Consider the following 114,180-nt stretch of genomic DNA (forward strand, 5'->3'; position numbering starts at 1 on the left):
GATAGGGGGTCCTTTTTGGACGCCGATTGACATCTCCATTTCGAAAAGCAGTTGAAAATGATGCGGCGGAAGCTGGCACCACCACCCGGCATGCATATCTTGGAAGCACGAAGGAGGTATCGCCGATGGGACTGTTCGACAGCAATGGCAACGACCGCACGAAGGGTGGCCCGAAGGTCAAGACCGGACCCAATGCAGGGCTGACTCGCGCGAAGAACGATGATGGCCGCTGGCGCGAGAAGCGCAGCGATGCGGGCAAGCCCCGCAAGTGACGCGCCGCCACATCATCTGATAGAAAGGTCGCGGATAGGCTGGTGAGGCTGCTGCCCTTGTGGAGGGGGCCGCGCTGGACACCGCCAGCCTATCCGCTTCCTCAACCGTTGGACGGGTGAAGCTCGACTGCTTTGCGCCTCGTTGAATCGCGGCTCAATGCACAAACTGGGCAACCGCCGACAACCACCCCGTTTTCACTTCGCCCGTTCGATGAGCCCCATCAACTGGTTGCCGGTCCCGACGATGCGGAAGGTGTCATCGACCGTCTTGCCGGTGGTGGGGTCGTAAGTGCCAAGGATGCGGCCCGCGAAGTTGAATGCTCGCTGCCGCCCCTGCGTCATGTCCTCGATATGCCCGATGATAAAACCACGCTGATCCCGGATCGTCGTTCGCGCCATACTCGCCTCCATGGTGATGACGGTCGAAGGCTCTCACACGAACGGGAAATAATCGAACTAAATGAACTGCTTGACCCGTTCCAGAACTGGAGCGAGTCATTCTGGAATGACCAAGCGCGTTGCCCTCTACACCCGCGTCTCACAGGACAGCCAGACCACCGAGAACCAGCGTCGAGAACTCATGGCCGTCGCCGAACGACTTGGCTGGGAAGTCGTCGCCGAGTTCTGCGATCATGGCATCAGCGGATCGAAGGGACGTGACAAGCGCCCCGGCTACGATGCGCTGATGAAGGCTGTCGCGCGGCGCGAGATCGACATGGTGGCAAGCTGGGCCGTGGACCGGCTCGGGCGCTCCCTCCAGAATCTCGTCACCTTCCTCACCGAGATCAACGCCAAGGGCGTGGACCTCTATCTCCACCAGCAGGCGCTCGACACCAGCACGCCCAGCGGACGCGCCATGTTCGGCATGCTGTCGGTGTTCGCCGACTTCGAGCGCGAGATGATCATCTCACGGATCAAGGCCGGGTTGGCCCGATCCACGAAACGGTCAGGCCGACCGCCCCTCGACGCCGAGAAGGTCGAGCGTATCAAGCGATCCCTCACCAAGGGCGTCTCCATCAACGCCACCGCCAAGAAGCTCAAGGTCGGTGTCGCGACCGTCCATCGGGTGAAGCAGCAAATGGCGCTCGCCGCCTGATCAGCGAGCGCGCAACCACTCCATCGCCTCGTCGAAGGTCATCGTCTTCCCCGGCTGCGCGCCTGCCTGCTCGATACGCGCGAGGAAGGCCGGGTTGAGTTCTTCACCCCGGCAGATCGGGCACGCCTCGTCGCCATGATCGTCGCCGCAACCGCCCTCGAAAGCGTCACCCATGGATCATACCCCCGACCTCACTGACGAGGCACCAGCCACCATCGACCAAACCGATGCGCCGACCACCATACAGGCCATCACCGAACGCTTGCGGGGCCGTCGCGAGGCAGTCAGCGGAGCGTCACCGGATGGTCGAGAAGATGGGCATGGTGCGGTCCCTTCGCCCGCTCCAGTCGTCTCGCTGAAATAGTGAGGCTATTTCAGCTTCTCGGAGACGACATGGCCGGCGCCGACTGCGGCGACCGACGACATGGCTTTGCCATGTCGCGCCCCCGATCGTTGCGCATAACTCCGCTGACAATGCGGTGAGGCACGTCCTGCTCGATTTCTGATCGCGGACGCGCCAGCCATCCATTCGCTGCCCGAAATCGATCCATCGAAATTGTTTGCGAGTGGTAGCGAATCAAATGTGATTCCGCGCAGTCCAAGCCTGGGAACCAACCCTCCGGCGCGAATCAGCCAGCCGGCACGCATCCTATTTCGGCCACCCCGGACGTAATCCGGGGTCGAGCTTCCCCGGCCGTGCGAAAAAGGAGAAGCGTGACCCCGGATCAAGTCCGGGGTGACGATGGTGGCAGGGCAGCGGTCAGCCTCACCCTTCGGCGGCTCGAAGAAGCGCACCAGACCAATGCCCCCCGGCATCAGAATTCCGACCAGTCATCCTCCACCACCGCGACCGCCGCATTGCCCCGCGCCATGCGCTGCGGAACCGGGCGCGGCACCGAGCGCACCGGCAGGCGCTGCACCGTGTCGCGCTGGTCGCGGACCACCATCTCACCCAGGTGGAAGCGGGCGATCTCACCCGACAATGCATCGGCCTCGGACGACAGGCTGCGTGCGGCGGCGGTGCTCTGTTCGACCATTGCGGCATTGCGCTGGGTCACGCCGTCCATTTCCGCCACGGCGGTATTGACCTGCGACAGGCCCTGCGACTGCTGCACCGCCGCGCCCGAGATATCCGCCACCAGCGTGCTGATCTCCCCGATCCGGGCGATGATCCGGTCGAGCGAGCGGCCGGTTTCGCTGACCAGCGCGACGCCGCTATCGACCGTTTCCACCGATGCGGTGATGCGCTGCTTCACGTCCTTCGCCGCCTCGGCCGAGCGCTGCGCCAGCGCCCTAACTTCGGAAGCGACCACGGCAAAACCCTTGCCCGCATCGCCCGCCCGTGCCGCCTCCACGCCGGCGTTCAGCGCCAGCAAGTTGGTCTGGAACGCGATGCCGTCGATCACCGCGATGATGTCGGATATTTCGGCGGACGTCCGCTCGATCCGGCCCATCGCGTCGACCGCGCGGCGCACGACCTCGCCCGACTCGACCGCCTCGCTGCGCGCGGTGCCGACGATCGTGTCGGCGCGCGCTGCGCTGGCGGCGCTTTCGCGCATCGTCGCGGTGATCTGCTCCATCGCGGCGGCACTTTGTTCGAGGCTCGCGGCCTGTTGTTCGGTACGCTGCGACAGGTCGTCCGATGCCGCGCTGATCTCGCTCGCGCCCTTGTGGATGGTGCCCGCCACCGTCGACACCGACAGCATCGTTGCACGCAGCGAGGCGACGGCGGCGTTGAAATCGTCGCGCAGCGACAGGAACGGTTCCTGCAAGTCGGCGTCGATCCGCGCGGTCAGGTCGCCGGCGGCGAGCTTGCCCAGCCCCTCACCCATGATCGCCACCATCTGCCGCTGAGTATCGCGCTCCATCGCCGCCAGCGCGCTTTCGCGGAACGTCGCCATCGCCTTGGTAATGCGGCCGACGCAGTCACGATTGGCGGTATAGGCGACCGGACTTTCCAGATCGCCTGCCGCCAGCGCCTCCATCCGCACGACCGTCGTGACATAGGGGGTGCAGATCAGCCGCGACGCGCCGAAGGTCACACCGACGATCGCCGCCACGCCGGCCAGCGCCCCGCCGACGACCACCCCCGGCGCGACCAGCATCGAACCCGACGCCGCCAGGATCGCCAGCGCGGCAATCCCGCCCGACAGCATCAGATACACCAATGCCAGCACCCGGAATTTGACCCGGATCGGCGCGTTACGCGAAAACCATGCAATCATCTGACGTCCCCCCAAACATCGTTGCCACCACCGCTCACGCGCGGCGCATCCGCACCACCGTCTGTATCCGCCGCGCCGGGATCGCTTCGGGCCGCCCGAACAGATAGCCTTGCGCCAGCGCACAGCCCTCGGCCTGCACCATCGATCGCTGCACCTCGTTCTCGACCCCTTCGGCGACCACCGGCACGTTCAGCCCCTTGCCGAGGCCAGCGATCGCCCGGACGATCGAGCGAGCCGCCTCGTCCTCGTGCATCGCCGATACGAAGCTCTTGTCGATCTTGATCTTGTCGAATGGAAAGTGCCGCAGGTTGCTGAGCGACGAATAGCCGGTGCCGAAATCGTCCATCGCGATGCGCACCCCCAGCGCCCGGATCTCGCGCAGGATCGCCAGCGACACGTCCCGGTCGCGCAGCAGCGCGGTCTCGGTAATTTCCAGCTCCAGCCGGCCGGGCGCCAGTCCGCTGTCGGCCAGCGCGCTGCGCACCACCATCGGCAGCGTCGACACGCGCAGCTGCACCGGGGAGACGTTCACCGCCAGCGTCAGCGGTTCGGCCCATTCGCTGGCATCGCGGCACGCTCGGCGCAGCGCCCATTCGCCGATCGCCATGATCGTGCCCGCTTCCTCGGCGACCGGAATGAAGATCGCCGGCGGCACCTGTCCGCGCTCGGGATGGTCCCAGCGCAGCAGCGCCTCATAGCCGACGACCTCGCCCGCCGCGGTCGACACCAGCGGCTGATAGACCAGCTGCAATTCGTCCCGGCACACCGCATGGCGCAGATCATGTTCGAGGCTGCGGCGGTCGCGCGCCTGCCGGTCCATCCGGTCGTCGAAAAAGGATGCGGTGCCGCGCCCGTCCTGTTTGGCACGGTACAGCGCGACATCGGCATTGTGGCGCAGCGTTTCCGGGTCGGTCCCATCGCGCGGAAAGGTGACGACGCCCAGGCTGCATCCGACCGCCATCGGATCGCGCGTCGAATCCATCTCGGCGGCAAAGCCCGACAGGATGCGGCCCGCCAGCCGGCGGGCATCGTCCAGGGATGCGATATCGCGTTGCAGGACGACGAATTCGTCGCCGCCGATCCGCGCGACCAGGTCCTGCGGACGGATGCAGTCGTCGAGGATGCGCGACACCCGGATCAGGATCGCATCGCCCGCGCCGTGGCCGAACAGGTCGTTGACCGCCTTGAACCGGTCCAGATCGACCGCGATCAGGGCAAAGGGCGTGTCGGCCCGCACCGCTTCGTGCAGCGCGGTGTCGAACGCGGCGCGATTGACCAGCCCGGTCAGCGGATCGTGCGACGCCAGATGCTCGATCGCCCGCTGCGCCCGCGCGGTTTCGGTCAGGTCGCGCATCGCGATGACGGTGGCGGCGCGACCGCGATATTCGATGGCGCGCGCGGTCAGCTCGACCAGCTGGTCCTCGATCTCGCTGCCGCGGATGCGGGCGCGGGTCGCATCGCCGCGATGCGGGCGCAGTGCGTCGCGGGCGACCGTTTCGAACCACGCTGCGGTCGACGTACCGACCAGCGCCGCGCGGTCCACGCCCAGCAGCGCGCACGCCTGTTCATTGGCGTCGAGGATGCGGTCGTCGCTGGTGATGAGCAGTCCTTCGGACGTCGCATCGGCCAGCCCGCGCAGGTCGGTCAGGAACCGGTCGAGCACCGATGCCACCGCGCTCAGCGCGACCAGCAGCAGCGCCGCCGCGACGATCCACAGCACCAGCCATTGCGACCGCCCGCCGGCCTGCGCCACCGCCCCGCCATGCTGGCCCATCGTCGCCGATGCCATCGCGACGAAATGGATCGTCACCGTCGCCAGCACCATGCCGGCGGCGGGCAGGATCATCCGCTGCCGCCCTTCCAGCCGCAGGAACAGCGCGAACGCCGCCGACAACAGCACCCATCCGACCAGCACCGCGCCGGCGATCATGCCGTGATCGACCCGGTGGCCCATCGCATTGGCGATCGCCGCCATGCCGGTCAGGTGCATGCCGAGAATGCCCAGCGTCGCGACCGCCCCGCACAGCATCACCAGCGGCAACCCCCGCGCCTGGCGCAACAGGGCAAAGGCGATGCCGAACGCGCCGATGGCGATCGTCGCGGAAACGGCGGTCAGCAACTGGTCGAACTGCAGCGCGAACGGGCTGCGATAGGCGATCATCGCGATGAAATGGGTCGACCACACCCCGCCCCCGGCGGTGACCGCCGCCGAGCTCAGCCACAGCAGGCGACGTTCGACCACGCATTCGAACGACCGCTGCAATTGGGCAAAGGTGGACAGCGCGCTGACGATGCACAGCAACAATGCCAGCAGGACCACCGGCAGGTCATGGTGCGAGACGATCATGTCCAACAGGTACGACATTCAGCCAGGACCCCCATCCGGCGCTGCTTCCTGTCGTACAGGATGGGGGGCGGCGATTAAATATCGGTATATCGTCAATTCGACGGAATGGCGGAAAAGTCCTTACTTTCCCGACCATCCTCAGCAACGAGTTACGGAATTTACGCAACTGCTAAACACTGTTCTGTCGCCAGAACGATTTCAACTGCTTAGTATTCGGTATCCATCGTCGGATGCCGGCGCTATTTCTGCACCGGCACCGCCGCCACCTTCGGCTTGACATACCGGTCGAGCCAGTCGGTCATCTGCCACAGCGTCTCTTCGGTCGATTCCAGCGCGCGATAGCCATGCGCCTCGTTGGGCAGCACGACATAGCGCACGGTCGCGCCATTTCCTTTAAGCGCCGCGTACATCCGCTCCGACTGGATCGGGAAGGTGCCGCTATTGTCGTCCGCCGCACCATGGATCAGCAGGATCGGCTCCTTGATCCTGTTGGCATAGGTGAACGGGCTCATCTCGGTATAGGTCGACGTCGCCTGCCAATAGGTGCGCTGTTCCGCCTGGAACCCGAACGGGGTCAGCGTGCGGTTATACGCGCCCGACCGGGCAATGCCGGCGCGGAACAGGTCGGTATGCGCCAGCAGGTTGGCGGTCATGAACGCGCCATAGCTGTGCCCGCCGACCGCCATGCGATCGCGGTCCGACACGCCCAGCTTCACCACCGCATCGACCGCGGCTTGCGCATCGGCGCGCAGCTGCTGGACATAGGTGTCGTTGGCCTCCGCGCCATTCTCGCCGATGATCGGCATCGACGGATCGTCGAGGATCGCATAGCCCTGGGTCAGCAGGAACAGATGGCTGATCCCGCGCGGCCGCACGAAGCGATTGCCCTGGTCGACCGTCTGCCCGGCGACCTTCGCATCGGTATATTCGGCCGGATAGGCCCAGAGCAGGGTCGGCAGCGGCCCGTCGCGCTTCGCATCATAGCCGGCGGGCAGATAGAGCGATCCCGACAGCGGCAGGCCGTCGGCGCGGTTGTAGGTGATCGTGCGCTGGGTGACGCCGGCCAGCGCGGGGGCGGGATCGGCGAAATCGGTGACCGGCTTCGCGCTGCCGCCCTTGACCGGACGCAGCATGTAGTTGGGGGCCAGCTTCGCGCTTTCGCGCCGCGTCAGCATCCGCTGCCCCTTGTCGTCGAGCAGCGCGACGACGGTTTCGTAATAGGGTGCCCTGGCGGTCCAGAGCCGCTTCTGTTCGCCGCCCGCGACCGGCATCACGCCCAGGAACGGGAAGGCGCCGGCCTTGGTCGCGCCGTCGCCGGTGACGTACACCGCGTCGCGCGCGGGGGTGAAGCGCATCACCGGCTTGCCCGCCGCATTCTCTTGCGTGATCGGAAAGCCGGGATCGCCATATTGATCCTGATAATTGCGGGTCAGCAGCGTGCGTGCCGGCCCGGGACGGCCGGGCGAGACGCCCAGGCGATGTTCGGTGCGCGTGCGCCATTCGCGGTCGACCACCATCGCGAAATCGTCATTGCCCCAGAACACCGTCGCAAAGCGCGCCGGCGTCTGCGCCAGTTCGACCGGAGCAGCGGTGAACGGTGCGGCCTGCATCATCACCCGGTCGTGGAACGCCACCTTCGCCTTGGGATCGCCGCCGTCCAGCGCCTCCGCCCAGACGAGGGTCGCCGGCGCATCGGCGCGCCATGTCGTCTCGCGCGGGCCCTTGAACGTCGCGTCGAAATCGACCGGCAGGTCGTCGGCCAGCGGCCGGTCGACCAGCGTCCTGACCGGCGTTCCATCGATCGTCGCCACCACGATCTCGGTCGGGAAGAAGCTGGCGGGCAGCAGATAAGAATAGGGGCGCTTCAGCCGCTCGGTCAGCAGGTAGCGGCCATCGGGCGACACGCTGAAATCGGTCATCAGGCCCGGCTGGCCGATCGGCTGCATCGCGCCGGTCAGGTCGACGCGGACCAGCTGTCCGGTGAAATAATGGTCGAACAACGCCTCGTCGGTGGCATTGCGCAACAGATCCTCATAGGTCCGCGCCGCCGACACCCGGCCCATGCTTTCCTGCACCACCGGCCCGGTCGGGGTCGGATCGGCGACCGGCGCCGCGCCGCGGCCGGTCGGGACCATATAGGCGATCAGCGCCTTGCTGTCGGGCGTCCACGCGAACGGCGTGCCGAACGTCCCGTTCAAGCCCCGCGCAACCATGCGCGCGCTGCCGTCACGCTCGGCGATCCACAGCGACAGCGCATTGGCCTCCTGCACGTAAAACGCCATCCGCGCGCCATCGGGCGACCAGTCGGGCGCGGCGAAGCGCGTGCCGGCGGGCAGCTTCACCGCGACGCTGCGGCCGGTCGTGATATCCTTGAAACTCAGCGCGTTCAGCCACTGGACGCGCATCTCCGCCTGCCCATTGGTCGCCGGATCGATGCGATAGCCCGCAAGGCGCAGAATCGGCTTCGACAGATTGGCGATGCTCGGCAAATTCTCGCGGCCGAGGATCGCCAGCGTGCGATGGTCGGGGCTGACCGCGACCCCCGGCGTCGGCGGGGTTTCCAAAATCTTCGCAATGGCATCGGGCGCACGGTGATAGCCGGTGGCCGGTTCCTGCGCATGGGCGGTCGTGGCAAGCAGCAGAGCGATCAGACAGGCACCAGCGCGCATTCATACCCCCTTGTGGTCGTTTGGCGTTCATCCTGACATGCGCGGGCGCCGGGCGCTAGGCGGTTACAAGCGAAACCAGTTCGCGAGGGTCGAGCCCGGGGTGACGAATTTTCAGAATGATGTTGCGGCTTTCATCGAGGCCGAACCCCCTGCGCGAAACTCTGGCGAAATTTCCGACCTAATAGCGGCACATCCCACAGCTACATCTGTAGTCGAAAGCTAAACCATTGAATTTGCCTGCTGTGAAAAACTGGCACGGTGGCTGCAATGTAGTTGGCATCACCGGAACCAACCGGAAAATTCAGGGAGCCACCATCATGACCGCCATCCGTTTCGCCGCTTCGATCGTCCTCGGCCTGGTCGCCACGACCTCGGCCTTCGCCGCCGAACCCAACGAAGTCCCGACGCCCGTCGCAACCAGCGTTGCCGGTGCGAGCGCGATGGCGACGACGATCACGCTGGCCGCCGGCCCGGCCGCCGTCGCGTACAAGGCCGGTCCGAACGCACGCTACTGCTTCGTTACCGAACAGGTCGGATCGCGTTTCCGCCGGACCCAGTGCAACACGCGCGCAGGCTGGCAGGCCAAGGGCATCAATCTGGACCGCGCCCTCGCCGGCTACTGATCTTTCGACACATCGACCACGGCCGCATCCCGCAAGGGGTGCGGCCGTCGCCCTGTCAGGGCAGCGTCGCGCCCATCCCCGCCTGCAACACGGCATACCATTCGGCATGGGTCCAGCTGACGCGCAGCGCCCCGGCGGCGGCGCGGATGCGGTCGGCATTCTGCGATCCGACGATCGGGATGACGCCCGCCGGATGGGCCATGCTCCACGACAGCGCGGCGGTCGCGGCATCGACGTCGAAGCGCTGGCCGTGATCACGCAGCAGCAGCGTGGCGGGATGATCGCCACCGCTGAGCCGCCCGCCACCCAGCGGCGACCAGCCCAGCACCGCCATCCCGCGCGTCATCGCCTGGTCCAGCACCCCATCGAACAGCGGCTGGGGATGCAGCGGCGAAAATTCCGGCTGAGTGCTGAGAATCGGCAGGTCGAGGAACGCCTGGAGCGCATCGACCTCCGCCGGGCTGTGGTTCGACACGCCGATCCCGCGCACCTTGCCCTGCTCGACCATGCGCGTCAGGCTGGCCGCGACCTCCTGCGGATGGGTCAGGAAGTCGCGGCGGTGAATCTGGTACAGGTCGATCCGCTCGATCCCCATCCGGCCAAGCGAGGCGTCGACCGCCTCCGGCAGATAGCCGGCATCCGACCGATAGGGATTGCCCGGCCGGATGCCCCCCTTGGTCGCGATGACCATGGCGTCGCGCAGCGACGGCGCCTCGGCCAGCACCTGCCCGAACAGCGCCTCGGCCGACCCGAAGCCGGCGGGCGTATCCGCGCCATAGATGTCGGCGGTGTCGAACAGGGTGATCCCTGCTTCCAGCGCCGCCTCCACCAGCACGCGCGCCGGCGCGACCTCGCCGGTAAAGCGCCACATGCCCCAGGCGAGGGGGGAGACGAGGATATCGCTCTTGCCGAGCGGGCGGGGATGGGGATCGGGCGTGAACATGGCCGCTGGTGTAGGCGCTACGTCCCTGCCGGCAATGCCGAAAATTCCGGGCGGTCGCCATGCTTCGCCCGATTGCGCAGTGCCCTTCATTCCGATCCGTCATCAGCAGATGACGCCATTGCGTTTGCGGGGGCCGGCCCGACGGGTTCATTAGACCGCGCATACGACCCCCCGGGTGCGGCACGCCGAACGGATTGCCCACGCGCCCATTCCCGGATCGACCGGAAGGAACCGCCATGACGCACGCCCTGATGAACCTGTACAACCGCGCGCCGATCGCGGTGGAGCGTGGCGAGGGCGTGTGGCTGATCGATACCGAGGGGCGGCGCTATATCGACTGCGTGGCCGGCATCGCCACCGACGCACTGGGCCATGCCCATCCCGCCCTCGTCGCGGCGCTGACGGAGCAGGCGGGCAAATTGTGGCATGTCTCCAACATCTTCCGCATTCCGGGACAGGAGGCGCTGGCCGAGCGGCTCGTGGGGGCATCCTTTGCCGACTGCGTGTTCTTCGCCAATACCGGCACCGAAGCGGTCGAATGCGCGATCAAGACCGCGCGGCGCTATCACCATGTAAACGGCCAAAGCGAGCGGATCGATATCGTCGGTTTCGCCGGGTCGTTCCACGGCCGCACCTATGCCGCGATCAATGCATCGGGCAATGCCGGCTATATGGAGGGTTGCGGCCCGCGCCTGCCGGGCTTCGTCCAGCTGTCGATCGACGACGCGGCGGCGATCGAGGCGGCGATCGCCAGCCCGACCACGGGGGCGGTGATCGTCGAACCGGTGCAGGGCGAAGGCGGTGCGCGCGCGCTGTCGGGCGAATGGCTGCTGCGCCTGCGCGAACTGACCCGCAATCACGGCGTCCTCCTGATCCATGACGAGGTGCAGAGCGGCATGGGCCGGACCGGCAAGCTGTTCGCGCACCAGTGGTTCGACGGCGCGGCGCCCGACATAATGGCGCTGGCCAAGGCGCTGGGATCGGGCTTCCCGGTCGGCGCCTGTCTTGCCACCAGTGAGGCCGCGAAGGGCATGACGCCGGGTGTCCATGGCACGACTTTCGGCGGTAATCCGCTGGCGATGGCGGTCGGCATCGCCGCGTTCGACACGATCGCGAACGAGGACACGCTCGCCCATGCCCGCGCCGCCAGCGCCAATTTCTTCGAACGGCTGGAGGAGCTCCGCGCCCGCTTCCCCGACGTGATCGCGGAGGTGCGCGGCAAGGGGCTGTTGATCGGCCTGAAGATGATCTTCAATAATCGCGAGTTCATGGGGGTAGCGCGCGACCACGGCATTCTGGTCGCGGGCGGCGGCGAGAATTGCGTGCGCCTGCTCCCCTCGCTGCTGATCTCGGCGGAGGAAATTGCCGAGGCGGTGACGCGGCTGGAAGCCGCCTGCGTCGCGGCGCGCGGGACGATGGCTAAGGCGGCATGAGCATGCTGACCTCCACCTGCCCCGCGACCGGCGAGACCGTCTGGTCCGGCCCGAGTGCCAGCGCCGCCGATGTCGACGCCGCTATCGCCCGCGCCCGCACCGCCTTTCGTGACTGGCGGCGTACGTCGCTCGAAGATCGCGTGGCCATCGCCCGCGCCTATGCCGCCGTGCTGAAAGAACGCACCGCACCGCTCGCCGAACTGATCGCGCGCGAAACCGGCAAGCCCTTGTGGGAAACCACGCAGGAAGTCGGCACGATGATCAGCAAGGTCGAACTGTCGATCACTGCACAGGCCGAGCGTGCCGGTGAAAAGCGAAGCGCGATGCCGTTCGGGGAGTCCGTCTTGCGCCACCGCCCGCACGGCGTGATGGCGGTGCTCGGGCCGTACAACTTCCCCGGCCACCTGCCCAATGGCCATATCGTGCCGGCGCTGCTCGCCGGGAACACGGTGGTGTTCAAGCCGTCCGAACTGACCCCGGCGGTCGGCGCGGCGATGGCGGAAGCTTGGGGCCAGGCCGGCCTGCCCGACGGCGTGCTGAGCGTCGTGCAGGGCGCGCGCGAAACCGGTGCGGCGCTGGTCGCCGCCGATATCGACGGGCTGCTGTTCACCGGATCGGCGACGACCGGCGCGCATTTCCGCCGCGCCTTCGCCGACCGGCCCGACGTGATCCTCGCACTGGAACTGGGCGGCAACAACCCGCTGATCGCGTGGGACGGCGACGTGACCGAAGTCGCGGCCCTGATCGTCCAGTCGGCCTATATCACCACCGGCCAGCGCTGCTCCTGCGCCCGCCGCCTGATCGTGCCGCACGGCGCGTTCGGCGACGCGGTCATCGACGCGGTCGCCGCGCTGATCCCGCGCCTGCCCATCGGCCGCTGGGACGAAAACCCCTATATCGGCCCGCTGATCTCCGACGCCGCCGCCGCCACCGCCCGCGCGCAAGTCGCCGCGCTGGAGGCCGCCGGCGCCCGCGCCATCGTGCGCTTCGGCGGGATCGAGGGACGCAGCGCCGCCTTCGTCACTCCCGCGCTGCTCGACGTGACCGGCGTGGCGGTGCCCGACGAGGAGATTTTCGCCCCCGTCCTGCAGGTGATCCGCGTCGCCGACGTCGACGCCGCGATCGACGCCGCCAACGACACCCGCTTCGGCCTGTCCGCCGGGCTGCTCACCACCGACGACGCGCTGTGGGAGCGGTTCGTGGTCGAGGCGCGCGCCGGGGTGGTCAACCGCAACCGCCCGACCACCGGCGCGGCGGGGGCGCAGCCGTTCGGCGGCATCGGCGATTCGGGCAACCACCGCCCCAGCGCCTATTATGCCGCCGATTACTGCGCCTATCCGATGGCGAGCTTCGAGGCGGGGAGCGCGGCGGGTAACTGGGACGCGCTGAAGCCCGTGGTCGAACCCGGCCAGCCCTGACCATCCTCCTGCGCGGCACCGGGATCGGCACCCCATTCTCTTTGCCGCGTCCCGATCCTATCTCGAAGGCGACCATGACCCACCGCTTCACCCATCCCGACGCCATCCGCACCCGTTTTTCCGAAGCGATGTCGGCGATGTACCGCGCCGAAGTGCCGCTCTACGGCGACCTGCTGTCGATCGTGGCGGAGGTGAATGCCGAGATACTCGCCACCCGCCCCGATCTCGCGGCGGAAATGGCCGGCGAACTCGACCGGCTGGACGTCGAGCGCCACGGCGCGATCCGGCTGGGCACTGCGGCCGAACTGCACATGATGCGCCGGGCCTTTGCGGTGATGGGGATGTATCCGGTCGGCTATTACGACCTGTCGGTGGCGGGCGTGCCGGTCCATTCGACCGCCTTCCGTCCGGTTGACGACGATGCGCTGAACGCCAATCCGTTCCGCGTCTTCACCTCACTGCTGCGCCTCGACCTGATCGAGGACGAAGGGCTGCGGGCGGAGGCGGAAGCGATCCTGTCGACCCGCCGGATCTTCACCGACGAAGCGATCCGCCTGATCGAAAAGGACGCGGCAGAGGGCGGGCTCGACGATGCCGACGCCGACCGCTTCGTCGCCGAACTGCTCGAAACCTTTCGCTGGCACGGCGATGCACGGGTCGATGCCACGACCTATCACCGGCTGCACGACGCCCACCGGCTGATCGCCGACGTCGTGTCGTTCCGCGGGCCGCACATCAACCACCTGACCCCGCGCACGCTCGACATCGATGCGGCACAGCGCGCGATGCAGGCGCGCGGCATCGATGCGAAGGCGGTGATCGAGGGGCCGCCGCCCCGCGCCGTGCCGATCCTGCTGCGCCAGACCAGTTTCAAGGCAATCGAGGAGGACGTGACCTTTCCCGGCGACCAGCCCGGCCAGCACACCGCCCGCTTCGGCGAGATCGAACAGCGCGGCGCCGCGCTGACGCCCAAGGGCCGCGCGCTGTACGACCGGTTGCTGGCCACCGCCCGCGGCGAACAGGGGTCGCAGGGGGCCAGCTATGCCGAACGGCTCGCCACCGCCTTCACCGCCTTTCCCGACACGATCGAGGAACTTCGCGAACAGGGCCTCGCCTGGTTCCGCTACGACCTGACCGACGCCGGGCAGCGGCTGGTGGGCAGCGGGGTTCGCCCGGCCGGCGATATCGATGCGTGGGTGGCGGCGGGCCATGTCCGCGCCGTGCCGATCGTGTACGAGGATTTCCTGCCGGTCAGCGCCGCCGGCATCTTCCAGTCGAACCTGGGCGGCACCGAACAGCGCAGCTATGCCGCATCGGCGGCCCGTGCCGCGTTCGAGGACGCGATGGGCGATGCGGTGCAGGACGAACTCGCGCTCTATGCCGACATGGAGGCACGCTCGATCATGACGGTCCGCGAAGCCTTGCGGGGGGTCGCGGCGGCCTGATGGCGGCGGTCGCCAATCTGCTGCGCCGTCTGGATCAGGCGGGCTTTTCCGGCGATGCCGAGGACGGCATCGGCGCGCGGCAGGTCGCATCGACCGACAACAGCATCTATCAGGTTCGCCCGACCGCGATCCTCTATCCGTGCCGCGGCGACGATGTGACGCTGCTGGTGCGCGCACTCGCCGACACCGGCCTGTCGCTGACGGCGCGTGGCGGCAATACCGGCACCAACGGCCAGTCGCTGAACGACGGGATCATCGTCGATTTCGCCCGCCACATGCGGGGGATCGGCGCGTTCGATCCCGACACGGATACGATCACCGTCGAACCGGGCGTCGTGCTCGACCAGCTCAATGCCTTCCTCAAACCCCATGGCCGCTTCTTCCCGCCGATGGTGTCGACCGCCAGCCGCGCGACGATCGGCGGCATGGTCGCGACCGATGCATCGGGCAAGGGATCGCGCCGCTGGGGCAAGACGTCGGACTATCTCGTCGCGCTCGACGTCACCCTGTCCGACGGCACGCCGTGGCGCGTCGAACCGATGACGCGTGCCGAGGCCGAGGCGATCGCCGCCGGTAGCGGCATCGTCGCCGACATCCACCGCGAGGCGCTGCGCATCGTCACCAGCCGCGCCGACGATATCGCCGCGATCTTCCCGGACATGAACCGCGGTCTGACCGGCTATAATCTGCAAAAGACATGGGATGCGGCCGCCGACCGTTTCTTCCTCGGGTTCCTGCTCGCCGGGTCCGAAGGCACGCTCGCGATCACCCGTTCGATCACGCTACGCGTCGCCCATAAGCCGAAGAAGCGCGCGCTGGCGGTCATCCGCTACGCCGCGTTCGACACCGCGATGCGCGACGTGCAGCGCCTGATCGCCGCCGATCCGGTCGCGATCGAAATCCTCGACGACAAGGTGCTGGGCGTCGCGCGCAGCGATATCATCTGGTCGAGCGTCGAAGGGCTGCTCGGCGGTGCGAGCGATGTGGTCGGTAAGTCTGATCCGGCACAGCCGGATCAGCACGGTGCCGGCCCGCTCCCCCACCCGACCACCCAGTCAGAATACGCTGTGGGTGGTCGGGTGGGGGAGCGGGCCGGCACCGCATCCTCTTCCGAGGATCAGACTCTCGCCGCGATGAACTTCGTCGAGTTTGCCGCCGACGACAACGCGACGATCGACGCCGGCCTCGCCGCACTGACCGCCATCGGTCCGCAGGGCGACATGCGCATCATCCGCGACGATGCCGCCATCGGCCAGCTCTGGACGCTGCGGGAAAAGTCGGTCGGGCTGCTCGCCCGGCTCGGCGGCGCGCGACAGGGGATTCCGTTCGTCGAGGATACCGCTGTCCCGCCCGAAAAGCTCGCCGATTTCGTCGCCGAGTTCCGCGCGCTGCTCGACGGCCACGGCCTGAACTACGGCATGTTCGGCCATGCCGATGTCGGCTGCCTCCACGTCCGCCCGTTCCTCGACCTGCGCGATCCTGCACAGGCGGCGCTGATCCGCCCGATCTCCGATGAAGTGGCGCGCCTGACCAAGGCCTATGGCGGTCTGCTCTGGGGAGAACATGGTCGCGGCTATCGCGGCGAATTTTCGCCGCTGTTCTTCGGCAGCCTCTATCCCGAATTGCAGTCGCTGAAAGCCGCGTTCGACCCGCATAACCGCTTCAACCCCGGCAAGCTCGCCGCTCCCGCCGGGCAGCCCGTCGACCGGATCGACGGCGTGCCCTTGCGCGGTGAAGCCGACCGGCAAATCGATCCGGCCCGCGCGAAGGACTTCGACCGCGCGGTCGCGTGCAACGGCAATGGCGCGTGCTTCGCCTGGGACTCGCTCGACGTGATGTGCCCGTCCTACAAGGCAACGCGCGACCGCGCGCAATCGCCCAAGGGCCGCGCCTCGCTGCTGCGTGCCTGGGCCCGGCTGGATTCGATCGCGCAACCCAGCCCGGCCGAAGCCGCCGAACGCGACGCGCTGGCCGCCGACACCCATGCCTCGCTCGCCACCTGCCTGTCGTGCAAGGCGTGCACCACGCTCTGCCCGGTCAAGGTCGACGTGCCGGTGATGAAGTCTCGCTTCGCCGAACGCCACTGGGCCAAACGCCCCCGTCCGCTGCGCCACCGCGTCGTCGCGCAGATGGAATCGATGCTCGCCGCCGCGCGCGCCATGCCGGGGCTCGCCAACCGCGTCGCCGACAGCGAGCGGGCGCACGCCGCGCTGGAACGCACGCTCGGCTATGTCGACCTGCCCCCCTTCGCTGTCGCCGACCCCGGCACCCTGCCGCCAGTCGCCTCGCCAGCAAAGCTCAAGGCGCTACCGGCCGAGGAACGCGCGCGCGTGGTCGTGCTGGTCGAAGACAGCTTCACCGCCAGCTTCGACGGCCCCGTCATCGCCGCCGCCGCCCGGGTGCTGACCGCCTGCGGCTATCGCGTGCTGCGCCTGCCGCCGCGCAGCAACGGCAAGGTGCTGTACCTGCTGGGGCTACGCACCCGCTTCGCCCGCATCGCGCGCCGGCGGATGGCGGAAGCCCGCGCGCTGGCCGATCTGGGCGTGCGGCTGACCGGACCGGACGCCGCCACCGCGCTGATGTTCGGCCAGGAATTTGCCGAGATGACCGGCGACAGCGTCGACGTGACGGGCCTCGAAACCCTCATCGCCGAAGCGGTCAGCCACGGCCGCGCACCCACCGCGACGCAAACCGTCCCGGCCCAGCGCCTGCTCGGCCACTGCACCGAACAGGCGCTCCGCCCGCAGGCGCTGGCGACCTGGGCACAGGCACTGGCCGGCTTCGGCATCACCGCCACCCCAATCAAAACGGGGTGTTGCGGCATGGCGGGGCTGTTCGGCCACGAAGCGGCGAACCAGAAACTGTCGCGCGACATCTTCGCGCTCAGCTGGGCGGACGCGACGCAGGACGATGCGATGCTCGCCACCGGCTTCTCCTGCCGCTGCCAGACCAAACGCCTGACCGGCCGCCGCCCGCTGCATCCCGTCGAGCTGATCGACCGGGTGCTGGCGGGGTAGCTCCCCTCCCCGTCACCCCGGGCTTGACCCGGGGTCCCGCTTCTTCCTTCCAGAGCGGTTTCCGACCGGATTGGATCGTCGGCACGGAGGGAATTCCGGTTCGGGGCAAGGCGCGACGAGGGAGCGATGCAGTCGCATCGTGACCGACGAGCAACGCCGTCCCGGCGCGAAATCCCCCCGCCGCGAAGCGGGCGCCCGCAGGGCGATGACGATGGTTCAATCTGGTCGGAAACCGCTCTAAAGCGCGGGCCCCCGGATAAAGGGCTCACGCCTCCGCCCGCGCCTCGTCCAGCAACCACGCACGAAACCGCTCGAACAGCGGACTGTGGCTGCCGCCACGCGGCCACACCAGATAATAGGCCTCCGACGCATGCAGCGCCACGTCGAGCGGCGTGACCAGCGCCCCCGATGCCAGCTCCGGCCGGATCAGGAAGGACGGGATCAGCGCCACCCCCATCCCCGCCGCCGCGGCGTGCGCCAGCATCAGGAAATGCTCGTACACCGGCCCATCGCCGATCGCCGCATCCGCCATGCCCGCCGCCGCGAACCACCGCGCCCATGCATCGGGCCGCGCCTCCAGCGACAGCAGCGCATGCGGTAGCAGGTCGGCCGGCGTCGCGACCGGATGGCGCGCCAGCCAGTCGGGCGAACACACCGCCACGACATCCTCATGGAACAGCAGCGCATGGTCCGCCCCCGCCCAGTCGGGCAGGCCGAAATGGATCGCCGCGTCGAAGCGTTCCTCGGCGAAATCGAACGGATAGGACCTGGCCGCGATGTTCACCAGCAATTCGGGATGCCGCGCGCTCAACCCCGGCAGCCGGGGCGCCAGCCAGCGCATCCCGAAACTGGGCAGCGTCGCGATGGTCAGCGCACGGTCGGCGACGGGGGTCAGCAGCCGCCGAGTCGCGCTGCGCAGCTTCTCGACCGCCGGACCCACCGCCTCGGCATAGGCCAACGCCGCCGGCGTCGGCGTCACCCGCCGCCCCCGCCGTTCGAACAACGGCACGCCCAGCCAGTCCTCCAGCAGCGCGATCTGCCGGCTGATCGCACTCTGCGTCAGCGCCATCCGCTGCGCCGCGCGCGAAAAGCTGCTGGTCTCGACCGCCGCCAGGAAGCTGGCGAGCGCGGGCAGCGGCGGGAGTTCGCGGCGATGGACGTCGTGATGATCGTTGGGCATCTGCGGTGGTTCGGACTTATGAGGTGCGGACGCTGCTACTACGCGCCGTATGCGGCAAGCGCTACATGCCGGGAACGCATCAGGGAAACACTCCCTTCTCAACTCTACCCGTTCGGTTCGAGCAGCTTCGAGCTTGTCGAGAAGCGTCCGTCGAGAACTCGGTCGCCTAGGGGCAACTCAGTCCCATCCCCGTTTGCTTCGAGCGCAGGTTCGAGCCTGTCGAGAACCGAAGTCGAGAAGGGGGTGCCCCGAACGGGGCGTTCTCGACTACCGCTTCTCGACAGGCTCGAACCTGCTCGAACCGAACGGAGAATGGGCTGGACTAACCCACCAACCCCACCACCCCTACCTCGATCACCGGAATCTCCCACGGATGCGCCGCCGCGATCGCCGCCAGCTCCCGCGCGATATCCGCCCCCTCAGGCGCATAGCTCTTCACCACCACCGTCGGCACCACCGCCGCCTCGCCCGCCCGCCCGGTCGTCGGCACCGCCTCCGCCTGCGGCACGAAGCTCTCCAGCCCGAACCCCAGCTCGAACACCCCGCGATACGGCCCGATCGCGCCCAGCACGTCGCTGCCCCGGATCACCGCGATCACCGCGCTCAGCACCGCATCGTCGGCCAGCGCCGCCGCCTCGCCCGCCTGCAGCCGCGCCAATAGATTGCCCGACACGGGACAATGCACCCGCACCACCTGCATCCGCATCACAGCAGCAGCCAATCATTGCGGCTGCGCTTGACCTCGCCGCCGCCCTGCCGCCGCGCCAGTTCGGTCTCGGCGGTGAAGCGGACGTCCTCGTCGCGGTCGGTCAGGAACCCTTCGAGCGAGTCGTCGTCGATCTCGGTCCATGCCCGCCCGCGATCGGGGCCATAGCGCACGCGCGGCAGCAAGCCGGGCTGGCGCGACCATTCCAGCAGCTGCGCGATCGACGCTTCGTTCAGCATGTCGCGCAGGTGGAACGCGGTCACATAGGCATCGGGAAACGCCCGGTGCGCGGGCAGTCCGCGCTCATGCTCCATGCCATAGGGCTTGCGCCAGTATCGCAGCATCTGGTTCGAAAAGCCCGGGCTGTCGGGCCACAGCCGCAGCGCGCATTTCCACGTACAGATCCAGTCGGCACCATGCGTCAGCTGCGCGGTACAGAATTTCTGTTCGAAATCCGCGCGATGTGCCGCCAGCGCGATGCGGCGCGGATAGGGGTCGAGCACCCGGCGCGCGATATCCTGCCACCACGGCGCATCGGCGACCTGTTCGTCGAGGATATGGTGCACCGCCTGCGTCACCGGCGGGATCGGGCGGCCGGGATTGACGAAATGCTGCCCGCCCTCGCCCGACAATTCCCAGCGCCCGTCCTCGCCCAGCGCGACATCCTGCCAGCCGACTTCGCACACGCCATGCACCGGCGGGGCCTGCCCCGTGGTTTCGAGGTCGACGACACGGATGATCTGCGCTTGGGCCATGGGTCACAAATGGCGCTTCGGCAGCGGAAAAGCCACCCCGGGCAGCCACCCCCTCGTCACCCCGGGCTCGACCCGGGGTCCCGCTTCTTCGTCCACCGCCAGTTGAAAAGCGGGACCCCGGATCAAGTCCGGGGTGACGGGAGGCTACCCCCGCACCACCCCCGACGCCGCCAGCTGCGCGTCGACCTCCGCCACCAACCGCGCCAGCGCCGCCTGATCCCGCCCCTCGGCCCGCGCGGTCAGCACGTCCTGCGTGTTCGACGCGCGCAGCAGCCACCATCCGTCCGCCGTCGTCACCCGCGCGCCATCGGTGGTGTTCACCTCCGCCCCCGCCGCCGCCAACCGCGCCAGCACTTCGTCGATCACCGCGAACTTGCGCTCCTCGCTCACCCGGAAGCGCAGCTCGGGCGTGTTCGCCATTGCCGGCATCGCATCGCGCAATTCGCTCAGCGACCGTCCGCTCAGGTGGATCGCGCGGATCAGCCGCACCGCCCCGTACGGCGCATCGTCGAACCCGTAATCCTCGCCACCGAAGAAGATATGCCCCGACATTTCCGCCGCCAGCGGCGCGCCGGTCTCGCGCATCTTGGTCTTCATCGGGCTGTGCCCGGTCTTCCACATCAGCGGCGTACCGCCCAATGCGGCGATGCGGTCGAACAGCGCCTGGCTGGCCTTCACGTCCGCAATGATCGTCGCCCCCGGCGTTTCCCGCAATGCCGGTTCGGCGAGGATCATCAGCAGCTGATCGCCCCACAGCACCCGCCCCTGCCCGTCGACCGCACCGATCCGGTCGCCATCGCCGTCGAAGGCCAGTCCGAAATCGAGCTGCTTCTCGGCGACAAGTCGTTGCAGATCGGCCAGATTCTCGACCTCGGTAGGATCGGGATGGTGGTTCGGAAAATGCCCGTCGACGTCCGTGAACAGCAGGTGATGTTCCCCCGGCAACAGCTGGACCAGCCGCTCGATCACCGGCCCGGCGGCCCCGTTACCCGTGTCCCAGCCGATGCGATAGCTGCCCCCGGCATAGCCCGCGATCAGGCGCCCGACATAGGTGTCGGTGAAATCATGGTCCGAAACGGAGCCTTGCCCGTCGTCCCATTCCCCCGCCGCCGCCATAGCCCCGATCCGCTGGATGTCGGGTCCAAAGAACGGACGCCGCTGCATCACCATCTTGAAGCCATTGTAATCGGCGGGATTATGGCTGCCGGTTATCTGTATGCCGCCATCGACCTCCAGCATCGCTTCGGCATGATATAGCATCGGCGTGGGGGCCAGGCCGATGCGGACGACATCGACCCCGCTCGCCGTCAGCCCTTCGACCAGCGCCGCCTCCAGCGCCGGCGACGACAGCCGCCCGTCGCGGCTGACCACCACCCGCGTACCCCCCGCGCGGCGCAGCAACGTCGCAAAACACCGCCCGATCGCCCGCGCATCCGCCTCGCCCAGCGTCCGCCCGACGATGCCGCGAATATCATACTCGCGCAGCGAACTGGGGTGGAAATGGTGGGACATGCGGCAAATCCTGGGCGGTTACGGGGCGCGGACTTTAGGCCGAAGCGGTCGGGCTGAGTAGGGTCGTCTTTTTGGAAGAAGATAGGGGTTCGCGCGGAGGCGCGGAGGCGCGGAGGAGGTTGCGCGCCGGGCGAGCCTTCCGCGACCGGGAGACCCTATCGCTCGCTGCGATCGTACGTAGAGGCCGCTGGCGCGGGTGACGTCGCGCCGGACGCAACCCCCTCCGCGCCTCCGCGCCTCCGCGCGAACCCCTACCTTCCTCTACGAACTAATGCCGCAACCGCCCCAGCAAAACATCCCGAGCCGCATTAATCCGCCGAGCCAGATCCGCCGACCCACCCCGATCCGGATGCGCCGCCTGCATCAACCGCTTATGCGCGGCGCGAATTTCGCCCACCTTCGCATCCGCCCCCACGCCCAAAATCGCCCGAGCCTCCGCCTCGCTCCCCACCTTCTTCGGCTTGGCGCGCAGCCACAGCCAGAAGGCGACGAGCAGCGCGACGATCAGGACCAGCTTGACCATCGGTCGTCAGGCGACGAGCGGCGAACCGGCCGGTTCGGGCAGCTGCAACCCGCCCATCATCTCGCGCAGTTCCTGCCGCGCGGCGACATGCGCCAGCCCCATCTCGCCGAATTCGTTGCGGTCGAGCATGGTCAGGCCAGAGGGGAACAGCTCGCGATAGATCACGCGCTCCGACAAGCCCGGCGTGACGCGGAAGCCGACCCGCTTCGACAGCTGGGTGATCGCCTCCGACACGCGGCGCATGTTGCGCGCCTCGATATGCTGCAAGCGGTTGCGCAACACGACCCAGTCGATCGTCGACCCGTCGATCTTCGCGCGATGCTTGCGCGTTTCCCAGATCAGCTCGGAATAGAAGCTCGGCCGCGTCACCTTGAACGTGTCGGGGTCGACTTGGCCGATCAGGTCGAAATCGACGAAGCTGTCGTTCATCGGCGTGACCAGCGTATCGGCATTCGTCACGGCGATCCGCGCGAAGCGATCGTCGCGGCCCGGCGTGTCGATCACCATATATTCGGCATGTTCGCCCAACCGGCCGAGACAGTCGTTGAACCACGCCATGCTCTCGCCGTCATGCGTCTCATAGACCGGCATCGGCAGGTCGCGCCCGGTGCGCTTGATCGTCTCGGCGCGATTGTCGAGATAGCGGCCCAGCGTGCGCTGGCGATGGTCGAGGTCGAAACACGCCACGCGCGCGCCCTTCGCCGCCAGCGCGATGGCGACGTGGACCGCCGTCGTCGACTTGCCGGTGCCGCCCTTTTCATTGGCGAACACGATGACGTGCAACCGATCCGAAGCTTCGTCCAAAGCGCACTAACCCAAGCTTGTTGATCCGCAGCGGCTTGCCCCATAGAAGCCGCCTCCCCCGTCCATATCGAAGGGCCATCGGCCGTGCAAATTATCCGTCGACTGGAGTCGCTTCGCGAAGCGCTTGGCTCGTTTGCCGAGGCTGGCGAGGCCGTGGCACTGGTGCCGACCATGGGCGCGCTCCATGCCGGCCACATGGCGCTGGTCGATGCCGCCCGCCGCCTCGCCCCGCGCGTGGTCGTCTCGATCTTCGTGAACCCGAAACAGTTCGGCCCGAACGAAGACCTTGCCCGCTATCCCCGGCGCGAGGCGACCGATGCGCAGATGCTGTCCGACGCCGGCGTCGACATCCTGTGGGCACCCGAGGTCGAGGAAATGTACCCGTCGGGCTTCGCGACGAACGTCAGCGTGGCGGGCGTCAGCGAGGTGCTGGACGGCGCGCACCGCCCCGGCCATTTCGATGGCGTCGCGACCGTGGTCGCCAAACTGTTCGGGCAGGTCCGCCCGGCCGTCGCGCTGTTCGGCGAAAAGGATTTCCAGCAGCTCGCCGTCGTCCGCCGGATGACCGCCGACCTCGACCTGGGCGTCGAAATCGTCGGCGTACCGACCCAGCGCGAGGATGACGGCCTCGCTCTGTCGTCGCGCAACATCTATCTCGACGAGGCCGAACGCGCCCGCGCCGTCACCCTGCCGCGCGCGATGGGCGAGGCGAAGCGCGCGATCGAGCGCGGCGACGACGTCGCCACCGCCCTGTCCGCCGCGATCGCGACGCTCACCCGCGCCGGATTCGAACCCGATTACGTCACCCTGGTCCACGCCGACACGCTGCGCGACCCGGTGCGCGGCAAACCCGCGCGGTTGCTGGCCGCCGCGCGGCTGGGTTCGACGCGGCTGATCGACAATATCGCGGTGGAGTTCGAATAGGGCACTTCCATCAACGTCACCCCAGCGAAGGCTGGGGTCTCCCGGTTGGGAAACGCATCGCTTCGAAAGAGAAAGAATGGGTTCACGCGGAGGCGCGGAGGCGCGCAGGGGTTGCGACCTGCGCAACGTCACCCGCGACAGCGGCCTCCGTCCACGGTTGCCACGGGAAATGCGGTCTCCCGTTCGCAAAACGATCACCAAGAGCGCAACCCCTCCGCGCCTCCGCGCCTCCGCGTGAACCAACCTTCTTCTTCCTTGGCGTCGCGGCAGACCAGCGACGAAGCGCCTCGAACGCCCATCCGCTTTCCTACAACCCCAAGCCCTGCCACGCTCCGGCGGTTCTTTGCCATCGTCGAACGACCAGCAACCCCGGCGCGCAACGCCAGCGCCAGCCGTCAACTTTCGCTTCCCCAAGCCCACCCCACACGTCACCCCGGGCTTGACCCGGGGTCCCGCTCCTTCTTCTCACGTCGGACAAGAAGCGGGACCCCGGATCAGGTCCGGGGTGACGAGAAATGCAACGACGCACAAAAACGCCACTAGTGTGAACTTAGTGAACTTTGGCCGCAAAAAGCTCCACACCGGTCATGTAAGCAAACTGCGCGCGAGTGTGAACTTAGTGAACTTTGCCGCTCACCCGCTGTTGCGCAGCGCCGTCGCGATCGCGTTGATCGACAGCAGGATGCCCTCGCCGATCCGCGCATCCGCCTCGCCCGCGCGGTGCCGTTTCAGCAGCTCGATCTGCAACAGGTTCAGCGGCTCGATATAGGGCGTGCGCAACCGGATCGATGCCTCGAGCGCCGGACTCTTCTCCAGCAGCCGGGTCTGGCGCGTGACCGACAACAGCCCGTCATGCGTCGCCTGCCAGCCGCCCTGGATCCGGCCGAAGATCGCATCCGACAGCGCCTTGTCCTCGACAAGACCCGCATAGCGCGCGGCGACGTCCATGTCGGACTTGGCGAGCACCATCTCCATATTGGCCAGCGTCGCGGCGAACAGCGGCCATGCGGTCGCCATCTCGCGCAACAACCCCTTGTCCTCGAACCCGGTCAGCGCCGCGCCGACCCCGTACCAGCCCGGCAGCATGATCCGCGCCTGTGCCCAGCTGAACACCCACGGGATCGCACGCAGATCCTCGATCGCGTCCGACTTCTTCCGGCTCGCCGGGCGCGATCCGATCTTCAGGCCGGCGATCTCGGCGATCGGAGTCGCCTGGCGGAAGAAGGTGGTGAACCCCTCGGTGCCATAGACGAGGCCGCGATAGGTCTTGAACGCGGTATCCGACAGCGTGTCCATTGCCGCCGCAAAGCGCGCTGCATCTGCGGGCGACAGCATTTCGGGTTCGAGGCTGGCGAGCAATGTCGCCGAGGTCATCGCCTCCAGATTCGTCACCGCACTGTCGCGCGTGCCGTACTTGGCGGCGATCACCTCGCCCTGTTCGGTGATGCGGATGCGGCCCTGCACCGTGTCATGCGGCTGCGCCCGGATCGCGGCGAAAGACGACCCGCCGCCGCGCCCCACCGCGCCGCCGCGCCCGTGGAACAGCTGCATGCCGATGCCCGCCTCCTCGAACACCGGCGCCAGCGCGGTCGACCCCTTCGACAGCTGCCACGTCGAGGTCAGGTAACCGCCATCCTTGTTCGAATCGGAATAGCCGATCATCACTTCCTGATGACCCCGCTTGCGGGCGATGGCGGCGACCTCGGGCAGCGCCAGCCACTTGGTCATGATGTCGGGCGCGGCTTCCAGATCGGCGACCGTCTCGAACAGCGGGATCGCCATGATATGCGCCTGCGGCTCCCCGCCCGGCACGTACAGGCCCGATTCCTTCAGCAGCAGATGAACCTCCAGCAGGTCCGACACCGACTGCGCCATCGACACGATGTAGTGGCGGATGCACTCGCGGCCGTAGCGGGCATGCGCCGCCGCCGCCTCGCGCAGGATCGCCAGTTCGGAGGCGGTCTGCTCCGAATAGTCGGCATAGGGGCTGACGAGCGGGCGCGGGCTTTCCAGCTCGCGCCGCAGCAGCGCCACCCGCGCCTCCTCGTCCAGCGCGACATAATCGTCCTCGACGCCCGCGACCTTCAGCAGTTCGGCGACGACGCTCTCATGGATCACGCTGTTCTGGCGCATGTCGAGCGTGGCGAGGTGGAAGCCGAACGTCTCGACTGCACGGATCAGCCGGCCGAGCGCCCCGCCGGTCGACAACGGCCCATTGCCCTGCTGCACCAGCCCGCGCGCCAGCGTGGCGAGGTCGGCGCGGAACGCCGCCGGATCGGCATAGGGCTCGCCGGTCAGGTTGCCCGGACGCGGCGCCGCCTTGCCGGTCAGCTTCTGGTGCGTGGCCGCCAGCCGGGCATAGATACCGCTGATCGCCCGACGGAACGGCTCGTCGGCACGGGATGCGGCATTGTCGCCGCTCTTGTCGGCCAGCGCCGCGATCGCCTCGTCCACGGCGACATGTTCGGTCGAGATCGACAGCTCGGCGCCCAGGCTGTGGAGCTGGTCCAGATAATAGCCGAGCACCGCCTCCGCCGCCTTGGCCAGCGCCAGGCGCATCGCCGCGGCATCGACGAACGGGTTGCCGTCGCGATCGCCGCCGATCCAGCTGCCGGGCTTCAGGAACGATGGCGGCCGCTCGCCCAGCACCCGCTCCCACCGGGCATAGAGCGCCGGGAGCGTCGGCAGGAAGATGTCGCGCAGATAGCTGAGCGCCGTCTCCACCTCGTCGGCGACGTACAGCCGCTCACGCCGCAGCACGCGGGTCTGCCACAGCAGCGCGATCTGGCGCAGGATCGCCTCGTCCACCCGGTCGCCTTCCGGCGTCTCGTCGCGACCCTGGTCCTTCAGTTCCATCAGGTCGGCGATGCGGTTCTTGTGGTCGATCATCGACTTGCGCCGCACCTCGGTCGGGTGCGCGGTCAGCACCGGCGCAATCAGGGCGTGGTCGAGCAAGGCCCGCACCGCATCCGCGCCGATCCCCTCGGCCTTCAGTTTCTCGATGGCGGTGGCGACATCCGCCCCCGGCTCGGCGGCGATGCCCTGCCGGTCCTCGGCCAGATTGGCGAGCATCGAGAACATCATGAACCCGCGCACGAACGCGATGGTGTCGTCGAGGCTGAGGCTGTCCAGCCCCAGGTCGATCGTATCCGCCCCGGCCACGCCGCGATGCCGGTCGACGGAGGTGGAGCGGATATGCTCGATCCGCTTGAACAGCGCCTCCCCGCCATAGGTACGGATGACATCGCCCAGCAGCCGGCCGAGGAAGCGGATGTCGGGATTGTTCGTGATGGGGGGCAGAGTCGTCATGGGGACACTTGCTGCAATGCGGCAGGATGCGGGTCAAGGCACGATGTCGCGGGTGGCCTAAAGCCTTGCCATCGCGTACATCGCTCACGCTGCACATGCTCGCGGCGGACCGTTCGAGGGAATTGACCGATGCCGACGCCGATGACTGCCTGGTGGCAGATCTGGACCGATGCCGCGCGCACCGGGCTGCAATTCTGGGAAACGCTTGCCGCCTCCGCCGTGGTCATCGATCGGCGGATGCCGATGATCGACGCCGGGATGCGCAATCCGTGGACCGCCGATCATGTCGAACTGACCGGCATGGTCACCGAAAAGGCGACCGCCTTCGCCAAGGCCGGTGACTCGCTGGCGGCCGACATGTCGGCGATGCAGGGCCTGTGGTTTCAGGCGATGCAGGACGCGTGGTTGCTCGGCACCGCCGGCCGCATGCCCTCGGCCAAGCGCGTGGCGGCAAGCAACGACCGCGCGATGCGGCTGGCGGCCGGGATGATCGGCGCGGGCGGCCGCGCGCTGACCCCGATCCATGCCAAGGCGACGGCGAACGCCAAGCGGCTGGGCGCGAAGCGGTAAGCCATTGCCATAGATCTTTTCGTCATTCCCGCGCAGGCGGGAATCCATATGCGCCGACGGTTCGTCTACATCGGGACGTCAGCGTCTATGGACTCCCGCCTTCGCGGGAGTGACGAATATGGGTGACATAGAGCGACTGGGACCGGTCCCCCAAAAGAGTCCGCAACCGCACATTGAACCGTTCGCCGCGCGTAACGTTTAAGCGGTCAGACCTTCGTTCAGGACGACCCGCGCCATTCCTCCGCCCCGCCCCGCCGCATCACTTGCGCCAGTCGAGCACGGGCCAGCCGCGCCTGCGTGCCAGTGCTTTCAGCGGCGCATGGGCGTTGACCGGGAACGGCTCGTCCGCCCATTCGAACACCGGCGCGTCGGACACATGGTCGCTGTAGAAGCGTACCGCGACATCGCCGCGCGCGATGCCCTGCCCTTGCGCCCACGCCTCGATCGCGCGCAGCTTGGCCGCGCCATAGCAATTCTCGCCGTCGATCCGCGCCAGCACGTCGCCGGTATCGCCCCGCGCGCAATCGGTGGCGATCACCGCGTCGAACCCCAGCAGCTGTGCGATCTCCTGCGCGTAGAAGCGGTAGGATGCGGTGGCGAGCACCAGCATCCGCCCCTCCGCCCGGTCCGCCTCGATCCGTGCCTTCGCCCCGTTGAGCAGACCGGTGGCGACCGTCGCTCGCGCAAAGGCGCGCGCCGTTTCGATCAGCCGGGCATCGGGCACCGCCCGGCCGAGCACGAGGCGGTGGGTCATCTCCTTCAACCGGTCGCGACCGTAGAATTTCAGCGCATAGCCCGCGACCGCGATGCCCGCGATGGGCAGCAGCCACAGCGCGCCGCGCCCCCGTTCCTTGAGCGCGTGGCGCAGGAACGGCGTCCATGTCGCGACGCGGGTGATGGTCTTGTCCATGTCATAGATGGCGAGGTCGCGGTGGCCCATGGCGCTTGCGCGTACCACCTTGCCGCGACGTCGCAAATCGCCGATGGATGCCATTGATGAGCGCTTCCGCCGATTTTTCGCACGACCGGACCGATGGCGGTGACGTGCTGCGGTTCACCGGCAACCTGTCGCTCAGCACGGTCGGCGACCTGCCCGACCGGCTGAGCGGCTATGACGGCAAGGTCGACCGCATCGACCTGTCGGGGGTCGACCGCATCGATACGGTCGGCGCATGGGTCATCCACCGCTTCGCCCGCGACCGCAACGTCACGATCGACGGGCTGAACGCCGACAGCCAGCATCTCTTCGACCAGGTGGCCGCCGCCGACGATCCCGTCGTGCGCAAGGACAAGGCGCTCAGCCCGCCCCTGCGCGCGCTGGAGGAGATCGGCGATGCGGTCACAGGCAGCGCCCGCCAGCTGCTCGGCCTGCTCGGCTTCATGGGTGCGACCGTCCTCGCCTTCCTGAACGTGCTGCGCCATCCGCGCCGCTTCCGCTTCAACGCGACGGTGCAGCGCTTCGAGGTCGTCGGCGTCTCGGCGCTGGGCATCATCGGACTGATGAGCTTCCTGATCGGCATGGTCATCGCGCAGCAGGGCGCGGTACAGCTGCGCCAGTTCGGCGCTGAGGTGTTCACGATCAACCTGATCGGGCGCCTGACCTTCCGCGAACTGGGCGTGCTGATGACCGCGATCATGGTCGCCGGGCGCTCCGGATCGGCCTTCGCTGCGCAGCTCGGCACGATGAAGCTGACCGAGGAAATCGACGCGATGCGTACCATCGGCGTGTCGCCGATGGAGGCGCTGGTCCTGCCGCGCGTCATCGCCGCGATCGTGATGATGCTGCTCTTGGGCTTCTACGCATCGATCATCGCGATCATCGGCGGCGGGCTGCTCAGCTGGGCGCAGCTTGGCATCCCGCCGATCACCTTCGTCACCCGCATTCGCGAAGTGGTGCCCATCACCGACCTCTATATCGGCCTGATCAAGGCACCGGTATTCGGCGCGATCATCGGCATTTCGGGCTGTTTCCACGGGATGCAGGTCGAAAGCGACGCCGAACAGGTCGGCAACCGCACGACCGCGGCGGTGGTGCAGGCGATTTTCCTCGTGATCGTGCTCGACGCCTTCTTCGCCATCTTCTTCGCATGGATCGGCTGGATATGAGCGACGACACCGACGCCATCATCCGCGTGCGCGGCCTCAAGAACCAGTTCGGCGAACAGGTCATTCACGAAAATCTCGACCTCGACGTGCGGCGGGGCGAAATCCTGGGCGTCGTCGGCGGGTCGGGCACCGGCAAGTCGGTGCTGATGCGCTCGATCATCGGGCTGCAAACGCCTGCCGCCGGCACGATCGAGGTGTTCGGCGAAAACACTATCGGCCGCGAAGAGACCGAAGCGACCGAGATCCGCAAGAAATGGGGCGTGCTGTTCCAGGGCGGTGCGCTGTTCTCCACGCTGACCGTCGCGGAAAACGTGCAGGTCCCGCTCAAGGAATTCTACCCGAAGCTCAAGCCTGCGCTGCTGGAGGAGATCGCCGGGTACAAGGTCGTCATGACCGGCCTGCCCGCCAATGCCGGCCCGAAATATCCGTCCGAACTGTCGGGCGGGATGAAGAAGCGCGCCGGCCTCGCCCGTGCGCTGGCGCTCGATCCGCAGCTGCTGTTCCTCGACGAACCGACCGCGGGATTGGACCCGATCGGCGCGGCGGCGTTCGACGAACTGACCGCCTCGCTGCAGAAGACGTTGGGGCTTACCGTCTTCCTCATCACCCACGACCTCGACACGCTGCACGCCATCTGCGACCGGGTGGCGGTGCTGGCGGACAGAAAGGTCATCGCCGTCGGCACGATCGACGAATTGCTCGCGCTGGATCACCCGTGGATTCAGGAATATTTCAATGGACCCCGTGGCCGTGCCGCCACCGATGCACAGGATCGCATTGCAAAGGCGCATGACCACAATCGCGATGCCGGAACCGAACCGGCCTCGCCGCAAGCCCAGAGGCGCTGATGGAAACCCGGTCGAACCATGTCCTTGTCGGCGCGGTGGTGCTGATCCTGCTGGTCATGCTGGCGCTGTTCACCGTGTGGCTCGCCCGCATCGGCGGCGGCCGTGAAAAGGAATATGACGTCTTCTTCAAACAGGCCGTCGACGGCCTCGCGAAGGGCTCGCCGGTCTCCTTCTCGGGCGTGCCGGTCGGTCAGGTCGAAGATATCGCGCTGTGGCCGAAGGATCCGCAATTCGTGCGCGTCCGGCTGAAGGTCAAGGACGAAACCCCAGTCCTGCTCGGCACGACCGCGACCATCGTCGGCAGCTTCACCGGCGTGTCGACCATTACGCTCGACGGCGCGGTCCGGGGCGCCCCGCCGATCGCCTGCCCCGAAACCAATCCCGAACAGCAATGCCCGATGGGCGTGCCGGTCATTCCGCCCAAGGCCGGCGGCGTCGCTGCGCTGCTCAGCTCCGCGCCGCAGCTGCTCGAACGCGTCACGACGCTGACCGAACGGCTGGCCGACGTGCTGTCGGACCGCAACCAGAACTCGATCGCCGCGATCCTCGACAGCACCAACCGGCTGACCGATGCGCTCGCCGATCGCGGTCCCGAAATCGCCGCGACGCTGGCCGAAACCCGCATCGCCATCCAGCGTGCCGGGGTCGCCTCGCAACAGATCGGCGAACTGGCCGCGACCACCAACGGCGTGCTGGCCAACGACATCCAGCCCACGATCCAGCAGCTTAATCGCACCATCGCCAGCGCACAGAAGAGCGCCGATACGCTCAACGAAGCGATCGGCGATGCGAAGCCGGGGCTGCAGGCGTTCAGCAAGCAGACGATCCCGCAGGTGAACCAGCTGGTCGGCGACCTGCGCGCGATGACCGGTGCGCTCGCCTCGGTCGCGGAAAAGGTCGATCAGGGCGGCGCCACGGCGCTGGTCGGTCGCTCGAAGCTGCCCGACTACGACCCGAAAAAGAAGTGACGCGGAAGACGAGGATGAGGCCCGCCATGAAGAAGCTCTCGGTTCTGCTGCTCCTGCCGCTCGCGGCGTGCATCCGCTTCGGGGCGGAACCGCCGCCCGCACTGCTGACGCTGACCCCGGCCGCGCCGGTCGCCGCCGGGCAGACGCAGAACTCGGCCGCTGCGCGCTCGATCACCGTGCAGGTGCCGGTCGTCCCGCAGGAATTGGCGGTGACCCGCGTGCCGGTCCAGTCCAGCCCGACGACCATCGCCTATGTGAAGGAAGCGCAATGGGTCGAACCGCCCGCGCGCCTGTTCGCGCGGCTGCTGTCGGACACGCTGACCTCGCGCGCGAACATGGTCGTGCTCAGCCCGCGGCAGGGCTTCACCGATCCCGGCGCGCAGCTGTCGGGCGAACTGCGACAATTCGGCATCGACGCAACCCGCAACGAAGCGGTCGTCGTCTATGACGCGACGCTCCAGCGCGTGAACGCGACGACCTTCGAAAAGCGCCGCTTCGAAGCGCGCGTGCCGGTAACCGTGATCGACGCGAACAACGCCGGCCCTGCGATCAATCAGGCCGCGAACACCGTCGCCACCGCCGTCGCCGACTGGGTTCGTCGCTGATCTGATGCCCCTGCATAACTGGCTGCTGTTCGTGGCCGCCGTGATCGTGCTGTGCGGCACGCCCGGCCCGAACATGCTCCATGTCCTCTCCCGCAGCGTGGCGCTGGGCTGGCGCGGCAGCTTGCCGGCGATGGCCGGGTGCCTGACGGCTCTGGTCGGGGTGCTGGCGGCATCCGCGGCGGGGCTGACCGCGCTGCTGACCGCCGTACCCGGCCTGTTCGACGTGCTGCGCTATGCGGGGGCAGCCTATCTCGCATGGCTCGGTTTTCGCGCGCTGACCACACGCGCCGCATCGGCCGATGCGCCGTTGCCGGCGCTGCCGCCCGCGCGACTGTTCCGCGGCGGCTTTCTGGTCGGGATCAGCAATCCCAAGCTGCTGCTGTTCGCCACCGCCTTCCTGCCGCAGTTCGTCGACCAAGCCCGGCCACAGGCACCGCAGTTCGCGATCCTCGTCGCGACCTTCGCGCTGGTCGAATGCCTGTGGTACGCCGCCTATGCGCTGGGCGGCCGATCGATCGCCCGCCACCTGACCCGCCCGCGCGTCCGCCGCTGGTTCGACCGCGCGACTGGCGGCATCTTCCTCGGCTTCAGCGCCGCGCTGCTCGCCTCGCGCGTCTGATTTCTACCGGACCGGCGCCTTGCGGACCGGCGGCATCGCATTGCACACATCGGCCCCGCCCGCCGGCACCGTGAAGAACGGCGGCTCGCGATTCTCCCGCCCGCGCAGCCATGCGGCGAACCGCGCATTGTCGGCCGCGCGAAACTGATAATGCGGGCGCTGCGCAGCCGGCATGTCGCTGGCCAGCCGCACCGACAGGATCGGGGTCGGCACCTGATCCGGCGCATAGAAGCCCATATTGCCGGTCCCGCGCGGCAACGAGGACAGAAACTCCATCCCCTCGATCACCCGCCCAACCAACGCGATATTGCGGTCGAGATGCCGCGGCGCGTGGCCGATCACGGTGTACAGCTCCGCCCCGCTACCGGTGCTGGGCGCCATGTCCCGCCCGACCCCGACCATCGCATAGCAATGCGTCAGCCACGCCGCCTTGCCATCGCTCGCCACCGGCCAGCCATCCGCGCTATGCCCGCTCTTCGCCGCATAGGGGTCCGGCCGCGTCATCCGCGTCACCGCATCATAGCGGCTGCCGACATATTCGGCGGGCGGATTGGCGACGACACCGGCGGGCAGCGGCTTCTTCTCGGTCACGTCGCCCCATTGCGTGACGTAATTGTCCTGCACGCGGTACACCGACGTCCCGTCCCACCAATGCGCCCGCGCCAGCTTGCGCAGATTGTCGACATGGACCGGCGCGTAGCGCGGCGCCAGCCGGATCACGACCCGTCGGTTGCCGGCAAGCGTCATTACCATCAGTTCGTCATCGGGAATCGCCCGCCAGTCGGCCTCGACCGGATCGGCCGGCGCAGGCGGCGCCGCGGCAGATGCAGTGGACTGGAGCAGGGCGGCGATCAGCGAGACGATGTGCATGCGCCATGCTGGCACGCATATCGTCTGTCCTGCAACTGCCGCTTGCCAGAAATCGCGCCGCGCCCTAGGGAACCCACCTTCCGGCAATGCGGAGCGGTGGCCGAGTGGTCGAAGGCGCTCGCCTGGAAAGTGAGTATACGGCAAAACCGTATCGAGGGTTCGAATCCCTCCCGCTCCGCCATTCGACAAGGTCTTAGGCCGAACCCGCTAGGGCAACCGCAGGCAGCGACATGCCGGTCAGCCAGTCGCATCCGACGGACGCCCCCGCCCGTCAGATGCGACCGCTCGATCAAACCCGCAGCGGACCGTTGGCGACGGGCGGGTCGAATTGTGGGACGCCGTCGGCATCGTAGCGGACCGGTTGGACCCGCGTATGGCGGTTGGGATCGAATAGCGGGTCGCCGGTGATCTTTTCATAGTCGCGCGCGTGGAACACGATCATGTCGCGGCCGCGTTCGTCGACGGTGAAGCTGTTGTGGCCGGGACCGAAAATCCTGCGGGCCGGATCGGTCTTCATCACCGGTACCGGCGATTTGGTCCACGCCGTCGGGTCCATGATATCGGCATCGTCGCGCGCAGTCAGCATCCCCAGACAATAGCGCGCATCGGTGGCGCTGGCCGAATAGGTCATGAACAGCCGCCCGTTACGCGCCAGCAGCGCCGGCGCCTCGGCAACCTTGTAGCCCCGGATTTCCCATGGAAGCGTCGGCACGGTCAGCCGCGCAGGCTTCGCGGCCAGCGTCAGCGGCGTCGCCAGCGGTGCGAGGTACAGGTTCGAATTGGTGTCGATTCCCGGCTCGCGCTGCGCCCACGCCAGATAGCGGGTGCCGCGATGGACGAAGCTGGTCGAATCAAGGTTGAAGCTGTCCCATGGCGTCTGGAGCTGGCCCAGCACGGTCCAGTTGCCCATCATCGGATCGGGGCCATCGCACACCACGGCATAGGTGCGGATGCGGAACACATCCTCGCCGCCGCCGCTGGGGCCGGCGGCGAAATACATGATCCACTTGCCGTCGATCCAGTGCAGCTCGGGCGCCCACAGGAAGCCGGACATCGGCCCCTTCGCCTCATGCCGCCACAGCACCTTTTCCGACGCGTTGGTCAGGCCGCCGATGGTCCGCGCGCGCCGCAACACCAGCCGGTCATATTCCGGTACCGACCCGGTCAGGTAATACCAGCCATCGGTGTGGCGAAAAACCTGCGCATCGGCGCGGTTCTTGACCAGCGGGTTGACGATGCCGTTCGGGCGGCGGCGCTGCGCGAAGGCAGGCAGCGTTGCGGCGGCGGCAGTAACGGCCGCCCCGCTCAGGAACAGGCGGCGCGATAGCGGATCGGTCACGGGCATCTTCTCCTTCATTGCGCGGTCGGCCAGCCATCGCGGCCCCATTCGAGGGTCGCGACACGCAGGGTCGGCGCACCGTCATTGTCCTTGTCGTAGGCGTGATGGACGAGGCGGTCGACGCCATCGGTCCCACGATAATGGCCGGCGTGTCCCGGCCCGCGGAACCGTCTCTGTTCCTGCAGGTCGGCGCGCAGCAGGATCGTGCCGCCACCGGCCAGCATCGAGCTGCCGTCCTTGCCCAGATAGGGGCCGGTGATCGACTTCGATCGGCCGATCACGGTGTAATAGGTGCTGTTCACGCCTTTGCAGCAATAGTCGTAGCTGGCGATCAGCCAGTAATAGCCGCCACGGGCAAAGATATAGGGCGCCTCGATGATCGACGGTGCGCCGGCCGGCACCGGGCGGCTGGCGAGCGTCAAAGGTCTGGCGCGCGGGTTCAGTGGCTTGCCGGTGGCGCGGTCCAGCTCGACCAGCTTCAACCCGCTCCAGAAGCTGCCGAAGGACAGCCAGTGCCGCCCCTGGCCATCGGCGATGAACGCCGGGTCGATCGCATTGTAGTCGTCGGTGGGCATCGACTGCAGCACCACCCCCTCGTCCCGCCAGCCATAGCCGGGCGCGGCGGGGTCGAGCGTCATATTGGTGGCAAGCCCGATCGCCGAGCGGTTCGACCCGAAGGTCGAAACCGAATAATAGAGCCGGTAGCGCCCGTTCACGAAGGATATGTCGGGCGCCCACATGTTCTTCGCCCCCGGTATCGCCAGCACCGCCCAGTCGGGCAGCGTGGCGAAGGGCGGCGTGCCGGCGCGCCAGTGGACGAGGTCGGGCGAGGTGCGCGCCGCGATCAGCCCCTGCCCGTCCTTGCCGATCCCGGTCGAAAAGACGTGCCAGGTGCCGCCCTGCCGGATCAGGACCGGATCATGGACCGGGCGGATGTCACCGTCAGGCGCCGGGGCCTGGGCCATCGAGCCACCGGCCAGCAGCAGCGCGGCGAGCGGCGCGACGAACCGGGCCATGTTACTGCGCCACCGGCCAGCCATCGGCATCCCAGACCAGCTTCTGGATCTGCAGCGTCGGCGCGCCGTTCCGTTCGCGGTCATAGGCGTGATAGACGATGTGATCACCGGTTGATTCCTGCAACACGGCGACATGGCCGCGCCCGACATAGCGGGCATTGGTCCCCTGCCCCGATGCCAGCACCAGCGTGCCGCCGCCGTCGAGCATCGATTTGCCGCTCTTGTCGAGATACGGACCGGTTGGCGTCTTCGACCGGCCGACGACGGTGTTGTAGGTGCTGTCCGCGCCCTTGCAGCAGCTGTCGAACGCCGCGAACAGATAATAATAGTCGCCGTGCCGCACCACGAACGGCGCCTCGATCGCGCCGGGCGACGGACGGCTGGCCAGTGCGTAGACCGTCTGGTCGCTGGCGAGGCGCAGGCCGGTAGCGGGATCGAGCCGCACCATCTTGATGCCACTCCAGAAGCTGCCGAAGGCCATCCATTCGCGGCCATCGGCATCGGTGAACACCGCCGGATCGATCGCGTTGAAATTGTCGGACGTGCTCGACTGGATGACCGGGCCCTTGTCGGTCCAGCCTGTCGAGGGGGTGTTGGTGTTCAACGCATTGGTGGTGGTCAGGCCGATCGCCGAGCGGTTGCTGCCGAAGGTCGAGACCGAATAATAGAGGCGGAACTCGCCACCGCGCTTGACGATATCGGGCGCCCAGATGCCGCTGGTGCCCGGCACCGCCGTCGTCGCCCAGGCGGGCAACGCCGTGTAGGCCGGCCCGCGCCACGTCCACCCCTTCAGGTCGGTCGAGGTGCGCGTCGCCAGCAGCCCTTCGCGATCGCTGACCGAACCGGTCGCGAACAGGTAATAGGTGTTGCCGTCCTTGATGATCGCAGGGTCGTGTACAGGCATGGTATCGCCGGTCAGCGCCAGCCCGACCGGCGTCGGGCTGGCCGTGGGAGTCGGTGTAGGCGTGGGCGTCGGGGCCGGCGCGGCGGGCGCCTTGATATTGCCGCTGGCATCGCTGCCGGAAATACCGTTGCAGCCGGCGAGAAGGACGAGGGCGGCGAGCGGAAGGGTGGACCGGATCATGGGTGGGTCACTCCGTCAGAATAGAATGGGATCGCGAAGGGCGGCGGGGCGCTGGCCCCGCCCGCCCGGTCAGTCGAACGCGTAGCGCAGGCCGACCGCGAAGGTCCGCGACAACAGCGTGGTGCCGAGATTGAACTGGTTCTGGTTCCCGGCATCCTCGAACTTGTAATAGTTCTGCTGCGTCTGGCTGGTCAGGTTGACCGCATCCAGCGTCAGGCCCAGCCGCTTGGTGACGTCATAGGTCAGCTGGAAATCGAGGCTGCTTTCGGGCCGCCGCCATACGCCGATCGGGTTGGCGAACAGCCGCGCCTCGTTATTGCCGAGGAACGCCTTGCGCCAGACATAGGACAGGCGGGCGCCCAGACCGCCCTTATCATAGGCGAGCGTTGCATTGTACGACAGGTCGGACACGCCGAAGAATGCCGATTCGGTTTCGGCGACGATGTTGCCGTTCTGGTCCGAGATGGGGATGTTCTGCTTGGAATCGAGCAGCGTCATGCTGCCCTGGAAGCCGAAGCCGTCCAGCACCCAGGGCAGATAGGTCGGGAAATAGGTCAGGCCCAGCTCGATGCCCTTCAGCACGCCGTTCGATGCGTTTTCGGGACGGGTCACGGCAAAGCGGTTGGTGTTCAGCCCGGTGCCGGGGATGACCAGCAGCGAGGTGACCGGCACGACCAGCCCATCGATCTCGCGACGGAAGGCGGTGGCGTAGAGCGCACTGTTGCGTTCGAAATACCATTCGGCCGACAAGTCGTAGTTGCGCGCGGTGGTCGGGCGCAGGTTCGGATTGCCGGCGCTGCCGCTGCCGCGCCCGACATTGGTCAGGTCGCCGACCAGGTTGGGATTGGGGTTGAGATCGCCGAACGCCGGACGGCGCAGCGTCTCACCATAATTGAAGCGGATGCGGAAATCGTCGGTGATCTCGTAGCGCAGCGTGGCGCTCGGCAGGAAACGGCTGGTGCCGTTCGACGCGCTGGTCACCCGGCCGTTATAGCGGTCGGTAAAGACGAAATTGGTGTCGACATCGGTGTAGCGCACGCCCGCCTGGACGAAGAACGGTCGTCCGAACAGGTCGAACTGCCCGTCCGCCATCGCATAGGCGGTCATCGTGATCTCGTTGATGTCGAACACATCGGTCAGGCTGAGCGCGTTCGACAGCTTGAACCCCGGTGCGACGCTGCCCTTGTAGAGCTGGCGGATCGCATCGACATTTTCGTAGATATAGGTGCCGTTGGGGACCAGCCACGACGTCGGCACGCTGGCGCGCCCGTCGAAAAAGTCCTTGTTGAGCAATTGCAGGCCCGGATCGAGCGTCGACAACCGCCGACCGAGCCCGGGCGCGTCCTGCGCCCGCACCGAATCCATCGCATTGCGATCGTCGATGCGGATGCCGGCCTTCACGCGGCGCAGGAAGCCTTCGTCCCAGCGGTTCTCACCATCCAGATGCAGGGTAAGGGCGTCACCCTTCGACCGGTTGGCGTTGTCGTAGAATTCGCCGACATTCCACTGGGTCGGGTCGGTCAGCAGCGCGTTGTTGTCGAAATTATAGGCGGGAATGCCGTTGCGGGTGTTGAAGTCGACATCGATCCGCTTGGCCACGCGATCGATCCGCATCGCCAGGAACTGCGTGTCGAACTGGCTGTTCTGGTACGACAAGTCGGCGGTGATCCGCGCATTGTCACCGACCTTCCAGTCGCCGTTCAGCGCATAGACGAAGCTGTTGGTCTTCGACCGGGTATAGTCGCCGCTGTTGAAGCCATAGACGTCGCCGACCGAGCGCGCCTTGATGATGTTGGTGTCGGGATACAGCTCGATCGTCGATTTGGGGTTGGCGCCAAGCGACCCCCACCAGTCGACGAAGCTGAAGAACAGGCTGTTCTGCGTCGTCGCGCTGAACTGGTTCCAGAAGACTTCGGCGGTGTAGGTCGAGCTGTTGTTCGGCGACCATTGCACCGCGGCGTTGACCGCCGGACGCTCGCGCGTGCCGGCGACGTCGGGGCTGAACACCGCGTCGCGCGACAGATAATAGGGCACCTGCCGCCCACCGAGCAGGAAGGTCGATCCGGCGGCATAGGGCAGGCCGCGCTCGGTCCCGGGCACCCAGGCGCCGCTTTCGGGGAAGACCCGCTGCAACGGGGTGAAGCCCGGCGGCGGGTTTTCGGTCACAAACGGCACCATCGCGCCCGACGTCACGCTCATGTCGCGGAACTTCGTGCGCGCATAGCTGCCGCTGACCAGCACGCCGATGTCGCCGATCCCGGTTTCCCAGCGGTTGCTGATCAGGCCCGATACGTTCGGGTTAAAGCTGTCGGCCTGTTCGTTGTAGATGCCGCGCGCGACGCCCGAGATGGCGAAGCCGTTGAAATCGAACGGACGCCGGGTGAACACGTCGATCTGTCCGGCAATGCCGGTTTCGATCTGGTCGGCGGCGCGCGTCTTGTACACGTCGATCCGCTTGACGAGGTTCGCCGGAATATCGGCCAGCGCAAAGGCCTGACCCGATGCGGTAAAGATGTTGCGCCCGTTCATGGTGGTCAGCGCGTCGGGCAGGCCGCGGATCGAGATCGCCGCCGCTTCGCCGCCGGTGCGGTTCGTGACCTGCACGCCGCTGATCCGCTGCAACGCTTCGATCGCATTGTTGTCGGGCAATTTGCCGACATCCTCGGCCACGATCGAGTCGACGACCTGCGTCGCGTTGCGCTTGACGTTCAGCGCGCCGACGATCGAGGCGCGGACCCCGGTGACGACGATTTCATCCTCGGCTTCGGACGTGACCGACGCGACATCCGGCGACGACTGGACTTCCGATGTGTCCTGTGCCGATGCCGGTGATGGCAGAAATGCCAAGGCCGAAACCGACGCCAGAATCGTAGCTATGCCGCGCATATATCCCCCCCAAACGATTTTCTGTTTTTATAATACTCTGACAAATATCAGCTGATTGCGTGTTGGCAATCGAAAAAAAGCGGCACAGCTTCGGATCATCGCGCCGTTATCGCTAACAACAACTGGACGCGATTACCGAAGAGAGGCCGGACTGTTCGGCGGATTCGTTTGTCTGACTATCGGATGCCGATGGTCGATATGCTCGATGGTGCATGACCGGCATAGTGGCAGCGGCGGCGGCGAAGCGGTACGAAGGCGTCATGCCGATCGTCGCCTTGCTCGCCGCTGCCACGGCGCAACCCGTTGCCGAAGTGCGCGTCGCGTTCGACCGACAGGGCGAAACGGCGGTCGTCACGCGTGGACTGGCCGATATCGCCGCGAACCGTCCGGTCACCGCCGATGATCCGGTCCGCGTCGCGTCCATTTCCAAGCTGGTAACGGCGATCGCGGTGTTGCGACTGGTCGATGCCAAGCGGCTCGATCTCGATGCGGACGTATCCGATCTGCTCGGCTGGCGGCTGCGGCATCCGCGTTTTCCCGACGTGCCGATCACGCTGCGGATGCTGCTGTCGCACCGGGCGGGGATCGTCGACGGGGTCGATTATGTCCTGCCGCTCGATGCCGAACTGGCCCCGGTGCTAGCGGATCCGAAAGCATGGGACGCCGCCCATGCGCCGGGTACGTGGTTCGCCTATGCCAATCTGAACTTCCCGATCGTCGCGAGCGTGATCGAACGCGCGACCGGCGAACGGTTCGACCGGGCGATGCAGCGGCTGGTGTTCGCGCCGCTGGGTATCGAGGCCTGCTATAACTGGGCGAGTTGCGCGCCGGGCGTGTCGGCGCGGGCGGTGGTGCAGTATCGCGCGGGCAAGCCGACCAAGGACGACCATCATGGCCGCCCGCCCGCCTGCCCGGTCGAGCCGGCGCGCGACGGTTCGTGCGACCTGTCGCGGTGGCGTGCGGGGGTGAACGGGGCGATGTTCTCGCCGCAAGGGGGGCTGCGCATCTCGGCGCGGGGGCTGGCGGCGATCGGGCGGATGCTGTTGCGCCGGGGCCAGGGGGACCGCGGGCGATTGTTGTCCCCACGCGCCTTTGCCCTGCTGACCACGCCGCAATGGACCTGGGACGGGACCAACGGCGACACCGGCAGCGATGCGACGACGGGAGCGAAACAGGCGGGGTTCATGTGCCGCTATGGGTTGGCGGTGACGTTCCTTGCGACGCCGGTGCGGGGGTGCCGTGACGACCCGTTCGGCGACGGGCGGATGCGGATCGGTCATGCCGGTGACGCCTATGGCCTGCGCTCGGGGCTGTGGGTCGATCTGCGGCGCGGGACCGGCGTCGCCTATTTCGCGACCGATGTGCCGGTGGCGGCGGCGACGGGGTCGGCGTTTACGCCGACCGAGGAGCGGTTGGCACGGGGAAGGTGATTTTGCCTCCCCTGCTCCCTTCGCGCCCCACCCCCGACCCCCGACCCCGTTTGCTTCGAGCGCAGGTTCGAGCCTGTCGAGAACCGTAGTCGAGAAGGGGTTGCCCCGAACACAGGGTTCTCGACGGACGCTTCTCGACAAGCTCGAAACTGCTCGAACCGAACGGGGGTAACAAAACCGAGCGGACGTGGCCCCTCAATGCTTCTTCGGCAGGACGTGCAGTACGCCGGCGATGACCCCGCCGATCAGGACGCCGAACACCGCCGCGCCGGCCGCGTTGACGATCCATTCCAGCACCCCGCCCAGCCCCGGCACCGCCTCGGCCACATGATGCGCGGTGTCGTGGACGAGGTGCGGCAACGTGGCGAAGCCGAACTCCTCCAGCCCGTGCAGGATGATCTGCCCGCCGACCCACAGCATCGCCGCCGTGCCGATCAGCGCCAGCGCCTTGAGCACCACCGGCATCGCCTTCACCAGCCCGCGCCCGACACTCTGCGCCAGCGCGCTCGACCGGCGGGCCAGCGCCAGCCCGATATCGTCCATCTTCACGATCAGCGCGACGACGCCGTACACGCCGATGGTGATCGCGATGCCGACCACCGCCAGCGCGATGCCCTGCATCCAGATCGACAGCGCGGGCAGTTCGTTGAGCGCGATGATCATGATTTCCGCCGACAGGATCATGTCGGTGCGGATCGCGCCGCTGACCTGCGTACGCTCCAGCTCGGCCGGGTCGGTCGGGGTCGCCGCTTCCTCGGCATGATGACCGCCGAACAGCGGGGCGAGGACCTTTTCCGCCCCCTCGAAGCACAGGAACGCGCCGCCCGCCATCAGGATCGGGGTGATCGCCCAGGGCGCGAAGAATTTGAGGATCAGCGCGGCGGGCAGCAGGATCAGCAGCTTGTTGCGCAGCGACCCCAGCGCGATCTTGCCGATGATCGGCAGTTCGCGCGCAGGCGACAGGCCGACGACATAGCGCGGGGTGACCGCAGCATCGTCGATCACCACGCCCGCCGCCTTGGCCCCGGCGCGTCCGGCCGCCGCGCTCACATCGTCGAGCGATGCCGCCGCCAGCTTCGCGATCGCCGCGATATCGTCGAGCAGCGCAACCAATCCACCAGCCATCGCCTGTCCCCTAGTTCCTCGGCCCGACCGGTAGCGGCAGCCGTGCGGCAACGCCATGGACAGTGGGCCACAAATTTTTTGGTTAACGGGTCGAATGGCTCGACGACGTCCGCCAAGCATGACAAATTTGATGCGCGATCGTATCAAACCATTGCTGGCGCGCCGCTTTATGGAAAGTGCCGTCATCGACACACGCATAACATCGAGGCCAGTATCGGCGTCTTGCGGGTCCGCGGTTAACATCCCTTCGGGAATAGTTAAAATCCCGGCAAGGTCTTCTTAAAGCCGGGTCTCTACGTGGTGTCGTATACGAGTAGGCCTAATTCCGTAATTTGCGGACTTCGGCTCTCGCATAAGGTCGGGAGAGAAGTATGCGGTCGACAATCAAGGCGAAGCTGGGAGTGACGTTCGCCATCATCGTGACGATGCTGATTGCCATCGTCGCGATCGGCGTCAGTCAGATGTCGCACATGAATACGGATATCGTCGACGTCATCGACGGCCCGGCCAAGCGACAGGCCCGGTCGCTGCGCGTACAGGTTGAGGTGAACGAAATCATTCGCCTCGAAAAGAACATGGCCCTGTCGAAGGATCCGGCACAGGTCCGCGAGTTCGATCAGGAATCGCTATCCAAGATCGCGGCGACCAGCGACCTGATCCGACAGGCGGTGGAAAACGCGTCGGCGACCGCGAAGCCGCGCTGGACCGAAGTCTCGGTGGCATGGGAAAAAGTCAAACAGATCAATCAGAACGTCCGCACCCTTGCTCTTGCAGGCAAGGGCGACGATGCAGGGCTCCTGTCGCTTTCTCAATCCCGCGACGCCGTCAAGAATATGTACGGCTCGCTCGACGAAATCGTTTCGATCAACGATGGCTTGATGACCGAGGCAAAGACCAAGACCGCCGCCAGCTATGAAGATGCGCGGACGATGCTGGTCGGTGTCGCCATTGCTGCAATCCTGATCGCGGTCGGCAGCGCGGTGTGGGTCAGCCTGATCGTGTCGCGTGGCCTGAAGCAGTTGGGCAGCGCGCTGACCCAGGTCGCCGGTGGTGATCTGACCCAGACGATCACGGTGCGGAGCAACGACGAGATCAAGGATTTGGTCGACACGACCAATTCGATGATCGAGCGGCTGCGCAGCGTGGTCGGCAACAGTTCGCTGGCGGCGGACAGTGTCGCGGGGGGCAGCCAGCAGCTCTCCGCCTCGTCGGAACAGGTCAGCCAGGGCGCGACCGAACAGGCTGCCGCTGCCGAGGAAGCATCCGCTTCGATGGAAGAGATGGCCGCCAACATTAAGCAGAACGCCGACAATGCCGCCCAGACCGAGAAGATCGCGCGCCAGTCGTCGAAGGACGCCGAGGCGAGCGGCGTCGCGGTCGACCGTGCGGTCGGTGCGATGCGGGTCATCGCCGAGAAGATCGGCATCGTGCAGGAAATCGCCCGCCAGACCGACCTGCTGGCGCTGAACGCGGCGGTCGAGGCGGCGCGCGCCGGCGAACATGGTCGCGGCTTCGCGGTCGTCGCATCGGAAGTCCGCAAGCTGGCCGAACGCAGCCAGACCGCCGCTGCCGAAATCAGCGCGGTGTCGGGCGACACGGTGCAGGCCGCGGCACAGGCAGGCGAGATGCTGACCAAGCTGGTCCCCGACATCCGCCGGACCGCCGAACTGGTCGCCGAGATCAGCGCCGCATGCCGTGAACAGGATATCGGCGCGTCACAGATCAACCAGGCGCTGCAACAGCTCGACACCGTCACGCAGCAGAACGCGTCGGCATCCGAACAGATCACCTCGACCTCCGAGGAACTGGCGGGTCAGGCAGAGGAGCTACAGCAGAGCATTTCCTTCTTCCGCGTCGACGACGGCAGCGGCAAGGCGGCGAAGCGCCCGGCGGCACGCAAGCCGGTGGCCGCCAAGCCCAAGGCGGCCGCCCGAGCCAAGCCCAACTCGGTCGCCGACCAGCAGGCCCGCGCGCGCGGCTTCGCGCTCGACCTGACCCAGGGCGGCCCGGATAGCGACGACGTGACCTTCGAACACGCCGCCTGACCGGACGGCACCGCCCGAACCGACGATCCGCCGCGTCTTTCACCAAAGCCGGCGGATCGCCCTCCCCTTCGCGACGGCGCGTCACGCCAACGGCGAAGGGACCACGCATCAAACGCCCGCAAACAATATCTCAATTTTTGAGATTTAGTCTGGCGGACAACACCCGGGGAATAATGGGTGACCGGAAACCAGACATGTTAGGGAATTCGATGAAACGCGTTACGATAAAGACCAAGCTATCCGCGACATTCGGAGTCGTATTGTTGATGATGCTGGCGATCATCATCCTCAGCGTCTCGCGAATGTCGGCGATGAACAGCGGCCTGGTCGACGTGATCGAAGGCCCGGCGACGCGACAGGTTCGCAATCTCAATATCAAGGTGGCGTTGCTCGATATCGTGCGGTTCGAAAAGAACATGGCACTGACCGATGACGACGCCCAGAATCGCGAATTCGCAAACAGCGCGGCCACCCGGGTTACCGAACTCGATTCGCTGCTGAGCGATGCGATGGCCAATTCGACCGAACGGTCGAAGGCCGATTGGGCGACGGTCGCGAACAACTGGAACGAATATAAGGCGATCAACGCCCGGATCCGCCAACTGGGCCTGGAAAACAGGAATGCCGAGGCCGCGCGCCTGAGCCTGACCGATGCACGCGACCGGGTGGTGACGATCGCCAAGACGCTGGACGTCCTGATCGGACGCAGCACGTCGCGCATGGAAGAGGCCAAGGCCGAGGCCGCCGCAGCCTATAGCCAGGCCCGCCTGATCCTGATCGTTGCCGGGCTGCTCGCCTGCGCAATCGCCATCGCCGGCGCGCTGTGGATCAGCCGGATCGTTGCGCAGGGGCTGAAGCGGGTCAGCGTCGCGCTGGACGCGGTCGCGGTCGGCGACCTCGACAAGGAGGTCGTCGTCACCAGCAATGACGAGATCAAGGACCTGGTCGACACCGTCAACCGCATGACCGCGTCGCTGCGCAAGTCGGCAGAACTGGCCGATACGATCGCGCTGGGCGACCTGTCGGTCGACCACAAGCCGCTGTCGAACGAGGACCGGCTGGGCCATGCGATGGTCAAGATGGTCGACGGCCTGCGCCAGTCGGCGGCACTGGCCGACACCATCGCGCTGGGCGACCTGTCGGTCGATGCGAAGCCGCTGTCGGACAAGGACCAGCTGGGCCATGCGGTGGTGTCGATGCTCGCCGGTCTGCGCAAGTCGGCCGCGCTGGCCGATACCATCGCCGCGGGCGACCTGACCGTCGATCACCAGCCGCTGTCGGACAAGGACCAGCTGGGCAACGCGCTGGTGTCGATGACCAAGCGGCTGCGCAATGTCGTGGGCGACGCGACCGCCGCTGCCGACAATGTCGCGGGCGGCAGCCAGCAGCTCTCCGCCTCGTCGGAACAGGTCAGCCAGGGCGCGACCGAACAGGCCGCCTCTGCCGAGGAAGCCTCCGCTTCGATGGAAGAGATGGCGGCGAACATCAAACAGAATGCCGACAATGCCGCCCAGACCGAAAAGATCGCGCGCCAGTCGTCGAAGGACGCCGAAACGAGCGGCATCGCGGTCGATCGCGCGGTAGGTGCGATGCGGACCATCGTCGAAAAGATCGGCATCGTGCAGGAAATCGCGCGTCAAACCGATCTGCTGGCGCTGAACGCAGCGGTGGAGGCGGCGCGTGCCGGCGAACATGGCCGCGGCTTCGCGGTCGTCGCATCCGAAGTCCGCAAGCTCGCCGAACGCAGCCAGGCGGCAGCCGCCGAGATCAGTTCGGTGTCGAGCGATACGGTGCAGGCGGCGGCGCAGGCCGGCGACATGCTGACCAAGCTGGTCCCCGACATTCGCCGGACCGCCGAGCTGGTCGCCGAGATCAGCGCCGCATGCCGCGAACAGGATATCGGCGCATCGCAGATCAACCAGGCGCTGCAACAACTCGACACGGTGACGCAGCAGAACGCGTCGGCAGCCGAACAGATCACCTCGACCTCCGAGGAACTGGCGGGTCAGGCCGAGGAGCTGCAGTCGAGCATCGCCTTCTTCCGGGTCAAGGCCGAACGCCACGAAGCGACGCGGCGCCCGGTGCGCAAGCCGGCCAAGGCGGCGGCGCCCAAGACGAGGATCAACACCGTCGCCGACCAGCAGGCCCGCGCGCGCGGCTTTGCGCTCGACCTGACGCAGGGCGGGCCGGACGACGACGACGACGCTTTCGGACAGGCAGCCTGACCTGACCGGCGCGCCGCCCCCCGCCATGGGGGCGGCCGTCGCGATCGCAGGCATCGACAGGGGGACGTTGCATGGGACGGAACTGGTTGGGGAATGCGGCGATCGGGACGGCGATGGCGATGGCGATGCTGGTCACGCCGGCACGGGCGCAGGACGAAGCGGCCGGGCCGCTGGCCATCGACCTGGTGTACAAAGGCGATGTGGTCGGGGTGGCGGCGGGCGATGCGCGCGGGGCACGCTATCTCGACAATCTCGACCTGCTCGCCTCGCTCGACCTCGACCGCGCGGTCGGCTGGCGGGGCGGCACCGCCTTTGCCAGCCTGCTCAACAATCTGGGCGGGCGGCCCAACGACATCGCCGGCACGTTGCAGGGCGTGAACAATATCGAGGTCGCCGGGGCCGACCTGCTGCTGTACCAGGCATGGATCCAGCAGAGTTTCGCCGATGACCGGCTGTCGGTGCTGGTCGGCAGATACGACCTGAACAGCGAATTCTACGCCAACGACGCCGCGTCGCACCTGATCGCGCCGGCATTCGGCATCGGGTCCGAACTGGCGGCGACCGGTCCCAACGGCCCGTCGATCTTTCCGCGCACCGACCTTGCCATCCGGCTGCGCGCCGGGGACGAGCGGAACTATGTCCAGGCGGTCGCGATCCGTGCGCCGCGCGGCACCACCGACGATGGCGGCCGGCGTTCGACGCTGTTCGTGGCGGAGGCCGGGTGGCAGGGGCGGCTGTCGTTCACGCTGGGCGGCTGGGCCTATAGCCGGCGCCAGCCGCGCATCATCCCGCCGGGCGTCACCACCGGCCCGGGCGAGGCGGCGTCGCACGGCGTCTATGCCTCGGTCGAGACCGATCTGGCCGGACAGGCCGACCAGCCAGGGCATTGGCGCGCCTTTGCCCGCGCCGGATGGTCCGATGGGCGGACGACTCCCTTTGCCGGCGGGTTCCAGCTCGGCGTGACCGGGCGGGGCATCGTTCCCGACCGGCCCGGCAGCCAGCTGTCGATCGGCGTGGCGAGCGCCGACCTCAGCACCCCCTATCGCCAGGCCAATCCGCCGGGCGAACCGGCGCTGGCCGGATCGGAAGGGATGGTCGAGCTGACCTATAGCGACGCGGTGCTGCCGTTCCTGACGCTGCAGCCCGACGTGCAATATGTCCGCCGGCCGGGTGGTTTGCAGGATGCGGACGATGCGGTGGTGCTGGGGCTGCGCGCGATCGTGGCTTGGAAGGCGCTGTAGGGCGGGTCAGCACGTGGAGCGCGCCGCGACGCTCCACAACGCGTCGCTCCGGGCTTGACCCGGCCTCCCGCGTTTTACCGCGCAGAAGAAGAAGCGGGACCCCGGATCAAGTCCGGGGTGACGAAGCTATGCCGCCGCCAGCGTCGGCTGCGTCCCCAATCCCGCATCGACCAGATTGCCGACGAACTGGTCGGTGCAATGCGACCAGCAATAGGCGGTGCCGGCACGGGCGCAGGCGTCGCGGTCGGCGGTCAGCGCCTGGGTAACGGCCGCCGCCAGATCGTCGTCGACCGCGCCGATCCGTGCGGAGCCGCCGCCCCGGCCGTCCGTCCCGATGATGTCGAGCGGCCCGGGTACCGGATAGCCCGCGACCGGGGTGCCGCAGGCCAGCGCCTCGATCATCACCAGCCCGAACGTGTCGGTGCGGCTGGGGAAGACCAGCACGTCGGCGGCGCGATAGGCAGCGGCGAGTGCCGCACCCTGCTTCAACCCGACGAACCGGGCGAGCGGATAGCGGCGCTCCAGCTCGGCGCGCGCCGGGCCGTCGCCGACCAGCAGCTTGGTGCCGGGCACGTCGAGCGACAGGAACGCTTCGATATTCTTTTCGACCGCGATCCGCCCGACATGGAGCAGGATCGGGCGCGGCAGGGTGGCGACGTCGAGTTGGCCGCCATCGGGCTTGAACAGCGACAGGTCGACGCCGCGCGACCAGCGCTTCGTATGGGCGATGCCGTGGTCGCGCAGCGACGCGGCGACGCGGGCGGTGGCGGTCATCACCCCGCTGGCCGCCGCATGGAAGCGGCGCAGGAACGGCCAGAACAGCCCGGCGGGCAGGTGCGTGCGCATCGCCAGATAGTCGGCGAAATTGGTGTGGAACGAGGTGGTGAAGCGGAGCCCATGCCGCCGGCACCAGCGCCGTGCCGCCCAGCCGAGCGGTCCTTCGGTCGCGATATGGATCGCGTCGGGCCGGAACGCCGCGATCCGCCGCCCCAGCTCCGGCCCGCAGCCAAAGGCGAGCCGGATTTCGGGATAGCCGGGGCACGGCCGGGTGGCGAAGCCGTCGGGGGTATAGGTCTCGACGATATGCCCGCGCTGTTGCAGGCGGCCGATCGTGGTCTGGAGCGTGCGGACGACGCCGTTGACCTGCGGACTCCACGCGTCGCTGACGATGGCGATCCTCACGCGGTGGCGACCACCCGGCCGGGGACGGGCGCCTTGCCCGACGACTTCGCCAGTTCCTTTTCCCAGGTCTCGGCCCGCCAGTCGATCAGCGACATGGCGCCCGCATGATCCTCGACCAGCGCGGTGCAGCTCTCCACCCAGTCGCCGTCGTTATAGTACATGATATCGCCGATCCGGCGGATCTCGGCGGTGTGGATATGGCCGCAGACCACGCCGTCGACGCCGTGTTCGGCGGCGGCATGGGCGACGGTTTCCTCGAACCGGCCGATGAAGTTGACCGCGTTCTTCACGCGATGCTTGGCATAGGCCGACAGCGACCAATAGGGCAGGCCGAGCTTGCGCCGGGCGAAGTTCCACACGCTGTTGGCCTTCAGCAGCGCGGTGTAGGCATGGTCGCCGAGGAAGGCGAGCCATTTGGCATAGAGCACCACGCCGTCGAACTTGTCGCCGTGCAGCACCAGCAGGCGGCGGCCGTCGGCGGTTTCGTGGATATCCTCCTCGACCATCTCGACCCCGCCGAATTCGAGGCCGGTATAGTCGCGGAATGCCTCGTCATGGTTGCCGGGGATGTAGATGACGCGCGTGCCGCGGCGGGCGAACTTCAGGATCGATCGGATGACGTCGTTATGGCTCGACGGCCAGTACCAGCCGCGACGGATCTGCCAGCCATCGACGATGTCGCCGACCAGGTACAGCGTCTCGCATTCGAACGAATGGAGGAAGTCGACCAGCTGGGTCGCGCTGCATCCGGGCGTACCCAGATGGACGTCGGAGATGAAGACGGTGCGGTAGGACTTTTTGGGGCCTTCCGCCTGATAGCTTTGCGGGTCGTTGATCCAGTCGGGGATCTTGCGCGCCAGCGACTTTACCGGCGGTTGCGTATTCTTTCGATCGGTCCGGGATACAAATGCCGTCGTCATCGTACTTCCCCCACGCCAGTGGACCGGACTTGCGTCCTTGCGATGCCGGCGCAGTAACGTCCCCGCGCGACAATAGTATTGCGCGGGTGTGACGGCCGTTCTCATCAAACTGAAACCTTGCTGACATGCCCGCGCCATTGGGCTGTCATCGAATCCCGTCATCGTAATTGGCCAGACAAGCCGCACGGCGCTGGACAAGGAAATGCACGGATTGGCTCAGGAACTGAACCGCGTCGGCGTGGCGAGCGCCTATGATCGCTGGGCGCCCATCTATGACCTGGTGTTCGGCCCCGTCTTCAAGCGGGGTCGCCGTGCGGCGATCGACGCGGCGGAGACGGTCGGCGGCCGCATCCTCGAGGTGGGGGTCGGCACCGGCATCTCGCTGCCGCATTACCGCGCCGAGAGCCGGATCACCGGCATCGATATCGCCGACCAGATGCTCGACAAGGCGCGCGACCGGGTGCGCCGGCTGAAGCTCAACCATGTCGAGCGGATCGCGATCGGCGATGCCGAGGCGCTGGATTTCGACGACGCGTCGTTCGACGTCGTCGTCGCGCAGTACGTGGTGTCGGCGGTGCCGCATCCCGACCGTGCCCTGAGCGAGTTCCTGCGCGTGGTGCGGCCCGGCGGCATGATCGTGATCGCGACCCGGCTGGGCGCGGAAGCGGGGATGCGCGCCAGGATCGAGCGCGCGCTGATGCCGATCACCAGTCGGCTGGGCTGGCGTACCGATTTCCCCTGGTCGATCTATGGCGACTGGGCGGCCCGCAACCCGCAGGCCGAGCTGGTCGAGCGCCGGCCCCTGCCCCCGCTCGGCCATTTCTCGCTGGTGTGCTTCCGGCGCGCGGCCGCTGCCGGACAGGACAACCACCCGACGCCCGCGCTCGGCGCGACCGCCTGAAAACCCTTATCTTCAAAGGCTTTATCGATGCCCGGATTCAAGGAAGCGTTGCAGGAACAGCGGTGGGACGATCATCGCTATTACCATCACAGCATCATCAACCAGGCGCTGCACTTCGTCAGCGCGACGACGTTCCTGATCGCCTATGTCGTGGTGTGGATCGACCCGGCGGTGGCCAGCCTGCTCGGCTGGCTGGTGGCGATGACCGCGCGGCAATCGGGGCATTTCTTCTTCGAGCCCAAGACCTACGACCATGTGAACCAGGCGACGCACGAGCATAAGGAAGAGATCAAGGTCGGGTATAACCTGTTCCGCAAGGTCGTCTTCATGGGGCTGTGGGCGGCGACGCCGATCCCGCTGCTGCTCGACCCGACCTTTTTCGGGGTGTTCGAACCGCATGTCGGGTTCGTCGGGTTCCTGCGGCATCTGGCGCTGTTGTGGCTGGCGTTCGCGGTGGGCGGGCTGCTGTTCCGGGTGGTGCAGCTGTTCATCCAGCGCGACGTGATGACCGGGCTGGTGTGGGCGACCAAGATCGTGACCGATCCGTTCAACGACTTCATCCTGTACCGGAAAGCGCCGGTGCAACTGTTGAAGGGCGCGCGGATCGATACGGATCTGCAGGAGGCTGCACGGCACTAAGCGCCGGGCAAGGCGCAGCGAACGCTGCGCCGCGCCGCATTAGGCGCCCGGCCGGCGGCGCCAAAAGCGCCGTCCGACGACGACACGGGCTTTGCCCGTGGCGGCCCACTGAAAACAAACGCTTTTCCGGAATAAGTTCACTAAGTTCACACTCGTGACCGGTTTCGCGCATTTGCGAACCGGTCGCATTTCGTTGGGCTGGTCGATCAACCGGGAGAAAGAGCGGCGGCGAGCGTGACAGGGCGCCTCGGTGTAGGAAAGTGCTTTCCAGTACGACCACGCCGGAACGACCATGCTCGTTGCGCTCCTGCAACATTATCCGCGCCCGCCACCTGTTAACGCGCTGGCGCGACCCCATATCGGAAGTGGCCCCGCCATACTGGCTGGACCCGCTACCGGCGCCGGCCAGTCGACCCTTTCCACGTGACCCGGCGGTCCGTTTGCTCGAATGATGACTGGACCGACATGCAGGACGATTGGCGACGGGGCACCCCGACCGCGGTGACGACTTCGCGGGCGATGAACGTGAGCATCGCACGAACCGATGTCGAGTCACTGTGCCGCAAGCATGGCGCATCGATCAGCGCGATCGAGACGCTGCATTCGGGCGGCACGCATGTCGTGCTGAAGAATGGCGACGCCGCCGACACGATGCGCAAGGCGTTCGGCAAGAAGCTGATCGCCGGCACGGTCGTGCGGACGCCGTGGGTCCGCAACGGCTGACCCGGCGAGCGATCCCCCGATGACCCGCGACACCCCCGCCCTCACCCGCGCAGTCGAACTGGCCGCATCGGGGGACTTTTTTTCGGTGAACCAGATCCGGCAGGCGCTGCGTCGCGAGGGCTATGCCACGCTAGCGCAGGACCTGTCAGGCCATCAGGCGAACCGGGCGATCATCGAGGCATTGCACGCGGCGTCCGACGCCCGGCGAGGGTAGGCTGCCGTCTCGATCGCGGTGCCGCCGACTCCGATCCGGCCGTCCCGTGCCTACGCGGGAGGCGGAGCGGGAATACGCCTTAGCCCCGCCCCAGCCGCCGCGCCAAGGTTTCCTTCAGCACCTGTCGCCGCAGCATCTTGTTGGTCGTGCCCGGCGCGGTCCACCACCAGCCGTCCTGCTGCATCGCCTGTGCCGCCTTCACGAAGCGCGCGACGACCTCGGCGAACGCTGCGTCGTCATAGTTCAGGCTGAAGATCAGGCGGCCGGTGCCGACCCAGCTCAGGGCCAGCCCCTCGGCTCGGGCATAATATTGCAGCAGCCAGTTGTAGCGCGAGGGGACGGTGTAGAGGATCGTCCATACCGTCTGCATGCCGGCGGCGCGGACGGGGAGGTCGGCCTCCGCCATCGCTTCGTTGAACCGGGCAAGGCGTGCGTCCCAGCGGGCGTCGACGTCCTCGTACATCGCCTGCACTTGCGGAGAGTCGAGGCGTTCGAGGAACACGTCCATCGCGCCCATGACATAGGGGTGGGCGTTGAAGGTGCCGCGCGCGAAGCAGATGTCGGCGGGCGCTTCGGGGCGGAAGCGCTTCATCAGCTCGGCGCGGCCGCAGACGACGCCGATGGGCAGGCCACCGCCCAGCGTCTTGCCATAGGTCACCATGTCGGGCCGGACGCCGAACGCCTCGGCCATGCCGCACTTTGCGAGGCGGAAGCCCATGAACACCTCGTCGAAGATCAGGACCACGCCGGCCTGCGTGCAGACGTCGCGCAGCTTCACCAGCCAGTCGCGATAGGCGGCGCGGTCGAGCCGGGCCGAGCGGCTGCTGTCGACCAGCGTGCCGTCGGAGGGCGCGCCCTTGTTCGGGTGCATCGCTTGTAGCGGGTTCACCAGCACGCAGGCGATGTCCTTGCGCGTGGCCAGCACGTGGAGCGTGCGGTCGGACATTTCGGACAGGGTCAGCGTGTTGTCGGCAGGCGTCGGGTTGCCGATGCCGGGCTGCACATCGCCCCACCAGCCATGATAGGCCCCGGCGAAACGGACCACGCGACGGCGGCCGGTGTGATAGCGCGCGAGGCGCACCGCCTGCATTACCGCTTCGGTGCCGGACATGTGGAACGAGACCTCGTCCATGCCGCTGATCGCACGCAACCGGTCGACATTGGCGGCGATGACCGGGTGATAGGTGCCCAGCACCGGCCCGAGATCGGCGACGCGGGCGGCCCCTTGCGCAATGCAGTCCTTGTAGAAATCATGGCCGAACAGGTTGACCCCGTACGAGCCGGCAAGGTCGTAGAAGACATTGCCGTCGAGGTCGGTGACGGTCACGCCCGACGACGACTGGTAGAAGGCACCGGTCGCTAGGGTGTCGCGGACTTTCGCGCTGAACTGGAACGGCACGCGGTAGCGGCCGGTGAATTGCAGGTCGGAGAGCCCCTCGCGCAATGCCTTCGTCGCAGCGACCGTCTTGGCGAAGCGGGTCGCGTAGAGCGCGGAAAGGCGTTCGAAGCCGGCGCGGCGCTTCGCAGCGATGTCGGCCGGTGCGTCGTCGGCGGCGAAGAAGCGGGCGTCGTCATAGTCGTAGAAGGCGATCTGGCGCGCGATGCGCTGGCCCCAGCGGACATGGCCGGTGAGCGAGCCATGCTTGGCGCGGCTGAGCCGCAGACGGGCGCGGCCCTTGGTGGCGGCGAGACCGGCGACGCCGGCGGCGAAGGTAGCTGCGAGAGCTGGGGCGAGAGCCATCATGGCTGACGCAAATATGACCCGATAAGGAAATATTGATGACGGCCATGGACCGCACCGCTCCCTCGCCGCTCGCCCGTGCCATCGCGAAGCTGACCGATATCGAATCGCTGAACTATGCCGCGACCAACTGGCTGCCGCGCCGGACGCTGACCCGCGCGATGGGGTGGTTCAGCAAGGTCGAGCAGCCGCTGGTGGCGAAGGCGTCGATCGCGGTGTGGCGGACCTTTTGCGATGTCGACCTGTCCGATGCGGCGGAGACAAGCTGGCGCTCGATGCATGCCTGCTTCATCCGGCGGCTGCGGCCGGGGGCGCGGACCTTCGCGGCGCAGGCGCATCAGGTGGCGTCGCCGTCAGACGGGATCATCGTCGCCAGCGGGCCGATCACCGGCGACAGCATCGTGCAGGCCAAGGGCAAGCGCTATTCGATCGCCGAACTGACCGGGGGCGAGGGGGAGGCGTATCTGGGCGGGAGTTTCGTGACGCTGCGGCTGACCGCCGGCATGTATCACCGGTTTCATGCGCCCCAGGACGGGCGGGTCGAGCGGGTGCGGTACTTTCCCGGCGATTGTTTCAACGTGAACCCGCCGGCGCTGAAGCGGGTCGACGGGCTGTATTGCCGCAACGAACGGGCGACCGTGCGCATGCGGCTGGACGACGGGACGTCGATCCTGCTGGTGCCGGTGGCGGCGATCCTGGTCGCGGCGATCCGGCTGACGTTCCTCGACACGGTGAAGCTGTTGCGCGAGCGGGCCGAGCCGGTCGCCAATGTCGATGTGCCGGTCGTGCAGGGGCAGGAAATGGGGTGGTTCGAACATGGGTCGACCATCGTGCTGCTGACGCCCGCGCCGTTCGTACTGGCGGACGGGGTGCAGACCGGCGACCGGGTGCGCGCGGGGGAAGTGTTGTTCGAGCGAGCGGTGGTCGAGGCGATTTAGGGTCTCCCTCGTCACTCCCGCGAAGGCGGGAGTCCATAACCGCCACCGTTGCGGATCGAGCCGAACCGTCAGCGTCTATGGATTCCCGCCTTCGCGGGAATGACGACAGGGTTGCGCTCAACCCCTGCCCCGCGCCACTCTGTCGGTGATGGAGGGGGACGGGATGAGCGGCATCGTCGATGCGCATCTGCATGTGTGGCGGATCGATGCGCCGTTCCATGGCTGGCCGGCGCCGAGTGATGGCGTGCTGTATCGCAGCTACAACCTGGCCGATGTACGCGCGGCGATGGGCGATGCGCCGGTCGATCGGGTGGTGCTGGTCCAGGCACAGACCGATGATCGCGAGACCGACTGGCTGCTGGAGCTGGCGGAGGGCGATCCGTGGGTGGCGGGGGTGGTCGGCTGGGTCGCGCTGGACAGCCCCGACGCGCCGGCGCGGATCGCGGCGCTGGCGGCACGGCGCAAGCTCGTCGGGCTGCGGCCGATGCTGCAGGCGATCGGCGATACCGACTGGCTGTTGCGGGGCGATGTCGCGCGCGGGGTCGCGGCGATGGTCGAGCATGGGCTGAGGCTGGATGCGCTGGTGCAGCCGCGGCATTTGGGCATGCTGGCGACGTTCGCGGATCGCTGGCCGGGCCTGCCGATCGTGATCGACCATGCCGCCAAGCCGGCGCCGCCGGGGGATGCGGACTGGCGCAAGGGGATGGCGGCGCTGGCGGAGCGGCCTTCGGTATGGTGCAAGCTGTCGGGGTTGCGCACCGAACAGGCGACGGGGGCCGATCCGCTGGCGCTGGCGCCGATGGTCGCGCGGCTGGTGGATTGGTTCGGGGAGCGGTTGCTGTGGGGCAGCGACTGGCCGGTGCTGTCGGCGGCGGGGGATGGGTATGGCGACTGGCTGGCGACGACGCAGGGCTTGACGGCGGGGTTGTCGGACGATGCGCGGGCGCGGTTGATGGGGGGCGCGGCGCGGGAGTTTTACGGGGTTTAGCTTCCGTCGAACCGTATCCCCGCGCAGGCGGGGATCCAGAGTTTCCCATCGCGAACGGCGGCGTTCCTGGCTCTGGACCCCCGCCTGCGCGGGGGTACGACAATTCGGGAGGCACCCGCACCCTTTCAAAACGCCCCCGCCGCCCGCTACAAGCACGCCAACTCGAAGGGGAATTGCCATGGTTCGTTCGCTGGTCGCCGCGTTGCTGGCCTCATGCCTCGCTTGGCCCGCCGTAGCGCAGACCGCGCCGGTCATGCCCGCGCGGACCGTCGCCAGCGATCCGGGGGCGAACGCGCCGGTGCGCTACGACGTGTCGTTCCCGCAAGCCGCGCATCACCGAGCACGGATCGTCGCGACGTGGCGCGGCGTGCCCGCCGGGCCGCTCAGGGTGCAGATGTCGCGGTCGTCGCCGGGGCGCTATGCGATCCACGAATTCGCCAAGAACGTCTATGACGTCAGCGCGACCGATGGCGCCGGACGGCCGCTGAAGCTGATCCGCACCGATCCCTATGGCTGGAGCGTGGCCGGGCATGACGGCACGGTGATCGTCAGCTACACGCTCTATGCCGACCGGGGCGATGGCACCTATGCGCAGATCGATGCGACCCACGCGCATCTGAACATGCCCGCGACCTTTATGTGGGCGACCGGGTACGACGCACAGCCGATCAGCGTGCGCTTCACCAGCCCCGATCCGACATGGAAGGTCGCGACGCAGCTGCCCGGCGGGAGTGCGCCCGGCAGCTATTGGGCGCCGAACCTGCAATATTTCATGGACAGCCCGACCGAATTGTCGAACCACATGGTTCGCGAATGGCAGGAGGCCGGCAAGACATTCCGCCTGGCGCTGCACCATGACGGCACCGCCGCCGATCTCGACCGCTTCACCGAAAAGGCGAAGAAGGTGGTGGCCGAGGAGATCAAGATCTTCGGCGCGCCGGCGAACTATGATTTCGGCACCTATACCTTCATCGCCGATTATCGCCCGTGGGTGACCGGCGACGGGATGGAGCATCGCAACTCGACGATCATCACCGATCAGCGCTCGCTGGCGCAGGCGAACGACGACCAGCTCGGCACGCTGGCGCATGAGTTCTTCCATAGCTGGAATGTCGAGCGGCTGCGCCCGCGCGAACTGGAGCCGTTCGACTTCACCCGCGCCAATCCCACGCCGTCGCTGTGGCTGGCCGAGGGGTTCACCAGCTACTACGGGCCGCTGGCGATCCGCCGCGCCGGGCTGGCGTCGGTCGATGAATGGCTGGGCGAAATGGGCGGGATGGTCAGCGGGGTGGTCAACAACCCGGCGCGCCTGCCCGCGCGGATCAACGCCTCGCCACAGGAGATGAGTCTCCGCGCGCCGTTCGTCGATGCCGCGACCGCGATCGATCCGGTCGAGCCGAACATCTTTTCGTCCTATTACGGCTATGGCGCGGTGATCGGCCTCGCGCTCGACCTGCAGCTGCGCCAGCGCTTTCCGGGCAAGAGCCTCGACGATTATATGCGGCTGTTGTGGGCGACACATGGCGCGCCGGAAAAGCCCTATACGCCTGCCGACCTGCGTGCGGCGCTCACGACGCTGACCGGGGACAAGGCGTTTGCCGACCAGTTTTTCGACCGGACGATCGAGGGCAGCTTCCTGCCCGATTTCGCGCCGCTGCTGGATCAGGCGGGGCTGGTGCTGCGTGCCGCTAACCCAAGCAAGGGCTGGATCGGGCGGACCAATGCCACGCAGGAGAAGGACGGCGTGACTTTGCTGCTGTCGCCGGCGCAGAACACGCCGCTGTTCGCGGCCGGCGCGGATCGCGGCGACGTGATCCTGTCGCTGGGCGGTCAGCCGGTCGGCGATCTGGCCGCGTGGAATGCCGGGGTTGCGGCATTGAAGTCGGGGACGCCCACCGAGCTGCGCTATCGCCAGCGCGGGGTCGAGCGGGTGGCGACGCTGACCCCGGCGGCCGATCCGACGCTGGAGATCGTGCGCGGCGAGACGGTCGGGCGGACGCCGACGCCACAGCAGCGGGCGTTCCGGGCCGGCTGGCTGGGCGCGGAATAGGCGTCGTGCGGCTGTGCGCCGATGTCGGCGGTTCGTTCATCGACATCGCCGCGTTCGACGGTGATGCGCGGATCCTGTGGCGACGCAAGACGGCGACGCCGGTCGGCGACTGGGCGGCGTTCGTCGCGGCCTTCGCCGATGCGGTACAGGCGGTGCCGTGCGATTCGGTGTCGATCGCGACCGCGGGGCTGGTCGATCCGACGAGCGGCAAGGTCACCAGCGCCAACATTCCGTGCATCGACGGGCGGGCATTGGCGCGCGATCTCAGCGCGGCGTTGGCGCAGCCGGTGCGGGTGGTGAACGACGCCGATGCGTTCGTGCTGGCCGAAGCGGCGATGGGCGTGGGCCAAGGGCATGAGCGGGTGTTCGGCATTATCCTGGGCACCGGAGTCGGCGGGGGGCTGGTCGAGCGGGGGCGGATCGTCAGCGGTGCGGGCGGGATCGGCGGCGAATGGGGCCATGGGCAGGTGATTCATGCCAGCCCCGTCGCGGCCAATGCGATGCCGGTGTTCCCCTGCGGTTGCGGGCGGCACGGGTGTCTCGACACGATCGGCAGCGCGCGCGGCCTGGAGCGGCTGCACCGCTTCCTGCATGGCGTGGACGCCGACAGCATCGCGATCACGCGGGGTGCTGAGGCGGGCAATGCAAAGGCATATGCGACGGTCGCGTGGTTTTGCGACCTGATCGGCGGGTCGATCGCGATGCTGCTGCATGCGGTGTCGGCGACGATCGTGCCGGTGGGGGGCGGGCTGGCCAATGCCACCGGTCTGATCGCAGCGCTCGACGCGCGGGTACGGGCGAACTTGCTGACCCCGGTCGCGACGCCGGTGGTGGTGCCGGGGCGGCTGGGCGACGAAGCGGGGTTGATCGGGGCGTTCGTCGCGGGGAAATGATACCGTACCCCCGCGCAGGCGGGGGTCCAGAGCGTCAGATGCTACCGCAGCGTGCCTGGCCCTGGATCCCCGCCTGCGCGGGGATACGGTTTGCCGCGCTCAGCGCCGATAGCCCGGGCGACCGTTGCGGTCGTGCTTGTCGACGCGAACCTTGTAGGCCAGCGCGTCGAAGCGGCGGTCGAGGTCGCGGCGTTCCTGCATCGAAAGGCCGTTCGAGCGGCGATAGCGCTGTTCGAGATTGGCGATCTGGCGGAATTCGGCGCGCAGGTTCACCGCCTCGCGCCGGCTGAGCGAGCCGTTCCGGATACCCTGGTCGATGCGGCGTTCGATCTGCGCCTGGCGCTGGTTGACCGACTGCCACGGCTGGGCGGCGGCGGGCAGCGCGGTCATCAGGGCGCCGAGGCCGGCGAGCATCAGTGCGAACTTCTTCATCCCTTTTCTCCTTTGCGGACCATCAAGGTCGAAGGTGAAAATGGCGAACGGCTGTCGCAGGGGTTTGTCGCAAAGGACGGAAAATTGTGTCGGATTGTCGCGACTTGGCCGGGGTCGTTCAGCTTTCGGGAGACGGAAGGCAAGCCCCCTGCCCCGCCACATACGTCACCCCGGCGCAGGCTGGGGTATCCCGGTTGTCGGCGGGACAGGAGCCGCGAGAGACCCCAGCCTGCGCTGGGGTGACGTTTTGGGGGCGGCTAGGCCGGCAAGCCCTTGGCGCGCAGGATCGGGGTCAGTACCTTCTCCATCGCGGCATAGCCGGCCGGGGTCGGGTGGACGCCGTCATCGGCAAAGCCCGGCCGCATCGCGCCGGCCGGCGTCGCGAGTGCCGGGGTATAGTCGACGAAGGTGATGCGGTTCTTCGCGGCATAGTCCTTCGCCCAGGCGTTGATCGCGCGGATCGGGGCGACGGTGGCGAGGCCCGGCTTCCATGGGAAACCGTCCGCCGGCGGCACGCTGGCGAGCAGCACGCCGATGCCGGCCTGACGTGCGATCATCGCCATCATCGCGAGATTGTCATGCGTCTGCGCCGCCGTCATCGGCCCGGTATTGCCGGCGATGTCGTTGGTGCCGGCCATGATGTGCACATAGCGCGGGCGGTGGGCGACGACATCGGCCATCATGCGCAGCACCATCTGCGGCGTCGTCTGTCCGCTGATCCCGCGCCCGACCCGGCCGGGGCGGAAGAAGGCGGGGCGGCTGCCGCGCCAGCCTTCGGTGATCGAGTCGCCCATGAAGACGATGTCGGTCCTCGCCCCCGATGCGGCGAGCGCAGCATTGTCGGCGGCATAGCGCCCCAGCCACGGCCAGTCGGTCGCGAGCTGGCGCTGGTGCTTCACTTCCCAGCTTTCCTCCTGCGCGGCACAGGCGGCAGCGGGCAGCAACGCGGACGCGGCGGCGAGGCCGAGGAAATGGCGACGATCGGGGGTCATAACGATCCTTGCAGGCGGCAGAGTTCCGGGCGGATGTCGCCGTCGCGCGGGGTGGCGCCGCGGGCGTCGAACAGGATGTTGGCGGGCTTGCCCCGGACGCTGCGCGCCCAGGCCGGACGGCCATCGCCATTGGGATCGCCGGTGGTGGCGAAGGCGACCCAGTAATCCTGCATCCAGACCGGCCCGGCGCGGCGATCGTTGAAGATATAGTCGATCTCGGCCGCATGGGTCGTCGGCCCCGCCCCGCCGTCGCGCGCCATGTCGAACTCGTAGCGCCATACCGGCCAGTTGCGGGTGGCGAGCAGGTTGGCGAGGCTGCCCGCCGGGCAGCGGAAGGTGGCGTCGGTCGCGATCTGCTGGTCGCGGGTGCCAAGGCGCGGATGCGGCAGCGGATCGGGTTCGTCGAGCCGGTAGAAGGTCCGCGCGCCCTCGGCATTGGCGCCGAACGACAGGTCGACGAACCCGTCGCGTGCCGGACGGCCGCCGGGCAGGTCGAGTTCGAGCACGTTGCTGCCGATAATCACCGGACGCTTCGGCGCGGTGACGAACAGCCGGTCGGGCGTGTCGGGCAGGACCGCGCCGTCGATGGTCGTGCGCAGATAGAGATAATCGTCGGCGGTCAGCTTCGCATCGTGCAGCTTCAGGTCGGCCGCCAGCAACGCGGCGGGCGATACGGTGCGAAGACTCGCGCTGCCACGGGTGCCGAGCAGTACGTCCAACTGGTCGCCGATGCGGAACGCTTCCTTGAGCGGACGCCATGGCAGGCCGAAGCCGGGGGTGCCCGACTCCATCGCGGCCTTGGCGAACAGTCCGCGCGCCAGCGGCGAGGCGAGGAGGAGCGACACGTCCTGCGATCCGGCGCTTTCCCCGGCGATGGTGACGTTGTCGGGATCGCCGCCGAACTTGGCGATGTTGTCGCGAACCCAGCGCAGCGCCGCGATCTGGTCCATCAGGCCGTAATTGCCGCTCTTGCCCTCCGCTTCCGCCGCCAGCGCCCGGTGGGGCAGGAAGCCGAAGATGCCGAGCCGGTACTGGATGGCGACGACGACGACCCCGCGCTTGCCGATCGACGACAGCGCCATGTCGCCCGCCGATCCCGCGCGGTTGCTGCCGCCGTGAATCCACACGATCACCGGACGCTTGCCGGTCAGCGCCGGGGTGCCGACGTCGAGCGTCAGGCAGTCCTCGCTGGCGAACACATGGTCGGCGCGGTTCCAGCCATAGTCGTTCTGGAGACAGGCCGGCGCGCGGGCGGTGGTAGTGCGGATGCCGGTCCATTCGACCACCGGCTGCGGTTCGCGCCAGCGGTTGGCGGCCAGCGGCGGCGCGGCGAAGGGGATACCGCGAAAGAGGATGCGGTCGGCCTCGGCCCTGCCCTCGACGATGCCGCCGGAGACCGAGACGCGGGGTGGGGTCGGGGCAGCAGGGGTGGCTTCCTGTGCGGTGGCGGGGGTTGTCGCGGCGAGGAGGAGAGTTGCCCAGATTGCCTTCATCGCCGTGCCCCTGTGTTGCCGTCCGCGTTCGGGTAGCAAATCCTCCCCGGCACGGGGAGGGGGACCGTCGCCGTAGGTGATGGTGGAGGGGGCTCGCCCCGCAACGCAACGGTTCCGTAGGCGGATACCCCCCTCCACCATGCTGCGCATGGTCCCCCTCCCCGCGGATCGGGGAGGACCTTTTACTTGCAGCTGAGCTTCACGTCCGCCGTGGTGCCGAGCGCGACGCGTGCCACGCTGACCGTCATCGTGCCGTCGGTGGTCAGCACGAACGGCGTGTCGACCTTGCCCATGTTCACATTGCCGCCGAAGCATTTGAGCGGCACGCCCAGCGTCTTCCACTGGCCGGTGCCCAGCGGTTCGAGCCGGCCGAGCGCCACCTGCCCGCTACCCGGACCGCTGCGCAGCGACAGGGTGACCGGCCTGGTCGGGGCGGCATCGACCCGCATCGTCGCGGTCAGCATCACGTCGCCATTGGTCTGGCGCGTCAGGTCGACCGGCGACTGGGTGCTGAGCAGGATCTGCGCCGGGCCGCTGCCATCGACGACGAAGCGGCGCGCGCCTTCCTGAACACCATGGTCGGTCGCGGTGACCTTCACGCGGCCGGCGCCCGACTGTGCCGGGACCGTCGTGATGCGGGTATTGCCGCCGGTGCCGGCGCCGCCGACCTCCAGCGACCATGCGGTCGCGGGCAGGCCCTTGTCCATGAACACGTCGCCGGCATCGGCTTCGGCCACCTTGGCGTCCTCCGACAGGGTCGGCACGACCGTCCTGCTGGCGCCGGTCAGGCCATAGCCCAGCGGAAACTGGGTCGGACCGGTGGCATCCGCCGTCGCCGGCCACGGGAAGGACAAGGTGCCGGTGAAGTCGCGCTTCGCCTTGCCACTGCGGTCCTTGAGCAGCACATCGGCGACCCCAGCCCCTTCCGATCCGGGCAGCCACGCGACGACGAACGCATCGGCGGCGTTGATCGCGGCGTTCACGAACAGCGGGCGACCGGTCAGCATGACGGCGACGACGGGAATGCCCTGCGCCTTCAGCTTCTTCATGGTTTCAATGGGTTGGCGCAGTTCGGGGCGCAGCTGCAGCGTCTTGATGTCACCCTGGAACTCGGCATAGGGCGTTTCGCCGAACACGACGATCGCCGCATCGGGCTTGGCGCCGGTGAAGCTGCCATCGGGCGACAGCATGGCCGAACCGCCCGCCGCCTTGGCCGCGGCGTCGATCCCCTGGTAGATCGAGGTCGCGCCGGGGAAATATTTCGGATCGATCCCCGTCCCCTGCCACGTCAGCGTCCAGCCGCCCGACTGGCGCGCGACGTCGTCGGCCCCGTCACCGGCGACCAGCACCCGAGCCCCGGCCTTGATCGGCAGCAGCGAACCGTTGTTCTTGAGCAGCACCAGCGACTTGGCCACCGCTTCGCGCGCGATCGCGCGGTGCTCAGGGCTGCCGAGCAGGTCGAACTTGCCCGACAGCGGGCGCGACGACGGCTTGCCCGCGTCGAACAGACCGGCGCGCAGCTTAACGCGCAGGATGTTGGATACGGCGTCGTCGAGGCGTGCCATCGGGACTTCGCCCGACTTCACTTGGGCGACCAGGTTTTCCCAGATCGGCTTCCAGCTGTCGGGCGCCATGTACATGTCGAGACCGGCGTTGATCGCACGCGGGCACGACGCGTTGGTGCAGCCCGCCACCTGGCCATGCGCGTTCCAGTCGCTGACGATGAAACCGCCAAAGCCCATGCGCTTTTTCAGCACATCGGTCATCAGGCCCTTGTGACCGGTAATCTTTTCACCGTTCCAGCTCGAAAAGCTGGCCATGACCGTCTGCACCCCGGCGTTGATCGCCGAGACATAGGGCGTGCCGTGAATGTCGCGCAGCTGGGTTTCGGAAATCTTCGCGTCGCCCTGATCCTGACCGCCAAAGGTGCCGCCGTCCGCCAGGAAATGCTTGGTCGAGGCGAGGACGTAGGGACCCTTCAACTGGTTGGTCGATCCCGGCGCGCCCTGCAGCCCTTCGATGAACTGGGTGACGTAGCTGGCGACGAGCTTCGGATCGGACGAATAGCCTTCGTAGGCGCGGCCCCAGCGCAGGTCCTGCGGCACGGTGATCGTCGGCGCAAAGGTCCATTCGATGCCGGTCGCGCGGATTTCGGCGGCGGTCGCCTGCGCGATCTTCCGCATCAGCGCCGGATCGTGCATCGCACCCAGCCCGACATTGTGCGGGAACAGCGTCGCACCGACGATATTGCTGTGGCCATGCACCGCGTCGGTGCCCCAGATCACGGGCACGCCGACGCCGCCGCCGCTCTTGTCGACCGACGCTTCGTAGAAACGGTCGGCGAGCTTCAGCCATTCGGAAGCGGGCGCGAATTCGTCGTTGTTCGGCGCGGAATTGCCGCCGTTCAGGACCGAGCCGAGGTGATAGCGCTTGACGTCTTCCGGCGTCAGGCTGGCGATGTCGCCCTGCACGACCTGCCCGACCTTTTCCTCCAGCGTCATCCGCTTGAGCAGGTCGGCGATGCGCGCCTCGATCGCAGGGTCGGCCTTGTACGGCCAGTTCGCCCGCGGCCAGAGTTCGGGATGGACGGTCGCCGCCGGCGCCGGCGCCGGCACGGTCTGTGCCGCGGCGGGCAGTGCGCCCAGGCACAGGGCGGTGCCCAGCAGATACGTCGTAACCGGTTTCATGACATCGCTCTCCCCGACGTGCGCGCGAACCGCACATTCCTCTTGCCCACCCGTTCGGCAATTCCGACAGCGTTGTCAACGATCATTGCGCGGTTTTCGATAGTGAGTTTCGGATTGAACCGCGGGTCCGGCTGGTCCACGCTGTTGTCCGACAAACCGGCGGCCCGACCGTCGTACAGGGAGAATTCGGTGTTGCCCCCCATCCATGCGGTTGCCGGTCGGTGACGATCGAGCGCGCGCCCATCCGCCTGTCGGGAACCAATCTCGAACGTGCGGCGGACCATAACCAGCGGGTGACGCTGCACGCGATCCGGGTGTCGGGGTCGCTGACCCGGATCGACCTGGCCAATATCACCGGGCTGACCCCGCCGGCGATCGCCAACATCACCCGGCGGCTGCTGAGCGAAGGGCTGGTGCTGGAGGCCGGGCAGCGGCGCGGCGGGCGCGGGCAGCCGCCGACCAAGCTGGTGGTCAATCCCGCCGCCTGCTTCGCGATCGGCATCAATATCGACCGCGACCATGTGACGATCGTGCTGGTCGATTTCGCGGGACAGACGCTGGCGCGCGCATCGCAGGAAGTCGAGTTTCCGATGCCCGACGACGTCGCCGCCTTCTATCAATCGGCGATCGACCCGCTGATCGCCGAGGCGGGGGTGGACCGCCAGCGCATCGTCGGCATCGGCGTCGCGCGGCCCGACGATCTGGGCACCGTCGACCTGCCCGGCCGCCCGGACAATTATACCGTCTGGGAAGGCGTCGACATGGCCGAGCTGTTCGCAGCACCACTCGACCTGCCGGTCTTTGTCGAGAACGACGCCGCCGCCGCCGCGATGGGCGAATTACAGCTGGGACATGGCCAGCATCAGGCGAGTTTCTTCTATGTCCTGATCTCCTCGGCACTGGGCGGCGGGCTGGTGCTGGACGGCAGCTATTATCGCGGGGCGCAGGGGCGATCGGGCGAGCTGGGCTTCCTGCTGGGCAGCGACGGCAAGGGCGGGCAGGCGCAGATCCAGCATACCGTGTCGCTGTCGGGGCTGTCGCACCCGCTGCGCGATGCGGGCTTCACCCTGGCCGACATGCTGGGCGGACGCAGCGACGATCCGGCGCTGCTGGCGGTGGTCGACAGCTGGATCGATGCGTCGGTCGAACGGCTGGTCGAACCGCTGGTCGCGATCAACTGCCTGATCAATCCGGCGGCGGTGTTCGTCGGCGGACGGCTGCCCGGCGGGCATGTCGATACGCTGGCCGAGCGGCTGAACGCGCGAATGGCGACGGTCGGCAACGTGCCCGCCCTTGCCCCGGTGCGCCGCGCGATGCTGGCGGAGGATGCCCCGGCGGTCGGTGCGGCGATCCTGCCGTTCAGCCATTTCCTGCTGCCGAGCGCCACCGCCCTGTGGAAGGCAGAGGAGGCCGGCTGAGCGATCAGCCGCTGGTCGGTCGTGGCGGCGGGCAGGGAGCGGCGGGCGTCGCCCCGCCCTTGAACGCGGCGACCAGCGCCAGTTCGAAACGGGTCCCGCATCCGGTGGCGGGTGCGGGCGCAGGGCCGGGTGACAGGGGATCGTTCCGCATGGCGTCGCCTCCGTGATCGGACCAGTATCGCCCGACATGGTTAATTCGCAGTTAGCGATAACGGAGGGACGATGATCGTACGTATCGGTGCCATGGGTGGCATGATCGCCGCCGCCGCGATGAGCGTCACCGCGCCGGCCGTCGCCGCGCCGCAACCTTCGGCGGCGATCGCGGCGCTGGTCGACCGGTTCGATGCCGCTCGCGCGGCGTTCGACCCCGACGCCCTCGCCGCCACGCTGGCGGACGATTATGTCGAGATTTCGCCGGTCGGCACGGTCGATTCCCGCGCGGAGGTGCTAGGCTTCTATGCGCCCGAGAAGCGCCACCCCGCCCCGCCGATGCGCCATGACGAACGGGTCGTGCGGGTGAACGGCAACACCGCATCCATGACCGAACGCAAGGCGATCACGCTGCCGAACGGAACGGTGCGGGCGATCCGCGTCGGCTATGTCGCGCGGCGCACAGGGAATGGGTGGCGGCTGGTATCGGCGCAATATACCCCGATTCCGCCGGCCCGCTGAGCACCCGGTCGCGCCTGGGAACACGCAATTAGAATTTCAATTTGCTCTTTTCCCCGAATCCTGCGACGCTAAATCGATATTCACAAGTAAAACGGGTTTTGGGGGATGAACATGACTTTCGATCCGGCGGCACGGGGCAGGCATGGCGCGTTGCCGCTGGCCGGGATCGAACTGGGCGGGACCAAGTGCGTCTGCACGCTGGCGCACGGACCCGACGCCATCCTGGCGCAGGAAACCGTACCGACCGAACATCCCGCCGTCACCCTGCCGGCGATTGCTGCTATCCTGCAGAAGTGGTGGGACGCCGGGGGGTTCGCCGCACTGGGCATCGCCAGCTTCGGCCCGGTCGATCTCGATCCGTCCTCGCCGACCTGGGGCCATATCCTCGCCACGACCAAACCCGACTGGCCGATGACCGATGTCGCCGGTGCGTTGTCGAGCGGGTTCGACGTGCCGGTCGCGTTCGATACCGATGTCAACGGTGCGGCCTTTGCCGAGGTGCTGTGGGGCTGTGCCAAGGGGCTGGACGATTTCGCCTATGTCACGATCGGCACCGGGGTCGGGGTCGGGTTGCTCGTCAACGGCAAGCCGACGCGCGGGATCGGCCATGCCGAGATCGGCCATCTGCGCGTGCCGCGCCTGGCCACCGACACGCTGCCCAGCGGCTGCCCGTTCCATGACGATTGCGTCGAGGGGCTGGCATCGGGCACGGGCATCAAGGCGGCGCTGGGCGATGTCCATGTGTCCACGCTGGCGAACGATCATCCGGTGTGGGACCGGGTCGAGTCGGCGATCACCGCAATGTGCCATGCGATGGTGTGCACCACGGGGCCGAAGCGGATCGCGATCGGCGGCGGGGTGATGAACAAGCAGCCGCATCTGCTGGCGCGGATCGAACCGGCGCTGCGGGCGAGCATCAACGGCTATCTGCCGCTGCCCGAGCGCGACTATGTCGTCGCCCCGGCGCTGGGCGATCAGGCCGGGCCGATGGGGTCGATCGCGCTGGCGCAGGTGGCACTGGCGGAGCGGGTGGCGGCGTAGGGCTGGCCTCTCGGAATAAGCGACGTCACCCCGGACTTGATCCGGGGTCCCGCTTATCATCGACGGAAAGAAGCGGGACCCCGGGTCAAGCCCGGGGTGACGATAGGGTAGAGTTCTATCGCTGCATCGACACCCGGTTGCCCGCCCCGGCGACACTGACGCGCGCCTTGCTGCCATCAGGGGTGCGGTAGAGGACGGTGTTGCTGGCCCCGGCGATCCTGACCGAGGCGCGCGGGGCGAGGTCGATCGTCACGCGGTTACCGGCCCCTTCGATCACCAGCGCGCTGCACCGGCCGGTGATCATCATGGTATTGCCCGCCCCCTCGACGGTGGCGACGCCGCCGCCGCAGTCGAGTTCCTGCGTCGCTCCCGCCCCTTCCTGACGGACCTGTGCCGGCAGCGTGGCGGGCAGTACGAGGGCGGACAACAACAGCGCGGCGCGAACGGCCATGATCTCTCTCCCGGGACAATCAGGCGGTTAGCCTAACCGGATCAGGGGTAGGAAACCATGGTCGCTGCGACGATCAGTGAAGGCTCTTGGCCGAAGCGGCGTTGCGTGGGGGCGTGCGGCCGGCGGCGATGGCGAAGGCGCACAAGGCGGCATAGCAGAGCGCCGGCACGACGAACGCCGCGCCATGGCCGAGCGCACCCGACACCAGCCCGACGATCAGCGGGATCACCGCCCCGCCGAAGATCGCGGTGCAGAGCAGCCCCGAGGTTGCCGCCTCGCTGGCGGTCGAGCGTTCGAGGGTCAGGGTGAAGATGACCGGGAACATGATCGAGTTGAACAGGCCGATGGCCAGCGCCACGAAGCCCGCCCCGACCCCGCCGACGAACGCGACATAGAGGCACATGGCGACGGCGATACCAGTGAACAGCGCCAGCAGCTTGTGCGCCTTGACCTGCGACAGCAGCACCGACCCGATCGCGCGGCCGACCATCGCGCCCAGCCAGTAGAAGGCGACCGCCTTGCCGGCTTCCTGCAACGACACGCCGGGCACGCCGTCGCTGCCCATGGCGAGGCCCAGCAGCGGCACGCCGAACGCGGCGTCCGAAGCGGCCCAGGCATCGGCGTTGAGGAACAGCGCCATCTGCGTGCCGATGGCGACTTCGGCGCCGACATAGATGAAGATCGCGGCGGCGCCGAGCACCGCCCAGCGCGACGAGAAGGCGTCGCGCAGCAGCGCGGCAGGCGACGGGGTGTTCGCAGGCGCTTCCGGCACGGCGGCCGACACAACCTTGCGGCTGAGGAAGAAGAACACTGCCAGTGCGGCGATCAGCCCGGCGATCCAGAAATAGGCCCGGTCGATCCCGGCCAGCGCGCCGGCGCGCACCGCTTCGGTCAGCACCGTGCCGTCCTTTACCTCGACCCCTTCGAGGAACAGGCTCGCGCCGAGCAGGGGCCCCAGGAAGGTGCCGAACGAGTTGAACGTCTGGCTGAGCGTCAGGCGGAAATGGCTGAGCTTGGGGTCACCCAGCGCGGCGGCCAGCGGGTTCGCCGCGACCTGCAGGATGGTGATGCCCGAGGCGAGGATGAACAGGCCGAGCAGCACGATCGGGAAGACGGCGAGGTTCGCCGCGACCAGCATCGTCAGGCAGCCGACGACCATGGTGATGAGCGCGAACAGGATCGAGGGCACCGCCTTCAACCGGCCGAGCAGGATCGCGGCGGGCATCGAGACGAGGCCATAGGCGAGAAAGAAGGCCGATGCGGCGAACTGCGCCTCGAAATCGGACAGGGTGAAGATGCCCTTCACCGCCGCGACCAGTGGGTCGATCAGCGATGTGATGAAGCCCCATGCGAAGAACAGTGTCGTGACGGCGGCGAATGCCAGCCCGGTGGTGGCGGAACCCGCCCGTGTCTGTGCCAAAAGCGGCCTCCCCAACTCGGTCCTTGTCGGACTAATTCGACAATTTGCTTGCGATATTGGTCCGGTCGCCGAGCAGGCGGGCGATGTCAAGGAATTGGTAAGGATTGGGAGGTTCGAGGAACCATCGCCCCCGCCCCAGCGTCACCCCAGCGAAGGCGGGGGTATCCGGCGGCGAGGAGTGCGCTCCATAACCGGGAGATCCCAGCCTGCGCCGGGATGACGAATTTGGCAACTTCAGCCCAGCCGCGCCACCATGCCCGCCGCCAGTTCCGACAGGGTATCGTCACGCGCGCCCATCATGACGATGCGGTCGCCGGGGCGGGCCTGTTCGACGAGGAACGCCGCCGCTGCGTCGCGATCGGCGATGTGGCGCGCCGGGGCGCCGAGTGCCGTCAGGTCGGCGACGATGTCTGCGCTGGTCACTTCGCGGGTGACCGTCCCGCCGCGATAGACCGGATCGGGGAGCACCAGCAGGTCGTCGGCCACCAGCCGATCGGCGAACATCGCCACCAGTTCGCGCCGCATGACCTTCAGCGGGCCATAGCCGTGCGGCTGGAAGAACAGCAGCAGCCGGCCCGGCGCGCTGCGCAACGTGGCGATGGTCGCGGCGATCTTGTCCGGGTTGTGGCCGAAATCGTCGATGACGGCGACGCCGCCGGCCTGCCCCACCAGTTCGAAGCGGCGCTTGAGACCGGAAAAGCCGGCGATCGCCCGCGCCGCATCGGCGATCGGCACCCCGACCGCCGCCACGGCGCCGATCGCCGCCAGCGCATTGGCGACGTTGTGCCGCCCCGGTACAGCGAGGGCGACGGGATAGGTCGCTCCGTCCGCCGCCAGTTCGAACCGGCTGGCAAAGGGATCGAGCACCAGCGCGCGGGCGGCAAGATCCGCATCGCCCTCCACCGCGAAGGTCGTGCGCTTGTCCGCCGGGATCGTCGCCGCCAGCGCCGCCGCCTCGGCATCGCCGACATTGACGACCACCCGCCCCGCCCGCTCGGCGAATCCGCCGAACAGCGCGCGCAGTTCGTCGAGCGATTTGTGGTCGAGGCTGACATTGTTCAGCACCGCGACGTGCGGTCGGTAATAGGCGATAGAGCCGTCGCTCTCGTCCACCTCGCTGACGAACGCATCGCCCTGCCCGACCAGGGCGCTGGCGAAGGGGCGGTCGGGCGCGGCGAAGTCCTTCATCACCGCGCCGTTCATCACCGTCGGATCGCGGCCTAGCGCGTGGAGGATGAAGCCGATCATGCCGGTGACGGTCGACTTGCCGCTGGTGCCCGCGACCCCGATGGACAGCGTTGCTGCATTGAACAGTTCGGCGAGCAGTTCGGCCCGGCCCATCCGCTTCGCGCCGACGCGGTCGGCGGCGACGATGTCGGCGACGGTCGGTTCGATCGCGGCGGAGGCGATAACGATCTGCTCGGCCGACGCGATGCCGCTGCCATCCTGCGGGTAGAGCGCGATGCCAAGGGCACGCAGGGCATCGAACTTGGCGGGCAGGCTCGCCTGGTCGAGGCTGCGGTCGGAGCCGGCGACGGTCGCGCCGCGCCCGGCGAGGATCATGGCGAGGGGCATCATGCCCGACCCGCCGATCCCGACGAGGAAGAAGGATTTGCCGTACAGCATCGCGTGGCGCTATCGGGGTTGGTCCTGAGTGGCAAGCGGGGTTGCGTGATGCGTATCGGAGTCGTGGCACCGGCACGGCGGGTGGATGAGGAACAGATGGCCCGGACTCAGGGCTATGCCGCTCTCACCTATCCGACGCTCGACCTGGTCGTGCATCCGCAATGCTTCCTCGATGTCGGGCATTTCGCCGGGACCGACGAACAGCGTGCCGCCGCCTTTCTCGAATTCGCGAACGATCCGGGCTTCGACGCGATCTGGTTCGCGCGCGGCGGGTACGGGTCGAACCGCATCCTCGACACGGTGATGCCGCAGCTCAATCGCGCCGCGGCGGCGAAGAGCTATCTCGGCTTTTCCGACATGGGGTTCCTGCTCGGCGCGCTCTATGCCCGGCGGATCGGGCGGCCGGTCCATGGCCCGATGGCGGCGCAGGTCGGTAAGGCCGGCGGCACCAACAGCGCGGCGCGAGCGCTGGCGTGGCTGGTCAATCGCGACCGCACGATGCTGGCCCCGGAGCTCGACGGAAGGCCGACCGTCGCGTTCAACCTTGTCATCTTGTGCGCGTTGATCGGTACGCCGTGGCTGCCCGACCTGACCGACCATGTCGTGATCGTCGAGGAAGTCGGCGAGGATCTGTACCGCATCGACCGGCTGTTGTGGCAGCTGAGCGAGGCGACGCAATTGAAGGGCATCGCCGGCATCCGGCTGGGCGCGGTGACTGACCGCCATCCCGACGATACGGGGTTCGGCGAGACCGAGGAACAGATCGCCGCCAAATGGGCTCGGGCGATGGGCGTGCCGTATCTGGGGCGGGCGCATGTCGGCCATTATGCCGATAACATGGTGGTGCCGTTCGGGGTGGCGTGACGGGTTACCAGTTCGGCGGCTTATGAATCGTGTCGGTCGGCGTCGCCACCGGGTCGCTCAACTGCGAACTGGCGAGCAGATGTACGCGCGGATCGATCTTGAAATCAGCCAGTGCCTTGAGTTCGATGCTGCCCTTTGGCCGCGGCGGCACCAGTCCGACCACCGTACCGCAGTCAGCCTTCGCCATGCGGATCGGCGTGAGCAGGTCGGAATCGTTAGAGACGATTACTGCGCATTGGCAGTGCCCTGATAGGCATCACGCAGCAGATGCGCGGCGAGGTTCACGTCCGACCCCTTTTCCTCGCTCTTGTAGGTCCAAGCTTTTACGGGGTTACCGGCCGGATCGAGCTGGAGGACCGGCTTTCCGCCCATGCGCCGATAGCGACCGGTCGCGGGATCGGTTTCCACCATCACCTGACTGACGACCGAACTCATGAACGTCCCCAGATGCACTTCGACTCTGGGCAGTGAACGCAGCGCCTGAAGATACGCGAACTGGCGGGTCGGCTGGTCGGGGTCCTGCGGACGCGCATCGACCTGTGCCGTAAAGTAATGGATCTTGGTGACGCTGTTGCGCGGCAGCAGCTGATCGCACCAACGCTCCAGATCGAGCCATCTGTACGGCGTGCCTTTCAGCAGCCCATAATAGAGGTTGAACCCGTCGATATAGACATGGGTGTTCAAGGCGCCTGCCCTACAAAGAGCAACGGCGGGCTTTTGGCCCGCCGTGCGCCCGACGGCCGAAGCTCATCAGGGGAGTAATATTTTCTTATTAAGATAAAACATCGCGAATTGCAAAATCGCTCCTACTCCCCGAACGTCCGCGGCGCGGGGCTCACCGTCACCGCACCTCCCGTCCGCACCTCCTGCACCTCCAGCGCGCGTTCAGCCACGCCGTCGCGGCCGAAGCGGAAGGCGCCGTCGAGCCCCGCGAAGCCGTCCTCGGCACGCAACCGGCTTTCGGGAAAGTCGCGGCCGATTGCCCAGTCGCGGGCGATGCGGACGGTCAGCAGCACCGAATCATAGCCCAGACTCGACAGGCGGTATGGCGCGGCGTTGAAGCGGGCGCGGTATTTGGTCACGAACTGGCGATACAGGCCGTTCGAGACGCTGGCATACCAGGCGCCATTCAGCGCCGGCATCGATCCCAGGCCGGTTTCGGTGTTCCACAATTCGGTGCCAAGCACCTTGGCCGAACGGCTGGTCGACCGGCGGATCGCGGGCACTGCCAGCGCCGCCTGCCCTGCCTGATCGGCGATCAGGATCGCTTCGTAGGGCGAGGTCTTCGGCAGCTTCGCGACCGCCGCCGCGATCCCGCCCCGGGCATAGGTCTGGATCGAGACGACCTGTCCGCCGGCCTGCTCGACGGCGCGGAGGAAGCTGGTCGAGGCGCGCTGGCCATAGACGCCGGCAGGCACGAGGCCGGCGAACTGGGTCATGCCGTTGGTGCGGGCATAGCCGACGACCCGGTCGATCGACTGCGCCGGGGTATAGCCGAGCAGATAGGCACCGCCCCCGGCAACCGACACGTCGTTCGAATAGCTGATGACCGGCACCTTCGCCCCGCGGGCGATCGGGGCCACCGCGCGCACGTCGTCGGCGAGCAGCGGCCCCAGGATCAGCCGGTTGCCCTCCGCAATCGCGCGCTGCGCGGCGGCGGCGGCGCCGAGCGCGGTGTCATAGGTAGTGATTCGCACCCGTTCGCTGCGCGTGTCGAGCAGCGCCAGCTGCGTCGCATTGGCGATCGAGCGCCCGACCCCGCCATTGGGACCGCTGAGCGGTACCAGCAGCGCGACGCGGTGACGCTGATTATCCTCGGGAATGCCGCCGGTGACCGGGCCGGGCCGGGTCGGCTGCGGGCGGGTGGTGGTGGGCGGCGCCTGTTCGACCGGCCCCTTGGGAACGATGGTCGCGCACCCCGCGAGCAATGCCGCGCCGATCAGCGCCGTGGCGCGCGCGATGTGGTGCCGCCATTGCCGTGGCGCTATCGTGTCTGCCATGGACCTACCCCTGATGACCGAAAAACTTGTCCCCGGCCTCTACATCGTCGCGACCCCGATCGGCAATCTCGCTGACCTAACTATCCGTGCCGCCGATATTTTATCGCGCGCCGATGTGATCGCGGTCGAGGACAGCCGGGTAACGGCGGGGCTGTTGCGCCATATCGGGGTCAAGCGGCCGATGATCCCCTATCACGACCATAATGCCGAGGGGATGCGCCCGGGGCTGATCGCGCGGATGGCGAGTGAGGCGGTGGCGCTGGTGTCCGATGCGGGGACGCCGCTGATCTCCGATCCCGGCTACAAGCTGGTGCGCGATGCGCGGGCGGCGGGGCATGTCGTCGTCACCATTCCGGGTCCGTGCGCGGCGATCGCGGCGCTGACGCTGGCGGGCCTGCCGACCGACCGGTTCCTGTTCGCCGGCTTCCTGCCGTCCAAGGTGCATGCCCGGGCGGAGGCGATTGCCGAGATCGCCGGCGTCCGCGCGACCCTGGTCTTCTATGAAAGCGGGCAGCGATTGTCGGCGACGCTCGCCGCGCTGGCGGAAGGGCTGGGCGAGCGCGAATGCGGCGTCGCGCGCGAGATCACCAAGCGGTTCGAGGAGTGCGTGACCGGCACATTGTCGGCGCTGGCGGAGCGCTATGCCGATGCGCCGCCCAAGGGCGAGATCGTGATCGTAGTCGCCCCGCCCGGAGCCCCGGCGCCCGCGACGCAGGACGATGCCGACACGGCGCTGCGCGAGGCGCTGACCCGGCTGCCCACGTCGAAGGCGGCGGGCGAAGTGGCCAAGGCGTTGGGGCTGGACCGGCGCGAGCTGTACGCGCGGGCGATGGCGATGAAGGGGGAGTAGGGCGGACCGGTCCGCCATCCTTACGTAACCCCGGACCGGGTTTACGCCGCGATATTGCGCAGCGCGGTCATCTGGGTCGGGCGAACCGCATGGTTGATCGGCAGCGTATCGCCGCAGCAGGCACATTCGGCGATGATCCGCCCGACGAACCATTGCGACGCCCCGCAGGTCGGGCAATGGTTGCGACCATGCAGCGCGTAGAGGGGCACGCGGGTCGGCATCAAGGCGGTTCGTTCCACGGCAGTCTCCCTGTTGAAAAGGGAACGCCACCACCGCGCCACGGTTCCGTTACGAAGGGTACCAAAGACCGACGAGGACACGAAAGGTTCCAGACTGCAAGCGGCGACAGGCCATACCCGCCACCGGTCCGCCGCAGTTCCCGGTCAGGCCGGCGCGCGTTCGTCCAACAGCGTGTGCGCGTCAAGTCCCAGCAGGTCAATATGCGCGCGAATCCGTGGCCAATGCCCGCTCAGGAAGCGTTCGCGCTCCGCCATGCGCAACCGCTCCACGGCGCCGGGCAACACGAACATGCCGACGCCGCGCCGGACCTCGACATAGCCATCGTCCTGAAAGGTCTGGTACGCCTTGGCGACGGTCAGCGGGTTGGCGCCATGTTCGGCGGCAAAGGCGCGGACCGACGGCAACTGGTCCCCCGTGCGATATTCCCCGCGCAGGATCGCGGCGGCGATCAACGCGCGCAGGCGCAGATATACGGGCGTGTCCTCATGATCGATCGCTGTCATGCTGACTTAATACAGCAAGCGGCAAAAATGTCCATCATTCAACCGGACCATCGCGTACCGATGCGTGCCGGGTCGGGACGCGGCCGTTCGTCGAGCGGCCGGCCGGGCGAACCGATGAAAACGAAGCCGGCGATGCGGTCGTTCGCTCCCCCGAAGGCATCGCGCACCCGGTCGCTGAACGCCATCCATCCCGTCAGCCAGCTGGCGACATAGCCCATGGCGTGCGCGGCATGGAGCAGGTTCATCGTCGCCGCCCCGGCCGACAGTTCCTGTTCCCAGCGCGGGATATGGCTGTCGACCGGCGCGGACAGGACGACGATCAGCGCCTCGCCCTCATGCGCGAAGCGGTCGCAGGCTTCGAGATGCGCTTCGGTCGCCTTGGGATTCTCCACCACCTGCGCCTCGCGCAGCAAGGCTGCGAACGCCGCGCGCTTGTCCTGCGGCACCACGACGAAGCGCCACGGGGCGAGCTTGCCATGGTCGGGCGTGCGCGCGGCGATCGCGATCATCGCATCGATCTCGGCATCGCCCGGCCCCGGTGCGACCATGTCGCGCGGCTTGCCCGAACGGCGGGTGCGCAGATAGTCGAGCAGCGTGGAGCGGTCGTTGAAGGTCATGGGCCGCGATGTAGTCGCCGCGGCACGGCAGGCCAAGCATCGTCACATTCGCAACAATCCCGCTTGGCATCGCGATTTTCGCCGTTAGGCTCGCTCAATCCGCGTGCCCCGCCCATAAGAGGCGACGGGCGCGCCAGTTTTTTGCGGGGGATGCATCCTTGTTCGGCCTACCCATCATTCCATCGATCGCAGCGGGGTTCCTGATCCTGCTGTTGCTGCTGGGCGGCGTCGCCGCGGCCAGCAAGGGCGAAGAATTCGCCGGCCATCCCAAGGGGCTGTACGTCCTGTTCTTCGCCGAGATGTGGGAGCGCTTTTCCTATTACGGCATGCGCGCGTTGCTGATCTTCTACCTGACGAAGCACTGGCTGTTCGGCGACGGCGAATCCAACCTGATCTACGGCGCCTATACCTCGCTGGTGTACATCACGCCGGTGCTGGGCGGCTATCTCGCCGACCGCTATCTGGGACAGCGCAAGGCGGTGCTGTTCGGCGCGGTGATCCTGACCATCGGCCATCTGCTGATGGCGTTCGAGGGACAGACCGGCATCACCGATCCGATCGTCAAGCAGGCCGATCCCGCGATCAACGTGTTCTGGGCGGCGCTGGCCTGCATCATCGTCGGGTCGGGCTTCCTGAAGGCGAACATCTCGGTGATCGTCGGGCAGCTCTACAGCCGCACCGATCTGCGCCGCGACGGGGCCTACACCATCTTCTATGTCGGGATTAACGTCGGCGCGGCGCTGGGCGTGATCTTTGCCGGTTTCCTCGGGGAAACCTATGGCTGGGCGTACGGCTTCGGCGCGGCGGGCATCGGCATGCTGCTCGGCCTGATCGTGTTCGTGCTGGGCAAGCCGCTGCTGAAGGGTCAGGGCGAGGCCCCGCGCCCGCTGTCCAAGGGCACCGAATGGGGGCTGTACGGCCTTGGCGTCGCGTCGATCGGTGTGATCTGGGCACTGATCCAGTATCAGTCGGTGATCGAGACGCTGCTCATCATCTCGGGCGTCGCGCTGCTCGGCTATGTGCTGTTCGAATCGTTCAAGCTGCCCAAGGAACCGCGCGAGCGGATGTTCGCCATCCTGTTCCTGATCGCGCTGAACCCGGTGTTCTGGGGCCTGTTCGAACAGGCGGGCGGCTCGCTGAACCTCTATACCGACCGCTATGTCGATCGCGGCGGGGTGCCCGCCTCGTTGTTCCAGTCGATCAACGCGATCTACATCGTGCTGCTCGGCCCGATCTTCGCGGCGTTGTGGGTGGCGCTGGCCAAGCGCAATCTCGAACCCTCCGCCCCGGCCAAGTTCGCGCTGGCGTTGCTGCAGGTCGGCTTCTCGTTCCTGCTATTCGTGTGGGGCGCCAGGACCGTCGGCCCGGAAATCGCGACGCCGGTGCTGTTCGTCTTCCTGATCTATTTCTTCCAGACGACCGGCGAGCTGTGCCTGTCGCCCGTCGGCCTGTCGGCGATGAACCGGCTGGCGCCCAAGCACCTCGCGTCGCTGATCATGGGTGCGTGGTTCTACATGACGGCGGTCGGCAATTTCGTGGCCGGCAAGATCGGTGAGGCGACCGGCGGCCATGACGGCGAAATGACCAAGGAAGGCACGTTGTCGGTCTATAACAGCATCGGGTGGTGGACGATCGGCATCGGCGTGGTCGTGCTGCTGCTCTCCCCTATCGTGAAGCGGTGGATGCACCTCGACACGCTGGCCGACGATGCCGACCACAGCCTCGCGGGCCAGGCCGAGATCGGCGAGCCGAAGGCGGCGGGTGTGGATGTGTGGAAGGAAGAGAAATAGGGCAGTCGACAAGCTGATCAGTTCCTGGCGGGGTGTTGCTGCATTGCAGCAGCATCCCGCTCGTGCTATCCGCCCGCCATTCCGGGGGGATAGCAGATGATTAAGTATCGCGAGGATATCGATGGTCTACGGGCAATCGCGGTCCTGCTGGTAATCGCGTTTCACTGCGGCTTCGCGCGCTTCATTCCTGGGGGCTATGTCGGCGTCGACGTATTTTTCGTCATCTCCGGCTATCTCATTACCAAGATCATTTTTACCGATGCGCAGGCGGGGCGGTTTAGCATCTGGGATTTTTACGAACGACGCGTCCGGCGGGGCGTCTGCCATAATTCTACTTCCCGATGAAACGCTGCAGCAAGCGAAGAACACGGCGGCATCCGCTCTTTTTGCATCGAACATTTATTTTTATACTCAGTTCGACTATTTTGATGCTTCCTCCGAATTTAATGCCTTGCTTCACACGTGGTCTCTTTCGGTCGAAGAGCAGTTTTATATTTTCTTCCCGCCCCTGCTGGCATTTGTCCATCGCCGCTTTCCTGCAGCGCTCAAGCCCTTGGTCGGATTTATTCTCGTCATAACTCTGATTTTGTCGCAGTGGAGACTAGCTACCGATCCGTCTGCAGCATTTTATCTCGTCCAGTACCGGACGTGGGAACTGATGATCGGGTCGGTTTTAGCTCTTGGCATGATTCCCGAGTCGCGCGGTGGCGTCGTCGCCGATGTTGTCGGTGCAATTGGCCTGGGATGTATCGGCGCCAGCGCGCTACTCCTGACCAAAATCAGCAGCTTTCCCGGAATCAATGCGGCTCCCGCGTGCATTGGTGCAGCGTGCCTGATCTGGTCGGGGTCGGCCCGTCGTACGTTGGCAGGACGATTGCTTAGCATCCCGCCGGCCCGCTTTTTCGGCAAGATTTCTTATTCTCTGTACCTTTGGCACTGGCCGATTTGGGTCTTGGGCAATCAGGTGTACGAACCGAGGAACAGTGCTGGTCGGCTGGTCTACATCGCGATCGCGATCATAGCGGCGACCCTGTCCTGGCGGTTTGTCGAGCAACCGTTCCGCAAACGCGATGAGGCCGTTTCCTCAAAGCGCGTCGTGGCGATCGGTGTGGGATCGATGCTATTCGTCCTCGCTTTCGCCGCTGCCACACCGTTCGTCGCACGTGCCTATTGGCAAGTGCCTGCTCGTGTCGAGCGGGTGGCAAAGTTCATCAACTATCGCGCGGATGACAACTTCCGCGTCGGCAGTTGCTTCCTTACCACCCGCGACACATTCGCATCCTATGCGCGCGATACGTGCCTCCCCATTTCGTCGACGAAACCGAACTATCTGCTTCTAGGCGACAGCCATGCGGCGCATTTCCTGCCCGGTATGATGGCACAACGGGATCTTAACCTGCTACAGGCGACCGCATCGGGTTGCCGCCCCGTGGCCGATCCCACCGGGGAGCGTCGCTGTACGGCCTTGATGCATTTCATCACGGACGAATTCCTCCCCCGGCACCGCATGGACACGGTTATCATCTCCGCCCGTTGGGCGAATGACGATTGGCCCGCTCTGCGTCGCCAGATCGAACACGTTCGTCGCTACGCCAATCACGTCATCATATTCGGCCCGATCGCTGAATATGACCGCGCATTACCACGCGTCCTTGCCACCGCCTTGTATCGCAACGATCCAAGCGTACTGGCAGATCATCGTGTCGCCGACAGGCGCGCGCTCGATGCCGAGTTCAAACGGAAGGTACCCACGACCGGAGCAATCTACGTCTCGGTCTACGACGCAATTTGTCCTGATGGGCGTTGCACGCTTTGGACAGCCGACGGTAATCCGGTCCAATCGGATTATGGTCATCTGTCGGCGGAGGGGTCGAAGTTGATGATCGACCGAATCCGCCGTAACCATCCGTTCCCGCTCAAGTAGCGCCGGTCGGTCAGAGGGACGGGGATTTCGAACCTTAGTTGCGAAATCCCTGTTGCAACCTGCCTAAACCACGGTATTCGGCACGTCTCCCGCAGAGGGGGCGCTTAGCTCAGTTGGTAGAGCATCTCGTTTACACCGAGAGGGTCGGCGGTTCGAGCCCGTCAGCGCCCACCACCGCGCAGCGCAGGATGGGCTGCAAGCAGCACACACCATGCGCCAGCGCGGCCAGCGGGTCGAAGCCAGGCCATAAGGCGCGGCTTCGCCACGACTGACGGCCTGCGCGGGTGCGATGCGGTTTTTTGCGTGGCTCCTGAGCCGCCTTGGCCTGCGCTAGCGCAGAACGGCACTGGATGAGTGGCCTGCCGCGCCGCTCCAAGGCGACACTCCCTACGCCCAGCCCAACCCCGCCTTCGCCACCGCCTGGCCATAGCGCTCCATCCCCGCCACCGCCTGCGCGGTGAGGGCGACGAACGCCCGGCGGCGGTCGCTCGGATCCTCGCGGCGCATCAGCAGGCCGGCATCGGTCATCGCCGTGATCCAGCGCAGCGCCGTCGTCGGCGGTACGGCGGCGGCGATGCACAGGCTCGACACCGATACCGTCAGCCCCTCCAGCCGGGCGGCGAACAGGTCGAGCAGCATGTCCCATGCGGGATCGGCGAACAGGTCCCTGGGGAAATACTGGTCGCGCATCCGGCGCGCGCGGATCGCGCCGCGGACGGTTGCGGCCGTGACCTCGACCGGTGCCTCGCTTTCGGACGGGGGCGCCACGAAGTCCGACCCGCGGTCGCGCACGCCGTCGCCGGCCCCTCCGTCGCGGCTGAGCTTGAGCAGCGCTTCGGCGATACGCGCGATCTCGGCGTTCAGTCGGCGCAGGCGTTCGGCGTCGCGCTCCGCGGCGTGCATCCCGCCAGCGACACCGCCGCTCAGCGCAATCGCCGCAACCCGCTCCTCGGGCCGGGCGTCGCACAACAGGATCGCCGGGCCGCCCAGCAGGTGCAGCGACACGATGTCGAGCGCATCGAGCGGGAAGCTGGCGACGATCTGCGCCCGGTCGCGCCGGGCGCGTGCGACCAGCAGCGGCAGGGCGCGGTCGAGGTCCGCCGGATCGACGCCCGCCGCCTCGACCAGCAGCAGGTCGGCATGCGGGATCGCATCGAGCGCGTCGGCGATCTCGGCAAAGCCGATCGTGTCGCCGAGCTGTACCCCGGCCGCGCGCGCCGCCTGTGCCGCATCGTCCGCCGCGATCGCATCGTCGGCGACGATGATCGCCCGCCGCGTTGCCGGCTCACCAAATCCTTCGAACGCCGTCAAACCGTCCCCCTGTCCTATCCGTATACGGGAGCCGATAGGAGGGACGGGCCGGCTTAGTCCATCGCCTTCACGATTTCCTCGACCATCTTCTTGGCGTCGGCGAGCAGCATCATGGTGTTGTCGCGGTAGAAGACCTCGTTATCGACCCCGGCATAGCCCACCCCGCCCATCGACCGCTTGATGAACAGCACCGTCTTTGCCTTTTCGACGTCGAGCACCGGCATGCCGTAGATCGGCGAGGTCTTGTCGGTCTTCGCCGCCGGGTTGGTCACGTCGTTGGCACCGATGACGAAGGCGACGTCGGTCTGTGCGAATTCGGAGTTGATGTCCTCCAGCTCGAACACATCGTCATAGGGCACGTTGGCTTCGGCGAGCAGCACGTTCATATGCCCCGGCATCCGCCCCGCGACCGGGTGGATGGCGTATTTCACGCGGACGCCATGCTCCTTCAGCTTGTCGCCCATTTCCCTGAGCGCGTGCTGCGCCTGGGCCACCGCCATGCCGTAGCCGGGGACGATGATGACCTGTTCGGCCTGCTGCATCAGGAAGGCGGCGTCCTCTGCCGATCCGCGCTTCCACGGCCGGTCGATCGCCGCCGCGCCTCCCCCGCCGCTGTCGGTCGCGCCGAAGCCGCCGGCGATCACACTGATGAAGCTGCGGTTCATCGCGCGGCACATGATGTAGCTGAGGATCGCGCCCGACGAGCCGACCAGCGCGCCGGTGATGATCATCGCAGTGTTGCCGAGGGTGAAGCCCATCGCCGCCGCCGCCCAGCCCGAATAGCTGTTGAGCATCGACACGACGACCGGCATGTCCGCCCCGCCGATCGGGATGATCAGCAGGAAGCCGATCGCGAACGACAGCACGACCACCGCCCAGAACGGCCAGCTGTCCTGCGTATGCGCGAACTGCGCGACCAGCAGCAGGATCGCGGCCAGCGTGGCGAGGTTGATGACGTGCCGGCCGGGCAGCAGGATCGGCTTGCCCGACATGGAGCCGTTCAGCTTCAGGAAGGCGATGACCGAGCCGGAGAAGGTGATCGCGCCGATCGCGACTCCTAGGCCCATCTCGACCTTGCTGACCGGGTTGATGACCGCGAAGGGCTGTCCGATCATCGGGATCACCATCATCGCGATGCCGAACGGCTGCGGGTTCAGATAGGCGGCGATCCCGACCAGGACGGCGGCGAGACCGACTAGCGAGTGGAAGGCGGCGACCAGCTGCGGCATCGCGGTCATCGCGATGCGCTTGGCGGTGGTCAGGCCGATGACCGCACCGATCGCGATGGCGATCAGGATTTCGGCGATCGTGACGACATCATAGCTCCACGTTTCGCCATAGAGGTCGGATCGCTCCGACAGTCCGCCGACGATCGGCAGATGCGTAAAGATCGTGGTCAGCACCGCGATCCCCATGCCGATCATGCCGAGCCGATTGCCCCGCCGGCTGGTCGCTGGCGACGACAGGCCGCGCAGCGCGAGGATGAAGCACACGCCCGCCACCAGATAGGCGAAGGCGACCCATGGATTGACCGGTGCGTGCATCCCCTCACCCCTTCTTCTTGTACATGGCGAGCATGCGTTCGGTGACGGCGAACCCGCCGAAGATATTGATGCTGGCCAGCACCACGCCGAGCAGCCCCAGCCATTTGGCCCCCGGCACGCCCGCGGCGGCGGCGGCGATCAGCGCGCCGACGATGATGACCGAGGAGATGGCGTTGGTGACCGCCATCAACGGCGTATGCAGCGCCGGCGTCACCGACCAGACGACATAATAGCCGACGAAGCAGGCGAGGACGAAGATCGACAGGATCGAGAGGAAGTCCATCGAGTTATCCTTCAAGATCCTCCCCAAGCATGCTTGGGAAGGGGGACCGCCGGCGCAGCCGGGGGTTGGAGGGGCAGCGCGGTCTCGGCGATCGCTTCGGCCGCGGCGCCGGGGTCGGCTAGCACGTCACGGGCGGGGATGCGGACGATGGTCAGGCCCCGTGCAGCGAGGACGGCGTCCCGCTCAGCGTCGCGCGCAGAACGGCTCCCCCGATCATGCGCCTCGCCGTCGATCTCAATCGACAGCTTGGCTCGCGCGCAATAGAAGTCGAGCACGTACTTCAAGATCGGATGCTGCCGCCGAAACTTCAGGCCATAGGGTTCAAGTCGCAGGCGTTGCCACAGCAGCACTTCGGGCAAGCTCATTTCGCGCCGCAGGCGTCGTGCCTGTCGGACCGTCGAAGCCCCTCCACCACGCTGCGCGTGGTCCCCCTCCCCATGCGACGCATGGGGAGGATTTGAGGAGGTGATCGCTCTCACCGTTTCGCCAGCACCTGTTCCGCCAGCAGCCGCTGGATCGCGGCCGGGTCGGCGTTGCGGCTGACCTTCAGGACCATCGGCGTCGCCTGCCCGGTGACCCACAGGTGCAGGTCGCTGTCGAGGTCGAACGTCCCGGCGCTTTCGACCGAAAAGCCGGTGATCGAGCGATAGGGTACGCTGCGGAAGGCGATCTTGGAGCCGGTGATGCCCTGCACGTCGACCAGCACGAAGCGCAGGTTGGTGAGGAAGGCGGTGTCGCGGAGCGAGCGGAAGGCGGCCAGTACCTCCTCCCCCGCGATCAGGGCGTGGCCGTATTTTTCGTGGATTTCGGCCGGATCGACCTCGTGGCTGCTGAACAGACCCATTGATATTCCCCCTTCAAGCGGTCAGGCGTGTGTTCGTCACCTGGCCGTCCTGCGTCAGGCGGATCGCCTGCGTTACCTCGTCATCGGCGGGCAGGATCGGGCGGCCGGCGTCCTTGTCCCAATAGGCGGCCAGAAAGTTGTAAAGGTTGCGCGCAAACAATGCCGATGCGTCCGCGGCAAGGCGGCTTGCCACGTTGCGATGGCCGACGATGTTGACACCGTGTCGCTGAACCACCTCGCCCGCGACCGATCCTTCGACATTGCCGCCCTGTTCGACCGCGAGGTCGACGATGACGCTGCCCGGCCGCATCGAGGCGATCTGCGCGTCGCTGATGAGCCGGGGAGCGGGCCTGCCCGGGATCAGCGCGGTGGTGATGACGATGTCCTGTTTCGCGATATGGGCGGAGACCAGCTCGGCCTGTGCGGCCTGATACTCGGCGCTCATTTCGCCGGCATAGCCGCCCGCGCCTTCGCCCTCGATGCCTGCAACCTTCTCCACGAAGATCGGCTTGGCGCCCAGAGACAGGATCTGTTCCCTGGTCGCCGAGCGCACGTCGGTCGCGCTGACCTGCGCCCCCAGCCGGCGCGCGGTGGCGATCGCCTGCAAGCCCGCCACGCCGACGCCCATGACGAATACCCGCGCCGCGCTGATCGTACCGGCCGCCGTCATCATCATCGGGAAGGCGCGACCATATTCCGATGCGGCGTCGAGCACCGCCTTGTACCCCGCCAGGTTCGCCTGCGACGACAAGATGTCCATCGACTGGGCGCGGGTGATGCGCGGCATCCATTCCATCGCCAGCGCCTCCAGCCCGAGCGCGGCGTACCCTTCGATCCGCGCGCGGTCGCCGAACGGATTGAGGCTCCCCAGCAGCCATGCACCGCGCTTTGCGCCGGAAAGGCTTTCCGGCGCGGGCGCGGCGACGCCCAGCACGATGTCGGCATCGGCCAGTATCTGCGCGCGGCCGCCGATGGTGGCGCCGGCGGCGGCATAGGCGGCATCGTCGATCGACGCAGCCGTCCCCGCCCCCGTTTCCACCGCCACCTCGGCGCCGAGGCCGATCAACTTCTTAACCGTTTCGGGGGTCGCGGCGACCCGGCGTTCGCCGGCGGCCTGTTCGGCGAGCAGCGCGACCTTCACGTCAGCCCGCGATCAGATAGATGACCAGTGCGGCGATCAGGGCGCAGATCACGGTGCCCCAGGTGAACCAGCGCAGGAAGCTGTTGTACGTCCCGGCATGGGCGGGCGGGCGGCCTTCTACTGCCATCGGAACTCCTCTCGATCCGTTATCTTGGCGCAAGACTAGCGCGCCGCCACCCGCGCGCCAAGCCCTGTGCCGACGCGCCGTTCCGAGGCCGCAGGAAACGACATTGCGTCATCGGCTTAAGTCGAATTTTACGAACGTCTGCGCATGGTTGCTCCGTTACGGGACGATAGGGACACATGGACAGCATATGACGCGCGACGGGCAAAGGCTGTTGATGGTGATCGACGACGAACCGGCGCAGCGGCGGCTGGTCGCGGCGATCGCGGGGCGGCGCGGGTGGCGCACGCTGTTCGCGCGGGATGGGGAAAGCGCGCTGGCGATGCTCGGCACGCCCGACGGCATGGCGCTGGACGCGGTGCTGCTGGACCATTGGTCGCCGGATGCCGATGCGACCGCGCTGATCGCCGAATTGCGCCGCAACCGCCCGGCGCTGCCGATCCTGTTGCTCACCGCCAATGAATCGGTGGCGGGCGCGGTCGCGGCGATGCGCGCGGGGGCGAGCGATTTCCTGGTCAAGCCGATCGCCGCCGAACGGCTGCTGACCGCCCTGGAAGCCGCGGCCGGTGGTGCCACGCGCGGCGAGCTGCGCCCACTGACCGAGAAACTGTCGATGACGCTGGCATTCGAGGAGATCGTCGGGTCGGCCCCGCAATTCCGCGCTGCCCTCGCCATCGCCGCCAAGGCGGCCCGCGCGCGGGTGCCGGTGCTGATCGAGGGCGAAAGCGGGGTCGGCAAGGAAGTGGTCGCGGATGCGATCCACGCCGCATCCCCGCGCGCCCGCAAGCCGATGGTGCGGGTCAATTGCGGCGCGATCCCCGCCAATCTGGTCGAAAGCGAGCTGTTCGGCCACGAAAAGGGCGCGTTCACCGGCGCGTTCGAACGCAAGATCGGCCGGTTCCAGGAAGCGGACGGCGGCACGATCTTCCTCGACGAGATCGGCGAAATGCCGTTCGAGACGCAGGTGAAGCTGCTGCGGGTGCTGCAATCGGGCGAGATCCATGCGGTCGGCGCGCGCCATCCGCGCGAGGTGGACGTGCGCGTCATCGCCGCGACCAACAAGACGCTGACGCAGGAGGTCGAGGCCGGACGGTTCCGCGAGGACCTGTATTACCGGCTGAACGTCGTGCAGGTGACGATCCCGCCGTTGCGCGACCGCATCGGCGACATTCCCGCGCTGGCCCGCCACCTGATGGCGCGGATCGCGCAGCAGCCGGGGCTGCGGCCGCTGGGGATCACCGACGATGCCATTGCGCTGCTCGGCACCTATCCGTGGCCGGGCAATGTCCGCCAGTTGCAGAACGCGCTGTTCCGTGCGGCGGTGCTGTGCGACGGGGACGCGCTGACCCGGGCCGATTTCCCCGAGATCGCACAGATCGCGGAAGGCGGCGCGCCGCAGCCGGTGCTGCCCGCGCAACGCCACGATGTTGCGGGCGGTGTCACGCTGTTCCGCCCCGACGGAAACCTGCGCGCGCTGGAGGAGATCGAGGCCGACGTCATCCGCCTCGCCATCGGCCATTATCGCGGGCGGATGACCGAGGTCGCCCGGCGGCTGGGGATCGGGCGGTCGACGCTGTATCGGAAATTGGGCGAATTGGGGATCGACCAGAACGCCGCTTGAGGGATTTTCGCCCCCCCTTCGAAAGGTCGTCACCCCGGACTTGATCCGGGGTCCCGCTTGCTTGCTACGGCGGCAGAAGAAGCGGGACCCCGGGTCAAGCCCGGGGTGACGGGTGGGGTTGCTTCCATCGTCATTCCCGCGAAGGCGGGAATCCATTGCCGCAACGGTTCTGCGTGATCCGGGACGTCAGCGTCTATGGACTCCCGCCTTCGCGGGAGTGACGAAGAATTGGGTTCGGCCTGCAACAGGCCGTATCCCCGCGCAGGCGGGGATCCAGAGCCACAGGCGTCGCGCTTTGTAACCCTGGATCCCCGCCTGCGCGGGGATACACAAGCAAGGGCACGATACCAGTGCTTCGGGCGCCCTGGATCCCCGCCTGCGCGGGGATACAGATGTGATGACCGGCGGCTTCGATCCATCGCGGCTTGGATCCCCGCCCCCGCGGGGATACGGATCAGCTGCGTCAGGCGACCACCTCCCGCCATTCCCCCGGCGCCAGCCCTTCGACACTCCACGGCCCGATCCGCCAGCGCACCAGCCGGAGCGTCGGCAGGCCGACCGCCGCCGTCATCCGCCGCACCTGCCGGTTGCGCCCTTCGCGGATGGTGAGCGACAGCCAATGGTCGGGCACGCTCTTGCGGAAGCGTATCGGCGGCACGCGCTCCCACAGGTCGGGCGGGTCGATCGCCATCACCTCCGCCGGGCGGGTCGGGCCGTCGTTGAGCGCGACGCCCTGCCGCAGCCGGTCGAGCGCGGCGGCGTCGGGCGCGCCCTCTACCTGCACGAGATAGGTCTTGGGCAGCTTGAACCGGGGATCGGCGATCCGCGCCTGCAGGCGGCCGTCGTCGGTCAGCAGCAACAGCCCCTCGCTGTCGCGGTCAAGCCGCCCGGCGGGATAGACGCCGGGCACCGCGACATGGTCCGACAGCGTGGCACGCGCGCCCTGCGTCCCGCGATCGGTGAATTGCGACAGCACGTCATAGGGTTTGTTGAGAAGGATCAGCCGCGCCATGGCGCTCTGTCGGCGATCCGCCCCGCGCTGTCGAGGGGGCGGGAACCGCTATCGTCGCGGCACGTCCCTGCCCTATAGCCCGGTCCGCCTATCGAGGGAGAGCGCCCATGAAGACCGTTTCGACCGCCCGCGCCCATGGCGGCACGCAGGGCGTCTATTCACATGAATCGACCGCCACCGGCACGACGATGACCTTTTCGGTGTTCGTGCCGCCGCTGGACGAAGGGCAGCGCGCGCCGGTGCTGTGGTATCTCTCCGGCCTGACCTGCACCCATGCCAATGTCACCGACAAGGGCGAGTTCCGTGCGGCGTGCGCCGAGGCGGGGATCGCCTTCATCGCGCCCGACACTTCGCCGCGCGGCGAAGGCGTGCCCGACGACCCGCAAGGCGCGTGGGATTTCGGGCTGGGCGCGGGTTTCTATGTCGATGCGACCGAGGAGCCGTGGGCGAAGCATTACCGGATGCGGTCGTACGTCGAGGACGAGCTGCCCGCGCTGATCGTCAGCGAATTTCCGATGCTCGATTGCAGCCGCCAGTCGATCACCGGCCATTCGATGGGCGGGCATGGCGCGCTGACCATCGCCCTGCGCAATCCCGACCGGTTCCGGTCGGTGTCAGCCTTTGCGCCGATCGTCGCGCCGGGCCAGGTGCCGTGGGGCGAGAAGGCGCTGGGCGGCTATCTCGGCGACGACCGGTCGGCATGGCGCGCGGCGGATGCGGTGGCGATGATCGAGGATGGCGCGCGGGTGAAGGAGGTGCTGGTCGATCAGGGCGATGCCGACAATTTCCTGGCCGAACAGCTGCGGCCGGAATTGCTGGCGCGGGCCTGTGCGGATGCCGGGATCGACTGCACGCTTCGCATGCAGCCGGGGTATGACCATAGCTATCACTTCATCTCGACCTTCATGGCCGATCATGTGCGCTGGCATGGGGAGCGGTTGAAGGCGGATCGCTAGAGCTTCGTCATTCCCGCGCAGGCGGGAATCCATTGCCGCGACCGGTCGTGAAAGAAGCGCAGCGTCGGCGTGTATGGATTCCCGCCTTCGCGGGAATGACGACTATTTTCGGGGAAGCGGTGCCGGCCCGGCCTACCCCTCCCCCCGCTGCTCGATCAGCTCCAGCACGTCGCCGATCAGCGCGCGCATCGCGGCGCGGGCCGTGAGGGGGTCGCGCGCGGCGATGGCGTCGGCGACCGCGCCATGCTGTTCGACGCTGGCCGAGCGGCCGACGATCGTGTTGGTGAAGCGGATCGAGGTGTTGAGCGCGGTCGCCACCATCTCGCGGAACTGGGCGTAGAACGGGTTCTTCGCCGCCAGCAGGATCGCGACATGGAAGTCGATATCGGCGTCCAGCGCATCGTCCTCGCCCCGCTCGGCCGCCGCCATCCGTGACAGGCCCTGCCGGATGCGCGCGAGGTCGTCGTCATCGGCCGCGACCGCCGCCAGCGCCGCCGCCTCCGGCTCGATCGCGACGCGCAGCTGGTTGAACTGGCGCAGCAGCTCGACCGAGAATTTGCGGTCGAGCAGCCAGTGCAGCACATCGGGATCGAACAGGTTCCATGCCGCTGCCGGGCGGACCACCGTCCCTTGCCTCGGGCGGGCGCTGACCAGCCCCTTGGCGGTCAGCATCTTCACCGCTTCGCGTGTGACCGAGCGGCTGATGCCATGGGTCTTGCCGATCTCCGCCTCGGTCGGAAAGGGGCGGTCGTCATATTCACCGGTGACGATCGCGCGTCCCAGAGTGTCGAGCGTCGCGCGCGTCAGATTGCCGCCGGGCATCCCGGTCATCCGCACCGCCATGGTCCCTCTCTCTCCCCTTATCGGCCGCTTCGTACTGGACAGCTGCCATTCATCGTATAATTGTCCTGTCCCAAAGCGCCAGTGGGCGGTGGAGGATTAACATGCGTCTGTCGACGATCGATCTGATCGTGGTCGTGATCTACGCGATCGGCATCTTCGGGCTGGCCCAATGGGTCAGCCGCGACAAGGGCGGCCATCAGAAGGACAGCTCGGACTACTTCCTCGCGTCCAAGTCGCTGCCATGGTGGGCGATCGGCGCGTCGCTGATCGCGGCTAATATCTCGGCCGAACAGATCGTCGGCATGGCGGGGTCGGGCTATGCGATCGGCCTCGCCATCGCCTCCTATGAATGGATGGCGGCGCTGACGCTGCTGATCGTCGGCAAATTCTTCCTGCCGATCTTCCTGCGCAACGAAATCTACACGATGCCGCAGTTCCTCGAACAGCGGTACGGCCCGTCGATCCGCACGCTGATGGCGGTGTTCTGGCTGGCGCTGTACGTGTTCGTGAACCTGACCAGCATCATCTGGCTCGGCTCGATCGCCGTCACGCAGGTCGCGGGCGTCGACCAGACGGTGGCGCTGGTCGGGCTGGGCCTGTTCGCTTTGCTCTATCAGTTGCGGGGCGGTTTGAAGGCGGTGGCGCTGACCGACATCGTGCAGGTCACGCTGCTGGTGTTCGGCGGGCTGACCATCTCGTATCTTACGCTGTCGCAGATCGGGGGCGATGCCGGGGTGATGGGCGGATTCGCCGAGCTGACGCGGCGTGCGCCCGAAAAGTTCGACATGATCCTGTCGCGCGACAATCCCTTCTACAAGGACCTGCCGGGCCTCTCGGTGCTGATCGGCGGCATGTGGATCGCGAATTTGAGCTATTGGGGGTTCAACCAGTATATCATCCAGCGGGCACTCGCCGCGAAATCGCTGCCCGAGGCGCAGAAGGGCATCGTGTTCGCGGCATACCTCAAGCTGCTGATGCCGCTCGTGATCGTGGTGCCCGGCATCGCCGCGGTCGTGCTGGCGCCCGACCTCGCCAAGCCCGACGAAGCCTATCCGACGATGATGCGGCTGCTGCCCTCCGGGTTGCTCGGGCTGGTCTTTGCGGCGCTGATCGCCGCGATCATCGCGTCGACTGCGTCGAAGATCAATTCGATCGCGACCATCTTCACCCTCGACCTCTATGCCAAGCGCACCAGCGAGAGCGGAGCGATGGATGCGGTGATGGAGCGCAAGCTGGTCCGCAGCGGCCGCATCGCCGCGACCGTCGCGATCCTGATCGCGATCCTCGCCGCGAAGCCGCTGCTGGGCGGCGCGGACCAGGCGTTCCAGTTCATCCAGGAATTTTCGGGCTTCTTCACGCCGGGGATCACCGTGATCTTCCTGCTCGGCCTGTTCTGGAAACGGGCGACCGAGGCCGGCGCGATCGGCGCGGCGATCGCGTCGGTCGTGCTGTCGTGGCTGTTCCGCACGGTCGCACCGGGCATTCCGTTCATGGACCGGATGGGGATCGTGTTCCTGCTGAGCCTCGGCCTCGCGGTCGTGCTGTCGCTGGCGATGAAGGGGCGTGGCGATGCCAATCGCATCACCATGCAGGGCGTGTCGTTCGGCACCTCGACCGGCTTCAATGTCGCCGGGCTGGGCGTCGTCCTGATCCTGATCGCGCTGTACGCGACATGGTGGTGAGCCCGTTCATCGCGATCGACTGGGGCACGACCAACCGGCGTGCGTACCGGGTCGAGGACGGGCGCATCGCCGCCACGCTGCGCAGTCCGCAGGGCGTGTCGACCACGCCGGCTGATGCCTATGCGCAGGAACTGGCCGCGATCCGGGCGGAGCTGGGCGACCTGCCGGTGCTGATGGCGGGCATGGTCGGGTCGACGATCGGGTGGCGGGTCGCCCCCTATGTCGCGGTGCCGGCGGATATCGCCGACATTGCCGCGCAGTTGACGTGGATCGACGACCGTACGGCGATCGTGCCCGGCCTTTCTTTCACCCGCAGCGGTCACGGGGACGTGATGCGCGGCGAGGAGGTGCAGCTGCTCGGCGCGGCGCTCGCCGGACAGGTTCCGGCGGACGCGCTGCTGTGCCAGCCGGGCACGCACTGCAAATGGGTCGAGCTGACCGGGGGCAAGGTCACGGCCTTCACCACCGCGATGACCGGCGAGCTGTTCGCGCTGCTGAAAGGCGGTGGCGTCCTCGCGCCGCAGCTGGCCGCGCCGGTCGCCGCCGGGGATGCGTTCCGCGAGGGCGTGCGCGAAGGGGCGAAGCGTGACCTCGCCGCCAGCCTGTTCGGCATCCGTGCGGCGCATGTGCTGGGTCTGCGCGACGATGCGGACGCCGCCTCCTATGCCAGCGGCGTGCTGATCGGCAGCGACGTCGCTGCGCGCATCGGCGACGGCCGCGACGTCCACCTCGTCGCCGATGGCGATCTCGCCACCCTCTACGCCACCGCGATCGAGACCCTGAACGGCCGCGCCCTTGTCAGCGGGTGCGAGGCCGCCTTTATCGCCGGCATCACCCAGATCCGAAAGTTGTCCGCATGAGCCATCTGTCCGCCTTCGACGCCGCCTTCGCCCGTTGCCCGCTGGTCGCGATCCTGCGCGGGGTACAGCCGCATGAGGTGGAGGCGATCGGCGACGCGCTGATCGACGCCGGCTTCACCATCGTCGAGGTACCGCTCAACTCGCCCGATCCGTATGAGAGCATCACCCGCCTGTCGAAGAAACTGGAGGGCTATGCCGTGGTCGGCGCCGGCACGGTGCTGCGCGTCGAACAGGTGGAGCAGGTCGAGGCGGCAGGCGGCACGCTGATCATCGCGCCCAACGCCAACACGGCGGTGATTTCGGCGGCAGCGGAGCGCGGGCTGGTCGCCATGCCCGGCATCGCCACCCCGACCGAGGCGTTCGCGGCGCTGGACGCCGGGGCCGCGGCGCTGAAACTGTTCCCGGCCGAAGCCGCCAGCCCGGCGGTGATGAAGGCGATGCGCGCCGTCCTGCCCCGCGACGTGCGGATGCTGCCGGTCGGCGGCGTCGTGCCATCGGTGCTGGAGGATTGGCACAAGGCCGGTGCGGCCGGGTACGGCCTGGGGTCCGCGCTGTACGTGCCAGGGATGGACGCGGCGACGGTCGGCGAGCGCGCGCGGGCGTTCGTCGCGGCGTGGACTGCGCTGGAGCGGTAGGCGGGGTTCGGCACGCCGGCGCAGGCCGGGGTACGGGGAATGATTGCTCGAGCGCACGAGGTTCGCCGCAGGCTTCGGCCGAGCGGTAAGCCATAGCCGCCGATGTCGCGAATTCAGCCGAACCGGCAGCGTGTATGGATTCCCGCCTTCGCGGGAATGACGGAGTTGGTAAGGGCGGTTCGAGCCGACAATCCTGGCCCACCAGCTCGACCGTACCCCCGCGCAGGCGGGGGTCTAGAGCCAGGCACGGCAAGAGTTGCGCGCTTGACCCTGGATCCCCGCCTGCGCGGGGATACGGCACGCGGGAAAGGGTCCCGGCTCCATCAGAGGGGATCGAACGGTTTCCGGCCCCGGCAACCGAACGCGGCGTAACGAGTTTGCAGGGGCATGCCGACCCGAGCCCTTCGAACCAGCGACGCATCGCCGCTTGCCCGCGCCCTTCCTATTATCTGCGCCGTCTCGCAGCTGCTGACCCCGCTCCTGCCGGGGATCGGCATCGGGCGGAGCATCGGTGAGCAGTCGAACATGGTGCGAACGCTGGTGACGCCCGCCGGTTGGGCGTTCGCCATCTGGGGCGCGCTCTATACCGGCACGATCGTATTCGCGGTGTATCAGGCGTTGCCGAAGCAGCGCGGCAACCCGTTGCTCGCGCGGTTGCGGATGCCGGCGGCGGGTGCGTTTCTCGGCAATGCGCTATGGGCGGCCTATACACAGCTATTCGGGCTGAGCTTTCCGTCGGCGATCATCATCCTGTTCACGCTCCTCTGCCTGATCGCGACGCTGAGGACCTTTTCGGGCTGGCCGCACGGCTTTTCCGCCGGGGAGCGCTGGTGCGCCGCGCTGCCGCTGACCGCGCTGACCAGCTGGCTGACGGTCGCGTCGATCGTCAACATCGCCGCGACGCTGCGCTTTCACGGGGTCGATGCCGGGGCCGCCGCGCCGCTGGTGTCGGCGCTGTTGCTGGTGGTGGCCGGCGCGATCGCGGCGGCGGCGCTGATCGCGACGCGCGGCTGCCCGCCCTATGCGCTGGTATTCCTGTGGGCGCTGGCGGCGATCTGGGCGGCGGGCGGACAGGCGGCGACGCTGGTCGCGCTCGCGGTGCTTGCCGCCGCGCTGCTGGTGGTCGTGGGGACGCTCACCGGGCTGTCGCGCGGTGGCGTGCGGCACTGGCTGGGGCGGTAGGGCAGACCGCGCGTCGTAGGAGAAGAACCGGGACCCCGGCGCAAGGCCGGGGTGACGTGGGGTTTTGGGTCAGCTTGCGCGTAGCGGTCCCAGGTCGCCCAGCCCGACCGTGCCGCTGGCCATCGCCAGCATCCGGTCGAGCGACACCTTCGCCTTCACCCGCAGCCCTTCCTCGATCTCGATCCGCGGCGACAGGTCGCGGAGCGCAATATAGAGCTTTTCCAGCGTGTTGAGCGCCATGTACGGACAGATATTGCAGTTGCAGTTGCCGTCCGCGCCGGGCGCGCCGATGAAGTTCTTGTTCGGCAGCGCCTTTTCCATCTGGTGGATGATGTGCGGCTCGGTCGCGACGATCAGCGTGTCGCCGGGGAATTCGCTGGCATAGGACAGGATGCCGCTGGTCGACCCAACATAATCAGCATGGTCGAGGATGATCGCCGGACATTCGGGATGCGCCGCGACCGGGGCGTTCGGGTGTTGCGCCTTGAGCTTCAGCAGCTCGGTCTCGCTGAACGCCTCGTGCACGATGCACACACCCGGCCAGAGCAGCATGTCGCGGCCGGTCTTGCGCATCAGATAGCCGCCGAGATTGCGGTCGGGACCGAAGATCACCTTCTGGTCGGCGGGCAGCTGCGACAGGATCTTCTCGGCGGAGGACGAGGTGACGATGATGTCGCTGAGCGCCTTCACCTCGGTCGAGCAGTTGATGTAGGTCAGCGCGATGTGATCGGGATGCTGCGCGCGAAACGCGGCGAACTGTTCGGGCGGACAGCTGTCCTCCAGCGAACAGCCGGCATCCATGTCGGGCAGGATCACCGTCTTGTCGGGCGACAGGATCTTCGCGGTTTCCGCCATGAAGCGCACGCCGCAGAACGCGATGACATCGGCATCGGTCGCCGCCGCCTTGCGGCTGAGGTCGAGGCTGTCGCCGACGAAGTCCGCCAGGTCCTGAATCTCGGGCTTCTGGTAATAATGGCCGAGGATGACGGCGTTGCGCTCACGGCGCAGCCGGTCGATTTCGGCCAGCAGGTCGGTGCCGGTGGGCAATTCGGTGCGCGCGTTCATCATCGTCTCCCTGTGACCGAGCCCCTAGGTCGGTCGCGGTTCGTCTGCAAGCCGGGTGTCGTGATCCCGATCGCCGTACCCCCGCGCAGGCGGGAGTCCAGGGTCACCGTCGCCGACCTTGGTTTTTTGCGGCTCTGGATCCCCGCCTGCGCGAGGATAGGGTCGCGGTCGACCGGCTTGTCATCGTCGGTTACCCAGCACCTCGGCGGGCGGTGCGGACACGTCCCAGCGTTCGCCGTCCCGCCGGCCTCGCTCCGCCGGGAAGGTGACGACCACCCGCACATCGCCCTCGCCCGCCGCCGCCAGCGGCGCGGCGAGGAGGCGGGCGAGGTTGGCGCGCGCCAGTTCGCGGGCCTGTGCCAGCCGCTCGGGGCTGCGCGCCTCGCGTTCGGCGCGGGTCTGCGCCACCGCCGACACGCGCTGTGCCAGTGCCGCCGCCGCCTCACGCGAGACGTAGAGGCCGCTGGTCTGGACCAACGTCCGCCCGGCTTCGTCGATATTCGGTTTGGCGACGGTCACGTCGGGGGCGTCGACCACCAGCGTCCGCGTGTCCGCCGACCAGCTGAGTGCGCCCTCCCCAATGCTCCCCAGATCGACGAAGTAATCGACCGAATAGGGCATTTTCACCACCTGGTCGCTGCGCAGCCAGCCGAAGCCGCGCACGTCGCTGGCTGTTGCCTGCAACGTGCCCGACAGCGAGGCGACCTTGAGCGCACTCGCCCCCGACAGCCGCGCGGTGATGATCCGCGTCACCGCCTGTCCGCTATCGGGTTCGGTAGTGACGGTGTATTTTTCCTCATAGTGGCGCCACAGCGTCCAGCCGCCGAATGCGAGCGCGATCAGCAGGACGACCGCCACGCCCAGGCGGATCGCCTGCGGCCTTACATGCGCTGCCATGTCGCGCCCTCCCGCCGGACGATACCGCGCCGTTCCATGTCGATCAGATGCGCCAGCACCGAGCGTTCGGCCGCGCCCAGCAATTTGGGGTGCAGCCCGACATACATGACCGCGACCATTGCAGGAATGTCGTGGGTCCCACGTTCGATCGCGCGGGCGATCTGCCCCTCGCGCTGCTTGCGGTGGCCGAGCATCCCGCGCACCAGCCGGCGGGGATTGTCGACCTGATCGCCGTGCGCGGGATAATAGACCCGGTCCTCGCGGCCCAGCAGCTTGTCGAGACTGGCCATGTAATCGCCCATGTCGCCATCGGGCGGCGAGACGATGGTGGTCGACCAGCCCATGACATGATCGCCGCTGAACAATGCGCCGCTTTCGGGCAGCGCGAAGGCGAGGTGGTTCGACGTGTGCCCCGGCGTCGCGACCGCGACCAATGTCCAGCCGTCGCCCGCCACCGCCTCGCCGTCGGCCAGCACCCGGTCGGGGCGATAGTCGATATCGAACGCGGCATCGGCGCGGGGGCCTTCGTCGTCCATCGTCAGCGGCGCGCAACCGATGATCGGCGCGCCGGTCCGCTCGGCCAGCGGCTTCGCCGCGGGGCTATGGTCGCGGTGGGTGTGGGTGCACAGGATCGCCGCAACCTTCCGGTCGCCGACCGCCGCCAGCAGCGCGTCCAGGTGCACGTCGTCGACCGGCCCCGGATCGATGATCGCGACCGCACCGCTGCCGCCGACGACGAAGCTCTGCGTACCGGTGTGGGTATAGGGGGATGCGTTGCGCGCCAGCACGCGCGTCACCAGCGGTTCGAGCGGCTGGGGGATACCGGGGGGAGATTCGGCCATTGATCGTCAGATGGCGGCGGCACGCGCCCGATGCAAGGCAACGGGCCGGCCGGCAGAGGCGCCGACCGGCCCTGCCACGAACGAACGGGGCAGAACGTCCGTGGATCCGGTATCAGTCGGCGTGATCGATCTGCGACTGGAGCTCGCGGATGCTCTCGTCGATCCCCTCCAGCGCACTGGTGCGGGCGATGGCGGGCATGTCCTTGTTCGCGACGATCGAGGCGCGTGCCGAGCGGAGGCCGGCGAGTGCCGAGCGCATCCCCTGCCGAGCATAGACCTGCCCCTGCGCGGCCTGCAGCCGTCCCAGCTCCGCCCGTTCCGCACCCAGCGCGGCCAGCCGCTGGCCTTCGCGGGCACGCAGCATCCCCTGTTCGGTGATGGCGCGGATACGGTCGGAACAGATGACCGTGACCTGCTTGCCGCCTTCGGTGCGGGTCACGCTGGTCTGGCTGCCCGGACCGCAATTTTCGTTGACGATATTGACCTCGGGCACGGTGTTGACCGTCTGGCGCAGCAGCTTGCCGTTGCCGTCGAAGGTCTGCACGACGATCTTGCGCACGTCGCCCTCGCCCTGGCGCACCAGGCGGGTGGTCTGGCCGTTATGCGTCGTGGTGAAGCTCGCCGGCATCGCCGGACGGGCCGGGGTCGCGGGCTGCGCCGGCAGGGCGGTGGTCGCCGCGATCGCCCGCACCGCCGGTTGCGGCATCGGCGCGGGTGCGGCCGGTTCGGCCGGGATCACCGGCAGGGTCGCGGCCTGGGCCGGCACGATCGCTGCGACCGGGGCGAGCACGTCCGCCGCCTTCGCCTCGACGCTGGCGATATCGACGCCGGTCGCGGTTTCGACCTTCGAACGGATTTTCTCGGCGGCTTCCGTCCCCGATGCGGTCAGGCCGAGGCCGATCACCGCCAGCGTCAGCGTGGCACCACCGGCGATGCGGCGGGTGGCGGGCGACATCACCCGGTGCTTCGACAACATGATGAGTCTCCCTTTCAGTTCGTTGACGCTGTGCAGGTGGCAGGCGGCGGACAGCCCCTGGCCATGCGCGGATTTGACGATGGCGGTGGCATAGGCGTGGCGGACGCCCGGCGTGGCACGGGCGAGCACCATCGCGTCGCACGCCATTTCCTGATCCGCCCGGAACGCCCGGAACGCGCGCCACGCGACCGGATTGAACCAGTGGCAGCCGAGCACGATCAGCGCGACCCAGTTCGCCAGCAGGTCGCCGCGGGCATGGTGGCCCAGCTCATGCGCCAGCGCCAAGGCCTGCTCCCGCTCGTCATAGCGTTCGCGGAAATCGACCGGCATCGCGACGTAGCGATGGACCACGCCGAAGGCGAGCGGCCCGGCGGCATGGCGCGTCTCGATCATCTTGACGTGGCCGTTCGCTAGCCCCTTCGCCCGGCCCGACGCCAGCACCTTCGCGCAGAAGCGCTGATGCTGCACGATATGCCACGCGACGAACGCGACCGCGCCCAGCAGCCACAGCGCGACGACCAGCAGCGGCACATCGGCCATGCCCCAGCCCTGCGGCAGCGCCGGCACCTCGGCCACCGGCACGCCCAGCATGATGATGCCGGGATCGGTCGCCGCACCGATCGGGTGGAACTCCACCGGACGCCAGCTTTCGGGAATGGGGGGCAGGATCATGCGCAGCGCGGGCAGCGCCCACAGCGCATAGGCCGCCTGCGGACCGAAGCGCCGCGCGACGGGGCCGCGCAACATCAGCACCAGCAGCATCAGCAGCGTCGTCGCCGCGATCGTCTCTACCGCCCATCCGATCATTGTTTCAGCGCCTTTAACAGAGCCTCGATCTCGTCGATTTCACGCGCGCTCAGCTGGTCGCGTTCGGCCAGATGCGCGACCAGCGGCGTCAGGCTGCCGCCGAACAGCTTGTCGATGAACCGTTGCGATTCACCCGCGACATATTCCTCGCGCGCGACCAGCGGCCGGTAGCGATAGCGCCGCCCGTCCTCCTCCGCACCGACCACGTCCTTGGCCAGCAACCGCCCCAGCAGCGTCTTGACGGTGTTCGCGGTCCAGCCGCGCGACGGGGCGACGCGTTCCACCACCTCCTGCGCGGTGAGCGGGTTCTGGTCCCAGAGCACTTCCATCACGGCATGCTCGGCATCGCTGATTCGTTCGGCCATGAACAATGACTACACCCGTGGTCGTTACGTTTACAAGCGTAATCTTTGCGGACGCCGCCGCCCTGTCGGGATCGTTTACACCCGCCATCCCGGTAACGATGTCGTTAACCAGAAAATCGGCGCAAAACCCGCAACGCGGGAAATTGGCACAGCCTCTGCAAGGAATGGGATACCCGATGCGTTCGCGCTTCAATTCGGGCGGACCGGCTGCCTTCCCCCCATGCGCCGGTCCGCCCACCCCGGGTTCCCCTGATCCGCCAACCCGGATATTACGCACCGACCACAGCCGGAGCGTACCCCCTTGATCCTATCCACCCTCGCCGCGGCCACCGGCGATGTCGGCATGGCCGCCGGCCATATCCGCTATGCCGATCTCGGCCTCGATCCGGTCGCGCTGAACCTCGGCTTCTTCCAGCTGAAATGGTATTCGCTGGCCTATATCACCGGCATTCTCGGCGGCTGGTGGTATCTGCTCAAGCTGCTCGACCAGCCGGGCGCGCCGATGGCGCGGCGCCATGCCGACGACTTCGTGTTCTATGCGACGCTCGGCATCATTCTGGGCGGGCGGCTGGGCTATGCGATCTTCTACGCGCCCGAAATGTTCACCGACCCGATCAAGATCCTGCGGCTGTGGGACGGCGGCATGTCGTTCCATGGCGGCATGGTCGGGTTGATCCTCGGCATCTGGTGGCTGGCGCGCAAGCACGGGCTGCGCGCGCTCAGGGTCGCGGACTATGTCACCTGCGTCGCGCCGATCGGCCAGTTCCTCGGCCGCATCGCCAATTTCGTGAATGGCGAGCTGTGGGGCAAGCCCAGCGACGCGCCTTGGGCAGTCGTGTTTCCGCGCACCGTACCCGGCGGCCTCGACCCGGCACGCCACCCCAGCCAGCTCTATGAGGCGCTGGGCGAAGGGCTGATCCTGTTCCTGATCCTCGCCTTCTTCTTCTGGCGCACCGATGCGCGCTACAAGCCCGGCTTCCTGCTCGGCACCGGCATGGCCGGGTTCGGCGTCGCGCGCTTCATTATCGAATTCTGGCGCGAGCCCGATGCGCAGCTGGTGGAATTTGCGCAGGCGACGGGGCTACATATGGGCCAGTGGCTGACGCTGCCGATGATCGCGATCGGCATCTACCTGATGGTCACGTCGAAGCGGCGCCGGGTGCGGGTGGAGCCGATCGCGGGGTCGGAGAGCGTGGCTTGACCGAACCCGTCGTCACCGCCGCCGACCCCGCGCTCCCCGAACGGCTCGCCCGCGCGATCACGCTGGCCGGGCCGATCAGCCTCGCCCAGTTCATGGGTGCGGCCAACGCGCATTATTACGCGACGCGCGATCCGCTGGGCGCCAACGGCGACTTCACCACCGCGCCGGAAATCAGCCAGATGTTCGGCGAGCTGATCGGCCTGGGGCTGGCCGACAGCTGGGACCGGGCCGGTCGTCCGGCGTCACGCTATGTCGAATTCGGCCCCGGTCGCGGCACGCTCGCCGCCGATGCGCTGCGCTCCATGGCGTCGGCGGGGTGTACGCCGCCGGTCCATCTGATCGAAACCAGCCCGACGCTGCGCGACGAACAGGCAAAGCGCGTGCCGCAGGCCGAATGGGCGGTCGATACGGTCGGCCTGCCCGAGGATGGCGCGCTGCTGGTCGTCGCCAACGAATTCTTCGATGCGCTCCCCATCCGCCAGCTGGTCAAGACGGCGGACGGCTGGCGCGAGCGATTGGTCGCGTGCCAGGACACGTTGTTCCTTCCGGTCATGGGGCAGCGCGGGTTCGATCCGATCATTCCCTACCAGTTCCGCGACGCGGCCGTGGGATCGGTGCTGGAAACCGCGCCGGCCGCCGTGGCGATAATGCGCCAGTTGGCCAAGCGGATCGTCGCGCAGGGCGGCTGCGCGATCGTCATCGACTATGGCTATGCCGGCCCGGCGCTGGGGGATACGTTGCAGGCGGTGCGCGGGCACGGCTTCGTCAACCCCTATGACGATCCGGGCGAGCAGGACCTGACCGCGCATGTCGATTTCGGGACGCTGATCGAGGCCGCGCGTGCCGAAGACGCGGTCGCCTTTGGCCCGGTCGATCAGGGTGCGTTGTTGAAGGCGCTGGGCATCGACGCCCGCACGCAGGCGCTGGCCGCCCGCAGTCCCGAGCGCGCCGACCAACTGCGCGCCGATCGCGACCGGCTGGTGGAGGAGGAACAGATGGGCACGCTGTTCAAGGCGATTGCGATCACCTCGCCCGGCTGGCCGGTGCCGGCGGGGTTCGCGGCATGACACCGACCCTGCGCGACGCGACGGTCGCCGATGCCGGACTGCTGGTGACGATCGGGACCGAGACGTTCACCGACACCTTCGGCCATCTCTATCATCCCGACGACCTTGCCGCCTTCCTCGCCAAGTTCACGGTGGCGGCATGGGAGGAGGAATTGTCCGACCCGCGCTTCCATGTCGTGCTGGCGATGGCGGGGGACGACGCGGTCGGCTATGCCAAGCTCGGTCCGCCGTCGCTGCCGTTCGAACCGACCGGAAAGCCGATCGAACTGCGCCAATTCTATCTGCGTAGGCAAGCGCAAGGCACCGGCCTCGCCGCGACGCTGATGGAGCATATGCTGGCCAAGGCGCGCGCGACCGGCGCCGACGAGCTGTTCCTGTCGGTGTTCATCGACAACCATCGCGCGCGGCGCTTCTACGAACGCTATGGGTTCGAACGGGTCGGTACCTACGCCTTCATGGTCGGCAACCACCGGGACGAGGATGACGTTATGCGGGTGGCGCTATGACGGTGGAAGTGTTGCGCAGCGCTGCGCTGGAGGGGGTGGCGCACGGTTTTCTCGGGCGGCGCGGCGGGGTGTCGACCGGAGTCGTCGCCGGCCTCAACACTGGCCTTGGATCGGGCGACGATCCCGCCGCCATCGCCGAGAACCGCGCGCGCGCCGTTCAGGCGGTGCTGCCGGGGGCGGCACTGTGCGGGCTGTACCAGATTCATTCGGCCTCGGTCGTGCGCGTCCTGACCGCCTTTCCCGATGGGGAACGGCCGCAGGGCGACGCGATGGTCACCGAACGGCCGAACATCCTGCTCGGCATCCTGACCGCCGATTGCGCGCCGGTGCTGCTCGCCGACCGCGAGGCGGGGGTGGTCGGCGCGGCCCATGCCGGGTGGAAGGGGGCGCTGGCCGGGGTGACCGATGCGACCATCGCCCAGATGGAAAAGCTCGGCGCCCGTGCCGACCGCATCGCCGCCGCGGTGGGGCCCTGCATCGCGCGCGCGAGCTATGAGGTCGATATGGGCTTCGTCGAACGCTTCTGCGCGACCGATCCCGAGAATGAACGCTTCTTCGCGGAGAACCGCCCGGGCCATGCCCGGTTCGACCTTGAGGCCTATGTCGTCCACCGGCTGGCGGCGGCGGGCGTGCGGCGGATCGAGGCGCTGGGGCAGGACACCTATGCGCAGGAGGACCGCTTCTTCAGCTTCCGCCGCGCGACGCATCGCGGCGAAGCGGATTATGGGCGGCAGCTGTCGGTAATTGGGATCGCAGCGTAGCGCCCTCGCCGTACCCCCGCGCAGGCGGGGGTCCAGAGCCCCGAGCGCAACCGTTGTCCTGCTTGGCCCTGGGCCCCCGCCTGCGCGGGGGTACGACGTGGTGGCTTGTGCCCCCCCACATCGTAATTTGGTTTCTGTCGTAACTATCGCTACCCTTCCCGAAAAAGGAGAGATTCGTGACCGACGAAACCGAAGCCGACCTGACCGGCGTTCCCCCGCGCCGCCGCCCCAAGCTCCCGGTCGACACCGTCGGCGGGCGCCGGTTGAAGCCTGCGACGCTGATGATGGGCCATGGCTATGATCCGGTACTGTCCGAAGGCTCGCTCAAACCGCCGATCTTCGCGACCTCGACCTATGTCTTTCCCAATGCGGCGGCAGGCAAGCGGCATTTCGAGGGCGTGACCGGCAAGCGTCCCGGCGGGGCGGAGGGCCTCGTCTATTCGCGCTTCAACGGCCCGAACCAGGAAATCCTCGAAGACCGCCTCGGCGTCTGGGAAGCGGCGGAGGATGCGCTGGTCTTTTCCAGTGGCATGTCGGCGATCGCGACCCTGTTCCTGTCGATGGTCCAGCCGGGCGATACGATCATCCATTCCGGGCCGCTCTATGCCGCGACCGAAACGCTGATCGGCCGCGTGCTGGGCCGCTTCGGGGTCGACTATCTCGACTTTCCGGCGGGCGCGACGCAGGACGAGATCGAGGCGGTGCTGCGCAAGGCCGAGGGCCGCGTGCCGCTGATCTATCTCGAAAGTCCGGCCAACCCGACCAACGCGCTGGTCGATATCGAAGCGGTCGCCGCCGCGCGTGACGCGGTGTTCGGCGACACGGTCGAAAAGCCGCCGATCGCGATCGACAACACGTTTCTGGGGCCGCTATGGCAACAACCGCTGCAGCACGGCGCCGACCTCGTCGTCTATTCGCTGACCAAATATGCCGGCGGACATAGCGATCTGGTCGCCGGCGGCGTGCTGGGATCGAAGGCGCACATCAACACCATCCGGTCGATGCGCAACACCATCGGCACGATCTGCGACCCGAACACGGCGTGGATGCTGCTGCGCTCGCTGGAGACGCTGGAGTTGCGCATGAGCCGCGCGGGCGAGAATGCGGCGAAGGTCTGCGCGTTCCTGAAGGACCATCCCAAGGTCGAGCGGGTCGGCTATCTCGGCTTCCTGAAGGACGATCGCCAGGCCGACATCTATCGTCGTCACTGCACCGGCGGCGGGTCGACCTTCTCGCTGTACCTGAAGGGCGGCGAGCGCGAGGCGTTCGCGTTCCTCGACGCGCTGACCATCGCCAAACTGGCGGTGAGCCTCGGCGGGACCGAGACGCTGGCGAGCCATCCGGCGGGGATGACGCACCTGTCGGTGCCCGACGCGCGCAAGGTGGCGCTGGGGATTACCGACAATCTGGTGCGCATCTCGATCGGGGTCGAGGATGCCGATGATCTGATCGCCGATTTCGAACAGGCGCTGGCGGCGATCTGACCAGAAGATCCTCCCCATATCATGGGGAGGGGGGCCAGCCGCAGGCTGGTGGAGGGGCGTTGCCCCAGGCGTAGCGCTCGCGGCTTTGCCCCTCCACCACTCGCTGACGCGAGCGGTCCCCCTCCCCGTGCCGGGGAGGATCTTATCCCCCGCCAATCCCCTCGATCACCTTCCCCGTACCGCCACAATTCTCGCACTCGCCATCGCGGATCGTGCCCGTGCCGCCACAGCGCGGACACACATCCTCGCCCGTCCCGGGCGTGCCCGGCGCCGCATCGTCACCCGGGTTCATCGGTTCGGCCATGATCTTCTCTCCCGTCAAACCGCAACAACGGTCGACAGCGCGGGGAAGGTCCGGCATGACGGCTCGCCTTATGGCCCCGCGTTTCGCCTTTACCGTCACCGCCACGTCCGGCCGCGCCCGCACCGGCACCATCGCCATGCAGCGCGGCGACATCCGCACGCCTGCCTTCATGCCGGTCGGCACCGCCGCCACCGTGAAGGCGATGAAGCCGCAGGACGTGCGTGCGTCGGGCGCCGACATCCTGCTCGGCAACACCTATCACCTGATGCTGCGCCCCAGCGCGGAGCGGGTCGCGCGGCTGGGGGGCTTGCACAAGTTCATGGGCTGGGACCGCCCGATCCTGACCGACAGCGGCGGCTATCAGGTGATGAGCCTGTCCGAACTGACCAAACGGTCGGAGGACGGGGTCGAGTTCAAGAGCCACTTGGACGGCACCCGTCACCTGATGAGTCCCGAACGCTCGATGGAAATCCAGCGGTTGCTCGGCTCCGACATCGTCATGGCGTTCGACGAACTGGTCCCGACCACCTCGACCCGCGAGGTGCAGGCCCGCGCGATGGAACGATCGATGCGCTGGGCACGCCGCAGCCGGGCCGGGTTCGATTCGGGTGAGGAGCATTCCTCGCGCGCCGCGTTGTTCGGCATCCAGCAGGGGGCGCTCGACGAAAAACTGCGGAAAAGCTCCGCCGACGCGCTGATCGATATCGGCTTCGACGGCTATGCGGTCGGCGGCCTTGCCGTGGGCGAAGGGCAGGAGGCGATGTTCGGCGTGCTCGACTATGCGCCGCAGCAGCTGCCGGTGGACAAGCCCCGCTATCTGATGGGCGTGGGCAAGCCCGACGACATCGTCGGCGCGGTCGAACGCGGCATCGACATGTTCGACTGCGTGCTGCCGACCCGCTCGGGCCGCACCGGACAGGCGTTCACCCGTTCAGGCCCGATCAACATCCGCAACGCCAAATTTGCCGAGGATCTGGGGCCGGTCGACCCCGACTGCGCCTGCCCGGTCTGTCACGGCCACAGCCGCGCCTATCTCCACCATCTCGTCCGCGCGGGCGAGATTCTGGGGGCGATGCTGATGACCGAGCATAATCTCTATTTCTACCAGGCGCTGATGGTCGACCTGCGCGCCGCGATCGCGAGCGACACGCTGGCCGCCTTTGCCGACGATTTCCGGGCACGCTACACCGCCCCCAAGCATTGAACCCCGACAAGAGGGAGAGGATCATGACCGACAAGACCGAACTGAACGAAGTGACCGCCGCCGCCAAGGAGGTGAAGCGCGTCGCCGACGCCGCCGCCGAAACCAAGCAGCCGTCGAAGGGGCAGGGCTGGCCGCTGGTGCCGATCGGCATCGGCATCGGATCGGCCGCACTGGCCGCCGCGTTGCTCTACGCGAATTCGGGGCGCAAGAAGGACTGATTTCTTCTCGTCATTCCCGCGAAGGCGGGAATCCATAACCGCTGACGGTTGCGCCTTTTCCGCGACGCTCGCGTGTATGGACTCCCGCCTGCGCGGGAGTGACGAAGCATTTCGGTTCGATCGCGACGTCGTAACCGGCGATACGTTGACACTCCGGGGCAATGCGGCCCACACCTGCCGCATCATCCGTCCGGAGAGTTGCCCCCATGCGTTTCGGCCTCGCGCTGCTGATCTCGACCGCCCTGCTTGCCCCGGCTCACGCGCAGCAGCGCCCCGCCCCGACGGCGCCCGCCGCCAGCCCGACCGTACCGCCGATCGCCTATACCGAACGCACGCTCGCCAACGGCCTGCGCGTCTATGCCATTCGCGACACGTCCAGCGCGAACGTGTCGGTGCAGGTGTGGTACGATGTCGGGTCGAAGGACGATCCCGCCGGCCGCTCGGGCTTTGCGCACATGTTCGAACATCTGATGTTCAAGGCGACGCGGAACCTGGTGCCCGAACAGCTCGACCGGCTGACCGAGGATGTCGGCGGGTACAACAACGCGTCGACCGCCGACGACTATACCAATTATTACGAGGTGGTGCCTGCCAACCACCTGCAGCGGCTGTTGTTCGCCGAGGCCGACCGGATGGCGACGCTGGTCGTCGATCCCAAGACCTTCGCGTCGGAACGCGAGGTGGTGAAGGAGGAACTGCGCAGCCGCATCCTCGCCCAACCCTATGGCAAGCTGTTCGGCCTCTATGCGCCGATGGTGTCGTATAGCCACCACCCCTATGCGCGGCCGGGCATCGGATCGATCGAGGATCTCGACGCGGCGACCATCGACGATATCCGCGCGTTTCACGCGACCTATTACCGGCCCGACAATGCCGTGCTGGTGGTCGCGGGCAATTTCGATCCCGCGCAGTTGAACCGCTGGGTCGACCAGTATTTCGGCACCATCGCCAAGCCCAACCGTCCGATCCCGCGGGTGAGCGTCGACGAACCGGTCCGCCAGCAGCCGGTGACGAAGACGGTCTATGAGGCGAACACCCCGCTGCCCGCGATACTCATCAGCTATCCGCTGCCGCCGGCCAATCATCCCGATCAGGCGGCGTTGAAGGTGCTCGACGCGATCCTGTCGGGCGGGGACAATTCGCGCCTGCACCAGAGCCTCGTCTATCGTGACCAGATCGCGCAGGATGTCGGCGTGCAACTCGATGCCAAGCAGGGACCGGGCACGCTGTCGCTCTACGCGATTCTTGCCGGCGGCAAATCGGTGGCCGAGGGCGAAGCGGCGCTGAAGCGCGAGGTCGCCAGCCTGATCGCGACGCCGCCGACGGCGGCCGAACTGGCCGAGGCCAAGAACGAGATCACCACCGCCGAACTGCTGTCGCGCGAGACGGCGGAAGGGAAAGCGTCGGCGCTGGCGCAGGGCGTGATCGTCGAGCGCGATCCGAAGGCCGCCGACAAGGCGCTGGCCGCGATCGGTCGCGTCACCGCCGCCGATGTCCAGCGCGTCGCGAAGACGTGGCTCCCCGCCAACCGCGCCGCGACGATCCGCTATCTGCCCGATACCGCCAAGCCGGCGGGGGCGAGCAGCGACACCATCGCCATCGCCAACAGCGTGGTCACCGCACCGCTCGCCGTGCCGCCGGGCATCGCGATCCATACCCCGGCACCCGAAGGCCAGCGCGTGCTGCCGCCCGCCCCGGCTGCGCCGGTACAGGTCGCGATTCCGGTGCCGGTCGAACGCCGCCTCCCCAACGGCATGCGCGTCGTGCTGGTCGAAAAGCGCGGGGTGCCGGTGGTGACCGCCGCCTTGGTCGCGGGCGGTGGCGCGGTCGCCGATCCCGCCGATCGTGCCGGCGTCGGCGAACTGACCGCCGGGCTGCTGACGCAGGGGACCAAGACCCGCTCGGCGACCGAGATCGCCCGCGCGGTCGAATCTTTGGGCGGCAGCATCGGCAGCGGTGCCGGATGGGATTCGCAGAACGTCACGCTGACCGTCGGGTCGGGACAGGTCGCGCCGGCGCTTGGCATCCTCGCCGATGTCGCGCGCAACCCGGCGTTCGCGCAGGACGAGATCGACCGGCTGCGCACCCGCACCATCGACGGGGTCAGCGTCGCGCTGACCGATCCGGGGCAGTTGTCGAGCCTCGTCGCCGACCGCGCGGTGTTCGGCGGCGCGCCCTATGGCCATCCCGCCAGCGGCACGCCGACCACGCTGAAGGCGATCACCCGCGCCGACATCACCAGCGCCTATGCCCGCGCATGGCAGCCCGAAAAGGCGACTCTGGTGCTGGTCGGCGACATCACCCCCGATGCCGGGATGGCGCTGGCGACGCAGCTGTTCGGCGACTGGCGCAGCCAGCCGAACGCAACGCCCGCGCCGGTGCCGCAGGTCGCCGCCCCCGCCCCCCGCGTCATCGTCGTCGACATGCCCGGTGCCGGACAGGCGGGCGTCGTCGTCGCGCGGCCGGGCATCGCGCGCAGCAACGCCGCCTATTTCCCCGCCGCCGTCGCCAACGCGACGCTGGGTGTCGGCTTCTCGTCGCGCCTGAACCAGGAAATCCGTATCAAGCGCGGCCTCGCCTACGGTGCCCGGTCGGAGCTGGATGCGCGGCGGAACGGGGGTGCGGTCGGCGCATCGACCCAGACCAAGAACCCGTCCGCGCCGGAGGTGGTCAAGATCATCACCGACGAGATGCGCCGCATGGGTGCCGAACCCGCGCCGGAAGCCGAACTGGCGACACGCAAGGCGGTGCTGACCGGCAATTTCGGCCGCACGATCGAACGGACTAGCGGCATCGCCGGTACGATCGTCACCTATGTGTCGGACGGAGTACCGCTGGCGCGCATCGCGACCTTCCTTCCCTCGATCGAGGCGGTCGGTCCGGCGGCGGTGCAGCAGGCGGCGGCCAAGGTCATGGACCCGAAGGCGGCGAGCATCGTCGTGGTCGGCGACGCGAAGCAGTTTCTCGAACCGCTCCGCGCCGCCTATCCGCAGCTGGTCGTGATCCCCGCCGCGTCGGTCGACCTCAGCCGCGCCGATCTGGGGGTGAAGTAGGAGTCGCACCGTCACCCCGGACTCGATCCGGGGTGACGGAACGTGAGCATTCTAGAGGCTGATCCATCCAACTTGAATCGGACGTCATCCCAGCGAAGGCTGGGATCTCTCGGTGACAGCACGCCACAGGAGCCGCTTGAGACCCCAGCCTGCGCTGGGGTGACGTTTTAATGCAGATGGATCACACTCTAGACCTCGGAATCTTGCGACTTTCGATACTTTTTCCGGCTAGGTCCTGCCCCATGGCGGCCCTTCCCCCCATCAACCGGCGCGTGCGCAGGATCGGCGGCGCGGCCCTGCTGCTCGTCGGTGGGGCGATCGCCGTGCGGGCGGGGATCGCGGCGCGTGAGCATCGCGATCCGTCCGCGCCACCACCGCCGGTGGCGACCGGCTATGAGGCCGACGATCATTTCCCCGGCGCGGCGCAACTGTTGCTCGACGCCCCGGTCCGCCGGGGGGAGACCGGCACGGCGCCCCTGCCCGCGCTTCCCGCCAACGCGGATGCCGGCGACCTCGGCGACGCATCGATCCGCCCGGCCCGCCCGTTCGTATTGCGTGGTAGCCAGCTCGACCGCGCCCGCGCGCTGCGATGCCTGACCACTGCCGTCTATTACGAAGCAGGCAACGAACCCGATGCCGGGCAGCGGGCGGTGGCGCAGGTCGTGCTGAACCGCGTGCGCCATCCCGCCTTTCCGGCGACCGTGTGCGGCGTGGTGTTCCAGGGGTCGAACCGGCCGGTATGCCAGTTCAGCTTTGCGTGCGACGGGGCGATGGCCCGGGTGCCGGCACCGTCGGTCTGGCTGCGCTCGCGCCGGGTCGCCGCGCGTGCGCTGTCGGGCGACGTCTTCGCGCCCGTCGGGCTGGCGACGCATTACCATACCTATGCCGTCACCCCGTCGTGGAACCGGGCGCTGGTGATGACCGGCGTGTTCGGCGCGCATTTCTTCCACCGGTGGAAGGGGTGGTGGGGCACCCCCGCGGCGTTCACCGACCGCTATATCGGCATGGAGCCGATGCCGGGGCCACTACGCCCCCTGCCCCCGCCGCCGACGCTGGAGGCGGTGCCGGTCCCGAACGTCCCGCTGGTCCCGCCGACGTTCGTCGCGCCGCCGACGCCGGTGGCCAGCGCGACACCCGTGGTGGAGCCGAAGGATACGCTGCCACCGGAATCGCAGGTCCTCGACCGGTGGAAGGATTCGGGCAAGCCGTTGCGGTAGGACCGGCCTTTCTCGCTCCCCCGTGACTTTCCCCCGCCGGCCCCCTACCTGAGCGGCAACCAACCGGAGTGTGCCCCATGTCGCTGACCGTCGCCGTCCAGATGGACCCCCTTGCCGGCATCAACATCGCGGGCGATTCGACCTTTGCGCTGATGCTGTCAGCGCAGGCGCGCGGCCACCGGCTGTTCCATTATGCGCCCGAAGACCTCAACCAGTCGGGCGACCGGGTATGGACGCAGGCCCGGCCGGTGACGGTGCAGCGGGTGGTGGGCGATCACTTCGCGTTCGGCGACGCCGTCAGCCTCGATCTGGGCGAACAGGCCGATGTCGTGCTGATGCGGCAGGATCCGCCGTTCGACCTCGGCTACATTACTGCGACGCACCTGCTGGAGCGGATCAGCGACCGGACTTTGGTGGTCAACGACCCGGCATCGGTGCGTAACGCGCCCGAAAAGCTGTTCGTGCTCGATTACCAGCGCTTCATGCCGCCGACGCTCATCACCCGGTCGGTGGACGAGGCACGCAAGTTCCTGAACGAGCATGGCTCGATCGTGGTCAAGCCGCTCCACGGCAATGGCGGTAAGGCGATCTTCAAGATCGATGCCGATGCGCAGAACCTGTCCTCGCTGATCGAGGTCTTCAACACCGCCTATCGCGAACCGCATATGGTCCAGGCGTTCCTGTCGGCGGTGGCGAAGGGCGACAAGCGCATCGTGCTGGTCGATGGCGAGGTCGCGGGTGCGGTCAACCGGCTGCCGGGTGCCGGCGAGATCCGCTCCAACCTCGCGGTCGGCGGCACGGCGGCCAAGACCGAGTTGACGGACAAGGAACGCGAAATCTGCGCCGCGCTCGGGCCCGAACTGAAGCGGCGCGGGCTGATCTTCGTCGGGATCGACGTGATCGGCGGCGAATGGCTGACCGAGATCAACGTGACGTCGCCTACCGGCATCGTCGCGATCGAGAAGTTCGACGGAACCGATGTTGCCGGCATGATCTGGGACGCGATCGAGGCGCGGGTGGCGGAGCGGTAACGACACCAACCAGCCACGCACGTCACCCCAGCGCAGGCTGGGGTCTCAAGCGGCTCTTGTCCCGCGCCATCACCGGGAGACCCCAGCCTGCGCTGGGGTGACGTGGTTGGCAGGATGGGGCAACCGGCACGCACGGCACGAAACCCCGACCCGGACGTTCGGAACCCCCATGACGACCTTCATCCTCGATGCGATCGCGCGCGGCGGCTATATCGGCATCTTCCTGCTGATGGCGCTGGAGAATGTGATCCCGCCGATCCCGTCGGAGGTCATCATGGGGCTGGGCGGCATGGCGGTCGCGCGCGGGGACATGGCGATGGTGCCGCTGCTGCTATGGGGCACCGCCGGCACGACCGCGGGCAATTATTTCTGGTACGCGATCGGGCGGCGCTTCGGCTATCTGGGGTTGAAGCCGTTCGTCGATCGCTGGGGCCGGTGGCTGACGGTCGAATGGGAGGATGTGGAAAAGCTGCACCGCTTCTTCCGCAAGCATGGCGGCAAGACGGTCTTCATCTTCCGCTTCATGCCGACGTTCCGCACGATGATCTCGCTACCCGCCGGCATGGCGTGCATGCCGCGCTGGCGCTTCTTCCTCGCAACCTTCACCGGCAGCATCGTGTGGAATGCGGTGCTGGCCTATGCCGGGCTGTGGCTGGGATCGAATTTCCAGCAGCTCGACCATTATGTCGGTCCCATCGCCATCGCGATGTCGGTCGCGATCGTGATCGGCTATGTCTACCGCGTCATCACGTGGAAGCCGCGCGCGCAGCGGTAATTCGTTCGCATCAGTACGTCACCCCAGCGCAGGCTGGGGTGACGTACTGATGGCTTATCGAAGCCGCAGCGCCTTCATCACATCGGTCCATGAGACGTACTTGAAATTCTGCGTCTCCGGCGCGTTGTCGCCGTCCTGTGCGACCATCAGCCCCTTGGGGAATTTCGGCCCGAAATCGCCGAGGATCAGATCGATCCCGTCGGTTTCGCTGGTCCCGTCGATCGCCCCGCCGCCGATGCGGAAGCGCCCGGCATAGGTGACGTCCGGCAGACGGTAGAGCGTATAGGCATTGTCGCCCTGGCTGCTGACCACCAGATAGCCGCCGGTCCGGCCGGCCGGGGCCAGTGCCAGCCCTTCGGCATCGGCGACCAGGGTGGCAGCGTCGACCCTGGCGATCGCGGTGCCGTCGACCGGAGCGGCGGGATCGGCGGCGAAGCGCCACAGCCCGACATCCTCTTCGGCGACATACAGCAGGCCGGTCCGGTCATCGACCACGCAGCCTTCCGCCTGCGTCCCGACCTTCATCGACCGTACCGTGCGCGCTACCGGCGTCGCGCCGGCCAGATCGATCGACACCTGATCGATCCGCCCGTCCTTCATGACGACGAAGCCGAACAGCGCCTTGTCGGCCTTGCGGGTCCACAGGCACATGCCATAGGCTTCACCCGTTCCGACCGGATAGCGCCCCAGCGGCACCAGCTTCTTCGCCACCGTGTCGAGCGTGAACAGCGCGACATGCGCCTGCGTCTCGTCCGCCCGGTCGCTTGCCGCCGCGATCACCCGGCCGTCGATCTCGCGCAGGTCGACATTGTTGAGCCGCGCGGCGGGCGTGAAGCTCAGCCGCCTGCCCGACAGGTCGTACACATGGATGCCGGCCTTCTTGTCGGTGCCGATCACCAGGCTGGCCGCCGGATTGCGCCGGTTACGCCAGATGGAAGGATCGTCGGCGGCATCGGCGGCGGTATCGACCGGATCGGTCTCCGCGGCCGCCGGCACGACCGGTACGGCAGCGGTGGTCGCTGCCGGCGGGGGCGTCACCGCACACCCGCCGAGCAACGCTGCAACCAGAGCCAAACGCCGCATCAGAAGTTCACCCGCACGCCCGCCTGATAGCGGCGGCCGAACGATTCCCGCTCGATCGTGTAGCGCGTCTCACGGACATAGCGGCGACCCGGACCGTTCAGCAGGTTGCTGAAATTGCCGAACAGTTCGACGTTGCGATTGACCGCATAGCGCAGCGACGCGTCGAGTTCGTCGTCCTTCGCCCAATAGAAGTCGCCGCCATCGGCCGTGCTGCCCAGATCGTCGAGCCAGCGCGAACGGTTCTGATACTGGACCCGCGCCGAGAAGCCGTATTTCTCGTAATAGGCGCCGATATTGTACACAGCGTCCGACGCGCCGGGCAGCTGTACCCGGCCGCCGTCCGGCGTTTCGGCACGGCTGCGGTTGAGCGTCGCGTTCAGCTGCACGCCGAACCCGCCCATCCAGTCGGGCAGGCCGAGATCGGCGACGAACGGGTCGAGCTGCTGCTGGATCGCGCCTTCGATGCCGATGATCGACCCGGTCCCGCCATTGGCGATCGCCGAATAGAGATATTGCGACCGGTCGACCCCGTTCGCGTTCAGCACGTCGCTGTTGAAGGTGCGGGTCGTGTCGAACAGCACGTCGCGCAGCCGCTTGTAATAGGCACCGAACGACAGGAAGCCGGCGGGTGCCACATAATATTCGACATAGGCGTCGACGCCCATCGCCTTTTCGGGCTTCGCGTCGGGATTGCCGCCCGAGATCGTCAGGTTCGCATCGTTGAACGACAGGTTGGGGGCCAGCTGATCGTAATCCGGCCGCGCCGCGCCGGTGTTGAACGACAGCCGCGCCTTCATCCGGTCGTTGACGTCGTAGTTCAGGTGCAGGCTGGGATAGACCAACGTGATGTCGCGATCGATGGTCAGCGGCGTGGCGGCGTTGCCGTTGACGAACGCCGA

Annotated in this window: 104 protein-coding genes, 2 tRNA genes and 1 pseudogene (1 of these 107 only partly in view); 53 read left to right on the top strand and 54 right to left on the bottom strand. The window is 67.5% G+C overall.

Going from position 1 to position 114,180, the window contains the following annotated elements; translation table 11 throughout:
- Positions 1–125 precede the first annotated feature (125 nt).
- Positions 126–272, top strand: a complete 147-nt coding sequence (locus AVT10_RS18585) for a hypothetical protein (protein WP_183953131.1) — start codon at positions 126–128, stop codon at positions 270–272.
- A 195-nt stretch (positions 273–467) separates the two neighbouring features.
- On the opposite strand, the gene AVT10_RS12000 is transcribed toward AVT10_RS18585, so the two are convergent.
- The gene (locus AVT10_RS12000; RefSeq protein ID WP_066691670.1) at positions 468–671 is read right to left on the bottom strand and encodes a hypothetical protein; all 204 of its coding nucleotides are present in this window, start codon (positions 669–671) and stop codon (positions 468–470) included.
- A 106-nt stretch (positions 672–777) separates the two neighbouring features.
- Here AVT10_RS12000 and AVT10_RS12005 point away from each other — a divergent pair, with 106 nt between their 5' ends.
- Positions 778–1,368: a recombinase family protein gene (locus tag AVT10_RS12005; protein ID WP_066691673.1), complete on the top strand. Its 591-nt coding sequence runs from the start codon at positions 778–780 to the stop codon at positions 1,366–1,368.
- Here the strand turns inward: AVT10_RS12005 and AVT10_RS18290 are convergent, their stop codons facing one another.
- The 4 genes from AVT10_RS18290 to AVT10_RS12020 all read right to left on the bottom strand — a co-directional run bounded on the left by AVT10_RS18290 (position 1,369) and on the right by AVT10_RS12020 (position 8,609).
- Positions 1,369–1,542 (bottom strand): hypothetical protein, encoded by a 174-nt coding sequence (locus AVT10_RS18290; protein WP_157092770.1) that lies wholly within the window; start codon positions 1,540–1,542, stop codon positions 1,369–1,371.
- A gap of 641 nt (positions 1,543–2,183) precedes the next feature.
- The gene (locus AVT10_RS12010) at positions 2,184–3,593 is read right to left on the bottom strand and encodes a methyl-accepting chemotaxis protein (RefSeq protein ID WP_066691675.1); all 1,410 of its coding nucleotides are present in this window, start codon (positions 3,591–3,593) and stop codon (positions 2,184–2,186) included.
- A 34-nt stretch (positions 3,594–3,627) separates the two neighbouring features.
- Positions 3,628–5,958, bottom strand: coding sequence for a bifunctional diguanylate cyclase/phosphodiesterase (locus AVT10_RS12015; protein ID WP_066691678.1), 2,331 nt, complete (start codon positions 5,956–5,958; stop codon positions 3,628–3,630).
- Positions 5,959–6,179: 221 nt separating this feature from the next.
- Positions 6,180–8,609 carry an alpha/beta hydrolase family protein gene (locus tag AVT10_RS12020; RefSeq protein ID WP_066691681.1) on the bottom strand — a complete coding sequence of 810 codons (2,430 nt, stop codon included), beginning with the start codon at positions 8,607–8,609 and terminating at the stop codon, positions 6,180–6,182.
- Between the two features lie 317 nt (positions 8,610–8,926).
- Here AVT10_RS12020 and AVT10_RS12025 point away from each other — a divergent pair, with 317 nt between their 5' ends.
- Positions 8,927–9,232, top strand: a complete 306-nt coding sequence (locus AVT10_RS12025) for a hypothetical protein (protein ID WP_066691683.1) — start codon at positions 8,927–8,929, stop codon at positions 9,230–9,232.
- A gap of 55 nt (positions 9,233–9,287) precedes the next feature.
- Here AVT10_RS12025 and AVT10_RS12030 read toward each other — a convergent pair whose 3' ends face one another.
- The gene (locus AVT10_RS12030; RefSeq protein WP_066691684.1) at positions 9,288–10,175 is read right to left on the bottom strand and encodes an aldo/keto reductase; all 888 of its coding nucleotides are present in this window, start codon (positions 10,173–10,175) and stop codon (positions 9,288–9,290) included.
- A 236-nt stretch (positions 10,176–10,411) separates the two neighbouring features.
- On the opposite strand from AVT10_RS12030, the gene AVT10_RS12035 reads away from it, so the two are divergent.
- From AVT10_RS12035 to AVT10_RS12050, 4 genes are all read left to right on the top strand, one after another.
- Positions 10,412–11,608, top strand: a complete 1,197-nt coding sequence (locus AVT10_RS12035) for an aspartate aminotransferase family protein (RefSeq protein WP_066691685.1) — start codon at positions 10,412–10,414, stop codon at positions 11,606–11,608.
- A complete protein-coding gene (gene astD, locus AVT10_RS12040; RefSeq protein WP_066691696.1) occupies positions 11,605–13,026 on the top strand; it encodes a succinylglutamate-semialdehyde dehydrogenase in 1,422 nt (473 codons plus the stop codon). The genes AVT10_RS12035 and astD overlap by 4 nt, the downstream gene beginning before the upstream one ends.
- 74 nt (positions 13,027–13,100) lie before the next feature.
- Positions 13,101–14,471 (top strand): 2-oxoadipate dioxygenase/decarboxylase HglS, encoded by a 1,371-nt coding sequence (gene hglS / locus AVT10_RS12045; protein ID WP_066691698.1) that lies wholly within the window; start codon positions 13,101–13,103, stop codon positions 14,469–14,471.
- A complete protein-coding gene (locus AVT10_RS12050; RefSeq protein WP_066691700.1) occupies positions 14,471–17,488 on the top strand; it encodes an FAD-binding and (Fe-S)-binding domain-containing protein in 3,018 nt (1,005 codons plus the stop codon). The genes hglS and AVT10_RS12050 overlap by 1 nt, the downstream gene beginning before the upstream one ends.
- A 265-nt stretch (positions 17,489–17,753) precedes the next feature.
- Here the strand turns inward: AVT10_RS12050 and AVT10_RS12055 are convergent, their stop codons facing one another.
- From AVT10_RS12055 to AVT10_RS12080, 6 genes are all read right to left on the bottom strand, one after another.
- The gene (locus AVT10_RS12055) at positions 17,754–18,668 is read right to left on the bottom strand and encodes a LysR substrate-binding domain-containing protein (RefSeq protein ID WP_066691703.1); all 915 of its coding nucleotides are present in this window, start codon (positions 18,666–18,668) and stop codon (positions 17,754–17,756) included.
- Between the two features lie 322 nt (positions 18,669–18,990).
- Positions 18,991–19,389, bottom strand: coding sequence for a hypothetical protein (locus tag AVT10_RS12060; protein ID WP_126013482.1), 399 nt, complete (start codon positions 19,387–19,389; stop codon positions 18,991–18,993).
- Positions 19,374–20,129: an exonuclease domain-containing protein gene (locus AVT10_RS12065; RefSeq protein ID WP_066691709.1), complete on the bottom strand. Its 756-nt coding sequence runs from the start codon at positions 20,127–20,129 to the stop codon at positions 19,374–19,376. The genes AVT10_RS12060 and AVT10_RS12065 overlap by 16 nt, the downstream gene beginning before the upstream one ends.
- A 144-nt stretch (positions 20,130–20,273) precedes the next feature.
- On the bottom strand, positions 20,274–21,641 hold the full coding sequence (gene pgmG / locus AVT10_RS12070) for a phosphoglucomutase/phosphomannomutase PgmG (protein ID WP_066691711.1): 1,368 nt from the start codon (positions 21,639–21,641) through the stop codon (positions 20,274–20,276).
- Positions 21,642–21,909: 268 nt separating this feature from the next.
- Positions 21,910–22,164 (bottom strand): molecular chaperone DnaJ, encoded by a 255-nt coding sequence (locus AVT10_RS12075; RefSeq protein WP_066691714.1) that lies wholly within the window; start codon positions 22,162–22,164, stop codon positions 21,910–21,912.
- Positions 22,165–22,170: 6 nt separating this feature from the next.
- Positions 22,171–22,968 (bottom strand): division plane positioning ATPase MipZ, encoded by a 798-nt coding sequence (locus AVT10_RS12080; RefSeq protein ID WP_066691716.1) that lies wholly within the window; start codon positions 22,966–22,968, stop codon positions 22,171–22,173.
- An 84-nt stretch (positions 22,969–23,052) separates the two neighbouring features.
- Between AVT10_RS12080 and panC the strand changes: the two genes are divergently transcribed.
- Positions 23,053–23,892: a pantoate--beta-alanine ligase gene (panC, locus tag AVT10_RS12085; RefSeq protein ID WP_066691718.1), complete on the top strand. Its 840-nt coding sequence runs from the start codon at positions 23,053–23,055 to the stop codon at positions 23,890–23,892.
- Positions 23,893–24,525: 633 nt separating this feature from the next.
- Here panC and ppc read toward each other — a convergent pair.
- On the bottom strand, positions 24,526–27,201 hold the full coding sequence (gene ppc, locus AVT10_RS12090) for a phosphoenolpyruvate carboxylase (RefSeq protein ID WP_066691720.1): 2,676 nt from the start codon (positions 27,199–27,201) through the stop codon (positions 24,526–24,528).
- A gap of 129 nt (positions 27,202–27,330) precedes the next feature.
- Between ppc and AVT10_RS12095 the strand changes: the two genes are divergently transcribed.
- Positions 27,331–27,771: a hypothetical protein gene (locus AVT10_RS12095; protein WP_066691722.1), complete on the top strand. Its 441-nt coding sequence runs from the start codon at positions 27,331–27,333 to the stop codon at positions 27,769–27,771.
- A 259-nt stretch (positions 27,772–28,030) separates the two neighbouring features.
- On the opposite strand, the gene AVT10_RS12100 is transcribed toward AVT10_RS12095, so the two are convergent.
- The gene (locus AVT10_RS12100) at positions 28,031–28,765 is read right to left on the bottom strand and encodes an HAD family hydrolase (protein ID WP_232308010.1); all 735 of its coding nucleotides are present in this window, start codon (positions 28,763–28,765) and stop codon (positions 28,031–28,033) included.
- Positions 28,766–28,767: 2 nt separating this feature from the next.
- On the opposite strand from AVT10_RS12100, the gene AVT10_RS12105 reads away from it, so the two are divergent.
- From AVT10_RS12105 to AVT10_RS12125, 5 genes are read left to right on the top strand one after another with little or no spacing between them, the layout of a single operon-like run.
- On the top strand, positions 28,768–29,877 hold the full coding sequence (locus AVT10_RS12105; protein WP_066691723.1) for an ABC transporter permease: 1,110 nt from the start codon (positions 28,768–28,770) through the stop codon (positions 29,875–29,877).
- The gene (locus AVT10_RS12110; protein ID WP_198158585.1) at positions 29,874–30,725 is read left to right on the top strand and encodes an ABC transporter ATP-binding protein; all 852 of its coding nucleotides are present in this window, start codon (positions 29,874–29,876) and stop codon (positions 30,723–30,725) included. The genes AVT10_RS12105 and AVT10_RS12110 overlap by 4 nt, the downstream gene beginning before the upstream one ends.
- Positions 30,725–31,693 carry an MlaD family protein gene (locus AVT10_RS12115; RefSeq protein WP_066691728.1) on the top strand — a complete coding sequence of 323 codons (969 nt, stop codon included), beginning with the start codon at positions 30,725–30,727 and terminating at the stop codon, positions 31,691–31,693. The genes AVT10_RS12110 and AVT10_RS12115 overlap by 1 nt, the downstream gene beginning before the upstream one ends.
- Before the next feature lie 26 nt (positions 31,694–31,719).
- Positions 31,720–32,298: an ABC-type transport auxiliary lipoprotein family protein gene (locus tag AVT10_RS12120; RefSeq protein WP_232308011.1), complete on the top strand. Its 579-nt coding sequence runs from the start codon at positions 31,720–31,722 to the stop codon at positions 32,296–32,298.
- Positions 32,299–32,302: 4 nt separating this feature from the next.
- Positions 32,303–32,917, top strand: coding sequence for a LysE family translocator (locus tag AVT10_RS12125; RefSeq protein WP_066691731.1), 615 nt, complete (start codon positions 32,303–32,305; stop codon positions 32,915–32,917).
- 3 nt (positions 32,918–32,920) lie between these two features.
- On the opposite strand, the gene AVT10_RS12130 is transcribed toward AVT10_RS12125, so the two are convergent.
- Positions 32,921–33,787: a peptidylprolyl isomerase gene (locus AVT10_RS12130; RefSeq protein ID WP_066691733.1), complete on the bottom strand. Its 867-nt coding sequence runs from the start codon at positions 33,785–33,787 to the stop codon at positions 32,921–32,923.
- A gap of 90 nt (positions 33,788–33,877) precedes the next feature.
- Here AVT10_RS12130 and AVT10_RS12135 point away from each other — a divergent pair.
- Positions 33,878–33,968 (top strand) — tRNA-Ser (locus AVT10_RS12135).
- A gap of 117 nt (positions 33,969–34,085) precedes the next feature.
- On the opposite strand, the pseudogene AVT10_RS12140 reads toward AVT10_RS12135, so the two are convergent.
- The 4 genes and pseudogenes from AVT10_RS12140 to AVT10_RS12155 form a co-directional block, all read right to left on the bottom strand.
- Positions 34,086–35,126: pseudogene (locus tag AVT10_RS12140) on the bottom strand (glycoside hydrolase family 43 protein); the annotation flags it as partial.
- A 14-nt stretch (positions 35,127–35,140) separates the two neighbouring features.
- Positions 35,141–36,142 carry an arabinan endo-1,5-alpha-L-arabinosidase gene (locus AVT10_RS12145; RefSeq protein ID WP_066691735.1) on the bottom strand — a complete coding sequence of 334 codons (1,002 nt, stop codon included), beginning with the start codon at positions 36,140–36,142 and terminating at the stop codon, positions 35,141–35,143.
- 1 nt (position 36,143) lies between these two features.
- Complete coding sequence (locus tag AVT10_RS12150; protein WP_066691737.1) at positions 36,144–37,226, bottom strand: arabinan endo-1,5-alpha-L-arabinosidase; 1,083 nt, start codon at positions 37,224–37,226, stop codon at positions 36,144–36,146.
- A gap of 69 nt (positions 37,227–37,295) precedes the next feature.
- A complete protein-coding gene (locus AVT10_RS12155) occupies positions 37,296–40,112 on the bottom strand; it encodes a TonB-dependent receptor (protein WP_066691739.1) in 2,817 nt (938 codons plus the stop codon).
- A gap of 212 nt (positions 40,113–40,324) precedes the next feature.
- On the opposite strand from AVT10_RS12155, the gene AVT10_RS12160 reads away from it, so the two are divergent.
- Positions 40,325–41,542, top strand: a complete 1,218-nt coding sequence (locus AVT10_RS12160) for a serine hydrolase domain-containing protein (RefSeq protein WP_232308012.1) — start codon at positions 40,325–40,327, stop codon at positions 41,540–41,542.
- 195 nt (positions 41,543–41,737) lie between these two features.
- Here the strand turns inward: AVT10_RS12160 and AVT10_RS12165 are convergent, their stop codons facing one another.
- Entirely contained in the window at positions 41,738–42,667 is a 930-nt protein-coding gene (locus AVT10_RS12165) for a DUF808 domain-containing protein (protein ID WP_066691741.1), read from the bottom strand.
- Positions 42,668–43,038: 371 nt separating this feature from the next.
- Between AVT10_RS12165 and AVT10_RS12170 the strand changes: the two genes are divergently transcribed.
- The 3 genes from AVT10_RS12170 to AVT10_RS12180 all read left to right on the top strand — a co-directional run bounded on the left by AVT10_RS12170 (position 43,039) and on the right by AVT10_RS12180 (position 48,178).
- Positions 43,039–44,712: a methyl-accepting chemotaxis protein gene (locus AVT10_RS12170; RefSeq protein ID WP_066691751.1), complete on the top strand. Its 1,674-nt coding sequence runs from the start codon at positions 43,039–43,041 to the stop codon at positions 44,710–44,712.
- 209 nt (positions 44,713–44,921) lie between these two features.
- The gene (locus AVT10_RS12175; protein WP_066691754.1) at positions 44,922–46,937 is read left to right on the top strand and encodes a HAMP domain-containing methyl-accepting chemotaxis protein; all 2,016 of its coding nucleotides are present in this window, start codon (positions 44,922–44,924) and stop codon (positions 46,935–46,937) included.
- A 71-nt stretch (positions 46,938–47,008) separates the two neighbouring features.
- A complete protein-coding gene (locus tag AVT10_RS12180) occupies positions 47,009–48,178 on the top strand; it encodes a carbohydrate porin (RefSeq protein ID WP_066691756.1) in 1,170 nt (389 codons plus the stop codon).
- A 126-nt stretch (positions 48,179–48,304) separates the two neighbouring features.
- Here the strand turns inward: AVT10_RS12180 and AVT10_RS12185 are convergent, their stop codons facing one another.
- Together AVT10_RS12185 and AVT10_RS12190 are read right to left on the bottom strand one after the other, a co-directional pair.
- A complete protein-coding gene (locus tag AVT10_RS12185) occupies positions 48,305–49,360 on the bottom strand; it encodes a glycosyltransferase family 4 protein (RefSeq protein WP_066691759.1) in 1,056 nt (351 codons plus the stop codon).
- Complete coding sequence (locus AVT10_RS12190) at positions 49,357–50,280, bottom strand: UDP-2,3-diacylglucosamine diphosphatase (RefSeq protein ID WP_084401666.1); 924 nt, start codon at positions 50,278–50,280, stop codon at positions 49,357–49,359. Before AVT10_RS12190 ends, AVT10_RS12185 begins: the two co-directional genes overlap by 4 nt.
- A 202-nt stretch (positions 50,281–50,482) precedes the next feature.
- Between AVT10_RS12190 and AVT10_RS12195 the strand changes: the two genes are divergently transcribed.
- From AVT10_RS12195 to AVT10_RS12210, 4 genes are all read left to right on the top strand, one after another.
- Positions 50,483–51,181, top strand: coding sequence for a class I SAM-dependent methyltransferase (locus AVT10_RS12195; protein WP_066691762.1), 699 nt, complete (start codon positions 50,483–50,485; stop codon positions 51,179–51,181).
- Between the two features lie 27 nt (positions 51,182–51,208).
- Positions 51,209–51,820 carry a hypothetical protein gene (locus AVT10_RS12200; protein ID WP_066691765.1) on the top strand — a complete coding sequence of 204 codons (612 nt, stop codon included), beginning with the start codon at positions 51,209–51,211 and terminating at the stop codon, positions 51,818–51,820.
- A 519-nt stretch (positions 51,821–52,339) separates the two neighbouring features.
- Complete coding sequence (locus tag AVT10_RS12205) at positions 52,340–52,543, top strand: hypothetical protein (protein ID WP_232308014.1); 204 nt, start codon at positions 52,340–52,342, stop codon at positions 52,541–52,543.
- Between the two features lie 19 nt (positions 52,544–52,562).
- Positions 52,563–52,757 (top strand): hypothetical protein, encoded by a 195-nt coding sequence (locus AVT10_RS12210; RefSeq protein WP_066691771.1) that lies wholly within the window; start codon positions 52,563–52,565, stop codon positions 52,755–52,757.
- 79 nt (positions 52,758–52,836) lie between these two features.
- Here AVT10_RS12210 and AVT10_RS12215 read toward each other — a convergent pair whose 3' ends face one another.
- Positions 52,837–54,501 carry an aminotransferase class III-fold pyridoxal phosphate-dependent enzyme gene (locus AVT10_RS12215; protein WP_066691774.1) on the bottom strand — a complete coding sequence of 555 codons (1,665 nt, stop codon included), beginning with the start codon at positions 54,499–54,501 and terminating at the stop codon, positions 52,837–52,839.
- Between the two features lie 35 nt (positions 54,502–54,536).
- Here AVT10_RS12215 and asd point away from each other — a divergent pair, with 35 nt between their 5' ends.
- The 4 genes from asd (at position 54,537) to AVT10_RS12235 (ending at position 59,367) form a co-directional block, all read left to right on the top strand.
- Complete coding sequence (asd, locus tag AVT10_RS12220) at positions 54,537–55,436, top strand: archaetidylserine decarboxylase (protein WP_232308015.1); 900 nt, start codon at positions 54,537–54,539, stop codon at positions 55,434–55,436.
- 163 nt (positions 55,437–55,599) lie between these two features.
- Positions 55,600–56,424 (top strand): amidohydrolase family protein, encoded by an 825-nt coding sequence (locus AVT10_RS12225; protein WP_066692747.1) that lies wholly within the window; start codon positions 55,600–55,602, stop codon positions 56,422–56,424.
- A gap of 178 nt (positions 56,425–56,602) precedes the next feature.
- Positions 56,603–58,474: a M61 family metallopeptidase gene (locus AVT10_RS12230; protein ID WP_084401668.1), complete on the top strand. Its 1,872-nt coding sequence runs from the start codon at positions 56,603–56,605 to the stop codon at positions 58,472–58,474.
- Between the two features lie 5 nt (positions 58,475–58,479).
- Entirely contained in the window at positions 58,480–59,367 is an 888-nt protein-coding gene (locus AVT10_RS12235; RefSeq protein WP_066691779.1) for an ROK family protein, read from the top strand.
- 99 nt (positions 59,368–59,466) lie between these two features.
- On the opposite strand, the gene AVT10_RS12240 is transcribed toward AVT10_RS12235, so the two are convergent.
- From AVT10_RS12240 to AVT10_RS12255, 4 genes are all read right to left on the bottom strand, one after another.
- Positions 59,467–59,799 (bottom strand): hypothetical protein, encoded by a 333-nt coding sequence (locus AVT10_RS12240; protein ID WP_066691782.1) that lies wholly within the window; start codon positions 59,797–59,799, stop codon positions 59,467–59,469.
- A gap of 257 nt (positions 59,800–60,056) precedes the next feature.
- Entirely contained in the window at positions 60,057–60,791 is a 735-nt protein-coding gene (locus tag AVT10_RS12245) for a GDSL-type esterase/lipase family protein (RefSeq protein ID WP_066691785.1), read from the bottom strand.
- Entirely contained in the window at positions 60,788–62,284 is a 1,497-nt protein-coding gene (locus AVT10_RS12250) for a carboxylesterase/lipase family protein (RefSeq protein WP_066691788.1), read from the bottom strand. Before AVT10_RS12250 ends, AVT10_RS12245 begins: the two co-directional genes overlap by 4 nt.
- Before the next feature lie 182 nt (positions 62,285–62,466).
- Complete coding sequence (locus tag AVT10_RS12255; RefSeq protein ID WP_066691790.1) at positions 62,467–64,971, bottom strand: glycoside hydrolase family 3 protein; 2,505 nt, start codon at positions 64,969–64,971, stop codon at positions 62,467–62,469.
- Between the two features lie 221 nt (positions 64,972–65,192).
- Between AVT10_RS12255 and AVT10_RS12265 the strand changes: the two genes are divergently transcribed.
- The gene (locus tag AVT10_RS12265) at positions 65,193–66,389 is read left to right on the top strand and encodes an ROK family transcriptional regulator (protein WP_066691796.1); all 1,197 of its coding nucleotides are present in this window, start codon (positions 65,193–65,195) and stop codon (positions 66,387–66,389) included.
- Positions 66,390–66,393: 4 nt separating this feature from the next.
- Here AVT10_RS12265 and AVT10_RS18295 read toward each other — a convergent pair whose 3' ends face one another.
- Complete coding sequence (locus AVT10_RS18295; protein ID WP_157092771.1) at positions 66,394–66,540, bottom strand: hypothetical protein; 147 nt, start codon at positions 66,538–66,540, stop codon at positions 66,394–66,396.
- Between the two features lie 71 nt (positions 66,541–66,611).
- Here AVT10_RS18295 and AVT10_RS12270 point away from each other — a divergent pair, with 71 nt between their 5' ends.
- Together AVT10_RS12270 and AVT10_RS12275 are read left to right on the top strand one after the other, a co-directional pair.
- A complete protein-coding gene (locus AVT10_RS12270) occupies positions 66,612–67,061 on the top strand; it encodes a nuclear transport factor 2 family protein (RefSeq protein WP_232308016.1) in 450 nt (149 codons plus the stop codon).
- A gap of 111 nt (positions 67,062–67,172) precedes the next feature.
- Positions 67,173–68,102, top strand: coding sequence for an ROK family protein (locus AVT10_RS12275; RefSeq protein WP_066692752.1), 930 nt, complete (start codon positions 67,173–67,175; stop codon positions 68,100–68,102).
- 115 nt (positions 68,103–68,217) lie between these two features.
- On the opposite strand, the gene AVT10_RS12280 is transcribed toward AVT10_RS12275, so the two are convergent.
- The 3 genes from AVT10_RS12280 to AVT10_RS12290 all read right to left on the bottom strand — a co-directional run bounded on the left by AVT10_RS12280 (position 68,218) and on the right by AVT10_RS12290 (position 71,599).
- Positions 68,218–68,553, bottom strand: coding sequence for a DUF3060 domain-containing protein (locus AVT10_RS12280; protein WP_066691799.1), 336 nt, complete (start codon positions 68,551–68,553; stop codon positions 68,218–68,220).
- 73 nt (positions 68,554–68,626) lie between these two features.
- Positions 68,627–69,973, bottom strand: a complete 1,347-nt coding sequence (locus AVT10_RS12285) for an MFS transporter (RefSeq protein WP_066691802.1) — start codon at positions 69,971–69,973, stop codon at positions 68,627–68,629.
- Between the two features lie 234 nt (positions 69,974–70,207).
- Entirely contained in the window at positions 70,208–71,599 is a 1,392-nt protein-coding gene (locus AVT10_RS12290) for a glutamate ligase domain-containing protein (protein WP_066691804.1), read from the bottom strand.
- Positions 71,600–71,647: 48 nt separating this feature from the next.
- On the opposite strand from AVT10_RS12290, the gene AVT10_RS12295 reads away from it, so the two are divergent.
- Entirely contained in the window at positions 71,648–72,463 is an 816-nt protein-coding gene (locus AVT10_RS12295; RefSeq protein ID WP_066691806.1) for an LD-carboxypeptidase, read from the top strand.
- A gap of 4 nt (positions 72,464–72,467) precedes the next feature.
- On the opposite strand, the gene AVT10_RS12300 is transcribed toward AVT10_RS12295, so the two are convergent.
- The 3 genes from AVT10_RS12300 to AVT10_RS12310 all read right to left on the bottom strand — a co-directional run bounded on the left by AVT10_RS12300 (position 72,468) and on the right by AVT10_RS12310 (position 74,463).
- The gene (locus tag AVT10_RS12300; RefSeq protein ID WP_066691808.1) at positions 72,468–72,650 is read right to left on the bottom strand and encodes a hypothetical protein; all 183 of its coding nucleotides are present in this window, start codon (positions 72,648–72,650) and stop codon (positions 72,468–72,470) included.
- 38 nt (positions 72,651–72,688) lie between these two features.
- Positions 72,689–73,147, bottom strand: coding sequence for an NYN domain-containing protein (locus AVT10_RS12305; protein ID WP_066691810.1), 459 nt, complete (start codon positions 73,145–73,147; stop codon positions 72,689–72,691).
- Between the two features lie 122 nt (positions 73,148–73,269).
- Entirely contained in the window at positions 73,270–74,463 is a 1,194-nt protein-coding gene (locus AVT10_RS12310; protein WP_066691813.1) for a penicillin-binding protein activator, read from the bottom strand.
- 13 nt (positions 74,464–74,476) lie between these two features.
- Between AVT10_RS12310 and rsmI the strand changes: the two genes are divergently transcribed.
- Positions 74,477–75,313: a 16S rRNA (cytidine(1402)-2'-O)-methyltransferase gene (gene rsmI / locus AVT10_RS12315; RefSeq protein WP_066692754.1), complete on the top strand. Its 837-nt coding sequence runs from the start codon at positions 74,477–74,479 to the stop codon at positions 75,311–75,313.
- Positions 75,314–75,354: 41 nt separating this feature from the next.
- Here rsmI and AVT10_RS12320 read toward each other — a convergent pair whose 3' ends face one another.
- From AVT10_RS12320 to AVT10_RS12330, 3 genes are all read right to left on the bottom strand, one after another.
- Positions 75,355–75,552 (bottom strand): hypothetical protein, encoded by a 198-nt coding sequence (locus AVT10_RS12320; protein WP_126015146.1) that lies wholly within the window; start codon positions 75,550–75,552, stop codon positions 75,355–75,357.
- 144 nt (positions 75,553–75,696) lie between these two features.
- Positions 75,697–76,056, bottom strand: a complete 360-nt coding sequence (locus tag AVT10_RS12325) for a GntR family transcriptional regulator (RefSeq protein ID WP_066691818.1) — start codon at positions 76,054–76,056, stop codon at positions 75,697–75,699.
- 38 nt (positions 76,057–76,094) lie between these two features.
- Positions 76,095–76,673 (bottom strand): nitroreductase family protein, encoded by a 579-nt coding sequence (locus tag AVT10_RS12330; protein ID WP_066691821.1) that lies wholly within the window; start codon positions 76,671–76,673, stop codon positions 76,095–76,097.
- Positions 76,674–76,831: 158 nt separating this feature from the next.
- Here AVT10_RS12330 and AVT10_RS12335 point away from each other — a divergent pair, with 158 nt between their 5' ends.
- The 4 genes from AVT10_RS12335 (at position 76,832) to AVT10_RS12350 (ending at position 80,561) form a co-directional block, all read left to right on the top strand.
- Positions 76,832–78,463: a peptide MFS transporter gene (locus AVT10_RS12335; RefSeq protein ID WP_066691822.1), complete on the top strand. Its 1,632-nt coding sequence runs from the start codon at positions 76,832–76,834 to the stop codon at positions 78,461–78,463.
- A gap of 96 nt (positions 78,464–78,559) precedes the next feature.
- Positions 78,560–78,808, top strand: a complete 249-nt coding sequence (locus AVT10_RS18905) for an acyltransferase family protein (RefSeq protein ID WP_066691825.1) — start codon at positions 78,560–78,562, stop codon at positions 78,806–78,808.
- On the top strand, positions 78,723–80,387 hold the full coding sequence (locus AVT10_RS17910) for an acyltransferase family protein (RefSeq protein WP_084401673.1): 1,665 nt from the start codon (positions 78,723–78,725) through the stop codon (positions 80,385–80,387). Before AVT10_RS18905 ends, AVT10_RS17910 begins: the two co-directional genes overlap by 86 nt.
- 98 nt (positions 80,388–80,485) lie before the next feature.
- Positions 80,486–80,561, top strand: a tRNA-Val gene (locus tag AVT10_RS12350).
- 213 nt (positions 80,562–80,774) lie between these two features.
- Here AVT10_RS12350 and AVT10_RS12355 read toward each other — a convergent pair.
- From AVT10_RS12355 to AVT10_RS17915, 7 genes are all read right to left on the bottom strand, one after another.
- The gene (locus tag AVT10_RS12355; RefSeq protein ID WP_066691834.1) at positions 80,775–81,698 is read right to left on the bottom strand and encodes a winged helix DNA-binding protein; all 924 of its coding nucleotides are present in this window, start codon (positions 81,696–81,698) and stop codon (positions 80,775–80,777) included.
- A gap of 53 nt (positions 81,699–81,751) precedes the next feature.
- Positions 81,752–83,242 carry an NAD(P)(+) transhydrogenase (Re/Si-specific) subunit beta gene (locus tag AVT10_RS12360; RefSeq protein ID WP_066691836.1) on the bottom strand — a complete coding sequence of 497 codons (1,491 nt, stop codon included), beginning with the start codon at positions 83,240–83,242 and terminating at the stop codon, positions 81,752–81,754.
- A gap of 4 nt (positions 83,243–83,246) precedes the next feature.
- Positions 83,247–83,525 carry an NAD(P) transhydrogenase subunit alpha gene (locus tag AVT10_RS12365; protein WP_055757824.1) on the bottom strand — a complete coding sequence of 93 codons (279 nt, stop codon included), beginning with the start codon at positions 83,523–83,525 and terminating at the stop codon, positions 83,247–83,249.
- A gap of 11 nt (positions 83,526–83,536) precedes the next feature.
- Entirely contained in the window at positions 83,537–83,890 is a 354-nt protein-coding gene (locus AVT10_RS12370; protein ID WP_066691839.1) for an endonuclease domain-containing protein, read from the bottom strand.
- 110 nt (positions 83,891–84,000) lie between these two features.
- Entirely contained in the window at positions 84,001–84,369 is a 369-nt protein-coding gene (locus AVT10_RS12375; protein ID WP_066691841.1) for a PH domain-containing protein, read from the bottom strand.
- A gap of 13 nt (positions 84,370–84,382) precedes the next feature.
- Positions 84,383–85,510, bottom strand: a complete 1,128-nt coding sequence (locus AVT10_RS12380; RefSeq protein WP_066691843.1) for a Re/Si-specific NAD(P)(+) transhydrogenase subunit alpha — start codon at positions 85,508–85,510, stop codon at positions 84,383–84,385.
- 1 nt (position 85,511) lies between these two features.
- Positions 85,512–85,637, bottom strand: a complete 126-nt coding sequence (locus tag AVT10_RS17915) for an aa3-type cytochrome c oxidase subunit IV (RefSeq protein ID WP_084401675.1) — start codon at positions 85,635–85,637, stop codon at positions 85,512–85,514.
- Between the two features lie 187 nt (positions 85,638–85,824).
- Here AVT10_RS17915 and AVT10_RS12385 point away from each other — a divergent pair, with 187 nt between their 5' ends.
- Positions 85,825–87,255, top strand: coding sequence for a sigma-54-dependent transcriptional regulator (locus AVT10_RS12385; protein ID WP_066691844.1), 1,431 nt, complete (start codon positions 85,825–85,827; stop codon positions 87,253–87,255).
- A gap of 463 nt (positions 87,256–87,718) precedes the next feature.
- Here the strand turns inward: AVT10_RS12385 and AVT10_RS12390 are convergent, their stop codons facing one another.
- Positions 87,719–88,267, bottom strand: a complete 549-nt coding sequence (locus tag AVT10_RS12390) for a pseudouridine synthase (RefSeq protein WP_066691845.1) — start codon at positions 88,265–88,267, stop codon at positions 87,719–87,721.
- 107 nt (positions 88,268–88,374) lie between these two features.
- Between AVT10_RS12390 and fghA the strand changes: the two genes are divergently transcribed.
- Complete coding sequence (gene fghA, locus AVT10_RS12395) at positions 88,375–89,223, top strand: S-formylglutathione hydrolase (RefSeq protein WP_066691846.1); 849 nt, start codon at positions 88,375–88,377, stop codon at positions 89,221–89,223.
- Positions 89,224–89,355: 132 nt separating this feature from the next.
- Here fghA and AVT10_RS12400 read toward each other — a convergent pair whose 3' ends face one another.
- Positions 89,356–90,054, bottom strand: a complete 699-nt coding sequence (locus AVT10_RS12400) for a FadR/GntR family transcriptional regulator (RefSeq protein WP_332307351.1) — start codon at positions 90,052–90,054, stop codon at positions 89,356–89,358.
- 113 nt (positions 90,055–90,167) lie between these two features.
- Here AVT10_RS12400 and AVT10_RS12405 point away from each other — a divergent pair, with 113 nt between their 5' ends.
- The 4 genes from AVT10_RS12405 to AVT10_RS12420 all read left to right on the top strand — a co-directional run bounded on the left by AVT10_RS12405 (position 90,168) and on the right by AVT10_RS12420 (position 94,425).
- Positions 90,168–91,748, top strand: coding sequence for a sodium/sugar symporter (locus AVT10_RS12405; RefSeq protein ID WP_066691852.1), 1,581 nt, complete (start codon positions 90,168–90,170; stop codon positions 91,746–91,748).
- The gene (locus AVT10_RS12410) at positions 91,739–92,608 is read left to right on the top strand and encodes a 2-dehydro-3-deoxygalactonokinase (protein WP_066691856.1); all 870 of its coding nucleotides are present in this window, start codon (positions 91,739–91,741) and stop codon (positions 92,606–92,608) included. The genes AVT10_RS12405 and AVT10_RS12410 overlap by 10 nt, the downstream gene beginning before the upstream one ends.
- Positions 92,605–93,243, top strand: coding sequence for a 2-dehydro-3-deoxy-6-phosphogalactonate aldolase (locus AVT10_RS12415; protein ID WP_066691859.1), 639 nt, complete (start codon positions 92,605–92,607; stop codon positions 93,241–93,243). Before AVT10_RS12410 ends, AVT10_RS12415 begins: the two co-directional genes overlap by 4 nt.
- A 387-nt stretch (positions 93,244–93,630) precedes the next feature.
- Positions 93,631–94,425 (top strand): hypothetical protein, encoded by a 795-nt coding sequence (locus tag AVT10_RS12420; RefSeq protein WP_066691862.1) that lies wholly within the window; start codon positions 93,631–93,633, stop codon positions 94,423–94,425.
- A 69-nt stretch (positions 94,426–94,494) separates the two neighbouring features.
- On the opposite strand, the gene nadA is transcribed toward AVT10_RS12420, so the two are convergent.
- The 5 genes from nadA to AVT10_RS12445 all read right to left on the bottom strand — a co-directional run bounded on the left by nadA (position 94,495) and on the right by AVT10_RS12445 (position 99,377).
- Positions 94,495–95,490, bottom strand: coding sequence for a quinolinate synthase NadA (gene nadA / locus AVT10_RS12425; protein ID WP_066692755.1), 996 nt, complete (start codon positions 95,488–95,490; stop codon positions 94,495–94,497).
- 180 nt (positions 95,491–95,670) lie between these two features.
- A complete protein-coding gene (locus AVT10_RS12430; protein WP_066691869.1) occupies positions 95,671–96,387 on the bottom strand; it encodes a DUF4230 domain-containing protein in 717 nt (238 codons plus the stop codon).
- Entirely contained in the window at positions 96,372–97,229 is an 858-nt protein-coding gene (locus AVT10_RS12435; protein WP_066691871.1) for an MBL fold metallo-hydrolase, read from the bottom strand. The genes AVT10_RS12430 and AVT10_RS12435 overlap by 16 nt, the downstream gene beginning before the upstream one ends.
- A gap of 112 nt (positions 97,230–97,341) precedes the next feature.
- A complete protein-coding gene (locus tag AVT10_RS12440) occupies positions 97,342–99,012 on the bottom strand; it encodes a M56 family metallopeptidase (RefSeq protein ID WP_066691873.1) in 1,671 nt (556 codons plus the stop codon).
- Positions 99,009–99,377, bottom strand: a complete 369-nt coding sequence (locus tag AVT10_RS12445) for a BlaI/MecI/CopY family transcriptional regulator (RefSeq protein ID WP_066691874.1) — start codon at positions 99,375–99,377, stop codon at positions 99,009–99,011. Before AVT10_RS12445 ends, AVT10_RS12440 begins: the two co-directional genes overlap by 4 nt.
- 301 nt (positions 99,378–99,678) lie before the next feature.
- On the opposite strand from AVT10_RS12445, the gene lgt reads away from it, so the two are divergent.
- The 5 genes from lgt (at position 99,679) to AVT10_RS12470 (ending at position 104,396) form a co-directional block, all read left to right on the top strand.
- Positions 99,679–100,578 (top strand): prolipoprotein diacylglyceryl transferase, encoded by a 900-nt coding sequence (lgt, locus tag AVT10_RS12450; protein ID WP_066691876.1) that lies wholly within the window; start codon positions 99,679–99,681, stop codon positions 100,576–100,578.
- Positions 100,575–101,645: a class I SAM-dependent methyltransferase gene (locus tag AVT10_RS12455; protein WP_066691878.1), complete on the top strand. Its 1,071-nt coding sequence runs from the start codon at positions 100,575–100,577 to the stop codon at positions 101,643–101,645. The genes lgt and AVT10_RS12455 overlap by 4 nt, the downstream gene beginning before the upstream one ends.
- Positions 101,642–102,151, top strand: coding sequence for a GNAT family N-acetyltransferase (locus AVT10_RS12460; protein WP_066691881.1), 510 nt, complete (start codon positions 101,642–101,644; stop codon positions 102,149–102,151). The genes AVT10_RS12455 and AVT10_RS12460 overlap by 4 nt, the downstream gene beginning before the upstream one ends.
- Entirely contained in the window at positions 102,148–102,912 is a 765-nt protein-coding gene (gene pgeF / locus AVT10_RS12465; RefSeq protein ID WP_066691885.1) for a peptidoglycan editing factor PgeF, read from the top strand. Before AVT10_RS12460 ends, pgeF begins: the two co-directional genes overlap by 4 nt.
- 176 nt (positions 102,913–103,088) lie before the next feature.
- Positions 103,089–104,396: a cystathionine gamma-synthase family protein gene (locus tag AVT10_RS12470; RefSeq protein WP_066691889.1), complete on the top strand. Its 1,308-nt coding sequence runs from the start codon at positions 103,089–103,091 to the stop codon at positions 104,394–104,396.
- A gap of 142 nt (positions 104,397–104,538) precedes the next feature.
- Here the strand turns inward: AVT10_RS12470 and AVT10_RS18590 are convergent, their stop codons facing one another.
- Positions 104,539–104,700: a hypothetical protein gene (locus tag AVT10_RS18590; protein ID WP_164523896.1), complete on the bottom strand. Its 162-nt coding sequence runs from the start codon at positions 104,698–104,700 to the stop codon at positions 104,539–104,541.
- A 70-nt stretch (positions 104,701–104,770) separates the two neighbouring features.
- Between AVT10_RS18590 and tgt the strand changes: the two genes are divergently transcribed.
- From tgt to AVT10_RS12500, 6 genes are all read left to right on the top strand, one after another.
- Positions 104,771–105,904 (top strand): tRNA guanosine(34) transglycosylase Tgt, encoded by a 1,134-nt coding sequence (gene tgt, locus AVT10_RS12475; RefSeq protein ID WP_066691892.1) that lies wholly within the window; start codon positions 104,771–104,773, stop codon positions 105,902–105,904.
- 23 nt (positions 105,905–105,927) lie between these two features.
- Entirely contained in the window at positions 105,928–106,122 is a 195-nt protein-coding gene (locus AVT10_RS12480) for a hypothetical protein (protein ID WP_066691895.1), read from the top strand.
- 206 nt (positions 106,123–106,328) lie between these two features.
- Entirely contained in the window at positions 106,329–109,175 is a 2,847-nt protein-coding gene (locus AVT10_RS12485; RefSeq protein WP_066691898.1) for a M16 family metallopeptidase, read from the top strand.
- Between the two features lie 242 nt (positions 109,176–109,417).
- Entirely contained in the window at positions 109,418–110,392 is a 975-nt protein-coding gene (locus tag AVT10_RS12490; protein ID WP_066691907.1) for a cell wall hydrolase, read from the top strand.
- 77 nt (positions 110,393–110,469) lie between these two features.
- The gene (gene gshB / locus AVT10_RS12495) at positions 110,470–111,423 is read left to right on the top strand and encodes a glutathione synthase (protein WP_066691909.1); all 954 of its coding nucleotides are present in this window, start codon (positions 110,470–110,472) and stop codon (positions 111,421–111,423) included.
- A 169-nt stretch (positions 111,424–111,592) separates the two neighbouring features.
- A complete protein-coding gene (locus tag AVT10_RS12500; protein WP_066691911.1) occupies positions 111,593–112,198 on the top strand; it encodes a DedA family protein in 606 nt (201 codons plus the stop codon).
- A 54-nt stretch (positions 112,199–112,252) separates the two neighbouring features.
- On the opposite strand, the gene AVT10_RS12505 is transcribed toward AVT10_RS12500, so the two are convergent.
- Complete coding sequence (locus tag AVT10_RS12505) at positions 112,253–113,281, bottom strand: phytase (protein WP_066691913.1); 1,029 nt, start codon at positions 113,279–113,281, stop codon at positions 112,253–112,255.
- Positions 113,281–114,180: the end of a TonB-dependent receptor gene (locus AVT10_RS12510; protein WP_066691915.1), read on the bottom strand. Its footprint extends 1,833 nt past the window's final position; the window shows 900 of its 2,733 coding nt (coding positions 1,834–2,733); its start codon lies beyond the right edge, outside the window; the stop codon is at positions 113,281–113,283. The genes AVT10_RS12505 and AVT10_RS12510 overlap by 1 nt, the downstream gene beginning before the upstream one ends.

The sequence above is a fragment of the Sphingomonas hankookensis genome, from assembly GCF_001619955.1.
Taxonomy (GTDB): domain Bacteria; phylum Pseudomonadota; class Alphaproteobacteria; order Sphingomonadales; family Sphingomonadaceae; genus Sphingomonas; species Sphingomonas hankookensis_A.

Bases quoted from the DNA above. Each gene is read 5' to 3' on its own strand.
- AVT10_RS12280 (WP_066691799.1), bottom strand. From the start codon at position 68,553: ATGGCCGTTCGCGCCGCGCTGTTGTTGTCCGCCCTCGTACTGCCCGCC.
- AVT10_RS12385 (WP_066691844.1), top strand. From the start codon at position 85,825: ATGACGCGCGACGGGCAAAGGCTGTTGATGGTGATCGACGACGAACCG.
- AVT10_RS12105 (WP_066691723.1), top strand. From the start codon at position 28,768: ATGAGCGCTTCCGCCGATTTTTCGCACGACCGGACCGATGGCGGTGAC.
- AVT10_RS12155 (WP_066691739.1), bottom strand. From the start codon at position 40,112: ATGCGCGGCATAGCTACGATTCTGGCGTCGGTTTCGGCCTTGGCATTT.
- AVT10_RS12160 (WP_232308012.1), top strand. From the start codon at position 40,325: ATGACCGGCATAGTGGCAGCGGCGGCGGCGAAGCGGTACGAAGGCGTC.
- AVT10_RS17910 (WP_084401673.1), top strand. From the start codon at position 78,723: ATGCGCAGGCGGGGCGGTTTAGCATCTGGGATTTTTACGAACGACGCG.
- AVT10_RS12225 (WP_066692747.1), top strand. From the start codon at position 55,600: ATGAGCGGCATCGTCGATGCGCATCTGCATGTGTGGCGGATCGATGCG.
- AVT10_RS12165 (WP_066691741.1), bottom strand. From the start codon at position 42,667: ATGGCTGGTGGATTGGTTGCGCTGCTCGACGATATCGCGGCGATCGCG.
- AVT10_RS12415 (WP_066691859.1), top strand. From the start codon at position 92,605: ATGAGCCATCTGTCCGCCTTCGACGCCGCCTTCGCCCGTTGCCCGCTG.
- AVT10_RS12485 (WP_066691898.1), top strand. From the start codon at position 106,329: ATGCGTTTCGGCCTCGCGCTGCTGATCTCGACCGCCCTGCTTGCCCCG.
- pgmG (WP_066691711.1), bottom strand. From the start codon at position 21,641: ATGTCCCACCATTTCCACCCCAGTTCGCTGCGCGAGTATGATATTCGC.
- AVT10_RS12095 (WP_066691722.1), top strand. From the start codon at position 27,331: ATGCCGACGCCGATGACTGCCTGGTGGCAGATCTGGACCGATGCCGCG.
- AVT10_RS12330 (WP_066691821.1), bottom strand. From the start codon at position 76,673: ATGACCTTCAACGACCGCTCCACGCTGCTCGACTATCTGCGCACCCGC.
- AVT10_RS12245 (WP_066691785.1), bottom strand. From the start codon at position 60,791: ATGACCCCCGATCGTCGCCATTTCCTCGGCCTCGCCGCCGCGTCCGCG.
- AVT10_RS12110 (WP_198158585.1), top strand. From the start codon at position 29,874: ATGAGCGACGACACCGACGCCATCATCCGCGTGCGCGGCCTCAAGAAC.
- AVT10_RS12435 (WP_066691871.1), bottom strand. From the start codon at position 97,229: ATGGCCGAATCTCCCCCCGGTATCCCCCAGCCGCTCGAACCGCTGGTG.
- AVT10_RS12365 (WP_055757824.1), bottom strand. From the start codon at position 83,525: ATGGACTTCCTCTCGATCCTGTCGATCTTCGTCCTCGCCTGCTTCGTC.
- AVT10_RS12240 (WP_066691782.1), bottom strand. From the start codon at position 59,799: ATGAAGAAGTTCGCACTGATGCTCGCCGGCCTCGGCGCCCTGATGACC.
- tgt (WP_066691892.1), top strand. From the start codon at position 104,771: ATGGCCCCGCGTTTCGCCTTTACCGTCACCGCCACGTCCGGCCGCGCC.
- AVT10_RS12360 (WP_066691836.1), bottom strand. From the start codon at position 83,242: ATGCACGCACCGGTCAATCCATGGGTCGCCTTCGCCTATCTGGTGGCG.
- AVT10_RS18905 (WP_066691825.1), top strand. From the start codon at position 78,560: ATGATTAAGTATCGCGAGGATATCGATGGTCTACGGGCAATCGCGGTC.
- AVT10_RS12195 (WP_066691762.1), top strand. From the start codon at position 50,483: ATGCACGGATTGGCTCAGGAACTGAACCGCGTCGGCGTGGCGAGCGCC.
- AVT10_RS12310 (WP_066691813.1), bottom strand. From the start codon at position 74,463: ATGGCAGACACGATAGCGCCACGGCAATGGCGGCACCACATCGCGCGC.
- AVT10_RS12370 (WP_066691839.1), bottom strand. From the start codon at position 83,890: ATGAGCTTGCCCGAAGTGCTGCTGTGGCAACGCCTGCGACTTGAACCC.
- AVT10_RS12150 (WP_066691737.1), bottom strand. From the start codon at position 37,226: ATGATCCGGTCCACCCTTCCGCTCGCCGCCCTCGTCCTTCTCGCCGGC.
- AVT10_RS12190 (WP_084401666.1), bottom strand. From the start codon at position 50,280: ATGACGACGGCATTTGTATCCCGGACCGATCGAAAGAATACGCAACCG.
- AVT10_RS17915 (WP_084401675.1), bottom strand. From the start codon at position 85,637: ATGGCAGTAGAAGGCCGCCCGCCCGCCCATGCCGGGACGTACAACAGC.
- AVT10_RS12205 (WP_232308014.1), top strand. From the start codon at position 52,340: ATGAACGTGAGCATCGCACGAACCGATGTCGAGTCACTGTGCCGCAAG.
- AVT10_RS12125 (WP_066691731.1), top strand. From the start codon at position 32,303: ATGCCCCTGCATAACTGGCTGCTGTTCGTGGCCGCCGTGATCGTGCTG.
- rsmI (WP_066692754.1), top strand. From the start codon at position 74,477: ATGACCGAAAAACTTGTCCCCGGCCTCTACATCGTCGCGACCCCGATC.
- AVT10_RS12375 (WP_066691841.1), bottom strand. From the start codon at position 84,369: ATGGGTCTGTTCAGCAGCCACGAGGTCGATCCGGCCGAAATCCACGAA.
- astD (WP_066691696.1), top strand. From the start codon at position 11,605: ATGAGCATGCTGACCTCCACCTGCCCCGCGACCGGCGAGACCGTCTGG.
- AVT10_RS12055 (WP_066691703.1), bottom strand. From the start codon at position 18,668: ATGCCCAACGATCATCACGACGTCCATCGCCGCGAACTCCCGCCGCTG.
- AVT10_RS12290 (WP_066691804.1), bottom strand. From the start codon at position 71,599: ATGCTGTACGGCAAATCCTTCTTCCTCGTCGGGATCGGCGGGTCGGGC.
- AVT10_RS12230 (WP_084401668.1), top strand. From the start codon at position 56,603: ATGGTTCGTTCGCTGGTCGCCGCGTTGCTGGCCTCATGCCTCGCTTGG.
- AVT10_RS12065 (WP_066691709.1), bottom strand. From the start codon at position 20,129: ATGGCCCAAGCGCAGATCATCCGTGTCGTCGACCTCGAAACCACGGGG.
- pgeF (WP_066691885.1), top strand. From the start codon at position 102,148: ATGACGGTGGAAGTGTTGCGCAGCGCTGCGCTGGAGGGGGTGGCGCAC.
- AVT10_RS12115 (WP_066691728.1), top strand. From the start codon at position 30,725: ATGGAAACCCGGTCGAACCATGTCCTTGTCGGCGCGGTGGTGCTGATC.
- AVT10_RS12035 (WP_066691685.1), top strand. From the start codon at position 10,412: ATGACGCACGCCCTGATGAACCTGTACAACCGCGCGCCGATCGCGGTG.
- AVT10_RS12050 (WP_066691700.1), top strand. From the start codon at position 14,471: ATGGCGGCGGTCGCCAATCTGCTGCGCCGTCTGGATCAGGCGGGCTTT.
- AVT10_RS12505 (WP_066691913.1), bottom strand. From the start codon at position 113,281: ATGCGGCGTTTGGCTCTGGTTGCAGCGTTGCTCGGCGGGTGTGCGGTG.
- asd (WP_232308015.1), top strand. From the start codon at position 54,537: ATGACGGCCATGGACCGCACCGCTCCCTCGCCGCTCGCCCGTGCCATC.
- AVT10_RS12445 (WP_066691874.1), bottom strand. From the start codon at position 99,377: ATGGCCGAACGAATCAGCGATGCCGAGCATGCCGTGATGGAAGTGCTC.
- AVT10_RS12300 (WP_066691808.1), bottom strand. From the start codon at position 72,650: ATGGCGAAGGCTGACTGCGGTACGGTGGTCGGACTGGTGCCGCCGCGG.
- AVT10_RS12270 (WP_232308016.1), top strand. From the start codon at position 66,612: ATGATCGTACGTATCGGTGCCATGGGTGGCATGATCGCCGCCGCCGCG.
- AVT10_RS12020 (WP_066691681.1), bottom strand. From the start codon at position 8,609: ATGCGCGCTGGTGCCTGTCTGATCGCTCTGCTGCTTGCCACGACCGCC.
- AVT10_RS12210 (WP_066691771.1), top strand. From the start codon at position 52,563: ATGACCCGCGACACCCCCGCCCTCACCCGCGCAGTCGAACTGGCCGCA.
- AVT10_RS18585 (WP_183953131.1), top strand. From the start codon at position 126: ATGGGACTGTTCGACAGCAATGGCAACGACCGCACGAAGGGTGGCCCG.
- AVT10_RS12500 (WP_066691911.1), top strand. From the start codon at position 111,593: ATGACGACCTTCATCCTCGATGCGATCGCGCGCGGCGGCTATATCGGC.
- AVT10_RS12275 (WP_066692752.1), top strand. From the start codon at position 67,173: ATGACTTTCGATCCGGCGGCACGGGGCAGGCATGGCGCGTTGCCGCTG.
- AVT10_RS12175 (WP_066691754.1), top strand. From the start codon at position 44,922: ATGAAACGCGTTACGATAAAGACCAAGCTATCCGCGACATTCGGAGTC.
- AVT10_RS12295 (WP_066691806.1), top strand. From the start codon at position 71,648: ATGCGTATCGGAGTCGTGGCACCGGCACGGCGGGTGGATGAGGAACAG.
- ppc (WP_066691720.1), bottom strand. From the start codon at position 27,201: ATGACGACTCTGCCCCCCATCACGAACAATCCCGACATCCGCTTCCTC.
- AVT10_RS12075 (WP_066691714.1), bottom strand. From the start codon at position 22,164: ATGGTCAAGCTGGTCCTGATCGTCGCGCTGCTCGTCGCCTTCTGGCTG.
- AVT10_RS12145 (WP_066691735.1), bottom strand. From the start codon at position 36,142: ATGGCCCGGTTCGTCGCGCCGCTCGCCGCGCTGCTGCTGGCCGGTGGC.
- AVT10_RS12180 (WP_066691756.1), top strand. From the start codon at position 47,009: ATGGGACGGAACTGGTTGGGGAATGCGGCGATCGGGACGGCGATGGCG.
- AVT10_RS12325 (WP_066691818.1), bottom strand. From the start codon at position 76,056: ATGACAGCGATCGATCATGAGGACACGCCCGTATATCTGCGCCTGCGC.
- AVT10_RS12250 (WP_066691788.1), bottom strand. From the start codon at position 62,284: ATGAAGGCAATCTGGGCAACTCTCCTCCTCGCCGCGACAACCCCCGCC.
- AVT10_RS18290 (WP_157092770.1), bottom strand. From the start codon at position 1,542: ATGGGTGACGCTTTCGAGGGCGGTTGCGGCGACGATCATGGCGACGAG.
- AVT10_RS12430 (WP_066691869.1), bottom strand. From the start codon at position 96,387: ATGGCAGCGCATGTAAGGCCGCAGGCGATCCGCCTGGGCGTGGCGGTC.
- AVT10_RS12030 (WP_066691684.1), bottom strand. From the start codon at position 10,175: ATGTTCACGCCCGATCCCCATCCCCGCCCGCTCGGCAAGAGCGATATC.
- AVT10_RS18590 (WP_164523896.1), bottom strand. From the start codon at position 104,700: ATGGCCGAACCGATGAACCCGGGTGACGATGCGGCGCCGGGCACGCCC.
- AVT10_RS12200 (WP_066691765.1), top strand. From the start codon at position 51,209: ATGCCCGGATTCAAGGAAGCGTTGCAGGAACAGCGGTGGGACGATCAT.
- AVT10_RS12120 (WP_232308011.1), top strand. From the start codon at position 31,720: ATGAAGAAGCTCTCGGTTCTGCTGCTCCTGCCGCTCGCGGCGTGCATC.
- AVT10_RS12440 (WP_066691873.1), bottom strand. From the start codon at position 99,012: ATGATCGGATGGGCGGTAGAGACGATCGCGGCGACGACGCTGCTGATG.
- AVT10_RS12390 (WP_066691845.1), bottom strand. From the start codon at position 88,267: ATGGCGCGGCTGATCCTTCTCAACAAACCCTATGACGTGCTGTCGCAA.
- AVT10_RS18295 (WP_157092771.1), bottom strand. From the start codon at position 66,540: ATGCGGAACGATCCCCTGTCACCCGGCCCTGCGCCCGCACCCGCCACC.
- AVT10_RS12405 (WP_066691852.1), top strand. From the start codon at position 90,168: ATGCGTCTGTCGACGATCGATCTGATCGTGGTCGTGATCTACGCGATC.
- AVT10_RS12005 (WP_066691673.1), top strand. From the start codon at position 778: ATGACCAAGCGCGTTGCCCTCTACACCCGCGTCTCACAGGACAGCCAG.
- AVT10_RS12400 (WP_332307351.1), bottom strand. From the start codon at position 90,054: ATGACCGGGATGCCCGGCGGCAATCTGACGCGCGCGACGCTCGACACT.
- AVT10_RS12010 (WP_066691675.1), bottom strand. From the start codon at position 3,593: ATGATTGCATGGTTTTCGCGTAACGCGCCGATCCGGGTCAAATTCCGG.
- hglS (WP_066691698.1), top strand. From the start codon at position 13,101: ATGACCCACCGCTTCACCCATCCCGACGCCATCCGCACCCGTTTTTCC.
- nadA (WP_066692755.1), bottom strand. From the start codon at position 95,490: ATGAACGCGCGCACCGAATTGCCCACCGGCACCGACCTGCTGGCCGAA.
- AVT10_RS12420 (WP_066691862.1), top strand. From the start codon at position 93,631: ATGCCGACCCGAGCCCTTCGAACCAGCGACGCATCGCCGCTTGCCCGC.
- AVT10_RS12460 (WP_066691881.1), top strand. From the start codon at position 101,642: ATGACACCGACCCTGCGCGACGCGACGGTCGCCGATGCCGGACTGCTG.
- AVT10_RS12025 (WP_066691683.1), top strand. From the start codon at position 8,927: ATGACCGCCATCCGTTTCGCCGCTTCGATCGTCCTCGGCCTGGTCGCC.
- AVT10_RS12100 (WP_232308010.1), bottom strand. From the start codon at position 28,765: ATGGCATCCATCGGCGATTTGCGACGTCGCGGCAAGGTGGTACGCGCA.
- AVT10_RS12490 (WP_066691907.1), top strand. From the start codon at position 109,418: ATGGCGGCCCTTCCCCCCATCAACCGGCGCGTGCGCAGGATCGGCGGC.
- fghA (WP_066691846.1), top strand. From the start codon at position 88,375: ATGAAGACCGTTTCGACCGCCCGCGCCCATGGCGGCACGCAGGGCGTC.
- AVT10_RS12215 (WP_066691774.1), bottom strand. From the start codon at position 54,501: ATGATGGCTCTCGCCCCAGCTCTCGCAGCTACCTTCGCCGCCGGCGTC.
- AVT10_RS12000 (WP_066691670.1), bottom strand. From the start codon at position 671: ATGGCGCGAACGACGATCCGGGATCAGCGTGGTTTTATCATCGGGCAT.
- AVT10_RS12170 (WP_066691751.1), top strand. From the start codon at position 43,039: ATGCGGTCGACAATCAAGGCGAAGCTGGGAGTGACGTTCGCCATCATC.
- AVT10_RS12410 (WP_066691856.1), top strand. From the start codon at position 91,739: ATGGTGGTGAGCCCGTTCATCGCGATCGACTGGGGCACGACCAACCGG.
- AVT10_RS12015 (WP_066691678.1), bottom strand. From the start codon at position 5,958: ATGTCGTACCTGTTGGACATGATCGTCTCGCACCATGACCTGCCGGTG.
- AVT10_RS12255 (WP_066691790.1), bottom strand. From the start codon at position 64,971: ATGAAACCGGTTACGACGTATCTGCTGGGCACCGCCCTGTGCCTGGGC.
- gshB (WP_066691909.1), top strand. From the start codon at position 110,470: ATGTCGCTGACCGTCGCCGTCCAGATGGACCCCCTTGCCGGCATCAAC.
- AVT10_RS12130 (WP_066691733.1), bottom strand. From the start codon at position 33,787: ATGCACATCGTCTCGCTGATCGCCGCCCTGCTCCAGTCCACTGCATCT.
- AVT10_RS12480 (WP_066691895.1), top strand. From the start codon at position 105,928: ATGACCGACAAGACCGAACTGAACGAAGTGACCGCCGCCGCCAAGGAG.